Source organism: Streptomyces sp. NBC_01016 (assembly GCF_026341035.1).
Classification (GTDB): domain Bacteria; phylum Actinomycetota; class Actinomycetes; order Streptomycetales; family Streptomycetaceae; genus Streptomyces.
In genome coordinates this window covers 4,511,956-4,625,276 of record NZ_JAPEOQ010000001.1, presented here as the reverse complement: position 1 = coordinate 4,625,276, position 113,321 = coordinate 4,511,956, and the positions used below count along the sequence as shown (strand labels likewise).

The 113,321-nt window shown below is 71.0% G+C and carries 108 protein-coding genes (2 of these 108 only partly in view); 59 read left to right on the top strand and 49 right to left on the bottom strand.

From position 1 onward, the window contains the following. Nucleotides 1-507, top strand: partial view of an acyl-CoA dehydrogenase family protein gene (locus OG746_RS20740; protein ID WP_266716613.1) — the end only. Its footprint begins 669 nt before the window's first position; the window shows 507 of its 1,176 coding nt (coding positions 670-1,176); its start codon lies beyond the left edge, outside the window; the stop codon is at nt 505-507. A 19-nt stretch (nt 508-526) separates the two neighbouring features. Here the strand turns inward: OG746_RS20740 and OG746_RS20735 are convergent, their stop codons facing one another. The 3 genes from OG746_RS20735 to OG746_RS20725 are packed head-to-tail and all read right to left on the bottom strand — an operon-like array spanning nt 527 to nt 2,120. After that, a complete protein-coding gene (locus OG746_RS20735; protein WP_266716611.1) occupies nt 527-1,024 on the bottom strand; it encodes a GNAT family N-acetyltransferase in 498 nt (165 codons plus the stop codon). Nucleotides 1,025-1,032: 8 nt separating this feature from the next. Then, nucleotides 1,033-1,473 carry a PaaI family thioesterase gene (locus OG746_RS20730; protein ID WP_266719102.1) on the bottom strand — a complete coding sequence of 147 codons (441 nt, stop codon included), beginning with the start codon at nt 1,471-1,473 and terminating at the stop codon, nt 1,033-1,035. 32 nt (nt 1,474-1,505) lie between these two features. Beyond that, complete coding sequence (locus OG746_RS20725) at nt 1,506-2,120, bottom strand: LysE family translocator (RefSeq protein WP_266716609.1); 615 nt, start codon at nt 2,118-2,120, stop codon at nt 1,506-1,508. Between the two features lie 113 nt (nt 2,121-2,233). Here OG746_RS20725 and OG746_RS20720 point away from each other — a divergent pair, with 113 nt between their 5' ends. From OG746_RS20720 to OG746_RS20700, 5 genes are all read left to right on the top strand, one after another. Then, nucleotides 2,234-2,686, top strand: coding sequence for an Lrp/AsnC family transcriptional regulator (locus OG746_RS20720; protein ID WP_266716607.1), 453 nt, complete (start codon nt 2,234-2,236; stop codon nt 2,684-2,686). Between the two features lie 134 nt (nt 2,687-2,820). Beyond that, nucleotides 2,821-4,137: an MFS transporter gene (locus OG746_RS20715; RefSeq protein ID WP_266716605.1), complete on the top strand. Its 1,317-nt coding sequence runs from the start codon at nt 2,821-2,823 to the stop codon at nt 4,135-4,137. After that, nucleotides 4,134-5,525, top strand: coding sequence for a prolyl oligopeptidase family serine peptidase (locus OG746_RS20710; RefSeq protein ID WP_266716603.1), 1,392 nt, complete (start codon nt 4,134-4,136; stop codon nt 5,523-5,525). The genes OG746_RS20715 and OG746_RS20710 overlap by 4 nt, the downstream gene beginning before the upstream one ends. Before the next feature lie 52 nt (nt 5,526-5,577). Next, nucleotides 5,578-6,426, top strand: a complete 849-nt coding sequence (locus tag OG746_RS20705; RefSeq protein WP_266716601.1) for a PaaX family transcriptional regulator — start codon at nt 5,578-5,580, stop codon at nt 6,424-6,426. A gap of 35 nt (nt 6,427-6,461) precedes the next feature. Beyond that, complete coding sequence (locus OG746_RS20700) at nt 6,462-7,313, top strand: endonuclease/exonuclease/phosphatase family protein (protein ID WP_524540437.1); 852 nt, start codon at nt 6,462-6,464, stop codon at nt 7,311-7,313. A gap of 12 nt (nt 7,314-7,325) precedes the next feature. Here the strand turns inward: OG746_RS20700 and OG746_RS20695 are convergent, their stop codons facing one another. After that, nucleotides 7,326-9,128: a flavin-containing monooxygenase gene (locus OG746_RS20695; RefSeq protein ID WP_266716599.1), complete on the bottom strand. Its 1,803-nt coding sequence runs from the start codon at nt 9,126-9,128 to the stop codon at nt 7,326-7,328. Nucleotides 9,129-9,312: 184 nt separating this feature from the next. On the opposite strand from OG746_RS20695, the gene OG746_RS20690 reads away from it, so the two are divergent. Beyond that, nucleotides 9,313-10,368, top strand: a complete 1,056-nt coding sequence (locus OG746_RS20690) for an SDR family NAD(P)-dependent oxidoreductase (protein ID WP_266716597.1) — start codon at nt 9,313-9,315, stop codon at nt 10,366-10,368. Nucleotides 10,369-10,424: 56 nt separating this feature from the next. Further along, nucleotides 10,425-11,456: an SMP-30/gluconolactonase/LRE family protein gene (locus OG746_RS20685; protein ID WP_266716595.1), complete on the top strand. Its 1,032-nt coding sequence runs from the start codon at nt 10,425-10,427 to the stop codon at nt 11,454-11,456. Between the two features lie 38 nt (nt 11,457-11,494). Here the strand turns inward: OG746_RS20685 and OG746_RS20680 are convergent, their stop codons facing one another. Further along, nucleotides 11,495-12,073 carry a TetR/AcrR family transcriptional regulator gene (locus OG746_RS20680; protein ID WP_266716593.1) on the bottom strand — a complete coding sequence of 193 codons (579 nt, stop codon included), beginning with the start codon at nt 12,071-12,073 and terminating at the stop codon, nt 11,495-11,497. Nucleotides 12,074-12,149: 76 nt separating this feature from the next. Here OG746_RS20680 and OG746_RS20675 point away from each other — a divergent pair, with 76 nt between their 5' ends. The 8 genes from OG746_RS20675 to mnhG all read left to right on the top strand — a co-directional run bounded on the left by OG746_RS20675 (nt 12,150) and on the right by mnhG (nt 20,821). Then, entirely contained in the window at nt 12,150-12,986 is an 837-nt protein-coding gene (locus tag OG746_RS20675) for an SDR family oxidoreductase (protein ID WP_266716591.1), read from the top strand. A 164-nt stretch (nt 12,987-13,150) separates the two neighbouring features. Further along, nucleotides 13,151-14,392, top strand: a complete 1,242-nt coding sequence (locus tag OG746_RS20670) for a cytochrome P450 family protein (protein ID WP_266716589.1) — start codon at nt 13,151-13,153, stop codon at nt 14,390-14,392. A gap of 68 nt (nt 14,393-14,460) precedes the next feature. Further along, on the top strand, nt 14,461-17,355 hold the full coding sequence (locus OG746_RS20665) for a Na+/H+ antiporter subunit A (RefSeq protein WP_266716587.1): 2,895 nt from the start codon (nt 14,461-14,463) through the stop codon (nt 17,353-17,355). Continuing rightward, nucleotides 17,352-17,945: a Na(+)/H(+) antiporter subunit C gene (locus tag OG746_RS20660; RefSeq protein ID WP_266716585.1), complete on the top strand. Its 594-nt coding sequence runs from the start codon at nt 17,352-17,354 to the stop codon at nt 17,943-17,945. The genes OG746_RS20665 and OG746_RS20660 overlap by 4 nt, the downstream gene beginning before the upstream one ends. Continuing rightward, complete coding sequence (locus OG746_RS20655; protein ID WP_266716583.1) at nt 17,942-19,537, top strand: Na+/H+ antiporter subunit D; 1,596 nt, start codon at nt 17,942-17,944, stop codon at nt 19,535-19,537. Before OG746_RS20660 ends, OG746_RS20655 begins: the two co-directional genes overlap by 4 nt. Next, nucleotides 19,534-20,142 carry a Na+/H+ antiporter subunit E gene (locus OG746_RS20650; RefSeq protein ID WP_266716581.1) on the top strand — a complete coding sequence of 203 codons (609 nt, stop codon included), beginning with the start codon at nt 19,534-19,536 and terminating at the stop codon, nt 20,140-20,142. Before OG746_RS20655 ends, OG746_RS20650 begins: the two co-directional genes overlap by 4 nt. Next, nucleotides 20,139-20,477, top strand: coding sequence for an MrpF/PhaF family protein (locus tag OG746_RS20645; protein ID WP_266716580.1), 339 nt, complete (start codon nt 20,139-20,141; stop codon nt 20,475-20,477). The genes OG746_RS20650 and OG746_RS20645 overlap by 4 nt, the downstream gene beginning before the upstream one ends. Next, entirely contained in the window at nt 20,474-20,821 is a 348-nt protein-coding gene (gene mnhG, locus OG746_RS20640) for a monovalent cation/H(+) antiporter subunit G (RefSeq protein ID WP_266716579.1), read from the top strand. Before OG746_RS20645 ends, mnhG begins: the two co-directional genes overlap by 4 nt. On the opposite strand, the gene OG746_RS20635 is transcribed toward mnhG, so the two are convergent. Continuing rightward, nucleotides 20,761-21,663, bottom strand: a complete 903-nt coding sequence (locus OG746_RS20635; protein ID WP_266716578.1) for an AraC family transcriptional regulator — start codon at nt 21,661-21,663, stop codon at nt 20,761-20,763. The genes mnhG and OG746_RS20635 overlap by 61 nt on opposite strands. A 54-nt stretch (nt 21,664-21,717) precedes the next feature. Here OG746_RS20635 and OG746_RS20630 point away from each other — a divergent pair, with 54 nt between their 5' ends. The 3 genes from OG746_RS20630 to aceE all read left to right on the top strand — a co-directional run bounded on the left by OG746_RS20630 (nt 21,718) and on the right by aceE (nt 26,403). Then, nucleotides 21,718-22,935, top strand: a complete 1,218-nt coding sequence (locus OG746_RS20630) for an MFS transporter (RefSeq protein WP_266716577.1) — start codon at nt 21,718-21,720, stop codon at nt 22,933-22,935. A 22-nt stretch (nt 22,936-22,957) separates the two neighbouring features. After that, complete coding sequence (locus OG746_RS20625; protein ID WP_266716575.1) at nt 22,958-23,596, top strand: GntR family transcriptional regulator; 639 nt, start codon at nt 22,958-22,960, stop codon at nt 23,594-23,596. A gap of 152 nt (nt 23,597-23,748) precedes the next feature. After that, the gene (aceE, locus tag OG746_RS20620; RefSeq protein WP_266716573.1) at nt 23,749-26,403 is read left to right on the top strand and encodes a pyruvate dehydrogenase (acetyl-transferring), homodimeric type; all 2,655 of its coding nucleotides are present in this window, start codon (nt 23,749-23,751) and stop codon (nt 26,401-26,403) included. Nucleotides 26,404-26,426: 23 nt separating this feature from the next. On the opposite strand, the gene OG746_RS20615 is transcribed toward aceE, so the two are convergent. Then, nucleotides 26,427-28,616, bottom strand: a complete 2,190-nt coding sequence (locus OG746_RS20615; RefSeq protein ID WP_266716571.1) for a glycosyltransferase — start codon at nt 28,614-28,616, stop codon at nt 26,427-26,429. Nucleotides 28,617-28,854: 238 nt separating this feature from the next. Here OG746_RS20615 and OG746_RS20610 point away from each other — a divergent pair, with 238 nt between their 5' ends. Both OG746_RS20610 and OG746_RS20605 read left to right on the top strand, forming a co-directional pair. After that, nucleotides 28,855-29,163 carry an ArsR/SmtB family transcription factor gene (locus tag OG746_RS20610; protein WP_266716569.1) on the top strand — a complete coding sequence of 103 codons (309 nt, stop codon included), beginning with the start codon at nt 28,855-28,857 and terminating at the stop codon, nt 29,161-29,163. Next, nucleotides 29,160-29,552, top strand: coding sequence for a VOC family protein (locus OG746_RS20605; RefSeq protein WP_266716567.1), 393 nt, complete (start codon nt 29,160-29,162; stop codon nt 29,550-29,552). Before OG746_RS20610 ends, OG746_RS20605 begins: the two co-directional genes overlap by 4 nt. 12 nt (nt 29,553-29,564) lie before the next feature. Here OG746_RS20605 and OG746_RS20600 read toward each other — a convergent pair whose 3' ends face one another. Then, complete coding sequence (locus OG746_RS20600) at nt 29,565-30,038, bottom strand: DUF3592 domain-containing protein (RefSeq protein WP_266716566.1); 474 nt, start codon at nt 30,036-30,038, stop codon at nt 29,565-29,567. Nucleotides 30,039-30,101: 63 nt separating this feature from the next. Next, nucleotides 30,102-31,619: a SulP family inorganic anion transporter gene (locus OG746_RS20595; protein WP_266716564.1), complete on the bottom strand. Its 1,518-nt coding sequence runs from the start codon at nt 31,617-31,619 to the stop codon at nt 30,102-30,104. Between the two features lie 177 nt (nt 31,620-31,796). On the opposite strand from OG746_RS20595, the gene OG746_RS20590 reads away from it, so the two are divergent. The 3 genes from OG746_RS20590 to OG746_RS20580 all read left to right on the top strand — a co-directional run bounded on the left by OG746_RS20590 (nt 31,797) and on the right by OG746_RS20580 (nt 33,705). Then, on the top strand, nt 31,797-32,201 hold the full coding sequence (locus OG746_RS20590; RefSeq protein WP_266716562.1) for a MerR family transcriptional regulator: 405 nt from the start codon (nt 31,797-31,799) through the stop codon (nt 32,199-32,201). 59 nt (nt 32,202-32,260) lie between these two features. Next, a complete protein-coding gene (locus OG746_RS20585) occupies nt 32,261-32,764 on the top strand; it encodes a DinB family protein (protein ID WP_266716560.1) in 504 nt (167 codons plus the stop codon). A gap of 146 nt (nt 32,765-32,910) precedes the next feature. Continuing rightward, nucleotides 32,911-33,705: an SDR family oxidoreductase gene (locus OG746_RS20580; protein WP_266716558.1), complete on the top strand. Its 795-nt coding sequence runs from the start codon at nt 32,911-32,913 to the stop codon at nt 33,703-33,705. Between the two features lie 23 nt (nt 33,706-33,728). On the opposite strand, the gene OG746_RS20575 is transcribed toward OG746_RS20580, so the two are convergent. The 8 genes from OG746_RS20575 to OG746_RS20540 all read right to left on the bottom strand — a co-directional run bounded on the left by OG746_RS20575 (nt 33,729) and on the right by OG746_RS20540 (nt 40,197). Then, a complete protein-coding gene (locus OG746_RS20575) occupies nt 33,729-34,595 on the bottom strand; it encodes a GNAT family N-acetyltransferase (protein WP_266716556.1) in 867 nt (288 codons plus the stop codon). Nucleotides 34,596-34,656: 61 nt separating this feature from the next. Next, on the bottom strand, nt 34,657-35,352 hold the full coding sequence (locus OG746_RS20570) for a GntR family transcriptional regulator (protein WP_266716554.1): 696 nt from the start codon (nt 35,350-35,352) through the stop codon (nt 34,657-34,659). A 99-nt stretch (nt 35,353-35,451) separates the two neighbouring features. After that, entirely contained in the window at nt 35,452-36,495 is a 1,044-nt protein-coding gene (locus OG746_RS20565) for an LLM class flavin-dependent oxidoreductase (RefSeq protein ID WP_266716552.1), read from the bottom strand. Further along, nucleotides 36,492-36,734, bottom strand: coding sequence for a tautomerase family protein (locus OG746_RS20560; protein ID WP_266716550.1), 243 nt, complete (start codon nt 36,732-36,734; stop codon nt 36,492-36,494). The genes OG746_RS20565 and OG746_RS20560 overlap by 4 nt, the downstream gene beginning before the upstream one ends. Nucleotides 36,735-36,742: 8 nt before the next feature. Next, a complete protein-coding gene (locus OG746_RS20555; RefSeq protein ID WP_266716549.1) occupies nt 36,743-38,239 on the bottom strand; it encodes an aldehyde dehydrogenase in 1,497 nt (498 codons plus the stop codon). Further along, nucleotides 38,232-38,999 carry an alpha/beta fold hydrolase gene (locus OG746_RS20550; protein ID WP_266716548.1) on the bottom strand — a complete coding sequence of 256 codons (768 nt, stop codon included), beginning with the start codon at nt 38,997-38,999 and terminating at the stop codon, nt 38,232-38,234. Before OG746_RS20550 ends, OG746_RS20555 begins: the two co-directional genes overlap by 8 nt. Before the next feature lie 8 nt (nt 39,000-39,007). Then, on the bottom strand, nt 39,008-39,559 hold the full coding sequence (locus tag OG746_RS20545; RefSeq protein ID WP_266716546.1) for an amino acid synthesis family protein: 552 nt from the start codon (nt 39,557-39,559) through the stop codon (nt 39,008-39,010). After that, nucleotides 39,556-40,197: an amino acid synthesis family protein gene (locus OG746_RS20540; RefSeq protein ID WP_266716544.1), complete on the bottom strand. Its 642-nt coding sequence runs from the start codon at nt 40,195-40,197 to the stop codon at nt 39,556-39,558. The genes OG746_RS20545 and OG746_RS20540 overlap by 4 nt, the downstream gene beginning before the upstream one ends. 206 nt (nt 40,198-40,403) lie before the next feature. Between OG746_RS20540 and OG746_RS20535 the strand changes: the two genes are divergently transcribed. The 3 genes from OG746_RS20535 to OG746_RS20525 all read left to right on the top strand — a co-directional run bounded on the left by OG746_RS20535 (nt 40,404) and on the right by OG746_RS20525 (nt 43,310). Next, a complete protein-coding gene (locus OG746_RS20535) occupies nt 40,404-41,333 on the top strand; it encodes a flavin reductase (protein ID WP_266716542.1) in 930 nt (309 codons plus the stop codon). A gap of 40 nt (nt 41,334-41,373) precedes the next feature. Further along, complete coding sequence (locus OG746_RS20530; RefSeq protein WP_266716540.1) at nt 41,374-42,837, top strand: purine-cytosine permease family protein; 1,464 nt, start codon at nt 41,374-41,376, stop codon at nt 42,835-42,837. 98 nt (nt 42,838-42,935) lie between these two features. After that, the gene (locus OG746_RS20525) at nt 42,936-43,310 is read left to right on the top strand and encodes a VOC family protein (RefSeq protein WP_266716538.1); all 375 of its coding nucleotides are present in this window, start codon (nt 42,936-42,938) and stop codon (nt 43,308-43,310) included. Nucleotides 43,311-43,387: 77 nt separating this feature from the next. On the opposite strand, the gene OG746_RS20520 is transcribed toward OG746_RS20525, so the two are convergent. Then, nucleotides 43,388-43,993, bottom strand: a complete 606-nt coding sequence (locus tag OG746_RS20520; RefSeq protein ID WP_266719098.1) for a CatB-related O-acetyltransferase — start codon at nt 43,991-43,993, stop codon at nt 43,388-43,390. A gap of 184 nt (nt 43,994-44,177) precedes the next feature. On the opposite strand from OG746_RS20520, the gene iolC reads away from it, so the two are divergent. Continuing rightward, entirely contained in the window at nt 44,178-45,131 is a 954-nt protein-coding gene (iolC, locus tag OG746_RS20515) for a 5-dehydro-2-deoxygluconokinase (protein ID WP_266716536.1), read from the top strand. A 10-nt stretch (nt 45,132-45,141) separates the two neighbouring features. Further along, on the top strand, nt 45,142-46,158 hold the full coding sequence (locus tag OG746_RS20510; RefSeq protein ID WP_266716534.1) for a Gfo/Idh/MocA family protein: 1,017 nt from the start codon (nt 45,142-45,144) through the stop codon (nt 46,156-46,158). Between the two features lie 22 nt (nt 46,159-46,180). On the opposite strand, the gene OG746_RS20505 is transcribed toward OG746_RS20510, so the two are convergent. After that, nucleotides 46,181-46,522 carry a DoxX family protein gene (locus tag OG746_RS20505; protein WP_266716532.1) on the bottom strand — a complete coding sequence of 114 codons (342 nt, stop codon included), beginning with the start codon at nt 46,520-46,522 and terminating at the stop codon, nt 46,181-46,183. A 206-nt stretch (nt 46,523-46,728) separates the two neighbouring features. On the opposite strand from OG746_RS20505, the gene OG746_RS20500 reads away from it, so the two are divergent. The 3 genes from OG746_RS20500 (at nt 46,729) to OG746_RS20490 (ending at nt 50,661) form a co-directional block, all read left to right on the top strand. Further along, nucleotides 46,729-47,622, top strand: a complete 894-nt coding sequence (locus tag OG746_RS20500) for a LysR family transcriptional regulator (protein WP_266716530.1) — start codon at nt 46,729-46,731, stop codon at nt 47,620-47,622. A 119-nt stretch (nt 47,623-47,741) separates the two neighbouring features. Then, a complete protein-coding gene (locus tag OG746_RS20495) occupies nt 47,742-48,866 on the top strand; it encodes a quaternary amine ABC transporter ATP-binding protein (RefSeq protein WP_266716528.1) in 1,125 nt (374 codons plus the stop codon). Then, nucleotides 48,859-50,661 (top strand): ABC transporter permease/substrate binding protein, encoded by a 1,803-nt coding sequence (locus tag OG746_RS20490; protein ID WP_266716526.1) that lies wholly within the window; start codon nt 48,859-48,861, stop codon nt 50,659-50,661. Before OG746_RS20495 ends, OG746_RS20490 begins: the two co-directional genes overlap by 8 nt. Nucleotides 50,662-50,728: 67 nt before the next feature. Here OG746_RS20490 and OG746_RS20485 read toward each other — a convergent pair whose 3' ends face one another. The 4 genes from OG746_RS20485 to OG746_RS20470 form a co-directional block, all read right to left on the bottom strand. Continuing rightward, the gene (locus OG746_RS20485; protein WP_266716524.1) at nt 50,729-52,042 is read right to left on the bottom strand and encodes an MFS transporter; all 1,314 of its coding nucleotides are present in this window, start codon (nt 52,040-52,042) and stop codon (nt 50,729-50,731) included. Between the two features lie 112 nt (nt 52,043-52,154). Next, nucleotides 52,155-52,991, bottom strand: a complete 837-nt coding sequence (locus OG746_RS20480) for a sugar phosphate isomerase/epimerase family protein (protein ID WP_266716522.1) — start codon at nt 52,989-52,991, stop codon at nt 52,155-52,157. A gap of 19 nt (nt 52,992-53,010) precedes the next feature. Further along, nucleotides 53,011-53,958: a sugar phosphate isomerase/epimerase family protein gene (locus OG746_RS20475; protein ID WP_266716520.1), complete on the bottom strand. Its 948-nt coding sequence runs from the start codon at nt 53,956-53,958 to the stop codon at nt 53,011-53,013. Between the two features lie 3 nt (nt 53,959-53,961). After that, nucleotides 53,962-55,164, bottom strand: a complete 1,203-nt coding sequence (locus OG746_RS20470; protein ID WP_266716518.1) for a Gfo/Idh/MocA family protein — start codon at nt 55,162-55,164, stop codon at nt 53,962-53,964. 166 nt (nt 55,165-55,330) lie between these two features. On the opposite strand from OG746_RS20470, the gene OG746_RS20465 reads away from it, so the two are divergent. Then, nucleotides 55,331-56,644: an ROK family protein gene (locus OG746_RS20465; protein WP_266716516.1), complete on the top strand. Its 1,314-nt coding sequence runs from the start codon at nt 55,331-55,333 to the stop codon at nt 56,642-56,644. A gap of 117 nt (nt 56,645-56,761) precedes the next feature. Next, nucleotides 56,762-57,853: a Gfo/Idh/MocA family protein gene (locus OG746_RS20460; protein ID WP_266716514.1), complete on the top strand. Its 1,092-nt coding sequence runs from the start codon at nt 56,762-56,764 to the stop codon at nt 57,851-57,853. Nucleotides 57,854-57,865: 12 nt separating this feature from the next. Here OG746_RS20460 and OG746_RS20455 read toward each other — a convergent pair whose 3' ends face one another. The 4 genes from OG746_RS20455 to OG746_RS20440 all read right to left on the bottom strand — a co-directional run bounded on the left by OG746_RS20455 (nt 57,866) and on the right by OG746_RS20440 (nt 62,036). Further along, nucleotides 57,866-58,324 carry a MaoC family dehydratase gene (locus OG746_RS20455; RefSeq protein ID WP_266716512.1) on the bottom strand — a complete coding sequence of 153 codons (459 nt, stop codon included), beginning with the start codon at nt 58,322-58,324 and terminating at the stop codon, nt 57,866-57,868. A gap of 2 nt (nt 58,325-58,326) precedes the next feature. Further along, nucleotides 58,327-59,685 (bottom strand): MFS transporter, encoded by a 1,359-nt coding sequence (locus tag OG746_RS20450; RefSeq protein ID WP_266716510.1) that lies wholly within the window; start codon nt 59,683-59,685, stop codon nt 58,327-58,329. Nucleotides 59,686-59,778: 93 nt separating this feature from the next. Continuing rightward, on the bottom strand, nt 59,779-61,005 hold the full coding sequence (locus OG746_RS20445) for an acetyl-CoA C-acetyltransferase (protein WP_266716508.1): 1,227 nt from the start codon (nt 61,003-61,005) through the stop codon (nt 59,779-59,781). Nucleotides 61,006-61,133: 128 nt separating this feature from the next. Continuing rightward, entirely contained in the window at nt 61,134-62,036 is a 903-nt protein-coding gene (locus OG746_RS20440; protein ID WP_266716506.1) for a LysR family transcriptional regulator, read from the bottom strand. Nucleotides 62,037-62,203: 167 nt separating this feature from the next. Here OG746_RS20440 and OG746_RS20435 point away from each other — a divergent pair, with 167 nt between their 5' ends. The 3 genes from OG746_RS20435 to OG746_RS20425 all read left to right on the top strand — a co-directional run bounded on the left by OG746_RS20435 (nt 62,204) and on the right by OG746_RS20425 (nt 65,573). After that, a complete protein-coding gene (locus OG746_RS20435) occupies nt 62,204-63,121 on the top strand; it encodes a CoA transferase subunit A (protein WP_266716504.1) in 918 nt (305 codons plus the stop codon). A gap of 47 nt (nt 63,122-63,168) precedes the next feature. Beyond that, on the top strand, nt 63,169-63,954 hold the full coding sequence (locus OG746_RS20430) for a CoA-transferase subunit beta (RefSeq protein ID WP_266719096.1): 786 nt from the start codon (nt 63,169-63,171) through the stop codon (nt 63,952-63,954). Nucleotides 63,955-64,055: 101 nt separating this feature from the next. Next, nucleotides 64,056-65,573 carry a 3-hydroxyacyl-CoA dehydrogenase gene (locus OG746_RS20425; protein ID WP_266716502.1) on the top strand — a complete coding sequence of 506 codons (1,518 nt, stop codon included), beginning with the start codon at nt 64,056-64,058 and terminating at the stop codon, nt 65,571-65,573. A 24-nt stretch (nt 65,574-65,597) separates the two neighbouring features. On the opposite strand, the gene manD is transcribed toward OG746_RS20425, so the two are convergent. The 4 genes from manD to OG746_RS20405 are packed head-to-tail and all read right to left on the bottom strand — an operon-like array spanning nt 65,598 to nt 70,819. Further along, complete coding sequence (manD, locus tag OG746_RS20420; protein ID WP_266716500.1) at nt 65,598-66,815, bottom strand: D-mannonate dehydratase ManD; 1,218 nt, start codon at nt 66,813-66,815, stop codon at nt 65,598-65,600. Nucleotides 66,816-66,854: 39 nt separating this feature from the next. After that, nucleotides 66,855-68,366, bottom strand: a complete 1,512-nt coding sequence (locus tag OG746_RS20415) for a mannitol dehydrogenase family protein (protein WP_266716498.1) — start codon at nt 68,364-68,366, stop codon at nt 66,855-66,857. Then, nucleotides 68,363-69,421 carry an NAD(P)-dependent alcohol dehydrogenase gene (locus OG746_RS20410; RefSeq protein WP_266716496.1) on the bottom strand — a complete coding sequence of 353 codons (1,059 nt, stop codon included), beginning with the start codon at nt 69,419-69,421 and terminating at the stop codon, nt 68,363-68,365. The genes OG746_RS20415 and OG746_RS20410 overlap by 4 nt, the downstream gene beginning before the upstream one ends. Nucleotides 69,422-69,463: 42 nt before the next feature. Further along, nucleotides 69,464-70,819, bottom strand: a complete 1,356-nt coding sequence (locus OG746_RS20405; protein ID WP_266716494.1) for an MFS transporter — start codon at nt 70,817-70,819, stop codon at nt 69,464-69,466. Nucleotides 70,820-70,980: 161 nt separating this feature from the next. Here OG746_RS20405 and OG746_RS20400 point away from each other — a divergent pair, with 161 nt between their 5' ends. Further along, a complete protein-coding gene (locus tag OG746_RS20400) occupies nt 70,981-71,700 on the top strand; it encodes a GntR family transcriptional regulator (protein ID WP_266716493.1) in 720 nt (239 codons plus the stop codon). Between the two features lie 4 nt (nt 71,701-71,704). Here the strand turns inward: OG746_RS20400 and OG746_RS20395 are convergent, their stop codons facing one another. Next, nucleotides 71,705-72,277: a TetR/AcrR family transcriptional regulator gene (locus tag OG746_RS20395; RefSeq protein WP_266716492.1), complete on the bottom strand. Its 573-nt coding sequence runs from the start codon at nt 72,275-72,277 to the stop codon at nt 71,705-71,707. A gap of 143 nt (nt 72,278-72,420) precedes the next feature. On the opposite strand from OG746_RS20395, the gene OG746_RS20390 reads away from it, so the two are divergent. Beyond that, nucleotides 72,421-73,155, top strand: coding sequence for an SDR family oxidoreductase (locus OG746_RS20390; RefSeq protein ID WP_266716490.1), 735 nt, complete (start codon nt 72,421-72,423; stop codon nt 73,153-73,155). A 15-nt stretch (nt 73,156-73,170) separates the two neighbouring features. Here OG746_RS20390 and OG746_RS20385 read toward each other — a convergent pair whose 3' ends face one another. The 3 genes from OG746_RS20385 to OG746_RS20375 all read right to left on the bottom strand — a co-directional run bounded on the left by OG746_RS20385 (nt 73,171) and on the right by OG746_RS20375 (nt 75,729). Continuing rightward, a complete protein-coding gene (locus OG746_RS20385) occupies nt 73,171-73,509 on the bottom strand; it encodes a hypothetical protein (protein ID WP_266716489.1) in 339 nt (112 codons plus the stop codon). 84 nt (nt 73,510-73,593) lie between these two features. Beyond that, nucleotides 73,594-74,493, bottom strand: coding sequence for an RNA polymerase sigma-70 factor (locus tag OG746_RS20380; RefSeq protein WP_266716488.1), 900 nt, complete (start codon nt 74,491-74,493; stop codon nt 73,594-73,596). Nucleotides 74,494-74,526: 33 nt separating this feature from the next. Further along, nucleotides 74,527-75,729, bottom strand: coding sequence for an NAD(P)/FAD-dependent oxidoreductase (locus tag OG746_RS20375; protein ID WP_266716486.1), 1,203 nt, complete (start codon nt 75,727-75,729; stop codon nt 74,527-74,529). Between the two features lie 117 nt (nt 75,730-75,846). Between OG746_RS20375 and OG746_RS20370 the strand changes: the two genes are divergently transcribed. The 7 genes from OG746_RS20370 to OG746_RS20340 all read left to right on the top strand — a co-directional run bounded on the left by OG746_RS20370 (nt 75,847) and on the right by OG746_RS20340 (nt 84,991). Continuing rightward, a complete protein-coding gene (locus tag OG746_RS20370) occupies nt 75,847-76,386 on the top strand; it encodes a GNAT family N-acetyltransferase (protein ID WP_266716484.1) in 540 nt (179 codons plus the stop codon). Nucleotides 76,387-76,516: 130 nt separating this feature from the next. Next, on the top strand, nt 76,517-77,800 hold the full coding sequence (locus tag OG746_RS20365) for an ABC transporter substrate-binding protein (RefSeq protein WP_266716482.1): 1,284 nt from the start codon (nt 76,517-76,519) through the stop codon (nt 77,798-77,800). Between the two features lie 102 nt (nt 77,801-77,902). Beyond that, nucleotides 77,903-78,838 carry a carbohydrate ABC transporter permease gene (locus tag OG746_RS20360; protein ID WP_266716480.1) on the top strand — a complete coding sequence of 312 codons (936 nt, stop codon included), beginning with the start codon at nt 77,903-77,905 and terminating at the stop codon, nt 78,836-78,838. A gap of 41 nt (nt 78,839-78,879) precedes the next feature. Continuing rightward, on the top strand, nt 78,880-79,737 hold the full coding sequence (locus OG746_RS20355) for a carbohydrate ABC transporter permease (protein WP_266716478.1): 858 nt from the start codon (nt 78,880-78,882) through the stop codon (nt 79,735-79,737). Between the two features lie 5 nt (nt 79,738-79,742). Further along, nucleotides 79,743-80,765: a LacI family DNA-binding transcriptional regulator gene (locus OG746_RS20350; RefSeq protein WP_266716476.1), complete on the top strand. Its 1,023-nt coding sequence runs from the start codon at nt 79,743-79,745 to the stop codon at nt 80,763-80,765. A 56-nt stretch (nt 80,766-80,821) separates the two neighbouring features. Continuing rightward, a complete protein-coding gene (locus tag OG746_RS20345) occupies nt 80,822-82,750 on the top strand; it encodes a cellulase family glycosylhydrolase (RefSeq protein WP_266716475.1) in 1,929 nt (642 codons plus the stop codon). Between the two features lie 3 nt (nt 82,751-82,753). After that, the gene (locus OG746_RS20340) at nt 82,754-84,991 is read left to right on the top strand and encodes a glycoside hydrolase family 3 N-terminal domain-containing protein (RefSeq protein WP_266716474.1); all 2,238 of its coding nucleotides are present in this window, start codon (nt 82,754-82,756) and stop codon (nt 84,989-84,991) included. Between the two features lie 43 nt (nt 84,992-85,034). Here OG746_RS20340 and OG746_RS20335 read toward each other — a convergent pair whose 3' ends face one another. Further along, nucleotides 85,035-85,988: a LysR family transcriptional regulator gene (locus OG746_RS20335; RefSeq protein ID WP_266716472.1), complete on the bottom strand. Its 954-nt coding sequence runs from the start codon at nt 85,986-85,988 to the stop codon at nt 85,035-85,037. Nucleotides 85,989-86,299: 311 nt separating this feature from the next. Between OG746_RS20335 and OG746_RS20330 the strand changes: the two genes are divergently transcribed. The 3 genes from OG746_RS20330 to OG746_RS20320 all read left to right on the top strand — a co-directional run bounded on the left by OG746_RS20330 (nt 86,300) and on the right by OG746_RS20320 (nt 89,373). After that, nucleotides 86,300-87,421: a PrpF domain-containing protein gene (locus OG746_RS20330; RefSeq protein ID WP_266716470.1), complete on the top strand. Its 1,122-nt coding sequence runs from the start codon at nt 86,300-86,302 to the stop codon at nt 87,419-87,421. A gap of 86 nt (nt 87,422-87,507) precedes the next feature. Next, entirely contained in the window at nt 87,508-88,764 is a 1,257-nt protein-coding gene (locus OG746_RS20325) for an SLC13 family permease (protein ID WP_443063038.1), read from the top strand. A gap of 87 nt (nt 88,765-88,851) precedes the next feature. Further along, nucleotides 88,852-89,373, top strand: a complete 522-nt coding sequence (locus tag OG746_RS20320) for a hypothetical protein (protein ID WP_266716466.1) — start codon at nt 88,852-88,854, stop codon at nt 89,371-89,373. Here OG746_RS20320 and OG746_RS20315 read toward each other — a convergent pair whose 3' ends face one another. Both OG746_RS20315 and OG746_RS20310 read right to left on the bottom strand, forming a co-directional pair. Next, nucleotides 89,374-90,177: an alpha/beta fold hydrolase gene (locus tag OG746_RS20315; RefSeq protein WP_266716464.1), complete on the bottom strand. Its 804-nt coding sequence runs from the start codon at nt 90,175-90,177 to the stop codon at nt 89,374-89,376. A 92-nt stretch (nt 90,178-90,269) separates the two neighbouring features. Further along, a complete protein-coding gene (locus OG746_RS20310; RefSeq protein WP_266716462.1) occupies nt 90,270-90,941 on the bottom strand; it encodes a DUF4097 family beta strand repeat-containing protein in 672 nt (223 codons plus the stop codon). 273 nt (nt 90,942-91,214) lie between these two features. On the opposite strand from OG746_RS20310, the gene OG746_RS20305 reads away from it, so the two are divergent. Both OG746_RS20305 and OG746_RS20300 read left to right on the top strand, forming a co-directional pair. Further along, on the top strand, nt 91,215-91,949 hold the full coding sequence (locus OG746_RS20305) for a GbsR/MarR family transcriptional regulator (protein ID WP_266716460.1): 735 nt from the start codon (nt 91,215-91,217) through the stop codon (nt 91,947-91,949). A 54-nt stretch (nt 91,950-92,003) separates the two neighbouring features. After that, on the top strand, nt 92,004-93,011 hold the full coding sequence (locus tag OG746_RS20300; protein ID WP_266716458.1) for an ornithine cyclodeaminase family protein: 1,008 nt from the start codon (nt 92,004-92,006) through the stop codon (nt 93,009-93,011). A 10-nt stretch (nt 93,012-93,021) separates the two neighbouring features. Here the strand turns inward: OG746_RS20300 and OG746_RS20295 are convergent, their stop codons facing one another. After that, nucleotides 93,022-94,077 carry an aldo/keto reductase gene (locus tag OG746_RS20295; protein ID WP_266716456.1) on the bottom strand — a complete coding sequence of 352 codons (1,056 nt, stop codon included), beginning with the start codon at nt 94,075-94,077 and terminating at the stop codon, nt 93,022-93,024. 168 nt (nt 94,078-94,245) lie between these two features. Here OG746_RS20295 and OG746_RS20290 point away from each other — a divergent pair, with 168 nt between their 5' ends. From OG746_RS20290 to OG746_RS20280, 3 genes are all read left to right on the top strand, one after another. Continuing rightward, entirely contained in the window at nt 94,246-95,091 is an 846-nt protein-coding gene (locus OG746_RS20290) for a helix-turn-helix transcriptional regulator (protein WP_266716454.1), read from the top strand. A gap of 31 nt (nt 95,092-95,122) precedes the next feature. Continuing rightward, nucleotides 95,123-96,088, top strand: coding sequence for a threonine/serine dehydratase (locus tag OG746_RS20285; RefSeq protein WP_266716452.1), 966 nt, complete (start codon nt 95,123-95,125; stop codon nt 96,086-96,088). Nucleotides 96,089-96,193: 105 nt separating this feature from the next. After that, entirely contained in the window at nt 96,194-96,919 is a 726-nt protein-coding gene (locus OG746_RS20280; RefSeq protein ID WP_266716450.1) for a class I SAM-dependent methyltransferase, read from the top strand. Between the two features lie 99 nt (nt 96,920-97,018). Here OG746_RS20280 and OG746_RS20275 read toward each other — a convergent pair whose 3' ends face one another. Continuing rightward, entirely contained in the window at nt 97,019-97,795 is a 777-nt protein-coding gene (locus tag OG746_RS20275; RefSeq protein ID WP_266716449.1) for a TetR/AcrR family transcriptional regulator, read from the bottom strand. Nucleotides 97,796-97,933: 138 nt separating this feature from the next. Here OG746_RS20275 and OG746_RS20270 point away from each other — a divergent pair, with 138 nt between their 5' ends. Next, nucleotides 97,934-99,016 (top strand): alpha/beta fold hydrolase, encoded by a 1,083-nt coding sequence (locus OG746_RS20270; RefSeq protein WP_266716448.1) that lies wholly within the window; start codon nt 97,934-97,936, stop codon nt 99,014-99,016. 88 nt (nt 99,017-99,104) lie between these two features. Here OG746_RS20270 and OG746_RS20265 read toward each other — a convergent pair whose 3' ends face one another. The 8 genes from OG746_RS20265 to OG746_RS20230 all read right to left on the bottom strand — a co-directional run bounded on the left by OG746_RS20265 (nt 99,105) and on the right by OG746_RS20230 (nt 107,447). Beyond that, the gene (locus OG746_RS20265; protein ID WP_266716446.1) at nt 99,105-99,560 is read right to left on the bottom strand and encodes a nuclear transport factor 2 family protein; all 456 of its coding nucleotides are present in this window, start codon (nt 99,558-99,560) and stop codon (nt 99,105-99,107) included. 246 nt (nt 99,561-99,806) lie between these two features. Beyond that, nucleotides 99,807-100,601: an SDR family NAD(P)-dependent oxidoreductase gene (locus tag OG746_RS20260; protein ID WP_266716444.1), complete on the bottom strand. Its 795-nt coding sequence runs from the start codon at nt 100,599-100,601 to the stop codon at nt 99,807-99,809. A 4-nt stretch (nt 100,602-100,605) separates the two neighbouring features. After that, nucleotides 100,606-102,105 carry an aldehyde dehydrogenase family protein gene (locus tag OG746_RS20255; protein ID WP_266716442.1) on the bottom strand — a complete coding sequence of 500 codons (1,500 nt, stop codon included), beginning with the start codon at nt 102,103-102,105 and terminating at the stop codon, nt 100,606-100,608. Then, on the bottom strand, nt 102,102-103,022 hold the full coding sequence (locus tag OG746_RS20250) for an ATP-binding cassette domain-containing protein (RefSeq protein WP_524540436.1): 921 nt from the start codon (nt 103,020-103,022) through the stop codon (nt 102,102-102,104). The genes OG746_RS20255 and OG746_RS20250 overlap by 4 nt, the downstream gene beginning before the upstream one ends. Then, nucleotides 103,015-104,049, bottom strand: coding sequence for an ABC transporter ATP-binding protein (locus OG746_RS20245; protein WP_266716440.1), 1,035 nt, complete (start codon nt 104,047-104,049; stop codon nt 103,015-103,017). The genes OG746_RS20250 and OG746_RS20245 overlap by 8 nt, the downstream gene beginning before the upstream one ends. Further along, a complete protein-coding gene (locus OG746_RS20240; RefSeq protein WP_266716438.1) occupies nt 104,046-104,915 on the bottom strand; it encodes an ABC transporter permease in 870 nt (289 codons plus the stop codon). Before OG746_RS20240 ends, OG746_RS20245 begins: the two co-directional genes overlap by 4 nt. Then, on the bottom strand, nt 104,915-105,862 hold the full coding sequence (locus tag OG746_RS20235; RefSeq protein ID WP_266716436.1) for an ABC transporter permease: 948 nt from the start codon (nt 105,860-105,862) through the stop codon (nt 104,915-104,917). The genes OG746_RS20240 and OG746_RS20235 overlap by 1 nt, the downstream gene beginning before the upstream one ends. A gap of 16 nt (nt 105,863-105,878) precedes the next feature. Further along, nucleotides 105,879-107,447 carry an ABC transporter substrate-binding protein gene (locus OG746_RS20230; protein ID WP_266716434.1) on the bottom strand — a complete coding sequence of 523 codons (1,569 nt, stop codon included), beginning with the start codon at nt 107,445-107,447 and terminating at the stop codon, nt 105,879-105,881. Nucleotides 107,448-107,599: 152 nt separating this feature from the next. Here OG746_RS20230 and OG746_RS20225 point away from each other — a divergent pair, with 152 nt between their 5' ends. From OG746_RS20225 to OG746_RS20215, 3 genes are read left to right on the top strand one after another with little or no spacing between them, the layout of a single operon-like run. After that, complete coding sequence (locus OG746_RS20225) at nt 107,600-109,030, top strand: amidase (RefSeq protein WP_266716432.1); 1,431 nt, start codon at nt 107,600-107,602, stop codon at nt 109,028-109,030. After that, nucleotides 109,027-109,797, top strand: coding sequence for a FadR/GntR family transcriptional regulator (locus tag OG746_RS20220; RefSeq protein ID WP_266716430.1), 771 nt, complete (start codon nt 109,027-109,029; stop codon nt 109,795-109,797). The genes OG746_RS20225 and OG746_RS20220 overlap by 4 nt, the downstream gene beginning before the upstream one ends. A gap of 5 nt (nt 109,798-109,802) precedes the next feature. Then, complete coding sequence (locus OG746_RS20215) at nt 109,803-110,918, top strand: NAD(P)/FAD-dependent oxidoreductase (protein WP_266716428.1); 1,116 nt, start codon at nt 109,803-109,805, stop codon at nt 110,916-110,918. 68 nt (nt 110,919-110,986) lie between these two features. On the opposite strand, the gene OG746_RS20210 is transcribed toward OG746_RS20215, so the two are convergent. Beyond that, nucleotides 110,987-112,930, bottom strand: coding sequence for a primary-amine oxidase (locus tag OG746_RS20210; protein ID WP_266716426.1), 1,944 nt, complete (start codon nt 112,928-112,930; stop codon nt 110,987-110,989). 199 nt (nt 112,931-113,129) lie between these two features. On the opposite strand from OG746_RS20210, the gene OG746_RS20205 reads away from it, so the two are divergent. After that, nucleotides 113,130-113,321: the 5' end (the start) of an aldehyde dehydrogenase gene (locus OG746_RS20205; protein ID WP_266716424.1), read on the top strand. 1,266 nt of this gene lie beyond the right edge of the window; the window shows 192 of its 1,458 coding nt (coding positions 1-192); it begins with the start codon at nt 113,130-113,132; the stop codon falls past the right edge of the window.

The following is a 113,321-nucleotide window of genomic DNA, read 5'->3' as shown; positions in this document are numbered from 1 at the left end:
GACGTACGGCTGCCCGCCGACGCCATGCTGCCGAACGCGCGCGGTCTCTCCGGCCCGCTCGGTTGCCTCAACGAGGCCCGCTTCGGCATCGTGTTCGGCGCGCTCGGCGCCGCCCGCGACTGTCTGGAAGCGGCGATCTCCTACGCCGGTGACCGGACGGTCTTCGAGCGCCCCCTGGCCTCGTACCAGCTGACGCAGCAGAAGCTCGCCGACATGGCCCTCGAACTCGACAAGGGCATGCTGCTCGCGCTGCGCCTCGGCCGGCTCAAGGACGAGGGCCGCGGCACACCGGAGCAGATCAGCGTCGGCAAGCTCAACAACGTGCGCGAGGCCATCCAGATCGCCCGCGAGTGCCGCACCATCCTCGGCGCCAACGGAATCACCCTCGAATACCCGGTGATGCGGCACGCCAACAACCTGGAGTCCGTGCTCACTTACGAGGGCACGAGCGAGGTCCACTCGCTGGTGATCGGCAAGACCCTGACGGGCCTGCCGGCCTTCCGCTGAGCTGCCTGAGTCACCTGAGTCACCTGCTGAGCCGCCACATCACTTCGCCGTCGTTCCACTCGTCCGTGGGCGCGAGCCCGCAGGCGGTGGCGACGGCGGCGGATGCGTGGTGCTCGGGGTGGATGTGGGCGACGAGCGTCCCGACGCCCTGCTCCCCGAGCCACGCGACGAGCCCTCGCGCGGCCTCGGTGGCGAAGCCGCGCCCCTGCCACCGCGTGCCCACGACCCAGGCGATCTCCGCGACGCCGCCTCCGACGGTCGCCTGGACCGTGCCCACCAGGCGCTCCTCGTCCCGGAGTTGGACCACCCAGTTGAGCCAGGTGACGGCCGGGTCGGGCGAGCCCGCGAGCATCCGCCGGTAGCGCGCCCGCAGTTCCTCGACCGTGTCCGGTGTGCCGCCGATGAAGGTGTGCAGGGCCGGATCTGCGAGCACGTCGACCATCTCCTCGGCGTGCTCGACACGCAGCGGCAGCATGGCCAGCCGTCCGGTGGTGAAGGTGGACATCTTCTCGCTCATCCGCTCGCTCATCTGCTCGCCGCCGCACTGTCCACGCGGATCAGGGTCTGCTGCCCGTTCGCCACCAGCTTGCGCCGGTCGCCCTGCACCCCGAACACCTCCAGTTGGCACACCGTCAGGGTGCGTCCCGGCTTCAGTACGGTGCCGACGGCCTCGAGGTGGTCGCCGACGGCCGGGGCGAGCAGGTTGATCTTGTACTCGACGGTGAGGACCTCGGTGTCCTCGGGGAACAGCGTGTACGCCGCGTAGCCGCCGGCGCTGTCGGCGATCGAGCTGGTGGCGCCCGCATGGAAGTAGCCGTGCTGCTGGGTGAGTTCGGGCCTGCTCGGCAGCACGATGTGCACCCGCCCCTCGGCGACCTCGGTGAGTTGGGCGCCCAGATGTGCCATCAGGCCCTGTCGGTCGAAGCTCTTGCGGATGCGGGCCTGTATCGCCTGCATCCGGTCCATCTCGTCGTTCACACGCGCTCCTCGGACTCCGTCTACGCCAACTGCTCCGCCAACAGGAAACCACCGATCGCGATCATCATGACCCCGGAGACCCGGGTCACGGCCCGCGCCGCCGAAGGACGTGTCTTCAAGACGGTGCGCGCCAGCACACCGACACCGAGGTAGACGACGGCGCAAGCGGTCATGTGGAGGGTGCCGAGGACGCCCGTCTGCACGGCCACCGGCCAGCCCGTCGCCGGGTGGATGAACTGCGGGAAGAGGGAGAGGTACAGCAGCAGCGCCTTCGGGTTGAGGCCGCTGATGCCGATGCCCTTGAGCATGACCTGGCGGCGGGAGGCGCCGACGGGCTCTTCGCCGGCGCTCAGCACGGCGGGCTGCCGCAGCACGTTGCAGCCGAGCCACACCAGGTATCCGGCCCCGGCGACGGTCAGCGCCGTGAGCAGGGTCGCCGAACTCGCCACGAGCACCGCCAGGCCCGCGACGGCGAGCAGTGTGTATCCCACGTAGCCGGTTATCAGCCCGGCCACCGCCGGGACGACCGAGCGGTCCCGCAGTCCGGCCGCGATCGCGTAGGCCCAGTCCGCGCCCGGCGTGAACACCAGCAGGAGGTCCACGGCCAGAAATGCCGCCAGTGTGGTCGTGTCCATGTGTGTCGATCCCTCTCACGTGCAGTTGTACGCGAGGAAGGCTAGGCCGGATCCGCCCGAAGGTGTTCCCTTCTTTCCCCCGCCACCGGCGGATCTGAGGGAGAATCTTCTTCATGGATGCCATGGACCGGAAAATTCTTACCGAGCTGCAGATGGACGGCCGTCTCACCATCACCGAGCTGGCCGCACGCGTGAAGCTGAGCGTCTCGCCCTGCCACCGCCGCCTGCGCGATCTCGAACGCTCGGGGGCGATCCGCGGCTACCGCGCCGTCGTCGACCCGTCCGCCCTCGGCCTGGACTTCGAGGCGCTGGTCTTCGTCACTCTGGGCTGGGAGGACCGGGACACCGTCGCCTCGTTCGAGGAGGCGGTGGCGGCGGTGCCCCATGTGCTGCAGGCGCAGCGCCTGTTCGGCGACCCGGACTATCTGCTGCGGGTGGCCGCCGCCGACCTGACCGCCTTCCAGCAGCTGTACGACCAGCAGCTCGCGCGCCTGCCGGGAGTGCAGCGCCTGAACTCCACGCTCGTAATGAAGAACGTCGTCGCGAATCGGCCGCTGCCCGACTGACTCGCCACCCCCCTCCAGCCCTCTCTCGCTCTCCCAACCGTTCTCCCACACTCTGATGTTGTGCACTTTATTGACCGCAGTCATCAGCGCGCATACATTCACGGGCACCCTTCCCCTGCCCAAGGGAGCCCGCGATGTCCCAACACACCAAACAACTGCGGCGAGTTGCCCTCTCCGGGCTGCTCGGGACCGCCGTCGAGTTCTATGACTTCCTCGTCTACGGCACCGTCGCCGCGGTCGCCTTCGGTGAGCTGTTCTTCCCCGGCGCCGACCCGGCCGTCGGCACCATCGCCGCGTTCGGCACCCTCGCCGCCGGCTACGTCGCCCGCCCCCTCGGCGGGATCGTCTTCGGGCACTTCGGCGACCGGCTGGGACGCAAGTCGATGCTGCTGCTCACGATGGGCCTGATGGGCGGCGCCAGCTTCCTCATCGGGCTGCTGCCGACGTACGACACCGTAGGTGTCTGGGCGCCGCTGCTGCTGATCACGCTGCGCGTCGTGCAGGGCATCGCCATCGGTGGTGAGTGGGGCGGCGCCACGCTGATGGTCGTCGAGCACGCGGGGGCGCGACGGCGTGGGCTGTGGTCCAGTTTCACGCAGTTGGGGGCGCCACTGGGCTCGCTGCTCTCCGCGGCCGTCGTCGCCCTCGTCGTCTCGCTTCCTAAAGAAGAGTTCATGTCGTGGGGTTGGCGGGTGCCGTTCCTGCTGAGCGTGGTGCTGCTCGGCGTCGGCCTCTTCGTACGGCTGAAGGTCGTCGAGAGCCCGCTGTTCGCCGAGGTGAAGCAGGAGCGCGACACTGCGCGCCTGCCGATCGTCGACGTGCTGCGCCGACCGCGCCCCGTCCTCCTGGCCTGCTGCGTCGGCATCGGCGCCTTCACCGCGCAGTCCCTGCTGACCAGTTACCTGATCTCGTACGCCACCGACATCGGCTACGGGCGCTCGCAGGCGCTGACCGCGCTCACGGTCTCCTCGTCGGTCGCGCTCGTCGTGCTGCCCTGCGCCTCGGTGCTCTCCGACCGGATCGGCCGCAGGCCGGTCGTCCTCGCCGGCGCCCTCGTCTCCGCGGCGCTCGCCTTCCCCGTCCTCGCGCTCGTCGACTCCAAGTCGCCCGGCCTGCTGATCCTCGCCGTGGTCCTGGGGCACGGGGTCGCCCAGTCCATGATGTACGGCCCGCTGGGCGCCCTGTTCAGCGAGATGTTCGGCACGCGCGTGCGCTACACGGGCGCCTCGCTCGGCTACCAGGGCGCCACCCTGGTCGGCGCCGGCTTCTCCCCCATGATCGCCGGAGCCCTGGTGGCGGGGAGCGGCGACAGCACACCGATCGCCCTGCTGCTGTGCGGCGGCTCGCTGATCACCGCGGTCTCGCTCTGGTTCGTCCGCGAGACCGGCAAGGACGCCCTCGTGCACGCCACCGAACACCCCACCGCCCTCACCAAGGAGGCCTCCGCGTGAAGAAGCCCGGTCCCCGGACACGTATCGCCTGCGCCGTCGCCGTCGTACTGGCCGCCACCGCGCTGCCCGCCCAGGCCGTCGCGGCGGCGCCGGACAGCAGACACGTGGAGGGCAGCCTGCCCTCGGGCGCGACGTACGTCATGGACGTCCCCACGGCGTGGAACGGAACGGTCCTGCTCTTCAGCCACGGCTACAACGACGTCGGTGCGCCCAACCCCGCCGAGGACGCCCCGGACGACGCCACCAAGTCCCTTCTCCTGAAGCAGGGTTACGCCCTGGCCGGCTCCTCCTACGCCTCCGCCGGCTGGGCGCTGCCGGGCGCGGTCGACGACCAACTGGCCACCCTGTCCGCGTTCACCGACCGGTTCGGCTCCGCCGGGCGCACCGTCGCCTGGGGGCGCTCGTACGGCGGGATGGTGACCACCGCGATCGCCGAGCGGCACCCGGAGCGCATCGACGGATCGCTGTCCCTGTGCGGCCTCGTGCACGGCGGCGTCGCCAACTGGAACAACACGCTGGACCCCGTGTTCGCCCTCAAGACGCTCCTCGCGCCGGGCTCCGACGTGCCGCTGGTCGACCTGCCGGACCAGGAGACGGCCACGCGCGCGGCGGACACCATGGTCGCCGCGGTCGACAAGGCGCAGACGTCCCCCGAAGGACGCGCCCGCATCGCGCTCGCCGCCGCCCTGCACAACATCCCCGGCTGGAACCAGGAGGCGCAGCCCCGGCCCGGCGCCACCGACTGGGACGCCCAACAGGCCAACCAGTACGACGCCGTCAAGGGACTGCTCAAGATCGCCGCCTTCAACCGGCGCCAGGAGTCCGAGACCCGGTCCGGCGGCAACACGTCCTGGAACACCGGCGTCGACTACGCGAAGCTGCTCGCGCAGTCCTCCGTGAGCAAGGAGGTCACCGAGCTGTACCGCAAGTCGGGGCTCTCCCTGCGCGACGATCTCGCCACGCTGGGCCGCGCCCCGCGCATCGGCGCGGACCCGGACGCGGTGTCCTGGATGCGCCGCACCAGCACGTTCTCCGGCAAGCTCACGAAGCCCCAGTTCGACGTGCACACCACCGGCGACCCGCTCGTGCCCGTGCAGACCGAGAGCGCGCTGCGCCGTGCCGTCACGGCCGCCGGAGCCTCCTCCCAGCTGCGGCAGGCCTACACCGACAACGCCGGGCACTGCACGTTCAGCGCCGCGGAGCAGGTCGCGGCGCTGCACACCCTGGAGGACCGGATCGACACGGGGAAGTGGCACGGAACCGACGCGGACTCCCTCAACGCGGCTGCCGCGGAAGCGAATGCGACCGACCCCTCGCGGTACGTCTCGTACCGGCCCACCCCCTATCTGCGACCGTACGACCGCGCACACCCCGCCGATGGCCGGTGATCGGGTCCGGCCGCCCGCCGCGCTGTCGGTGGGCGGCCGTACGCTTTCCACCGTGGCGTACGACAATGACGATCTGACCGGCTCCGCGGCGGACGGCGCCCAGCCGCGCCCGCAGTCGCTCCTGCTCGCCTTCTTCGGCAACCATGTGCTGGCGGAAGGGGACTTGTATGTGTACTCGGGCAGCATCATCGAGGTCCTCGGCCGCGTGGGGGTCGGCGAGCCGGCGGTGCGGTCGACGCTGAGCCGGATGGTCAACCGGGGCCTGTTGCAGCGCCGGCGCGAGGGCCGCCGCATGCACTTCGGGCTTACGGAGCAGGCGAAGCGGGTGCTGGACGACGGCGGCGCCCGCATCTGGAAGCAGGGCGCGGTCAACGACGAGTGGGACGGCACCTGGACGCTGCTCGCCTTCTCGCTCCCCGACGCCTGGAAGCGTCAGCGCCACGAGCTGCGTTCGCGCCTCGCCTGGTCCGGGTTCGGCGCCCTGTACAGCGGGTTGTGGATCGCGCCGGGGCAGGTCGACGTGTCGGCGGTGGTCGCGGAGCTGGGGCTCGCCAAGCACGTCAAGGTCTTCCACGGGGAGGCGGGGGTGGCCACGGACATCGAGGAGATGATCCGTGACACGTGGGACCTGGAGAGCGTCGCGGCCCGGTACCGGGCCTTCGACAGCAGATGGGGCGACGCGCCCGCGGCGGGAGCCGACGACCCGCTCGGTACCCGGTTGCTGCTGGTCAGCGAGTGGCTCGACACCATCCGCGCCGATCCCCGGCTGCCGGCCGGGCACCTCCCGCGCGACTGGCCGGCCCGCTCCGCCCAGGAGACGTTCCACCGCATCGCCGAACAAACCGAGGCGCCCGCGCGGGAAATGGCCCGCGAACTGCTCCAGACGACGACGGTGCGATGACAGGATCACCCTGAGGCCATCCTGAGGAGGTGCCGGTGTTCGCACGGGGCAGGCGGTTCTTCGCGGTGGCCGTGGCCGCGGTCTGCATGGTGCTCATCGGCCCGAGCACACCAAGCGGCGCGCTCGTCTCCGAGCCGCTCCCGCTGCCCGTCGGCGCCGCGAAGGACATCGTGCCGGGCCGCGTCATGACGTGGAACATCTGCAACCCCTGCGGCAGCGCCCAGAACCTCGGCAGGGCGGCCGACATCGCGACGTACGCGCCGCAGGTCGTCGGCCTGCAGGAGGCGTGTGTGCGGGACGTCGAGGAGATCCGCGCCTACCTGAAGACCTTCTACGGTCTGACGTACCGGGTCGAGTACGGCTCGGTGCTGCGCAACTGGGGCCGCTGCGGGGGACTTCCGTGGCGGGCGGGCGGCTACGGCCAGGCGATCCTCTCCGCGGCACCGATGACCGACCCCGTCACCGTCGAGTATCCGGACGGCGGTTCCGAGGACCGCGGCTACCTGGCCGTCACCACCTCGGTGGGCGGCCGCCCCGTCCGCGTCTTCAACACCCATCTCGCGCAGCGGGAGCAGGAGTCGTTCCGCGAGAAGCAGGTCTCCGTCTTCGCCAAGGCGGTCGCCCGCCACGAACGCACCATCGTGCTGGGCGACTTCAACGCCGTGCCGGACGCTCCCGAACTCGCCCCGATGTGGTCACTGGCCACGGACGCGGACCCCCGCTGCCGCCCCACGGCCGACACCGACTGCGGGACGACCACGGACTGGTACAGCAAGTTCGACTACATCTTCCTGCGCGGCTTCGACGCGCGAACCCATGCGGTGCATCCCAGCGCGTACTCGGACCACCACTCGTTCCGCGCGGACCTGGAGAACCGGGAGCCGTAGGGCCCGCGGCCGTCACCCCTTCTTGCGCAGCACCTCCCCCACGTTCTCCTCCCGCCACCGGCGGAGCAGTTCGTGGAAGGCGACCGCGCCGTGCGGGTAGGAGTTGGGGCCGTTGGGGCGGCCGCGGCCCTCGCGGTTGTAGTAGCCGGGGGTGCACTCGGCGTGGAACCACTCGTGGTCGGGGGAGCCCTGGGCGCAGGTCGCGCGCCAGGCGTCGACGGCCTCGGAGGTCGGCTCCAGGACGGCGTCGGCCTTCTCGGCGGCGGCGACGAGGGCCGCGGCGTGCGCGGCCTGTTCGTCCAGGATGTGGCTGAAGTTGACGCTGGAGGCGTTCTGCATCGGGCCCAGCTGGATCAGGTTGGGAAAGCCGGCGCTGGTGAAGCCGTGCAAGGTGCGTGGGCCGAACCGGCTGAGCGCGTCGAGGAGTTGGAGGCCGTCGCGGCCCGTCACCGGCAGCTTTCCCGAGGTGACTCCGGAGACACCGACGGAGAACCCGGTCGCGAAGACGAGGCAGTCGATCTCGTACTCCACCCCGCCGACGACGACACCGCGCTCCGTCATGCGCTCGATGCCATGGGTCTCCGCGGTGTCCACGAGCGTGACGTTGTCGCGGTTGAAGGCGGGCAGGTACAGGTCGGAGAACGTGGGCCGCTTGCAGGCGTAGCGGTACCAGGGCTTGAGGGCCTCGGCGGTGGCCGGGTCGGTGACCTCGGCGGCGACCCGGTCGCGGATCTCGTTCATCGTGGCGTGGTCGGCGGCCTCGTACGCCGCCTCGAAGTCCGCCTCGCCGTCGCGACGGAAGCTGGGCAGGAGCTTTTCGAGGAGTGCCGCCGACTCGGTCCAGCGGTCGGCGACCAGGTCCCGCTCGGCGTCCTCGCCGGAGACGATCCGCAGGAAGTTCTCGCGGCGCTCGTGCGCCCAGCCTGGCCGGTCCGCGCCGATGTCCTGCGGCGTCATGCGCCGGTTTCCCCGCACGTCCACGGCGGAGGGCGTGCGCTGGAAGACGTACAACTGCCGGGCGTCCTCGGCCAGTTCGGGGATGGCCTGGACGCCGGTGGCTCCCGTGCCCACTACGCCGACCCGCTTGTCGGCGAGGCCCGTCATGCCGCCATCGGGGCCGCCGCCCGTGTAGCCGTAGTCCCAGCGCGAGGTGTGGAAGGTGTGTCCCTTGAAGTCCTCGATGCCGGGGATGCCGGGGAGCTTGGGCTCGGAGAGGGTGCCGGTGGCGGTGACGACGTACGTGGCCCGGAACTCGTCGCCCCTGTCCGTCGTGACCACCCATTGGTGGGCGCCGCCGTCCCAGGTCAGGGCGGTCACCGCGGTCGAGAAGAGGGCGTCCTCGTACAGGTTGAAGCGCTCGGCGATGCGTACCGCGTGGCGCCGGATCTCGTCGCCCGGCGCGTACTTCCACTCGGGTACGTAGCCGGTCTCGTCCAGCATCGGCAGGTAGACGTGCGACTCGATGTCGCAGTGGATGCCGGGGTAGCGGTTCCAGTACCAGGTGCCGCCGAAGTCGCCGCCCTGCTCGATCACCCGCACCTTCTCCAGGCCCTGCTGCCGCATCCGCGCGCCCGCCAGGATCCCACCGAACCCGCCGCCGACGACCGCGACGTCCACCACGTCGCGCAGCGGCTCGCGCTCGGCGACCTCGCCCGCGTACGGGTCGGCGGCGAAGTAGCCGAACTCCGCGGTGGTGGAACGGTATTGGGCCGCGCCGTCGGGGCGGACGCGGCGCTCGCGCTCGATGCGGTAGCGCTCGCGCAGCTCCGCCGTCTCCTGCGGGGTGGGGGGCGTGGCGCACTGCGGCAGGGTCATGCGGCGGCTTCCTCTCGTGGGGGGACATGCGAAGTCGCCCCACGCTGGGGCTTCCGCACGGTCACAGGTACCGTAACCCAACAACCGGACAACACTGTCCGGTAGGGTCCGGTGCACCCCACCCGGCCCCACGACGTGACGCGACACGACTCAACGCGACCCGACTCGACGCGAAAGGCCCGCGATGTCGAACCTCACCCCCACCTCCCCACTGCGCGACTGGCTCGCGAACCCCGCCGCGGGGCAGATCCTGCGCGGCATGCTGGCCTCCCAGGGGCAGAGCGAGGAAGCCCTGGCCCCCGCCCTCGGCCTGCCGCTGGAGCAGCTCGTCAAGATGTCCGGCGGCAAGTTCCCCGCGGAGCTGGTCGGTGTGCTGGTCACCGCCGCCGAGACCGGTGAGATACCCGAGGGCCTGCCCACCGCTCCCCCGGCCGCGCACGCCACCGCCGCGGACCCGGGCATCGAGATCGGCGCCCCCGAGCAGTGGACCGAGCAGGTCACCTCCGGCCGCTTCTCCGGGCAGACCGTCGTCGTCACCGGCGCCGCCTCCGGAATCGGCAGGGCCGTCGCCTCGCGTGTCGTACGCGAGGGCGGCCGGGTCGTCGCCGTCGACGTGTCGGGCGACAAACTGGCCGATCTGGCCGCCGAGTTGGGCGAGGCGCTCGTGCCGGTCGCCGCTGACATCACCGAGCCCACGTCCGCCGACACCGTGCTCGCCGCGGCGGGCGGCCGCGTGGACGCGCTCGCGAACGTCGCGGGCGTGATGGACAACGACGCCGCCGTGCACGAGATCGACGACAAGATCTGGGAGCGCGTCATGCGCATCAACGTCGACGGGCCGATGCTGCTGATGCGCGCCGTGGTGCCCGGAATGCTCGCGGCGGGCGGCGGCCGGATCGTGAACATCGTGTCCGAGGCGGCGCTGCGCGGCTCGGCGGCCGGCGCCGCGTACACGACCTCGAAGCACGCCCTCGTGGGCCTGACGAAGTCCTCGGCGTACCAGTACGCGGGCACGGGCGTGCAGGTCAACGCGGTGGCGCCGGGCGCCGTTGCCACGGGGATCCAGGTCCCGGAGGGCGCGCCGTACGGCTCCGCCCGCACCGCGAAGATGCGCGTGGCGATCCCCGGTCTCGCGATGGCGGAGGAGCTGGCCGCCTCCGTCACGTTCCTGCTCAGCAAGGACGCGGTGAACCTCAACGGGGTCATTCTGCCGTCGGACGGCGGCTGGTCGGTGGCCTGAACCCGACAGCCGACCGACGTACGACGAAGACTTACGACGAAGAAGGCAGGACACCCATGACCACGCACCTCGCGCCCCGCACCCTCGTGGGTCTCGCAGCCGTCGGCCTCCTCGCTCTGACCGCCTGCGGCACGCAGACCGCCACCGCCGAGAAGTCGGGACCGGCCTCCTCCACCGAGGGCCGCACCATCCGCGCCACCCAGGTCTCCCACGTCACCGACGTCCACGAGGCGACCGGGATGACGCTCCTCGAGGGCCCCGTCCTCGTCAAGGACGACGAGCTGTACGTCGTGGACGTCACCGCGCCGCCCGGCGACCCCAAGCTCCTCTCCGTGGACCTCAAGACCGGCAAGCACAAGGGCGTCTACACCGACAAGACCGGCGCGTACACCTCCGCGCAGATCAGCCCGCACGACGGCCGCGTGTATCTGACGGAGTACCAGAGCGGCGACATCATCAGCCTCGCGCGGGACGGCTCGGACCCGCGCACGTTCTTCTCCGGCAAGGTCGACGGATCCACCATGAACCCCGACGACATCGCCTTCGACGACGACGGCAATCTGTACGTCAGCGATCTGCACGGCATGAAGACGGGCGAGGCCGAGGGCCGCATCGTACGGATCGACCGCGACGGCAAGAAGTCCACCGTCCTCGCCGACAAGCTGGCCCACCCCAACGGGGTCATGTTCGACCCCGAGCAGAAGGGGCTGTGGATCAGCGAGCTGGCCAAGGACACCATCTCGTACCTGCTGCTCGACGCCGACAAGACGGCGGTGACCAACCGGCACGAGGCCATCCACGTCGACGGCGGCCTCGCGCAGACCGACTCCATCGCCGTGGACGCCAAGGGCAATCTCTACCAGGCGCTGCACGGCCGGCCCGCCATGGCCGTCTTCAGCAAGTACGGGGAGCGCCTCGGCACGGTGGAGGTGCCCGCGAAGGAGGCCGAGGGGCTCCAGTCGGCGACCAATGTCGCCATCACGCGGGGCGGCACGGACGCCTATATGACGGTCAGCGGCCCGAAGGGCGGGTACGTATACAAGTTCTCGGCGCTGGCCAAGGGCATCCGCCTGTCCAACGGCGGCTGACGGTCAGCTGTCGCCGAGGTCGACTCGGCGGCTGACCGTCAGTCGTCGCCGAGCTCGACGGAGCGCAGCGGCCCCACCTCGACGCCGAGCAGCCCCCAGGCCGCGAGCGCCAGGCGTTCGCGCTCGGCGAGGGTGGGTCCCGCGACGGCGCCGGAGACCATCGCGATGGCGAGCATCAGCTCGTCGGCGGACAGGCCGCGCCCGGCGGCCGGGCAGCGGCCGAGGACGCCGCGCACCCGCGCGGAGAGTTCCCGGCCCTGTTCGTCGTCCCCGCGCACCCGCAGCAGATCGACGAAGGCGGTGGAGCGTGTGATGTGCCAAGTGACCACGCCGAGAACGGACTTGAGGTTCGCCTCGGGCTCGGCGGCGGCCGCCTCGATCTGCCGTACGTTCTCGTCGAGCACGGCCGAGGCCAGGGCGACCCGGTCGGCGAAGTGCCGGTACAGACTGCCCTGCCCGACCCCGGCCAGGCGCGCGACGGAGGACAGCGGCGCGTTCAGCCCCTGCTCGGCGAAGACCTCGCGGGCGGCGGCGATGAGGGCGGCCCGGTTGCGGGCCGCGACGCGGCGTCCCTGGTTCGCCGGGCGGGCCTGATCGGGGTCGGAGGGGTTCGTCACCTTGGCAGCGTAATGCAGCGCAATACCGGCCCCACTCGCATAACTGGCTCTATCCACATCAACGAGGAGAAAACTCATGCCCAAGCCCGTGGTCGTCGTCATCGGTGTCGGCGGGATGGGGCGGGAGATCGCCCGCCGGCAGGGCTCCGGGGCCCGTCTCGTACTGGCCGACTTCGACGGCGAGTCGCTGGCGTCGGTGGCCGAGGGGCTGACGGCCGACGGCTACGACGTCACGCCGCTGCGGGTCGACGTCGCCGAGCGCGCCTCCGTCGCGGAGCTGGCCGCGACCGCCGCGGGGCTCGGCCCGGTCACGCAGGTGGCGCACACCGCGGGCCTGTCCCCGGTGCAGGCCCCGGCCGCGGCCGTGCTGACCGTGGACCTGCTGGGGGTGGCCCTGGTCCTGGAGGAGTTCGGCGCGGTGATCGCCGAGGGCGGTGCGGGTGTGGTGATCGCGTCGATGGCCGGGCACCTGGCCCCGCTGCCGCCCGAGGTCGAGGCCGCGTTGCGCTCCACGCCCACCGACGCACTGCTCGACCTGCCGTTCCTGCGGCCGGACGCGCTGACCGACCCCGGCGCCGCCTACGCCTTCGCGAAGCGCGCCAACCACCTGCGGGTACAGGCCGCCTCCCGCGCATGGGGCGCGCGCGGGGCCCGCGTCAACACGATCAGCCCCGGCGTGATCTCCACCGCGATGGGCCGCGCGGAGCTGGCCGGCGAGTCCGGCGACCAAATACGGGCCATGATCGAGAGCTCGGGCACGGGCCGCGCCGGCACCCCGAACGACATCACGGAGGCGGCGGCGTTCCTGCTCTCCCCCGCGGCATCCTTCGTCACGGGAACCGACCTGCTGGTCGACGGCGGAGCGGTGGCCGCCGCGCGCTCGGCGGCGGGGCGGGGCGACTCCGACTCCTGAAGCGGCGGGGCAACTCAGCCCTCTGAAGCGGCGAGGCGGCTCCGTCTCCAGAAGCGACGGCGGGGCTCCACCGCCGAGTGGCCGACCAGGCGCTCTGGACGCGACGACGGCGGAGCGGGACGCTCTTGGGCGGAACACCGCCCGTCCGCCGAAGGAGCCCCACCGTGCCCGACCAGCGGATACTCGTCCTCGACCCCAACAGCCCCGACCACCACGCCGAGCACCGGGCGTTACGGGAGCGCGGGTCGGCCACGCTCGTCGACATCCTCGGGGTGACCGCCTGGTCGGTCTCCGATCCCGCGCTCCTCAAGCAGCTGCTCACCAGCCCGCACGTGTCCAAGAACGCCCGCGCCCACTGGCCGGCCTTCGCCGAGACGGTCGCCACCTGGCCGCTGGCGCTGTGGGTGGCCGTCGACAACATGTTCACCGCCTACGGCAGCGACCACCGCCGGCTGCGCCGCATGGTCGCCCCCGCCTTCTCGGCCCGCCGCATCACCGCGATGCAGGCCGACATCGAGGCACTCGTCACCGGCATCCTCGACGGCCTCGACGAACTCCCCGACGGTGAAGTGGTCGACCTGCGCGAGCAGTTGGCGTACCCATTGCCGATCGCCGTCGTCAGCCGGCTGATGGGCGTGCCGGGCAGCCAGCAGGCCCAGTTCCGCACCATGGTGGACCAGATCTTCGCCACCACGCTCACCGCCGAGGAGGCCGCCAAGAACACGGCCGCCGTCTACCAGCTCCTCGACGAGCTGATCGATTCCAAGCGCGCCGACCCGGCCGACGACATGACCTCGCTCCTCATCGCCACCCGCGACGAGGAGGGCGACGGCAGCACCATGAGCGACGCGGAACTGCGCGACACCCTGCTGCTGATGATCAGCGCGGGCTACGAGACGACCGTCAATCTCATCGACCAGGCGGTCACCTCGCTGCTCGCCGACCCGGCCCAGCTCGCCCACATCCGCACCGGGCGCTGCACCTGGCAGGACGTCGTCGAGGAGACACTGCGCCACGAGCCGGCCGTGAAGCACCTCCCCCTGCGCTACGCGCTCCAGGACTTCCCGCTGCCGGACGGGCGGACCATCCGCGCCGGTGACGCCATCCTCGCGTCCTACGCCGCCGCCAACCGCCACCCGACCCTGTACGGCGACACCGCCGACGAGTTCGACGCCACCCGTCCCACCAAGGAGCACCTCGCCTTCGGGCACGGCGTCCACTTCTGCCTCGGAGCCCCGCTCGCCCGCCTGGAGGTGACCACCGCGCTGCGGCTGCTCTTCGAGCGCTTCCCGCACATGCAACTCGCGGTACCGGTCGAGGAACTGGCCCCGTACCCCACCCTCATCAGCAACGGGCACGTGTCGCTGCCCGTGCGTCTGCGGTCGGACGACGACGCGCGGCACTGACGGACCGGGTGGGGCCCGCCCGGCGCGCCCCACCCACAGCACCCCTTTTCACCCGATATGTATCGTGTATGACCGCACTGGTCCTTGCACACTTCGTCGTCGCGCTCTGCGCTGCCCCGCTGATCCGCCGGGTGGGGCCGCGCGGGTTCGTGGCGCTCGCGCTGCCGCCCGCCGCCGCCCTCGGCTGGGCGCTGTCCCGCTGGGGCGAGGTGAGCGACGGCGGGGCGAGCGAAGAGTCCTGGTGGTGGATCAAGGACTACGACGTCGAGATCGCGTTCCGGCTCGACGCCCTGTCCCTCGTCATGGTGCTGCTCGCCGCCGGTATCGGGGCGCTCGTGCTGCTGTACTGCGTGCGCTACTTCGACGGCGGCGCCCGGCAGTTGGGCTCGTTCGGCGGCAACCTCCTCGCATTCGCGGGGGCCATGCTCGGGCTCGTCCTGGCCGACGACCTCATGACCCTCTACCTGTTCTGGGAACTCACCACCGTCCTGTCCTTCCTGCTCATCGGCTACGACAGCGAGAAACGCGCCAGCCGCCGCTGCGCGCTGCAGGCGCTGACGGTGACCTCGGTCGGCGGGCTCGCGATGTTCGTCGGCTTCCTGATGCTCGGCCACCTGGCTGGCACCTACCGGATCTCGCGCATCCTGGAGTCGCCGCCCGCCGCGAGCGGCACCCTCTCGGCCGCGATCGTCCTGATCCTGTGCGGGGCGCTCGCCAAATCGGCGATCTGGCCGCTGAGCATGTGGCTGCCGAACGCGATGGCCGCGCCCACCCCGGTCAGCGCCTATCTGCACGCCGCCGCGATGGTGAAGGCGGGCGTGTACCTGGTGGCGCGGTTCGCTCCCGCCTTCGCCCATGTCACGCCGTGGCGTCCGATGCTGCTGACCCTGGGCGCGGTGACGATGCTGCTCGGCGGGTGGCGTGCGCTGCGGCTCAACGACCTCAAGCTGGTGCTCGCCTACGGGACCGTCAGCCAGCTGGGCTTTCTGGTGGTGCTCGCGGGCGCCGGTTCGTACAACGCCGCTCTCGCGGCCATCGCGATGCTGCTGGGGCACGCGCTGTTCAAGGCGCCGTTGTTCCTGGTGACGGGGATCGTCGACCATGCGAGCGGCACCCGCGATCTGCGGAGCCTGTCGGGGGTGGGGCGAAGACTTCCATGTGTGTGCACGGTCGCCGTCCTCGCGGGCGCGTCGATGGCGGCGATTCCGCCGCTGCTCGGGTTCGCGGCGAAGGAGGCGGCGTTCGAAGCGCTGCTGCACGGCACCGCGGGCGAGCGCTGGGTGCTCGCGTGCGTCGTCGTCGGATCCGCGCTCACCACCGCGTACACCCTGCGCTTCCTATGGGGCGCGTTCGCGCGCAAGCCCGGGGTCGCCGACACGCCCGTGCACCGCGTCGGCGCCGCCTTCCTCGCCCCGCCCGCGCTCCTTGCCCTCGCCGGTCTGCTGCTCGGCCCGGGGATCGACTGGACGGCACACCTCTTCGAGCAGTACGCGAAGCAGTACCCGACCCCCGCACACCCCTACCACCTGGCGCTGTGGCACGGGTTCGGTCCTGCGCTCGGCCTGTCCGTGCTCGCGTGGGCGGGCGGCGCGGCGCTGTTCCTCGCGCGGGAGCCGGTGGTGCGGCTCGGCCGGCGGTTCGCCTGGCCGAAGGCGGACGAGGTGTTCGGCCGGACCGTGCTCGGCCTCGAACGGTCCTCGCTCCAGATCACGGGCACGGTCCAGAAGGGCTCGCTGCCCTCGTACGTGGCGACGGTCCTGGGCGTCATGTTCCTCGGGCTGCTCGCGGTCCTCGCCACCGACCGGCCCTGGGGCGCCACCCCCGCGCCCCGCCTGTGGGACCACCCGATGCAGGCGGGCGTCGGCGCGCTGACGTGTGCGTGCGCGCTGATGTGCCTGGTGGTGCAGCGGCGCATGAAGGCGGCGGTGCTCGCGGGGCTGACCGGGTACGGCACGGCGCTCCTGTACGTCGTGCAGGGCGCGCCCGACCTGGCGCTCACCCAGTTCGGCGTGGAGACGGTGTCGACCGTCGTGCTCGTCCTCGTCCTGCGACGCCTCCCGGTGTTCTTCGGCGATACGCAGCGGACCTGGCGGTGGGGTGTGAGCATGCTGCTCGCGCTCGGCAGCAGCGTGGCGGTGGCCTGCGCGGTGTGGCTGGCGGCGGGCGCGCGTACGGCGGAGCCCGCGGGCGCGGCGCAGATCGAGGAGACCGCACACCACGGCCTCAAGGACGTCGTCGCGACGATCCTCGTGGACTTCCGGGCCTGGGACACCATGGGCGAGTCGGCCGTCCTCGCCGTCGCCGTCCTGGGTGTGACGAGCCTGCTGTACGTGCACCGCCGCCAGGGCCGGGCGACCGCGCCGGCGCCGCGGCTTCCGGGCGGGGTGACCGCGTGGTCGCTGGCGAACTCCCGGCTCAAGGTGCCCGCCAAGTACCAGCAGGGCGCGCCCGAGCGCAGCTGGCTGGTCGCCGGTGACACGCTCGCGCCCGAGCACCGCTCGGTGGTCTTCGAGGTGGTCGCCCGGCTCGTCTTCCATCCGATCCTGATGCTGTCGGTGTACCTGCTGCTGTGCGCGGAGAACCTGCCGGGCGGCGGCTTCGTCGGCGGCCTCGTCGCCGGGGTCGCCCTGACGATCCGTTATCTGGCGGGCGGGCGGCACGAGTTGGCGGTGGCGGCGCCGGTCCACCCGGGCTTCTTCACCGGGCTCGGCCTGACCCTCTCCACATCGGTCGCGCTCGTCGGGCTGGCCGACGGCACGGTGCTGCACGGCTGGACCTGGCACGGTCACCTGCCGCTGATCGGCGACTGGCACGCGAGCACCGCCGTCATCTTCGACCTCGGGGTGTACCTGCTGGTCCTCGGGGTGGTCCTGGACGTCGTACGGGCGCTCGGCTCGAAGATCGACCAGCAGACCGAGTACAGGGCGAGTCTCGCGCTCGCCGGGGAGGCACAGAACCCGTGACCGTCAGTCTCACCCTGCTGGTCTGCGCGGTCGTGCTGACCAGCGCAGGCGGGATCCTCATCCACACGCGCAGCCTCACCCGGGTGCTCGTCGGCATCATCGTGTGCGGCAACGGCGTCAATCTCTTCGTCCTCGCCTCGACGGGGGCGGCGGGCTTCCCGCCGCTGCTGTATCCGGGCGTCGAAGCGGCCAAGGTGACCGATCCGCTGCCGCAGGCCATCATCCTCACCGCCGTCGTGATCACGCTCGCCACCACGGCGTTCGTGCTCGCGATGGCTTACCGCAGCAGCCAGTTGACCGGTTCGGACTTCGTGCCGGACGACGTCGCGGACCGGCGGGTGGTGCTGCGCGCGGAGATCTCCGCCGAGCGGGCCGAACTGCGTGAGCTGCACCGCGAGGACGGCCCGAGCGCATGGCGCGAGGAGCGGCGCGACCAGCGCCGTCGGCTGCGCGCGGAGCGCGCCTACCAGGCTCGCGCCCGGGACGCGGACGGTGACCTGTGGAACGACGTCCTCGGCGCGGACCCGCCCGAGTCGTCCGCCGCCGACCCGGCCGAGCCCCCCGAGACCCGCCCGGAGGAGACCCGGTGAACTCCCTCGTCCCGCTGCCCGTCGTGCTGCCCCTCGTGGTGTGCGGGCTGACCCTGTTCATCGGGCCGCGGCTGCGCTGGCTGCACCGGCTGATCACCGTCGGGGTGCTCGCGGCGGTCGTCGCGGTCGATGTCATCCTGCTCGTCGAGGCCGACCGCACGGGCCCGCTCGTGGTCCACCTCGGCGACTTCGGGCCGCCGCTCGGCGTGACACTGGTCGCCGACCGGCTCGCCGCGCTGATGCTCCTGGTGTCCGGCGCCGTCACCTTCATCGTCCTCATCTACGCGATGAGCCAGGGCATGGCCGACCGCGAGGAGCGGGCGCCGATCGCGGTCTTCCACCCGGCGTATCTGGTCCTCGTCGCCGGGGTGTCGCTCACCTTCCTCGCGGGCGACCTCGTGAACCTCTACGTCGGCTTCGAGATCATGCTGATGGCCAGCTTCGTGCTGCTCACGGTGGGCGCCACGGAGCCACGGGTGCGGGCCGGATCGACGTATGTCGTCGTCTCCCTCGTCTCGTCCCTGGTGTTCCTGTGCGGGATCGCCGTGACCTACGCCGCGGCGGGCACCGTGAACTTCGCGCAGCTCGCCCAGCGCATGCCCGAACTCCCGCTGGGGGTGCGCACGTTGGCGGAGGTGCTGCTGCTCACCGTGTTCGGGGTGAAGGCGGCGGCGTTCCCCGTCGCGGCCTGGCTGCCCGACTCGTACCCGACGGCGCCCGCGCCGGTGACGGCCGTGTTCGCAGGGCTGCTCACCAAGGTCGGTGTGTACTCGATGATCCGCGCCGACACCCTCTTCTTCCCGGGCAACCGGCTCTCCGGCGTGCTGATGGCGGTGGCGTTCGCCTCGATGATCATCGGCATCCTCGGCGCCGTGGCCCAGACCGACCTCAAGCGGCTGCTGTCCTTCACCCTCGTCAGCCACATCGGCTTCATGCTGTACGGGCTCGCGCTCGGCAGCCGGGGCGGCATCGGCGGCGCCATCGTCTACACGGCGCACCACATCACCGTGCAGACGACGCTGTTCCTGGCCGCGGGGCTGCTCGAAAAGCGGTACGGGACAACGGAGTTGACGCGGCTCGGTGGCACGCTGCGCTCGGCCCCGCTGCTCGCCGCGCTCTGGTTCGTGCCCGCCATGAACCTCGCCGGAATTCCACCCCTGTCCGGGTTCCTCGGCAAGCTCGGCCTGATGCGAGCGGGTGCGGCGGCCGGCGGCGTCTGGTCGTACACGCTGCTCGCCGCCGCGGCCGTGACCAGCCTGCTGACCCTGTACGTGATGGCGAAGGTGTGGAACCTGGTGTTCTGGCGGGCCGCCCCCGCCCAACCACCCTCCGAGGACGACGTGTTGGAGGAGAGCGACGATTCCGACTCGGCACCGGAGGAGAGCGGGGGCGGCGGCCTCTCGGCGGCGACCGCCGTGTGCGTACGCACCACGATGCGCGTGCCCCGCGTCATGACCGCGGCGACGGCCGCAGCGGTCATCCTCGGCCTCTCCTACACGCTGCTTGCCACCCCGCTGACCGGCCTCGCCGACCGCTCGGCCGCCGAACTCCTCTCCCGCACCCCCTACGTGGAGGCGGTGCTCAACCAGTGAACTCCTCAAGCCCCAGGGGCCGTTGGCGCCGGATCGACCTGCCGCTGATCGCCTGGCTCACGGTGATCTGGACGCTGCTGTGGACCGGCCTGAGCTGGGGCAACGTCATCAGCGGCGTGGTGGTCGCGGTCCTGCTGTGCCTGGTCTTCCCGCTGCCCGCCGTCGAACTCGACCTGCGCCTGCGCCCGATCGGCATCGTCCGGCTCGCCGGCTATCTCCTGTACGACATGACGTCGTCCACGGTCACCGTGACCTGGCAGACACTGCGCGGCAAACCCGGGCCCGCGGCCGTGATCGCGGTGCCGCTGCGCTGCCGCACCGACCTGATGATCGCGGCGACCGCAGTCGCCGTGTCCAGCGTCCCCGGCGGCGCCCTCGTCGAGGTCAACGGCTCCACCGCCACCCTGTTCCTGCACGTCGTGCACGCCGACGACCCGCGGGCGGTGGACCGGGCCCGCGCCGACGTGCGACGTCTGGAGACCCTCGTCGTACGGGCCTTCGGCACGCGCGAGGAGATCGGCCGGCTCAAGGAGTCGACGCCGCCGGACGCACCCGACGCTCCTGACGCACCCGACGCTCCCGAAGGAAGGACGCCCGACGCATGAAGCTGGCCAACGACATCCTGCTCAACGGCGCGCTGGTGCTGATCGTCCTGGCCGGCGCGCTGCTCCTGGTGCGGATCTGGCGGGGCCCCTCGATGCTGGACCGGGCCGTGGCCGTCGACATCGCGGCGGTGCTCATCATCGCCGGGATCGGGGTCAACGCCGCGATCACGCGCACCAGTTACTACCTGTCGATCATGCTGGTGACCGCCTTCCTCGGCTTCACCAGCTCGGTGGCCATCGCCCGCTTCATCGCGGCGCGCGACCGGCCGGGGGTAAGGACGCGGCCCGGCGCCGTCTCCCTCAAGAAGGTCCAAGGCCCCAAGGAGCGCCCGTGAACTGGTACGACGTCACCGATCTCGCCGGCTCCGTCCTGCTGTTCGCCGGGGCGGCGGTGTGTCTGACCGGCGTCATCGGCATGCTCCGGCTGCCGGACGTACTGACCCGCAGCCACGCCGCGACCAACCCGCAGACGCTCGGCATGCTGCTGCTCGTGGCGGGCGTCGCGCTGCGCCTGCGCTCGGGCGTCGACCTGGGCACGCTCGCGCTCGTCGCCTTCTTCCAGCTCCTGACCAGCGCGGTCGCGGCCCATCTGGTGGCGCGGGCCGCGTACCGCACGGGTCAGGTCGGTGAAGTCGCGCTGCTTCGGGACGAGTTGGCCTCGGCGCGGGACCGGTCCTGATCCTGACCCCGGGACCGGTCCTGATCCTGACCCCGGGACCGGTCCTGGCCCTGACCCGGGTGACTGCCCGGTGTGTGCCCGAACGCGCGCCGGAACACGTCGATGAACGCGCTCGTCGACGACCAGCCGCACAGGTTCGCGACGGTCGTCACCGGCGTGTGGTCGGCGAGCAGGACCAGCGCGTGGTGCAGGCGCAGTTGGGTGCGCCACTGCGGGAACGTCATGCCGAGGTCGCCGCGGAAGAGCCGGGACAGCGTGCGGTCGCTCGCCCCGACCTCCCGGCCCAGTTCGGCCAGGGTGCGGCGGTCGGCCGGATCCGTGTGCAGGATGTCGCACACGGCGCGCAGCAGGGGCGCGGTCGGCGTCGGCAGGTGCAGCGGCTGCTGCGGTGACAGCTTCAGCTGGTCGAGCAACACCGCCCGCAGGCGCGCCCGTTCGGGGCTGCCGACGTCCGTGGTGTCCGGGGACCCGGTGCGCGCGTACTCGATGATCAGCTCGCGCAGCAGCGGGCCGACGGCGAGCACGGCCGGGGTGTCGAGGCCGAGCGGGTTCTCGGTCGCGGGCAGCCCCACGAAGTGCAGTTCGACGTCGCCGTGGGCCTGGTGGGCGTGCACCGTGTCGGCGGGCACCCACAGCGCGCGGGTGCCCGGCGCGACCCAGGAACCGGCGTCGGTGGTGACCGCGACCACACCCCGGCCCGCGTAGGCGATCTGGTGGTCGTCGTGCCGGTGGGCGTCGATCTCGGCTCCGTGCGCCAGGTACCTGGTGTGCGTGGGGGCCACCGGGGTGTGCCGCACGGAGTGCCGGGCGGTGTGACGAACAGCGTGGCGGTTCTTCGGCATTGTCTGGCAGGTTATCGGAAGCGGGACAGCGGGCCCGCTCGCGACGATGACCGGGTGCGAAAGAACACCTCCATCCCCCTGCTCTCCGTCGGGCACGCGTGCGTGGACGTCTACCAGGGCGCCGTCGCCTCACTCGTCCCGTACTTCGTCGCCGAACGCGCCTACAGCTACGCCGCCGTGTCCGGCATCGTGCTCGCGGCCTCACTCCTTTCGTCGGTGGCGCAGCCGGTCTTCGGCCTGCTCACCGACCGCCGGGCGATGCCCTGGCTGCTGCCGCTCAGCACGCTGCTCGCGGGCGTGGGCATCGCGCTGAGCGGGGTGAGCGATTCGTACGCGGTGACCCTCGCCGTCGTCGCGGTGTCCGGGATCGGGGTGGCCGCCTACCATCCGGAGTCGGCGCGGGTGGCCCGGCTCGCGAGCGGTGGCAGCCACAGCGCGATGGCCTGGTTCTCGCTCGGCGGCAACGTCGGTTTCGCGCTGGCCCCGCTCCTGGTCGCCGCCGCGGTGGCCACGGGCGGGCTGCGGTTCACTCCCCTGCTTGCGCTGCCCGCGGCGGCCGGCGCCGCGATCTGCCTGCCGGTGCTGCGCGCGCTGGGACGGCGCGAGAACGCGTCGTCCGCCACGGCGGAGACGCCCGCCAGGGACGACGTTCCGGCGTTCGTCCGGCTGTCGTTCGCGGTGGTGTGCCGCTCCATCGTGTTCACCGGCCTGAGCACCTTCGTCTCCCTGTACGCGACCCAGCGCATGGGCGGCAGCAAGGTGGCGGGCACCGTGGCCCTGTTCGTGCTCTACGTGGGCGGGGCGGTCGGCAGCATCCTGGGCGGGGCGCTGGCGGGCCGCTGGGACCGGGTCACCGTCTCGCGCTGGTCGTACCTGCTGACGGCGGCGTCCGTGGCGGGCGTGGTGTGGGTGCCGGGCCCGGCGCTCTACGGCTTCCTCGCGCTCACCTCGGCCGGCCTGTACGTGCCGTTCTCGCTGCAAGTCACGCTCGGGCAGGACTACTTGCCCTCGCGTGTCGGCACAGCGAGCGGCATCACCCTCGGTCTCACGGTGAGCATCGGCGGCCTGGCGAGCCCCCTCATCGGCACCGTCGCCGACCAGTCCTCGCTGCGCACCGCCCTGACTCCGCTCATCCTCATGCCGCTGCTGAGCTGGCTGCTGTTCCGGACGCTGCCGGAACCCACGGGGACGAGCGCGAGTACGGGTACGGGTACGGGTACGGCTGCTGCGGGTACCGGTACGGTAGCCATTGATCGATCATTGCTCAAATAGTCGCCACAGCAGGAGAGTCACCTTGCCCACGTCGCCCACTCCCGGCCCCCTCGCGCGCGTCCCCCTGCACGAGCAGGTCCGCCACTTCATCCTCGAAGGCCTGGTGGAGGGCCGCTGGGGGCCGGGCGACCGGATCGTCGAGCGGCGCATCACACTGGAGTTGGGCGTCAGTCAGGCGCCGGCACGGGAGGCGCTGCGCGAGCTGGAGGCAATGGAGCTGGTGACGTACGCCCCCAACAAGGGCGCGAGCGTACGGGAACTCACGCTGGATCAGCTCCGGGACGTGTACCAGGTACGGGCCTCCCTGGAGCGGCGCGCCATCACGCTCGCGGCCTCACGGATGGCCGGGGACGTCACCGAACTGGAGCGGCACCTGGCGGCCATGCGACGCGCCGCCGTCGAGCGCAAGTCGCATGAACAGGCCCTGCAAGGCGTGGCGTTCCACCGTGCCATCGTCCACGCGTGCGGCAATCCGGTACTGATCCGACACTGGGACCTGCTGGGCGTGGAGGCCTGGACGCGGCTTTCGCTCGGCCGGCTGCGCACGGAGCTGCACGACAACGCGGAGGACCACGAGGAGATCGTCGAGGGCCTGCGTCGCGGCGATCCGCACTTGGGGCGGCTGATGGAGCTGCACGTCATGGATTACGCCCGAAAATGATCGATCATTGAAAATTACTCACCAGTAGTCGTTGACCCGGCACTTCGTCGCGACCTAGCTTCTGCTCTGAGAAATTGATCTTTCGCAGTGCGGAACTTGCGGAACGTATGGCCGCCCGTCACCACGGGCGCCCCGACGGAAGGGCAACCCCTATGTCCCCGATGTCCCAGAACCACCAGCTGGACCAACTCCCCGAGCCCGACCCGCAGGAGGTCGCCGAGTGGCTGGCCTCCGTGGACGGCGCGGTCGGCGCCGTCGGCCCCCGGCGCGTGGGCCGGCTGCTGCGGCGCGTGGTGGATCACGCACGGCAGGCGGGCGTATCGCTGCCGCCGCCGTCGACCACGCCGTACGTCAACTCGATCCCGACGGACGCCGAACCGGCCTACCCCGGCGACGAGTCGATGGAGTCGCGGATCACCGCGTGGAACCGGTGGAACGCCGCGGTCATGGTCACCCGCGGCAACGAACGCGGCGGTCTCGGCGGCCACATGGCCACCTACGCCTCGGCCGCCTGGCTCTACGAGGTCGGCTTCCAGCACTTCTTCAAGGGCAAGGACGCCGACGGAAGCGGCGACCAGCTCTACGTCCAGGGGCACGCCTCCCCCGGTGTCTACGCCCGCGCGTTCCTCGAAGGGCGGCTCACCGAGGCCGAGTTGGACCGGTTCCGGATGGAGGCGGGCGGCGGCGGACTGCCCTCGTACCCGCATCCGCGGCGGCTGCCGTGGCTGTGGGAGTTCCCGACCGTGTCGATGGGACTCGGCCCGCTGTCGGCCATCTATCAGGCCCGCTTCAACCGCTATCTGCACCACCGCGGCATCAAGGACACCAGCCACAGCCACGTGTGGGCGTTCCTCGGCGACGGCGAGATGGACGAGCCGGAGTCGACGGCCGCGCTGAACCTCGCCGCCCGCGAGGAGCTCGACAACCTCACGTTCGTCGTCAACTGCAACCTGCAGCGCCTGGACGGTCCGGTGCGCGGCAACTTCAAGATCGTGCAGGAGCTGGAGGCGCAGTTCCGCGCGGCCGGCTGGAACGTGGTCAAGGTGCCCTGGGGCGTGGAGTGGGACGGCCTGCTCGCCACGGACACCGACGGGCTGCTCCTCGACGCCCTCGACACGCTGCCCGACGGCCAGTTGCAGACGTTCGCCGCGCGCGACGGCGCGTACATCCGCGAACGCCTTTTCGCAGGCCCGCTCGCCGGCCTCGCCCGCCCGTACTCCGACGAGGACCTCGCCCGGATCGTGGGCACCTCGCGCGGCGGCCACGAGCCCCGCAAGATCCACGCCGCGTACCGCGCGGCCGTCGACCACAAGGGCGCACCGACCGTCGTCCTCGTCCAGACGGTGAAGGGCTGGACGCTCGGCCCCGGCTTCGAGTCGCGCAACGCCAACCACCAGATGAAGAAGCTCTCCGGCAAGGAATTCCGTGCCATGCGCGACCTGTTGGAGCTGCCCATCCCCGACTCCCGGCTCGGCGAGGACCTGGTCCCGTACGTCCACCCGGGCCCCGACTCCGAGGAGGTCGCCTACCTCCACGAGCGCCGCCGCGCCCTCGGCGGCCCGGCTCCCGCGCGCCGCGTCGCGGCCCGACCGCTTCCGGCCCCGTCCGCCAAGCCGTTCGAGACGCTGGCCAAGGGCTCGGGCGGCCAGGAGATCGCCACGACGATGGCGTTCGTCCGGCTGGTCAAGGACCTGATGCGGGACAAGGAGACCGGCCCGCGCTGGGTGCCCGTGGTGCCCGACGAGGCCCGCACCTTCGGCATGGAGTCCCTGTTCCCGTCGGCCGGGATCTACTCCCCCAAGGGCCAGACGTACGAGCCCGTCGACCGCGACCAGCTCCTCTACTACAAGGAGTCGACCAGCGGCCAGATCCTCAACGAGGGCATCACAGAAGCCGGTTCACTGGCCTCCTTCACCGCCGCCGCCACCTCGTACGCGACACACGGCGAGCCGCTCATCCCCTTCTACATCTTCTACTCGATGTTCGGCTGGCAGCGGACGGCCGATCAGTTCTGGGCGCTGGCGGACCAGTTGGGCCGGGGCTTCGTCATCGGCGCCACCGCCGGACGCACCACCATGACCGGCGAGGGCCTTCAGCACGCCGACGGCCACTCGCACCTCATCGCCTCCACCAACCCGGCCTGCCTGCCCTACGATCCGGCGTTCGCGTACGAGGTCGGTGTCATCGTCCGGGACGGTCTGCGGCGCATGTACGGGGAGGATGCCGAGGACGTCTTCTATTACCTCACCGTCTACAACGAGACGAAGCTCCAGCCGCCGATGCCCGAAGGCGACGGTGTAGAGGAGGGCATCCTGCGCGGCCTGTACCGCTACCGCGCCGCCACCAACGCCGACAGCGACGCCCCGCCCGTCCAACTCCTCGCCTCCGGCACGGCGATCCACTGGATCCTCGAGGCGCAGGAACTGCTCGCCGAGGACTGGGGCGTCGCGGCCGACGTGTGGTCGGCGCCGTCCTGGACCCTGCTGCGCCGCGAGGCGATGGAGGCCGAGGACCAGGACCGGATCCCGTATGTCACCGAAGCCCTTGCCGAGGCGCCGGGCCCGGTCGTCGCGGTGTCGGACTGGATGCGCGCGGTGCCCGACCAGATCGCCCCGTGGGTGCCCCAGCAGTGGTCCTCGATCGGCACCGACGGCTTCGGCCTCTCCGACAACCGGGTCAATGCCCGCCGCCACTTCGGCGTGGACGCCGAGTCCGTCGTGGTGCATGTGCTGCGCACCCTGGCGGCGCGCGGCGAGGCCAAGCCGGACGCCGCGGAGCGCGCCGCCCGGCGTTATGGCCTGCGCTGACGCCCAGCTGGTGGGCGTAGCCGCTATCCGACCCCGCTCATCCGGACCGCCGTCGCCTGCGCGCTGACCACCGCGTCGCGCCCCGGCTGCGAGGACGGGGTCACCTCGCGGACCGTCACCGCCAGGTTGTTGGCCGCGGTGAAGTAGGGGCCGATCCGCACCTGTTGACCCCCGGCGCCCTCATGGAAGGCCGGGGGCACCGGGTCGGTCCCCTTGCGCTCGACCACGTCCCCGCCGATCCGGCCGACGGGGATCCGGGCGCCGCGATCGACCAGGTACAGGTCCCAGAGCTCGCGGCCCTCGCCGGCGGCGCGGCACCGCTCGGCGAAGTCGGCGTACGGCACCGAGAACCACACATGGTCGCCGGAGACCACGACCTCCGCCGACTCGAAGGCGATGTCCTCGCCGCGCCGCGCCGCCACCACCACGGTGTCGTCGCCCAGCGGCCGTCCGACGATCCGACCCTCCACGATGAGGGCGGACCCGCCCGTGTCCACGGTGCCGATCTCGAGGTGTGCGGGGCGGGCCCAGGTCCGTACGGCGAGGTGTCCCGTGCCCGTGGTGCGGGGGATGCGGGAGGTGACCTGGTCCCCGATCAACTCCGGTGTGCGGCCCACCAGTTCCGCGGTCTCCACCGTCAGGGAGTGGGCCCGGCGACGTACGCCGTCGTCTGTGCGCTCCACGTAGACGGTCCACTCCCCCTCGCCCAGCACATGGTCCCGGCCGATGCGGGCGCGCAGGGATTCCGGCTCCGGGCGGAGCGGGAGGCGCAGCGTGTCATCGCCCCGCCGCAGGAGCAGTGCGGCCTGTGGTGTGTGTACGCCGGTGATGTCCACGACGATGTCACCGTCGGTCGTGGCCCTCGTGCGGGCCGCGGGGTGGAAGCCGGGGACGCGGGTGAGGCGCTTGGCGCGGCCGGGCATCAGGGTGCGGACGGCGGGTGCGAGGACGGGGCTGCGCAGGGACGCGCGCAGCACGGGGCGTACGACGGTGCCGACGCGCTCGCGCACCACGCTGCGTACGGGACGGCGGACGCGGCCCGGTGTCGACGCCGGTTCGGGAGTTCCGGGGCCGCCCAGCTCCGCCACCAGGGCGAGGAACCGTTCGGCCGCTGTCCGAGGAGTGAAGGTCAGCGCCTTCGCCTTCGCCGCCTCGGCCATCGCGTGGCGCCGCTCGTCGTCCTCGATCAGGTCGAGCAGCGCGGCGGCGAACGCCTTCGGGTCGCCGGGCTGCACCAGGTATCCGTCGCGTCCGTCGTCGATGATCTCGCCGGGCCCGTACGGGCAGTCGGTGGCGACCACGGGCAGCCCCGCGTGCATGGCCTCGACGAGGGTCATGCCGAAGGACTCGGCGTTCGACGAGACCGCCGCGATGGAGCCCTTCGACCACTCCGGCTCGATGGGTGCGACGGCGCCCATGAGCCGCACGTGATGGTGCAGCCCCGCCGCCATGACCTGCTCGCGCAGCTGCCCCGCGAGGCGGCCCCGGCCGTAGAGGCGCAGCGACCAGTCCGGGCGCTCGGCCACGACGTGCCCGAAGGCCTCGATGAGCAGGGCGTAGTTCTTCACGGAAATGAGGCGGCCCGCCGCCACGACCACTTTGTTGCGTCCGGTCGACGCGGCGACGTCCGGGACGGGGACGCCGTTGGGGATGCAGCGGATCTCGGTGTCGACTCCGGGCAGGGCGTCGCGATAGCACTCGGCGTCGGCGTAGGAGACGGTGGTGAAGGCGTCGAGGGCGGCGATCGCCTTGTCCTGGGCGGACTGTATGGCCGGCTTGTGCATGCTGTGCGTCAGGTGTTCCTGCCCGATGCGCAGCGCGTGGCGGGGGCCGTACTCGGCGAGCAGCACGTTGATGCCGGGCCGTGTCCCCACGACGACGTCGGCGTCGGTTCTGTTCAGCCACTCGACGATGCGTCTGTCGGTGAGAGTGCTGGAGTGGGCGTAGGGGCCGTCGGCGCGGAGATAGAGCTGTGAGGGAGAGGCGGCCGGATCGTGTTCCGGGTCGAAGGCCGCGGCGCCGCGCCGTGCCTCGACGAGCGGAAGGATTCTCACTCCGGGTGCCGGGTTCAGTGCGGGGTGTTCCCTGGTTCGCACGACCGATGCGATCTCTACTTCGTGGCCCGCCTCGGCGAGCGCGCCCGCGAGGTTCATCGTGGAGCGGATGGTGCCGCCGATGCCGTAGGCGTTGAAGAGCAGGAAGCTGATTTTCATCCGTGGGACGCCCGTTCTGTGGTGCTGGGACTGACGCGTGGGTTGACGTCTCCCGTCAAATTAAATGCCCAGATGCGGACATATGCGACTTCGGATGTTGTGTCGCGCGCCAAGTTTTGGCCGGTGACGGGCAGTTGGGCGTCCGCCATATGGACACCTGGACCTGACGGGGCGTCGGCAGGACGCGCGCCCGCCCTTCCGGTTGATAGGCAAGCAAACACTTGCCTATGCTGGCGTCGTGGCCGATGACCTTTTCAGAGCCTTGGCCGACCCCACCCGCCGCACGATCCTCGACGAGCTGACGGAGAAGTCGGGGCAGACACTGTTCGAGATCTGCTCACGGCTGGCCATGAAGCACCGGCTGACCCTGTCGAGGCAGGGCGTCTCTCAGCACCTCGCCGTGCTGGAGGCGGCCGGGCTCGTCGAGACACGACGGGAGGGCCGCTACAAGTTCCACGACCTGAACACCGCACCGCTGCGCCAGATATCGGAGCGGTGGCTCAAGCCAGCAGCCCCTGCACAGGACCCGGAAGAGAGCACCCCATGAAGATCCACATGACCAGCGTCTTCGTCGACGACCAGGCCAAGGCCGCGCACTTCTACACCGAGATCCTCGGCTTCCGGAAGAAGCACGACGTGCCCGTGGGCGAGACCGACCGCTGGCTGACCGTCGTGTCGAGCGAGGAGCCCGGCGGCACCGAGCTCCTCCTGGAGCCGGCGGGCCACCCGGCCGTGAAGCCCTACCGTGACGCGCTCATCGCGGACGGCATCCCGCTCGCCCAGTTCGCCGTCGACGACGTGCAGGCCGAGTACGAGCGGCTGACCGCGCTCGGCGTGCGCTTCACCCAGGAGCCGCTGGAGATGGGCCCGGTCACGACCGCCGTGCTCGACGACACCTGCGGCAACCTCATCCAGATCGCGACGGAGCCCAAGTAGACCGGGTTCGCATTACGCGCGCCGCCGCCGTCCGAAGACCGCGATGCCCGTGGCGACGGCGGCGGCGATCAGCCCGATCCCGCCAAAGATGAGCGGCAGCAGCCACAGCGAGAGAAACCCGTTGATCTGCGCGTCCTCGGGGTCGTCGGCCCGGTACAGCACCTCGACGCGCTCCCCCTCCTCGTACGCGGGCGGGTTGGAGCCCGTCGAGCTGCGGAAGGTGTACGGGGTGCCGTCCGCGGTGGTGAACTCGACGACCGGATACGCCGAGGGCTTGTCCCGCTCCCGGGTCTTGCGCGTCACGCCGATGTGGCTGTCGCGCCACTTCAGGGCCACGACCCTGCCCGTCGTACGGTCCGCCTCCCGCAGCAGCGACACCGACGACCACGCCAGGATCAGCCCGGCGACCAGGAAGATCGCGCCGAACGCCGACACCCCCAGCACGACCCATCGGCGTACCGCCCGCCCCCGCACCTGAACCTGCACGCTGCGCCCCTCACTCGTCCGAACTCGTCCGAAGAGGAGGGACGCTATCGCAGAAGGAAGGTGTCAGTTGCTGCCGGTGAGTTCGCCGCTCAGCTTGCCGTGCAGGGCCGCGCTGTCCGGGTTGAAGCCGACGATCTCGACGCTCTTGCCGCGCTCCGCGTACTTGGTCTCGATCGCGTCGAGCGCGGCGACCGACGAGGCGTCCCAGACATGCGTCGCGGAGAGGTCGATGACGACCTTGTCGGGGTCGCCTGCGTAGTCGAACTGGGTCACCAGGTCGTTGGAGGACGCGAAGAAGAGCTCACCGGTGACCGAGTAGACGACCTGGCCGCCCTCGGGGTCGGTGACCGAGGTGACGTTCGCGACGTGGGCGACGCGTCGGGCGAAGATGACCATCGCGGTGATCGAGCCGACGACGACACCGATCGCGAGGTTGCTGGTGGCGACCACGACCACGACGGTCAGCACCATCACGACGAGCTCGCCGGCCGGCATCCGCTTCAGCGTCTTCGGGGCGATGGAGTGCCAGTCGAACGTCGCGAAGCACACCATCACCATGACGGCGACCAGGGCGCCCATCGGGATCTCGGAGACGACGGGCCCGAAGACCACGCACAGCACCATCAGGAACACGCCCGCGAGGAACGTGGACAGGCGGGTCCTGGCGCCGGACACCTTTACATTGATCATCGTCTGCCCGATCATGGCGCAGCCGCCCATGCCGCCGAAGAAGCCGGTGACGATGTTGGCGATGCCCTGCCCGATCGACTCACGGGTCTTGGACGAGCGGCTGTCGGTGATCTCGTCGACCAGCTTGGCCGTCATCAGGGACTCCATGAGCCCGACGAGCGCCATGGCGAGCGCGTACGGCGCGACGATCTTCAACGTCTCCAGGGTGAACGGCACGTCCGGCAGCCCCGGCACCGGCAGCGAGGACGGCAGCGCGCCCTTGTCCCCCACGGTCGGCACCGCGATCCCGGCGGCGACGGTGATGACGGTCAGGATGACGATGGAGACGAGCGGGGCCGGGACCGCCTTGGTGACCTTCGGGAAGAACACCATCAGCGCGAGCCCTGCGACGATCAGCGGGTAGACGGCCCACGGCACGTCCGTCATCTCGGGCACCTGGGCCATGAAGATCATGATGGCGAGCGCGTTGACGAAGCCGACCATCACGCTGCGCGGCACGAACCGCATCAGCTTCGCCACGCCGAGCGCGCCGAGGACGATCTGGAACACACCGGCCAGGATCACCGCCGCGACCAGATAACCGAATCCGTGCTCCCGGTTGAGCGGCGCGATCACCAGCGCGACGGCGCCGGTGGCGGCCGAGATCATGGCCCGCCGCCCACCGACGATGGAGATCGTCACGGCCATCGTGAACGCGGCGAAGAGACCGATCTGCGGATCGACGCCCGCGATGACCGAGAACGAGATCGCCTCGGGGATCAGCGCGAGCCCCACCACGAGCCCGCCCAGGATCTCGGTGCGCCACACCTTCGGGTCGGACCACCAGTCGGGGCGCAGGCCGCGCAGCCGGGCGGCCGGTGACGGAGCGGGAGGGGCAGAGGAGGGGGACAAGAGAAAGTAACCTGTCGTGGTCGGGCACACCGGCGTCACGCGGCCTGTGCGAGCGGGAGAACGGGCGGCGTGCGGCCGACCCTGACATCCGACAACTCTACCCTAACGTTAGGGTAGAGATCGGCGTCGCCGACTGTGGCCCCGGTGACACCACGCAGACACGGAGAAAGGCGCCGCGTGAGCAGCGAGCACATGCAGATCGGCGAGGTCGCCGCCCGGACCGAGCTGTCGTTGCGCACCATCCGGCACTACGAGGAGACGGGCCTCGTCATCCCGTCCGCCCGCTCTCAGGGCGGCTTTCGCCTCTACACCGAGCGCGACGTGGCCCGCTTGATGGTCATCCGCCGCATGAAGCCGCTCGGCTTCACCCTCGACCAGATGCGGGACCTCCTGGACGCCACGGACCGCCTCGACGCGACCCCGCCGCCCGAGGGCGACGAGCGCGAGCAACTCCTGGACCGTGTCCGCCACTTCGAGCAGGCGGCGGCCGACCGCGTCGCGGATCTGCGCAAACAGCTCGGCCGCGCGGAGGAGTTCGCGGGCACGCTGCGGGAGCGTCTGGACGGGGCCGGGGCGGCGTGACCCGGCACCGGCGGCGATAACCGCTGTCGCGCCCTGTCGGCGCGTGCCAGGATCACGCCATGACACGCACCGATATGCCGCCGTCCTGGGACGAGCGGACGATGCTCACGAGCTTCCTCGACTACGCGCGCGCCACGGCCGTCGCCAAGTGCGCCGACCTCGCACCCGAACACGGGGGCGCGGCGCCGCTGCCCGGCTCGCCGCTCATGACGCTGGGCGGCCTGATCAACCACCTCCGCTGGGTCGAGTACCACTGGATCCAGGTGATCTTCCTGGGCGAGGAGGACGCGGGCCCGTGGACGGACGAGGACCCGGACCGCGAGATGCGGCTCGGAGCCGAGACCCCCATCCCCCAACTCGTCGCCGAGTACGAGGAGCAGAGCGCCCGCTACCGTCAACTGGTCGCAGAAACAGACCTGTTGGCGACGGCGAAGCGCCCGGTCAGGGACGGCACCCATGTCACCCTCGGCTGGATCCTGATGCACATGATCGAGGAGACCTCGCGCCACAACGGGCACATCGACATCCTGCGGGAGATGGCGGACGGCGCGGTGGGCGACTAGAGCCTGTCACCTCTGGTCAGGAGACGCTTGCTTGGAGTGCACACGAAGGTCATAGCGTCGCGGGCATGCCGGTGTCACCAGGTTCTCGGAATGAGCGGGAGTCGGACGGCCGGTACCCCAGCATCTCCAAACGAGAAAGACGGCAAGTGGTGGACAGCCAATTCACAACGCATGCAGAGCTTTTCGATCTTCGTGGAAAGCGCGCGCTCGTCACCGGTGGCACCAGAGGCATCGGGATGATGATCGCGCGTGGCCTTCTCCAGGCGGGCGTCCGGGTGGTCATCAGCTCACGCGACGCGGAAGCGTGCGCTCAGGCGCAGCAACACCTTTCCCCATTCGGTGAGGTGCGGGCCGTCCCCGCCGACCTGTCCCGCCACGACGAGTGTCGGCGACTGTCCGACCTCGTCACCGCCGACTCCGAGCGTCTCGACATCCTCGTCAACAACGCGGGCGCCATGTGGGACGAGCCGCTGGAGACGTTCCCGGACAAGGCCTGGGACACGGTCGTCGACCTCAACCTGAAGTCGCCGTTCTGGCTGGTCCAGGCGTTGCTGCCCGCACTTCGCAAGGCGGGCACCGCCGACGATCCCGCGCGGATCATCAACATCGGCAGCATCGCCGCCATCCACATCCCGCAGCGGCCCAACTACTCGTACTCCAGCAGCAAGGCCGCGCTGCATCAACTCACCAGGGTGCTCGCCAAGGAACTGGGACCGCAGCACGTCACCGTGAACGCCGTGGCGCCGGGACCGTTCCCGTCGGCGATGATGGCTGCCACCCTCGACGAGTTCGGCGAGGCGATCGCGGCGTCGGCCCCACTGCGCCGGATCGGCCGCGACGACGACATGGCGGGTGTCGCCGTGTTCCTCGCCAGCCGGGCGGGCGCATACCTGACGGGCGCCGTGATCCCCGTCGACGGCGGCATCGCCACCACGGCGTAGAACGGTTTGGCGGCCAGCAGTCACTACGCCTCCCGGCAGCGGTCCCTGACCTCCGGTAGTGGCTGGAAGCCGACCGCCTTGTAGGTGGCCACGGCCGCCGTGTTGGCGCTGGGTGTGCCCACGAGGGCGCTCGACGCGCCGAGTTCGCGGAGTGCGGCCGCCGCGGCGACGGAGATCGCCGCCCCGTGACCACGGCCGCGGTGGTCCCGGTGCACGCCCATGGGTTCGAGCAGCCCGGGCCGGCCCGGCCCCGCCGACCACACGGTCACCGCCGCCACCGCCGCGCCCTCGTCGTCGTACGCGAGCAGACACCGCGCCTCCGCGTACGGCGCACCGGCCGCCATCGCGTGCCACCGCGCCTCGCTGAACGTCGAGCCGTCGAAGGCCGCCCGGTGCACGGCGGCGTACGCGTCCGCCCGATCCGGTCCCGCGACCTCGATCCGCACGGCCGGGGACCGGACCGGCTCGGTGAGATCGCGGCGCAGCGGCGTCCACGCCTCACCAGGGCGCCAGCCGGCCCCGGCCAGGAGGTCATGGAGCAGGACGCCCCGGGGAGCCTCGATGTCGACCGGCCCTTCCGGCAGGACCCCGCGCTTCGGCTCCCCCACATCGGCGAGCAACTGCCGCGCCAGCTCCGGGTCTTGGTGGGCGTCGGGCGCGAGGGTCAGCCGCAGCAGGGTGGGCCCGTCCAGCAGGCCGACGGCGAGCACCCGCCCGCCACGGCGCCACGTCCGCACGTCCGCCGCGGTGCGCTCCGCGCCGGTCCGCCAGTACCAGCCCAGGTCGCCGGGATGCAGCTGCATCGGCGCCGTGTCGTGCTGCCATGTCCGCAGTACGTCGACGACGTCACCCAGCTCGTCGACTTCCGGTGTCACCAACTCGATGGCCATGCCGGTGATGACACACCAAGGGCCGCGGTGTGCGCACCTGAATTCCCTCAGTCCTTGAAGCTCAGTCCTTGAACCGGTCGTCGTCCATCCCCGCCATGAGCGCCTGGTGGCTGCGCCGCACGTGTTCGCGCATCACGCGTTCCGCGCCGTCGCCGTCCCTGGCGCGGATGAGGTCGAGGACGCGGTGGTGCTCGTGGTCGGACTCGGTGAGGCGGCCGGGCTGCGACAGGGACGTGCGGACGAGGCGGGCGTAGGCGAGCTGGTTCATCAGGGTGCGGTAGTGGGCCTCCAGCTTGGAGTTGTCGGCCCCGACCATGATCAGCTCGTGGAAGTCGTGCACCAGCTTCTCGTACTGCTCCGAGTCGCCGGCGCGCACCGCTTCGTCGGCGGCGCTCATGTTGTCGGCAAGGCGTTCCACCTCGGGGACGTTGCCGCGGAAGGCGAGGAGGCGGGCCGCCGCGCCTTCGAGAAGCTCCTTCATCTGGAAGAGCTCCGTGATCTCGCGGCGCGAGGGCACGGCGACGAACGTGCCGACCCGCGGGCGCACCTCCACCAGGCCCTCGATCTGGAGCTGCTTGAGGGCTTCGCGGATCGGGGTGCGGCTGACGCCGAAGGTCTGCGACAGCGTCATCTCGGAGAGGCTGGAGCGCGGCGGCAGCTCCCCACTGATGATCATCCGGCGCAGCTCTTCGGCGACCTTCGCCTGCATGCTGGTCTGCTGCAGCGGCCTGCGTGCGAGGTGCTTGGGCTCTTGCATGGCACGAGAACCTAGTCTTCGGGGACGCATGGCGTCAATTGACGGGGAATCCCGGAATTGCCATGCAAGAAGGCGGGCAATGCCGTGGGGGCGGGTGGCCTACTGGAAGGCCGGGACGACCTCCTTGATGAACAGCTTCAGCGACTCGCGCTTCTCCTCGTGCGAGAGCGTGTTGTCGATCCAGAAGCTGTACTCGTCGACGCCCAGCTCCTCGTAGCCGCGCAGCCGCTCGACGACCTCGGCGGGCGTGCCGATCATGGCGGTCCTGCGCAGGGCCTCGGGCGCGAACTCGGGGCGCTCGGCGAACTTCTCCTCGGGGCTGGGCTCAAGGAAGCCGTTGACCGGGGCCTTCTTGTTGCCGAACCAGGCGTCGAAGGTGCGGTAGAACTTGTTGATTCCTTCGGCGGCCGGGCGCCAGCCCTCCGGGTCCTCCGGGGCGTGCACATGGGTGTGGCGCAGCACCATGATGTCGGGGCGCTCCACCTCGGGGTGGTTGGCGACGGCGGTGTCGAACTTCTCCTTGAGGGCGGCGACCTCCTCGTCGCCCTTCATCAGCGGGGTGACCATGACGTTGCAGCCCTGGGAGACGGCGAAGTCGTGCGAGGCGGGGTCGCGGGCGGCGACCCACATCGGCGGGGTGGGCTGCTGCACCGGCTTGGGCACGCTGGTCGACGTCGGGAACTGCCAGATCTCGCCGTCGTGCGCGTAGTCGCCCTGCCACAACGCCCGTACGGCGGGGACGAGTTCGCGCAGGTGCTTGCCTCCGTCGGAGGCCTTGAGCCCGTCGGCGAGGCGGTCGAACTCGATCTGGTACGCGCCGCGGGCGAGGCCGACCTCGGCCCGGCCGTTGCTGATCACGTCGAGGAGCGCGGTCTCCCCCGCGGCCCGGACCGGGTGCCAGAACGGGGCGATGATGGTGCCCGCGCCGAGCCGGATGGTGTCGGTCTTCGCCGCCAGGTGCGCCAGGATCGGCATCGGGCTGGGCGAGATCGTGTACTCCATGGCGTGGTGCTCACCGACCCACACCGTGCTGAACCCGCCGGCCTCGGCCATCTGCGTCAGCTCGGTGAGGTTCTCGAAGAGTTCGCGGTGGGTGGTGCTCTCGTCCCAGCGCTCCATGTGCACGAACAGCGAAAACCTCATGACAGCTCCTTTGCTGAGGTAGGGGTGGCTTCTTCCATGGCAATGGCGGTGGCTCGCATCTCCGCGAGCGTGGTGTCTCCCGTGGACCAGTGCGTCGCGGGGACCTCGTGGACGACGACGCGGATGTACTCGGGCCGGGTGTCGATCGAGCGCAGCACGGCCTCATGGACCTCGTGCTGCAGGGTCCTGATCTGCTCGGGGGTGCGGCCCTCGGCGAGCGTGACGGTGATCTGTGGCATGGCGGGCGTCAGCTCCGCATCGTGAACGGGTCGGCCACGGGCTCCTCGCTCGTGTTGATCCATACGCTCTTGAGCCGGGTGTACTCCTTGATGGTCTCGGTGCCGTGCTCGACGCCGACGCCGCTGGCCTTGAAGCCCTGGCGTGGGGACATCGGGGACATGGCCCGGTAGGTGTTGACCCAGACCGTGCCCGCGTCGAGGCGGCCCGCCACCCGGTGGGCGCGGGACAGATTGGTGGTCCAGATCCCGGCCGCGAGGCCGTACTCGGTGTCATTGGCGAGGCCCACGACCTCGTCCTCGGTGTCGAACGGCATGATCGCGACGACCGGGCCGAAGATCTCCTCGCGGACCACGCGCATGCTGTTGTCGACGTCGACCAGGACGGTCGGCTCGTAGAAGCAGCCGCCCGTGCCGCCGTCGGTGGGCGCGCCGCCGGTCAGCACGCGGGCGCCTTCCTCGCGCCCGAGGTCGACGTACGCGGCGACCTTGTCGCGCTGTGCCTCGAAGGCGAGTGGTCCGAGTTCGGTGGCCTCGTCGAGAGGGTCGCCGATGCAGATGGACTTGGCGCGCTCGCAGACCCGCTCCAGGAGCTCGTCGTAGACGGAGCGGTGGGCGAAGACGCGGCTGCCGGCGATACAGGTCTGCCCGGCCGCGGCGAAGACACCGGCGATGACACCCATGGCGGCGTTCGCCACGTCGGCGTCCTCGAAGACGATCTGCGGCGACTTGCCGCCGAGCTCGAGGGTGGAGCCGATGAAACGGCCCGCGGCCGACGCGGCGATCTTCGACCCGGTCGCCGTGGAGCCGGTGAAGGAGATCTTGGCGAGGTCCTCGTGGTCGACGAGGGGCCCACCGGCCTCGGCGCCGTATCCGGTGACGACGTTGACGACGCCGGGCGGGAAGCCGGCCTCCAGGGCGAGCTCCGCGAGGCGCAGCCCGCTCGCCGACGTGTACTCGGAGGGCTTGACGACCACCGTGTTGCCCGCGCACAGGGCGGGGGCCAGCTTGCTGGTGGTCAGGGTCAGCGGCGAGTTCCACGGGGTGATCGCGCCCACGACGCCGAGGGGCTCGCGCGCCGTGTAGTTGAGGACGGCGCGGTCTGAGGTGGGGATCGTCTCGCCGTGGATCTTGTCGGCGAGGCCCGCGTAGTAGTGGAAGTACTCGGGCAGCGAGGCGAGTTGGCCGCGCATCTCGCGCAGCAGTTTGCCGTTGTCCCGCGACTCCATGAGGGCGAGTTCCTCGGCGTTCTCGGCGATCAGCTCACCGAGGCGGCGCAGGAGGTGGCCCCGCTTGGTCTGGTTGAGGTCGCGCCAGCCCGGGTCCTCGAAGGCGGCGCGCGCGGCGGCGACGGCCTTGTCGATGTCGGCGGCGGTGCCGCGGGCGGCGCGGTAGAGGGTGCGGCCGGTGGCCGGGTCGGTGCTGTCGAAGTACTCGCCGGCGGCGGGCTCGACCCACCTGCCGCCGATGAAGTGCTTCCAGGTCGTGAGCGTCGTGGGCTCAGACATGTGCGGTGTCTCCAGGTGCGCTCTCGTCGGTGAGCTGTGCGCTCTGTGTGAGGAACGTGGTGAGGGCCTCGGTGAACGCCTGCGGGCGCTCGACGGGCAGCATGTGTCGCGCCCCGGGCACGATCACGGCCCGGCAGCCGGGCAGCGCCGCGGCGAGGCGGTGTGTCATCTCCGGCGTGGACCCGGGATCGTTCTCCCCGGTCACGGCCAGGGACGGCACGGTGATGTCACCGAGCCGCGGGCCGAGCTCGGCGTCGGCGTGCGCGAACACCCGGTAGCAGCCGAGAAAGGAGTCGACGTCGTTGGCGCTCAGCGTGGCCCGTGTCCGGTCGACGACCTCGTCCGGCACGGTGGTGCCCGCGTACCAGCGCTCGATGGACGCAGCGGTGCTCGCCGCGAAGTCGCTCTCGGCATTGCGCAGCCGGGTCCGGACGGCCACCCGCTCGTCGGGGGTGCGGCGGCAGACCGAGCTCACCGAGGTGAGCGTGCGCGTCAACTCCGGCCGGTACAGGGCCAGTTGCTGGGCGACCAGCGCGCCGAGCGAGAACCCGACGAGGTGCGAGCCTGCCGGGATGTGCCCGGCGACCCCGTCGGCGAGCTCCGCCAGGGTCACGTCGCCGCGCACGGGCGGGCGGGCGCCGTGCCCGGGCAGGTCGATCGCGATGACGGTGAAGCGGTCGGCCAGCAGGGCGGTGACGGGCTCCCACATGGTGCGGTCGAGGCCGACACCGTGCAGGAGTACGAGGGGCGGCTTGTCCATGACGGTGCCTACTGCTCGGTGGCGAGCGGGGCGAGGCGGGCCTGCGGGCGGCCCTGGGCCGCGGCGGCGAGGCCGATGACGATCTCGTCGGCGCGCGGGCCGTCCGGGACCCGTACCTCGATGCTCTGGTGGTGGGAGCGGATGGTGGCGTCGGTGATGTGCTTCAGCGGGATGTCGAAGACACCTCCGGCGACCGCGCGCTTCTCCACGGCCGGGAGCAGCGTGGTGGCGTTCGCCGCCTTGCGGAAGTGGTCGCCGAACTTCAGCGTGTGGATGAGGGCGCTGCCGTGCTCGACCTCGCCGTCGAGGCCGACGATGGCGGCCTTCCCGTACGCCTCGACGGGCGCGCCGAGCGCCTCCACGACGCGCGGCGCGAGCAACTCGCCCAGCTGCGGAGCCACTTCGTCGATGCCGGGCAGCAGGTCGTCGACGAAGCCCTGGCCCGCCCACGGGTTCTCGATCACGGCGAGCACCACCGCGGTGCGTGCCACCGAGTCGACGGGGCGGCCGCCCTCGGCGTGGATGTCTTCGACGTACGTCACGATCTTGCGGAGGTTCATCGGGCGGTCTCCAAGTCGGCGAGGCGGACCACGGGGTCCTGGCGGCGGTCTCCGATACGGGCGTTGGGGCGCGGCCCCGAGGCTGCGGCGGCCACGACGACGATCTCGTCGGGGCGCGGTGCGTCCGGCACCCGGATCTGGACGGTCTGGTAGTGGGAGCGGGTGGCGGCGGCGGTCTTGTGCCACACCGGGACGGTCAGCGGTTCGCCCGCCGCGAGCCGGTCGTCGCTGAACACGATGATCGAGGTGCCCTCGGTCAGCTCCCGCAGCACATTGCCGAAGTACGGGGTGTGGATCAATGCCCCGCCGTGCTCGATCTCCCCGTCGAGCCCGACGACGGCCGCCTTGCCGAACGCCTCGACGTGCTCCACGCCGCCCAGCGTCTCGATCAGCCGGTCGGTGAGGAGGCGGCCGATGCCGGGCGCGATGTCCTCCACCTCGGGCCCCAGGTCGGCGACGAATCCGCGCCCGGCCCAGGGGTTCTCGATCACGGCGGCCGCGGCGACGCGACGTACGGGGGTCGCGACCGGCCGGCCGAGTTCCAGGAGGACCTCGTCCACCACGGTGACGACCTTGCGCAGTCTGCCTCGTGTGGGTGTGGCCCACAGCTGTTGGCCTGCTGATTGTTGCTGTGCCATGGCAGTGAGGCTAAGAGTGACCCGGGGAGCCGTCAAGGGTCGGCAGCAAATAGGCGGCTCTGACCTAGGGGTTCCCTGTAATACAGCCCAGGAAGCTGCGAATTCCGTCCGAACCATTGACATGACGGATACCCGATTCCTACGGTCCTCTGCCATACAACAGATCTGCCATGCAAGAGCAGGCCGATCCGATCGATGGAGCCGCCATGTCAGTCACTCTGGAACATGCCACCGACCGCCCCGCCCGCCTCCGCGCCGCCTGGGACGCGGCCTGGAACCGGGGTGAAGTCGACGCTCTGGACGCCGTGTTGAGCACCGGCTACGTGCGCCGCCGTGGGCCGGCCGGCACCGCTCAGGACCGCGCCGGGTTCAAGGAGAGCATCAGCGCGGTGCGCGCGGCGTTCCCCGATCTGCGGACCGAGATCGAGGACCTGGTCGTGGACGGGGACCGGCTGGCGGTCCGCTGGCGCAGCACGGGCCGGCACACCGACACGTTCATGGGTGTGCCGCCCACCGGCCGGCCCGTCGAGGTGTCGGGCGCCACATTCGCCCGCTTCGACGGTGACACCGTCACCGAGGAGTCTGTGACCTTCGACTCCCGGCAGCTCCTCGAAGCGCTCGGCATCATCACGACGGCGCACGAGGCCGCCGTCGACGCCGACCTGGTCAAGGGGGTGCACCGCAAGTTCATCACCGGTGTCACCGTAGTGACCACCGACGACGACGGGACCCCCAGGGGCCTCGCGGTGAACGCGTTCTCCAGCATCTCCCTCGACCCGCCGATGGTCCTGGTGTGTGTCCAACGCAGCTCGTCGACACACCCCGCACTGCACCGTGCCACCCACATCGGCATCAACATCCTCGCGGCCGACCAGCTCGACGTGGCGAAGGTGTTCGCGAGCAAGGGCACCGACAAGTTCGCCGCCCTCGACTGGGCGCCCGGCGAGCACGGCGCCCCGCTGCTCGACGGTTCAGCCGCCCGCCTTGAGGTGGAGATCGGCGAGCGCCTGGAGGCCGGGAGTCACACCGTCTTCACCGGACGTGTAGTGTCGGCGTCTCATTCTGAGCTCGCCCCGCTCGTCTACAGCGGTGGCGGCTTCTTCGACATCTCGCAGACGGCGCCCCTTCCGTGGTGACTCGCGTCCGCCCCCGCACCCACGTTCTTCGGAGCACGCCATGACTCATGATTCACAGGGCCCACCTGTCTACGGCAGCGCCGTGACCAAGGTCGAGCCGTTCGGTGTCGACCACATCCCCGACAGCGAGCGACACGGTAAACCGAGTTCACAGTTCTTCGTGTGGTTCGCCGCGGGGCTCAATTTCCCGGTCATCCTGCTCGGCTTCAGCGCCGCGTGGTTCGGGCTCAGCTTCACCACCGCCGTCGCCGCGATCGTCGTCGGCGCCGGTGTCGGCGCCGTCCTGATGGCCGTCATGTCGCGCATGGGCGTCCGCCTCGGTGTGCCGCAGCAGATCCAGGCGAGGGGGCCGCTGGGCTTCTTCGGCAACTTCCTGCCCGTCGCCTATATCAACGTGTTCTCCGGTGTGGGCTGGGCGGCCGTCACGGTCATCCTCGGCGGCAAGGCCTTCGCGGAGCTGAGCCACCTGCCGTACTGGCTGTGTGCCCTCCTGCTCACCGTGGTCGAGCTCGTCGTGGCCATCTTCGGCTACAACATGATCAATTTCCTTCAGCGGGCGCTGACCTACGTCCTCACCCCGCTGTTCGTGCTGATCACGGTCGTGGCGGTGGCCCGCGGCGGCAGCCTCTTCGAGGCCAACCCGCACGCGGACGGCTATGTCGGCACGGCCGGTGGCTCGATCACCCTCGGCGGCTGGTTCCTGGCATTCCTCGTGGCGTGGATGCCCTTCGCCTCCGACTACTCGCGCTACCTGCCCGACACCGCGAAGGTCGTCCGGCAGACCACCTGGTACACCGCCTTCGGCAACTTCCTCACCATCGCCTGGCTCGGCATCCTGGGCGTCGTGGTCGGCGCCTCCGCCTCCAGCTCGGACACGATCACCGCCCTGCACCAGCTGATGGGTCCGTTCGCCGTCCCCGCCCTCGTCGCCGTGGGCCTGTCCGCCCTGGCGCAGAACTTCCTCAACGTCTACGGCGGCGCGATCTCCGTCCAGACCCTCAAGATCCCCGTGACCCGCACGCAGGCGGTGGCCGGGATCTGCGTCCTCGCCTACGGGATCAGCCTGTGGGGCGCCTCGGGCACGGAGGACAAGTTCAAGGTCTTCCTCAACCTGACCGCGTACTTCATCGCCCCGTTCGCCGCCGTGCTCCTGATCGACTTCTACCTGGGCGGGCGCGGCGACCCCCGCAGGATCGCCGAGCTCTACGACCGTTCCAGGGTCGTCGACTGGGGCCTGGTGGCCTGGGCGGCCGGCGTGGTGGCGTCCGTGCCCTTCTGGGTGTCCGACATCTACACCGGTGCCTTCGCCTCGGCCCACCCGGGCGCCGGCGACCTCAGCATGCTCGTCGCCGCCGGTGTCGCGGTCATCGTGTACCTGTTCACGTACCGGCTGAAGCCGCTGTGGCGGCGGGCGGGTGGCGAGAACTCCGACATCGACACGACCACCGACACCGCTGCCGAGCAACTGCCGGAGCGCGCGCCGGACTTGATCGGTCGCGGCTGACGGATTGCCACCGCGGCGGTGTGTCCGCCGCGGTGGCGGGTACGACACTTCCCGTGCAGGATGTCGCAGAAGCGGCGGAAGAGCGAGGAGTGCCGGAAGTGATTCGAAAACTGCAGGCGGTCGCGCTGGACTGTGCCGACCCCGTACAGCTCGCGGAGTTCTACGCGGAGCTGCTCGGCGGCCGGGTGGTCCTGGACCCCGACGATCCCGACTGGGTCGATGTCGTGGGATTCGAGGGGACGCCCCTGGCCTGCCAGCGGGTGGACGGGTACCAGGCGCCGCAGTGGCCGGGCCAGGAGCGGCCGCAACAGGTCCACCTGGACTTCGACGTGGACGACCTCGAAGCCGACGAGAAGCGGGTGCTCGCTCTCGGCGCGACACTCCTCGAGCGGACGGACCAGATCCGGCCGGACACCAACTGGCGGGTCTACGCGGACCCGGCCGGCCATCCCTTCTGCCTCTGTCTGCACTGAGAGCCTGTGCACTGAAGGCCCGTGCACTGAGGCCCCGTGCACCGAGGGCCCCTGCCCGGCGGGCCCGCCGCCCCGGCTCACCCGGTCGGCGCGGCCCGCTCCAGGTCGTCGATGCTCCCCGACATGATGTCCCGTACGTGCGCGGTGATGTGCTCCAACGGCCAGTCCCACCAAGCGACTTGAAGCAGCCGCTCGACGTCGGCGTCGCTGTACCTGCGACGGATGACACGGCCCGGATTGCCGCCGACGATGCCGTAGTCGGGGACGTCGTCGACGACCACGGCCCCCGAGGCGATCACCGCCCCGTGCCCGATGCGGACGCCGGGCATCACCATCGCGCGGTAGCCGAACCACACATCGTTGCCGACCACGGTGTCGCCCCGCCCCGGCAGCCCGGTGATGAGGTCGAAGTGCTCCGCCCAGGAGCCGCCCATGATCGGGAACGGGAACGTGGAGGCGCCGTCCATGCGGTGATTGGCGCCGTTCATGATGAACCGCACACCCTCCCCCAGCGCGCAGAACTTCCCGATGACCAGCTTCTCCGGCCCGTAGTGGTACAGCACGTTGCGGGTCTCGAAGGCGGTCGCGTCGTCCGGGTCGTCGTAGTACGAGAAGTCGCCGACCTCGATGAGCGGCGACTTGACCAGGGGCTTGAGGAGGACGACCCGCGGCTGCTCGGGCATCGGGTGCAGCACGGTCGGGTCGGCGGGAACGTTCGGTGTCACCAGTCGGCCTTTCTCAAGCACAGGGGGAGCACATGGGGCCGCCGCGAGCGGCCGACCACCCATTGACAGGACATTTGAACAAGGACGATCGTACTCGGGCCAGAGCGCGCCAGAAGACCGGAGCGAAGGGACGCCAGCCGAGATGCCGTTCGATGTGTTGACCATGGGCCGCGTGGGAGTGGACGTGTATCCGCTCCAGACGGGCGTAGGGCTTGCGGAGGTGTCGACGTTCGGGAAGTACCTCGGCGGCAGCCCGACGAACGTCGCGGTCGCCGCGGCCCGCTACGGGCGGCGGGCGTCGGTGATCACGAAGACGGGCGCGGACCCCTTCGGCGATTTCGTGCGAACTTCCTTGGCGGGCTATGGAGTCGACGCCTCGTTCGTCGGCACGTCGGACGTCGCGCCGACGCCGGTGACGTTCTGCGAGATCTTCCCGCCGGACGATTTCCCGCTGTACTTCTACCGGTTGCCGAAGGCCCCGGACCTGGACATCCGCCCCGACGACCTCGACCTGGACGCGGTGGCGGCGGCCCGGATCTTCTGGATGACGGGGACGGGGCTGAGCGAGGAGCCCTCCCGTTCGGCGACGCTGGCGGCGCTCCAGCACCGGGCGAAGCAGGGGACGACGGTCTTCGACCTGGACTGGCGGCCCATGTTCTGGCAGGACACCTCCCAGGCGCGCGTGTACTACCGCGAGGCGCTCGCCCACACCACGGTGGCCGTCGGCAATCTCGACGAGTGCGAGATCGCGACCGGCGAGCGGGAGCCGCACGCGGCGGCAACGGCGCTGCTGACGGCGGGAGTTGAGCTGGCCGTCGTGAAGCAGGGCCCCAAGGGTGTGCTCGCGATGGACCGCGATGGCGCGGTGGCCGAGCTGCCGCCGGTGCCGGTGGACGTGGTCAACGGGCTCGGCGCGGGCGACGCGTTCGGCGGTGCGCTGTGCCACGGGCTGCTTTCGGGCTGGGACGTGGCACGGACGGTGTCGTTCGCCAATGCGGCGGGCGCGCTGGTGGCGGGCCGTCTTGCCTGCTCGGACGCCATGCCCACGGCGGCAGAGGTCGAGGAGAAGCTCCGCGAGGTGAACGGTGACGTCTGAGGAGAAGACTGTGCGCATAGGTGTCATCGGGGCCGGCTGGATCGGCCGTGAGCACATCCGCCGGCTCACCGATGTGGTCGTCGGGGCGCGGGTCACCGCGGTGACCGACATCGACGCGGAGCGCGCGGCCGAGGCGGCGCGCTACCCCGGCGCGAAGGTGCATGCCGACGGTGCCTCACTGATCGCCTCCGAGGATGTCGACGCGGTGCTCGTCACGTCGTGGGGGCCGACCCACGCCGAGCATGTCCTGAACGCCGTCGCGGCGGGCAAGCCCGTGTTCTGCGAGAAGCCGCTCGCCACCACCCCCGAGGACTGCCTGAAGATCGTCGAGGCGGAGCAGGCGCACGGCAGCCGGCTCGTCCAGGTGGGCTTCATGCGCCGCTTCGACCAGGGCTACCGGCAGATGAAGGAGGTCATCGACGCGGGCCGGATCGGCACCCCGCTGATGGTGCACTGCGCACACCGCAACGCGTCGTCCGTGGAGTCGTACACCTCCGACATGGCCGCCCTCGACACGGCCGTGCACGAGATCGACGTACTGCGCTGGCTCCTGGACGACGAGATCATCTCCACGCAGGTGATCACCCCGCGTTCGACGACGCGGAAGCCCGCACACCTCACCGACCCCCAGTTCATGCTCTTCGAGACCGCGCAGGGCGTCCGTATCGACCTGGAGGTCTTCGTCAACTGCCGTTACGGCTACGACATCCAGTGCGAGGCGGTCGGCGAGGAGGGCCTGGTCCGGCTGCCCGACCCGGCGGCGGTCGGGGTGCGCACAGCGGGCGCGCACAGCACGGCGATCCTGCCGGACTGGACGGGCCGCTTCGCCGACGCCTTCGACACCGAGTTCCGCGAGTGGGTCGCGCACCTGACGGCGGGCCGCGAGCCCACAGGACCCTCCGCCTGGGACGGCTACGCGGCGACCGTCATCACCGGCGCCACCGTCGAGTCCCGCACCTCGGGCCGGGTCGTCACCACGGACATCCCGAAGCGCCCCGACTTCTACGCCCCGCACGACAAGCGGTGAGCCCCGGCCCCGCCACCTCGCCCTACAGCCCGACGGCCAACGTCGCGACGACCGGGGCGAGATACAGCACCGGGAACGCGACCGTCTTGTAGGAGCGCGCCCGCAGCACGGTGACGACCGCACCGACGAAGTACAGGACCAGGGCGATCGCGGCCGCGATGCCGACGGCCGGCACGGCGAGGCCGGCCAACAGGCCTGCGGCGCCCAGGAGTTTGGCCACGGCGAGCCGCGGCCACCAGGTCTCGGGGACCCCGTACGAGACGAGGGGATCCACGACGAACTCGGCGCGGCGCAGCAGCGAGACACCGGAGAAGCCGACCCAGAGGGCCGTCAGGACGGTGACGATGACAACGGTGGTGGACATACGGGCGTGCTCCTTCAGGGCATGAGGAACGACATGAGCAACGAGGCAGCGCTGACGTGGCAGCGGGGTGACAGGAACAGATGACAGGAGCGGGCAACAGGAGCGGCCGTCCCGAGCCAAGGGTCCTCGCTGCCGTACGCGGTATCAACGGCCGTCCCGATAACGAGCGATAATCCCCGCGTTAACGATGGGGAGGGGGCTCAGGGGTGGAGCTGCGTGACATCGAGATCATCCTGACGCTCGCGGACGAGCTGCACTTCGGCCGGACCGCCGAGCGGCTGCACATCTCGGCGGCCAGGGTCAGCCAGGTGGTCAAGACGCAGGAGCGGCGCATCGGCGCGGCCCTGTTCGAGCGGACCAGCCGGTCGGTGCGGCTCACGCCGATCGGTCGGCGCCTGACCGAGGGCCTGCGGCAGGGGCAGGATGCCATCAACGCCGCCGTCGCGGAGGCCCGCGCCGCCGCGCGCGGTGTGTCCGGCACGCTCACGCTCGGCGTGATGGGTGCGCTCGGCCATGAACTGCGGGCCCACATCGGGCACTTCGGCAAGCTGTATCCCGAGTGCGAGGTGCGGCTCCAGGAGATCCACTTCAGCGATCCGTACGGCCCGCTGCGCCGCGGCGAGGTGGACGTGCTGGTGCTGTGGCTGCCGGTCGACGAGCCCGATGTGACCGTGGGCCCCGTGGTCCTGACGGAGGGGCGGGTGCTCGCGGTGTGGGCGGGACACGAACTGTCCGGGCACACCGACGTCTCCCTGGAGGATCTGGCGGGCCACACCGTCATCGACGTCGGCCCCGAAGTGCCGCGGGAGTGGGGTGCGGCCATGGTGCCCACCCGTACGCCCAGCGGGCGCGCGATCCCCCGCGGCCCCCGCGTACGCACCTTCCACGAGGTCCTCACCCAGGTCGCCGCCCGCGCCGTGATCACGCCGCTCAACGCGCACGTCCTGCGCTACTACCGCCACCCCGGCGTGGAGTTCCTGCCGATCCGGGACGCGCCGCCGACCGAGTGGGCGCCGGTGTGGCGCACGACGAGCGAGACCGCGCAGATTCGCGCCTTCGCGGAGGCGGCCCGCGCGTTCGGGGTGCGCAGTGCCGGGTGACGGCACATGGGCGAGCGGAATACGACGTGTTTGCCCCGCCGAACCCGGGGCAGGTGCCACCGCCGACGAGCATTGCTTGATTCTGCAACTTTTCGCAGGTCGAAGAGATCGAGGTTCATGTGTCAGTCAGGCTTGAGGCCGAGCACCTGTACAAGGTGTTCGGCAGGCGACAGGAAGAGGCGGTCGAGCGGCTCCGCACCGGGACCGACCGTGAGGAGCTGCGGTCCGAAGGGACCACCGCGGGCGTGATCGACGCCTCCTTCTCGGTGGAGTCCGGCAAGATCTTCGTCGTCATGGGCCTGTCGGGATCGGGCAAGTCGACGCTGCTGCGCATGCTCAACGGCCTGTCGGAACCGACCGCCGGACACGTGAAGTTCGACGGGCAGGACGTGACCGCCCTGCCCGCCAAGGAGCTGCGGGCGGTCCGCTCCCACAAGATCAGCATGGTCTTCCAGCACTTCGCGCTGTTCCCGCACCGCTCCGTGATGGAGAACGCGGCCTACGGCCTCGCGGTGCAGGGTGTGCCGCGCGCCGAGCGCGAGCAGCGGGCCGCGGAGGCCCTGGAGCTGACCGGGCTCAAGGGCTGGGAGACGTCCTTCCCCGACGAGCTCTCCGGCGGCATGCAGCAGCGCGTGGGCCTCGCCCGCGCGCTCGCCACGGACGCCGAACTGCTGCTGATGGACGAGTCGTTCAGCGCCCTCGACCCGCTGATCCGGCGGGACATGCAGGACCAGCTGCTCGTGCTGCAGAAGAAGCTCAAGAAGACCATCGTCTTCATCACGCACGACCTGAACGAGGCCATGCGCCTCGGTGACCGAATAGCCGTCATGCGCGACGGCCGCATCGTGCAGAACGGCACGCCGGAGGACATCCTGGTCCGCCCGGCGGACGACTACGTCGCCAACTTCATCCAGGACGTGGACCGTTCGCGGGTGCTGACCGCCGGAGCCATCATGGAGTCCCCCGACGCACTGCGCGCCGGCTCGGGCCGGAAGGACCTCACCGACACCGAGCTGCTCGCGAAAGCACCCGCCCGCGTAGGACCCGACACTCCGCTCGCCGAGCTGTTCGCGCCGTGCGCGCAGCGGGCCGCCGCGCCCGTCGCCGTCGTCGAGGACGAGGTACTGACCGGCGTGGTCAGCCAGGAGCGACTGCTGGCCGTGCTCGGGGAAGCCGCCGCGACCGGCGGACAGGACGACACCCAGGGCGGGACGTCCGGGGACAAGGTGAGCGCGCGTGCCTAGAATTCCCTTCGGCGACTGGGTCAACACCGCGGTCAACTGGCTCCTGAACAACGCCGCCTGGCTGTTCGACTTCTTCAAGGCCGTCTTCGAGGGCTGCTACGACGGCATCCTCGCCGTGCTCGACGCCCCACAACCCCTGCTCCTCGCGGGCATCTTCGCCGTGTGCGCCTGGTGGCTGCGCGGACTGCTCGCCGGCGTCCTCTCCTTCGTCGGCTTCGCCTTCATCGACTCCCTCCAACTGTGGGAACACGCGATGATGACGCTGTCGCTGGTGCTCGTCGCCACGATCCTCGCGCTGGTCATCGCGGTGCCGATCGGCGTCTGGGCCGCGTACTCCGAGCGGGTCAGCGCGACGGTGCGGCCGGTCCTCGACCTCATGCAGACGATGCCAGCGATGATCTATCTGATCCCGGCGATCCTGTTCTTCGGCAGTGGCGCCCCCGCGGGCATCGTCGCCACCCTGGTCTTCGCCCTGGCGCCCGGCGTCCGGCTCACCGAGCTTGGCATCCGCCAGGTCGACCGCGAACTGGTCGAGGCCGCCGAGGCGTTCGGCACCCAGCCCCGCAAGATCCTGCTGCGCGTACAGTTCCCGCTCGCGCTGCCCACCGTCATGACCGGCGTCAACCAGGTCATCATGCTGTCCCTCTCCATGGCCGCGATCGCCGGCATGGTCGGCGCCGAAGGGCTCGGCGGCGACGTCAACGAGGCCATCGGCCAGCTCAACGTGGGACTCGGCGCGGAGGCGGGCATCGCCATCGTGCTGCTCGCGATCTACCTCGACCGGATGACCGGCGCGCTCGGCACCCAGGTCTCGCCACTGGGCCGGCGCCTCACGGTCAGTCGCAGCGCCGCCGTCACGGGCTTCGGCTCGCAGCTGTGGAACCACCGCCCCCGCCCCGCCTTCGCCGGGGTCGGCATCGTCGTCCTCGCGCTCGTCGCCGGCGGCCTGGGTGTCTTCGGCGGCACCGAGAAGTCCACGGTCTCGGGCGTCGGCAACGGCGAGAAGGTCACCATCGGCTACATCCCCTGGGACGAGGCCACCGCCACCACCTACCTGTGGAAGGAGGCCCTGGAGCGGCGCGGCTACGAGGTGCAGGTCAAGCAGTTCGAGCTCGGCCCGCTGTGGACCGCGCTGTCCCGCGGCGACGTGGACTTCCAGACGGACGCCTCGCTTCCTGTCACCCACGCGCCGTACTGGAAGAAGTACGGCAAGGACGTCGAGCCCCTGGGCACCTGGTACACGGGCAAGATGGAGAACAAGCTGGCCGTGCCCGCGTACATGAAGGACGTCGACTCCCTCGCCGATCTGAACGGCCACGCGGGCGAGTTCGGCGGAAAGATCACGGGCATCGAGGCCAGCGCGGGCCTGACGGCCATCCTGAAGAAGAAGGTCATGCCCGCCTACGACCTCCGCCCCAAGTTCAAGGTCGTCGACAGCTCCACGCCCGCGATGCTCGCCGAGCTCAAGCGCGCGTACGCGGCGAAGAAGCCGATCGTCGTCAGCCTCTGGACCCCGCACTGGGCCTACGCCGACTTCGACATGAAGAACCTCAAGGACCCGAAGCACGCCTGGGGCAAGGGCGACGACCTGCGCGGCATCGGCCGCAAGGGATTCTCCGACGAGCACCCCCGCGTGGCCGGCTGGATCAAGAACTTCAAGATGAGCGAGAAGCAGCTCATGGACCTGGAGTCCAAGATCAACAAGGCCGGCAAGGGTGCGCAGCAGGACGCGGTGCGTGCCTGGCTGAAGAAGCACCCCGGCTACGCGGAGAAGATGACACCGCTCAAGAAGTAACGCAGTTGATTGTGCAGGGAGGTCGAGGGCGTGGCGCGCGATGCGTGCCACGCCCTCCGCCGTCCCGTCAGCGGACCTTCTTGATGGGGATCACCACCAGAGCGCCCACCACGCAGATCGCCGCCGCGACCTGGAGCATCGTCGCGTAGCTGTCGCCGCCGACCGTGGTGACGAGGAAGCCGGCGAGGCCCGGGGCGAGGGCCTGGGGGCCCGCGTTGGCGACGTTGAAGACGCCGAGGTCCTTCGCCGCGTTGTCGGGGTCGGGCAGGACGTCCATCACCAGCGCGATGTCGACGCCGATGTACATGCCGTAACCGAGCCCGAGCACCAACTCCGCCCAGTAGAAGGCCCCTATGGACTCCACGTGCACCAGCATGTACGTGCCGATGCCGAAGAGCAGGGTGGCCGCCCCCACGAACACCTTGCGGCGTCCCGTCTTGTCCGACAGCCACCCCGCGGTCTGCGAGGCCACCATCAGGGCGACCGTGTAGACGAGGATGCCGGTGGCCATCGCGCCGGTGGCCTCGCTCACGGACAGATCGAGCTGGTGCTCCAGGTACATGAGCCGGAACGTGGTGAACATGTACGCCGCCAGGATCACCATGAAGCGGGAGGCGAACGCCCAGCCGAAGTCCGGGTGTTCGCGCGGGTTCACCCAGAACGTCTTGGCCGCCGTGCGCCAGCCGCCGTCGGTCCGCGGGCGCTCGCGCAGCGGGACGTCCGGGAGCATCACGGCGTACAGCACCATGGCGGCGAGCCCCACGAGGCCCGGCACCATGAACAGCAACAGCATGTCGTGGCCCAGGAGTTGACCCGCGTACGCGGCGCCCAGCACGCCCGCGTTCTGCATCAGGCCGATGAGCCCGGACACCTTGCCGCGCTGCCGGGTCGGCACCTGGTCGGCGACCGAGGCCAGATAGGCGGCGAGTGCGGCGTTCGCGCAGACCTGGGCGAACAGCCAGGCCACGGCGACGGTGGCCACGTTGGGGGCGAGGGCGATCACCAGCAGGCAGCCGGTGAGCCCGGCCGCTCCGGACACCAGCCAGGGGCGGCGGCGCCCGAAGCGGCCTGTGGTCATGTCGCTGATCCGGCCGAAGATCGGGTTGGCGAGGAAGGCGCCGACCGCGCCGAGCGAGGAGACGGTGGCCAGGGCCGTGATGGCGTCACCGTCGGCGGTGAGGGTCTGCAGCTTCAGGGTGAGGCTGACGTAGACGGGTGTGAGGAGGGCGAGATACAGGCCGGCCTGGGCGATCGCGAGGAAGACGATGAGCCGGGGTGGGGCCTTGCGGGTGCGTGGGGGGATGGTGGGGTCGACGACGGAGCCGGATCTTGGCGTGTCGGTGTCGGTGTCGGCTTCGGCGTCGTTCGGGGTGGATCCCATGGTTCGCCTCCTTGCGAGCCAGGGTGGATGTGGGGGGCCGCTCGTTGCGGCGCGGCGGGGTTGCGGACGCGGGGCGCTGCCCCGGACCCCGCTCCCCAATCGCCGGAGGGGATCAAATTGCCGAGCGGGAGCTCGATGTGCCCAGCCCGAGCAGCGCGTCCCGGTTGTGCTTCAGGAGGTCGAAGCGGTCGAACTCTGTGGTGTCGATTTCGGCGATGTGCCAGGCGAGGGTGGGGCCTCCGGCCTCGATGGCGGCGGGGACGTCGACGTCGCCCGTGCCGATCGGGGTCTGCGGTTCCTGGCGTACCGCCTTGCCGTCCTTGAGGTGCGCGGCGACCACGCGGCCGTCGAGCGCGCGCAGCACGGCCGCCGGGTCCTGGCCCGCGACGGTCGCCCAGTAGACGTCGAGTTCGGCGATGACCTGCGCTCCGGTCAACTCCCAGAACACGTCGTACCCGTGGCGGCCGTCGGGCAGCGTCGTCCACTCCAGCTCGTGGTTGTGGTAGCCGAGGCGGATGCCGTGCCCGGCCAGTTCGCTGGCGGCCTCGTCGACGCGGGCGGCGAACCGGGTCAGGGTGTCGAGGTCGCCGAACACGTCGCGGCCGAAGTGGTCCCCGCCGTCGAAGCCCTCGACGAGCCCGGGGATCGGGATGAAGACGGTGTCGGTGCCGAGGATGCGGCATTCCTCGGCGAGGGTGGCCAGCTCGCCGGCGGCGATCGAGGCGTGCAGGGAGCAGACCGAAAGGCCCGCCGCGTCCAGGTCGGCGCGGAGTGCGCGGGCCTTGGCCAGGCGGTCCTCGGCGGGGGTGCGCCAGTCGCCGAAACCGAAGGGCTCGACGTGGCGGTAGCCGAGTTCGGCGAGGCGGGCGAGGGTGCCGGCGCGGTCCTTGTCCAGGTCCTCGCGGAGGCTGAACAGCTGGACGGCGAGGGTGGCGTGCGTGGTGGCCATGGTGTGTCGGTCCTCCGGGTCAGTCGACGATGAGCGGGCGGAGTGTGCTGTGGGCGATGTCGAGCCCCTGGACGATCTTTTCCGGGGTGCCGCCCCAGACGGGGTCCTCGTGCTCGACGGAGAGGGTGCCGGTGAAGCCGTGCTCGTAGAGGCGGTCGAGGACCGTGCCCCAGTCGACCTGGCCGCGTCCAGGCACGCGGTAGCGCCACCAGCCCATGTCCCAGGGGTTCTTCGTACGGTCGCGGGCAGGGCCGAAGTGGCCGTAGCGCTGCCGGTCGTGCGGGCGCAGCTCGACGTCCTTGGCCTGGGCGTGCACGATCCGGTCCGCGTACGGCGCGATGGTCTCGACCGGGTCGATGCCGATCCAAGTGAGGTGGGACGGGTCCCAGTTGAGGTACAGGCCCAGGTCGAACATCCACTCCCACAGTTCCGGGGAGTAGGCGAGGTTGCCGGGGTAGCCGTCCGGGTGCCAGCCCTCCATCACGCAGTTCTCGATGATGAGCTTGACGCCCCGCTCCCCCGCGTAGTCGACGAGTTCGGGGAAGATCCGTTCGGCCTCGGCGAGGTTCTCGGCGACCGGCTTCGTCCAGTCGCGGCCGATGAAGGTGCCCACGTAGGGGACGTTCAGGCGTTGGGCGGTGTCGATGGCGTGCTTGAGGTGGGTGCCGTACGCGGCGCGCTGCGCCGGGTCGGGGTGGAGGTGGTTCTCGTAGTAGGCGAGCGCGGAGATCTCCAGGCCGTGCCGGTCGAGGAGGGCGCGGGTGCGCTCCTCGTCCTCCCCCGTGAAGGTGGCCACGGGCAGGTGGGCGGCTTCGAAGTCGCGGCCTCCCGTGCCGGGCCAGACGGCGACTTCGAGAGCCTGGTAGCCGCGGCCCGCGGCATAGCCGACGATCTTGTCGAGGTCCCAGGAGGGCAGGCAGGCAGTGAGCATGCCGAGTTTGATCTGGCTCGTGGTGGGTTCACTCATGGGTCAGTTCACCTTTGTCCAGGTGCCGTTGGCGGATGAGGTCAGGAAGGCGTCGACGAGGCGGGCGGAGCGCAGCCCGTCGGCGAAGAGCGGGAGCCCTTCGGGTGTCTCGCCGGTGGTGACGGCCGCGTAGACGTCGGCTACGAACGCGGCGAAGCAGTCGACGTAGCCCTGTGGGTGGCCGGGCGGGACGACGTTGAGGCGCTGCTGCTCGGGAGAGGTGCCTCCCGCGCCGCGGTGCAGAATGCGAGAGGAGTCCTCGCCGCCGAGCCAGAGGGTGTCCGGGTTCTCCTGGTCGAAGACGGCGCTGCCGGCCGAGCCGTCCAGTTCGAACCAGAGGCGGTTCTTGCGGCCCGCGGAGACCTGGGACACCACGGTCGAGGCGAGCGCCCCGCTCTCGGTGCGCAGGAGCAGCGCGGCGGCGTCCTCGGTGGTGACGGTGGAGCGCTCACCGGCCCCGGAACTGCCTTCGGTGGAAAAGGACTTGGCGTGCGCGGCCGAAGGGCGGTCGGGGACGGTGACCGTACGATGTGCCGTCAGTTCCGTGAAGCGTTCGCCCGTGACCCACTCGACGAGGTCGCACCAGTGCGAGCCGATGTCGGCGAAGGCGCGGGAGTCTCCCCCGGCCGCCGGGTCCACGCGCCAGCCGGACGCGTCGGGGTCGAGCATCCAGTCCTGTAGGTAACTGCCGTGCAGCAGCTGCCAGTTGCCGAACTCGCCGGCATGGGCTCGGCTGCGCAGTTCCCGTACGAGGGGGTGGTAGCGGTACACGAACGGTACGGCGGCGACGGTTCCGGCCCGTTCGGCGGCCGCCACCAGGCGCTCGGCGTCGGCCGCGCCGGTCGCCAGGGGCTTCTCGCACACCACGTGCTTCCCTGCCGCGAGGGCGCGTTCGGCGTACGCGGCGTGGGTGCGGTTGGGGGTGCAGATGTGCACGACGTCGACGTCCGCGTCCGCGAGGAGGTCGTCGAAGTCTCCGTAAGCGGCGACGGGTTGACCGGGAGCCGACCAGTCGGCGGCGACCTGCGTGGACCGCTCCGGGGTGGAGGCGAGCACGCCGGTGAGGCGGCCTCCGGCGGTGCGGACCGAGCGGCGGTGCACCTCGGCGATCATGCCCGCGCCGACGATCGCGGAGCGGACCTGAGCAGTCGCGGAGCGGACCCGAGCGGTCGCGGGGTCAGGGCTTGGTGGTGCGGGCGGGGCCATCGCGGCCGCCCTCCTTTCGACGTCGACACATGACGCCGTGCACACCATTGGCGGAGGTAACTCGTCCCGCAGACGAACGTAGGTCACTCAATTCCGTCCTGACAAGCGAAAGTTACTGCATCTTGAGAGTCATAAATGGCGGGGAGCGCGTGTACGGTGTGCAGCCATGTCCCCTTCTGCCTTCGCCCGCGCCCGGTTGTCCGTACCCACGTTGCGGTTCCGGGACGGCGGCGGGCTGCTGTACTCCACGCTGGCCCGCCTGATCGCGTCCGGCGCCGCCGTGCACCGCGGTGACCTGGTCGAACGCGCGGGGCTCGCCCGCTCGACCGTCACCCGGCACCTGGACGCGCTGATCGAGGCCGGTGTGGTGGTCGAGGGCGGGGGCGTCGCGCGCGCGGGACGTGGTCGCCCGCCGCAACTCCTCGCGCTCAACCCGCGGGCGGGGCTGGTCGCCGCGGCGGACATCGGGGCCCGCGACGCCCGCCTCGCGATCGCCGACCTTTCGCAGAACCCGCTGGCCACCGCCCACATACCCGTGGATCTGGCACAGGGCCCGAAGGAGGTGCTCGGCCAAGTGGAGGCGTCCCTGCGCGAACTGCACGCCTCCGCGACCGACGACCACGCCCCGCTGTGCGCGGTCGCGGTCGGGCTTCCGGGTCCCGTCGATCACGACGCGGGGGCACCCGTACGGCCGCCGATCATGCCGGGGTGGGACGGGTACCCGGTGGGAGACGCGCTCGCGGAGCGCTTCGGCTGCACGGTGCTCGTCGACAACGACGTGAACCTGATGGCCCTCGGCGAGGCGCGCAGCCTGCCCGAGGACCAACTCCCGCTGCTGTTCGTGAAGGTGTCGACCGGCATCGGCGGCGGCCTGGTCTCGGCGGACGGCGAACTTCACCGTGGCGCGGACGGCGCGGCGGGCGACATCGGGCATCTCCCGGTCACCTCCGGTGGTGCGTCGGAGGTGGTGTGCCGGTGCGGGAAGAGCGGGTGCGTGGAGGCGGTCGCCTCGGCGGCGGTAATGATCCGTAAGCTCAACGCCGGGCGGGAGACGGCGGGTTCGGAGCTGCGGACGACCGGTGACCTGGCGCGACTCGTGGCGCACGGCGACCCCGATGCGCTGCGTGTGGTGCGCGCCGGCGCCGAGCGGATCGGTGAGGTGGTGGCACTTCTGCTGCACGTCTTCAACCCGGCGCGGGTGGTGCTCGGCGGAGCCCTGGCGGGGGCGGGGGACGAGCTGCTCGCCGGGGTGCGGTCGGTGGTGTACCGGCAGGCACTGCCGCTGGCCACGCGCAAGCTCGTCCTCGAACCGAGTGTGCTGGACCAGCGGGCGGGGTGGGTCGGCGGCACGGTTCTGGCGGTGGAACATGTGCTGTCGCCGGACGGGGTAGTGGATCTGATGGAGCGGCGGCAGGAAGCTTCTCAGGCCACGGGGCTCCGCCCCGGACCCCGCTGGCTCTCGTCCCAGAGCGGGGCTTAAAACGCGCGCACCCTTGACATCCCACACCCCCAGTGTTTGATTGGCGCAAGATCGTGCACTTCGCGGCGGAGGTCTCGTCCCCCGAACCCACCCCGCCCGAAGGGAAGTTGCCCCCTCATGAGCCGCAGCGTCAACGTCGGCATTCTCGGCACCGGTTCGATCTTCCGGGCCTACGCCGCCGGCATCGCCACCCTCCCCGAGCTGACCGTCACCCGCGTCGCCGACGTCGACCTGGACCGGGCCCGCACGGCCGCCGCCGAATTCGGCATCCCGGCCGCGGGCACCACCGAGGAACTGCTGGCCGACGACGACGTGGAGATCGTCGTCAACATCACCCCGCCCGCCGTGCACGCACCCCTCAACGACGCCGCCCTGCGCGCCGGAAAGCACGTCTACACCGAGAAGCCGCTCGCCGCGACCACCCAGCTGGCGCGCGCCAACCTGGTGACCGCGACGGAGACGGGCCGCACGCTGGGCGGCGCGCCCGACACGTTCCTCGGCACCGCCGGGCAGACGGCGCGCGCCGCGATCGACGACGGCCTGATCGGTACGCCCTTCGCCGCCACCAGCTTCGTACGATCCAGCCGGGTGCAGGCCTGGCACCCGAGCCCCGGCTTCTTCTTCCAGGCAGGCGGCGGGCCCGTCCTCGACTGGGGTCCGTACCATGTGGCCGCGCTGGTCAACCTGTTGGGCCCGGTGCGGGACGTCATGGGCGCCAACGCGATGGCGGAGCAGGAGCTGACGGTGACGGCCCCCGCGCGCACCGTCGAGTCCGTGCCGGTGGAGGTGCCCACGCACGCCACCTCCATCCTCCGTTTCGACTCGGGGGTGTTGGCGACGGTGATGTACTCCTTCGACGTGTGGGACACCGAACTGCCGCACCTGGAGATCTACGGCACCGGCGGCACACTCTCCGTGCCGGACCCCAACACGTTCGACCGCCCGGTGCGCATCAAGCGCCGTGGTGACACCGAATGGAGCGAACTCCCCGCGGTGACCGAGGCGAAGGCGCCCGCCACAGGCCCGTTCCGTGGCCTCGGCGTCCTCGACCTGGCGCGGCACCTGGACGGCGGTCCGCACCGCGCGTCCGGCGAGTTCGCCTTCCACGTGCTCGACGTCCTGGAGCGGATCTCCCTCGCGTCCCCGGAGTCCGGCGCGCTCACGGTGGTGTCGTCCGTGAAGCGGCCGGCTCCGCTGGATCGTCCGTAAGGAGCCACCGGTCTACGGGTAGAAGTGCGTGAGCGACTCCGCCACGCACGCGGGCTTCTCGGAGCCCTCCAGTTCGAAGGTGAACGCCCGCGTCATCTGCACCCCGCCCCGCGCGACCTCCGTCACCGAGGTGACGGAGGCGTGCAGGCGTACGCGGCTGCCGACGAGTACGGGAGCCGGGTAACGGACGCGGTTGACCCCGTAGTTGAGCGCCCGGCCGACGCCCTTCACCTGGAGCAGCTCGCCGAACATCGGGATGCCCCAGCTGAGCACCATGTAGCCGTGGGCGATGGTGCGCCCGTACGGTCCGCTGGCCGCGCGTTCGACGTCGGTGTGGATCCACTGGTGGTCGCCGGACACGTATGCGTACGTGTCGATGAGCTCCTGGGTGATCTCTTTCCAGTCGGAGTGCCCGAGGTCGCGTCCGGCGAGGTCGAGGATCTCCGGGATGCCGTGCACGGTCAGGGGCATGGTCAGGCTCCGTTCGTGGTTGCGGACGCGGCGACCGTGCGGAGAGCCGGGGCCGCGTCGGCTGCCAGTTCGTCGTGGTTCGGGCGCTTGAGCAGGAGCAGCATGCAGCCCAGCGTCAACGCGACCTGGAACAGGGCGTAGGCGATGACCGCGGTGATGGATCCGGTCTTGTTGAGCAGGAACTGGCCGATGATCGGGGTTGTGCCGCCGAGGAGCGTGCCGCACAGCTGGTAGCACAGGGAGATGCCGGTGTAGCGCAGGTGGGCGGGGAAGCGGCTGGCGAGCATGCCGGCGAGGGCCGCGTAGTACAGGCAGTGCGGGATGGTGGCGACGGCGACACCGAGCATCGCGAGGCCGTAGTTGCCGGTGCTGATGAGGACGAACATCAGCGGAAGCAGGATCAGTTCGGGCACCAACATGACGGTCACCGCGCGGGACCAGCTCTTCATCTTGGTGGCGAGCACGGCGCCGAAGGGCTGGACGATGACCTGCGTGATGTTGGCGACGAGGATGATCGTCAGGAAGGTGCTGCGGTCGAAGTCGAGCGAGGTGGTGGCCCAGGACAGGGCGAACGTCGACTTGAAGTACGTCGCGGACAGGCCGATGGTGCAGGCGCCGATGCCGAGGGCGATCAGGCCGGGGTGGCTGCGCAGCACCTCGGTGAGCGGAAGCTTGACTACTTCCTTCTTCTCGATGAGCTTGGCCATGGCCGGGGACTCGGCGACCTTGAGGCGGACGAGCAGGCCCACCAGGACGAGGACCGCGGAGGCGAGGAACGGCACGCGCCAGCCCCAGGACACGAAGGCGTCGTCGGGCAGTTGGCTGATGGCGAGGAAGCTCAGCGTGGCCAGCGTGTTGCCGACGGGCGAGCCCTGCTGGGCGAACGCTCCGTAAAGCACCGACTTGCCCTTGGGTGCGCTCTCGGAGGCGATGAGGACGGAGCCACCCCATTCGCCGCCGAGGCCGATGCCCTGGATCATGCGGATGCAGACCAGCAGGATCGGCGCGGCGACGCCGATGGAGGCGTAGCTCGGCAGCAGGCCGATCGCGGTGGTGGAGATGCCCATCATCAGCAGCGTGATGACGAGCGTCTTCTTGCGGCCCAGGCGGTCGCCGAAGTGACCGAAGACGATGCCGCCGATGGGGCGCGCGAGGAAGCCGACCCAGAAGGTGGCGAAGGCGACCAACGTGCCGATGGCGCCTTCCAGTTCGGGGAAGAACACCTTGTCGAAGGCGAGCGCCGCCGCCGTGCCGTAGATGTAGAAGTCGAACCACTCGATGGTGGAGCCGACGAAGGCACCGAATCCTGCTCTGTTGGCGGCTCTGGTCTCCGCACGCGAGGTGGCGGTGGACGCACTCATGGGTCGCTCCGTGAACGTCGTTGATCAAGCGGATGGGGACGGGTGGGGACTGCTCTGGTGACTGGGGAGTCGTTACGCGTGACTGGGGAGTGGTTACGCGGCGATGCGCTCGAAGACCGCGGCGAGGCCCTGGCCGCCTCCGATGCACATGGTCTCCAGGCCGTAGCGCGCCCCGCTGCGCTGCATCTCGCGGGCGAGCGTGGCGAGGATGCGGGCGCCGGTGGCACCGACGGGGTGACCGAGCGAGACACCGGAGCCGTTGACATTGATGCGCTGCTCGTGGTCCTTCTCGCCGAGGCCCAACTCGCGCGTGCACACGAGCACTTGGGCGGCGAAGGCCTCGTTGAGCTCGATCAGGTCGAGGTCGGCGAGGGTGAGCCCGGCGCGCTCCAGGGCGGCGCGGGTGGCCGGGACGGGGCCGATGCCCATCGTCGCGGCGGGGACGCCCGCGCGGGCGAAGGAGACGAGGCGGACCAGCGGGGTGAGCCCGAGCCGTTCGGCGGTGGCGGCGCTGGTGACGAGGCAGGCGGCGGCCGCGTCGTTCTGGCCGCTGGCGTTGCCCGCGGTGACGGTGGCCTCCGCGTCGGACTTGGCCATGATGGGCCGCAGCGCGGCGAGTTGCTCGGCGGTGGTGTCCGGGCGCGGGTGCTCGTCGGCGCTGACGACGGTGTCACCCTTGCGGCCTCGCACGGTGACGGGCACGGTCTCCGCGTCGAAGCGCCCCTCCTGAGCCGCACGGGCGGCACGCTGCTGCGAGCGCAGGGCGAGGGCGTCCTGGTCGGCGCGGCTGATGGCGTACTCGCGGCGCAGGTTCTCGGCCGTCTCGATCATGCCGCCGGGCACGGGGTGGTGGATGCCGCCCGCGGTGACCCGGCCGCGCGCGAGCGAGTCGTGGAGCTGGAGGCCGGGGCCCTTGATGCCCCAGCGGCCCTCGTGCGTGTAGTACGGGGCGGCGCTCATCACGTCGACGCCGCCGGCGATCACGACCTCGCTGAAGCCCGCCCGGATCTGCATGGCGGCGTCGAGGACGGCCTGAAGACCGGAGCCGCAGCGCCGGTCGATCTGGGCGCCGGTGACGGAGTCGGGAAGACCGGCGTCCAGGGCGGCGACACGGCCGATGGCCGGGGCGTCCGAGGAGGGATAGGCCTGCCCGAGGATCACCTCGTCGACGCGGTCCGGGTCGATTCCGGTGCGGGCGACGAGCTCGGCGACGACGCGCGCGGCGAGCGCCGCGGGTGTCTGCCGGGCGAAGGCGCCGCCGAAGCGCCCGATGGGGGTGCGCAGTGGTTCACAGATGACGACATCGGCCTGTTCGGGCACGGCGGAACACCTTTCGGGCGGCTCAGGGAGGTGAGCCGACCATCGCACCCGACCGCTTAGTCGGTCCAATACCAAGTTTTCGATCCATCAAGACGGGTGGCGTCTCAATCGACGCTACGGATGGCGAATCAATCGACGCTTCCGGGAGTCGGCAGCGCCTCCTCGCAGACCTCGAGCACCGCACGTAGAGCGGCGGAGGGGTTGTCGGCCCGCCAGGCGAGGGCCGCCTGGCGCCGGATGGGCTCTCCCGCGAGGGGCCGATAGACGAGCCCGGTCTGCTGGATGTGCCGGACCGAGGACACCGTGAGCGTGACACCGACACCGGCCGCCACGAGCGCCAGGATCGTGTACGAGTCGGGGGCCTCCTGCACCACCCGCGGGTTGAACCCGGCGGCCTCGCAGGTCTCCACCATCGCGTCGCGGACCGTGGACCCGGCGTTCGCGGGGAAGGAGACGAAGGGCTCCTCGGCGAGGATGCCGATGGGGATCTCGTCGAGCGTGGCGAGGTGGTGGTCGGAGGGCAGCGCGCACAGCAGCTCCTCCTCGTCGATGACCCGGTGGGACACGCCAGGCTGGGTCACCGGGAGCCGCACGAAGCCGAGGTCGAGGGAGCCGTCCGCGACCCGGTCGAGCGCGACGTTGGCGTACGTCTGGCCCTTCATGACCAGTTCGATGGCCGGGTGCGCGGCCCGCACGGCACGGGTGAGCCGGGGCAGCGTCTCGTGGCTGGAGGCGCCCGCGAACCCGATCGTGACCCGGCCGAACTCCCCGCGCCCGGCCGCCTTCGCCGCCCGCACCGCCGTGTCGAGGTCGGCGAGCACGGTGCGTACGGGTTCGAGGAAGGACTCCCCCGCGCTGGTGAGGCGCACGGAGCGAGTGTTGCGCTCGAAGAGCTGGACGCCGAGCTCCTTCTCCAGCTGCCGGATCTGCTGGCTCAGCGGCGGCTGCGCCATCTGCAGCCGCTTGGCGGCCCGGCCGAAGTGGAGCTCCTCGGCGACGGCGGTGAACGCGGTGAGATGACGCAGCTCCACGAGCCCGCCCCCATTCATTAATCAGCGGTCTTGATCCGACCTTAATTTGGTATTGGACGGCAATCAATAGGCGCTGACACGGTAGGGCGACCAGCACGCACTCGCCGAGGAGCACAGTGGAAGCCGTGGAAGTCGTGGACGCCGTGAAATCTGCGTCGCCAAAGGTCATGTCGATGAAGGAGGCCATCGCCACCTTCGTGCACGACGGCGCCACCGTCAGCATCGAGGGCTTCACCCACCTCGTCCCCACCGCCGCCGGACACGAGATCATCCGGCAGGGCCGCAGGGACCTCACGGTCGTCCGGATGACCGCGGACATCGTCGTGGACCAGATGCTCGCCGCGGGCTGCGTGTCGCGCCTCGTCTCCTCCTTCGTCGGCAACTCCTCCGCGGGTTCGCTCGGTGAGCTGCGCCGCAGGATCGAGCGGGCGGACCCGGCGCCGCTCGCCTTCGAGGAGTACAGCCACTACGGGATGATCTGCCGCTACCTCGCCGGCTCCCAGCGCCTCCCGTTCTTCCCGCTGCGCTCGTACGGCGGCAGCGACCTCCCCGGCATCAACAACGCGCTGCAGAAGGTGACTTCGCCCTACCCCGGCCCGGACGGGGGACCCGAGCAGATCTACGTGGTGCCGCCCGTGAACCCGGACGTCACGATCATCCACGCGCAGCGCGCCGACCGTCGCGGCAACACCCAGATCTGGGGCCTCACCGGCATCCAGGCCGAGGCGGTGTACGCGGCCGACAAGGCGATCGTCGTGGTCGAGGAGCTCGTCGAGGACGAGGTGGTCCGCTCGGACCCCAACCGCACGCTCGTCCCGGCCCACGCCGTGGACGCCGTCGTGGTCTGCCCGCGCGGCGCGCACCCGTCGTTCGCGCAGGGCTATTACGACCGGGACAACGCCTTCTACCGCGCCTGGTCGGGCATCAGCAAGGACCCGCAGCGCCTCCAGGAATGGCTGACGGAGTGGGTGTACGGAACGGCCGACCACGCCGAGTACGTCGCCAAGCAGGGCGAGGAGTTCTGGGCGGGCCTCGCGGTCGGCGAGGCCCTCAGCGAACCGGTGAACTACGGACGGCGACTGTGAGCGCGGCACACGACAAGGACGCGACACACGACAAGGACCTGACCACCATGACTGCTGCCACGCCCGGGACCGCCGAGACGGTCACCTCTTCGGAGCTGCTCTCCGTCGTCGCCTCACGCGAACTGGCCGCCCGCCGCACGGTGTTCGCCGGCATCGGCCTTCCCACCCTCGCCACCGAACTGGCACACCTGACGGTCGCCCCGCAGATCGAGGTCGTGTACGAGTCCGGGGTGTGCGGCGCGCACCCCTCACACCTGCCGGAGACCATCGCGGACGCCGTGCTCATCTCTGGCGCGGAGGCGGTGCTCTCGATGCCGGCCCTGTTCGGCTGCGTGCTGCAGGGCGGACACATCGACGTCGGCTTCCTCGGCGCCGCGCAGATCGACCGCTGGGGCAACCTCAACACCTCGGTCATCGGGGACTGGGAGAGCCCGTCGGTGCGGCTGCCGGGATCCGGCGGCGGCGTCGAGGTGATGGCCAACTCCCGTGAGGTCTTCGTCGTGATGCGCCGGCACAACCCGCGCTCGTTCACCGAGAACCTCGACTTCTGCACCACGCCAGGCCCCGACCGCGCGCTCGCGGAGGGCATCCGGCCGCTGGGCGTCGGTGTCACGCGTGTCATCACCGAGCTGGGCATCCTGGCCCGCGAGGGCGTCGGCGAGGAACTGCGGCTGACCGCCGTCCACCCCGGTGTCACCGTCGAGCAGGTGAAGGAGGCGACGGGCTGGGACCTGAAGGTCGCCGACCACGTCGACACGGTGGAGCCGCCGAGCGCGGCGGAGCTGCGCCTGCTGCGCGAGGACGTCGACCCCGGCCGGGTCTATCTCCGCTGACACACCCCCGTACTCCGCCGATCCACACCCGTACTCCGCTGCCCCACCCCGACGTACTCCCCTTACACCCCCTCCCGAATCTGCGAAAGGTCCCAACTGCCATGCGTATCAGGATCGTCGGCGCCGGAGCCATGGGCCGCGGCATCGCCCAGTGGGCGGCGAGCGCCGGGCACACCGTCGAGCTGGGCGACGTCCGGGCGGAGGCGGTGCGGGAGGCGGTGGACTTCGTACGGTCGATGCTGAACCGCGCGGTGGCCAAGGGACGCATGACCGCCGAGGACAGCGCGGCGGCCGTGGCACGACTGGTCCCGCTGGACGACCCGTGGGCGCCGGGCCCCGACGTGGAGCTGGTGGTCGAGGCCGTACGGGAGGACCTGGACACGAAGGCGGAGGTCTTCGGGAAACTGGAGCAGGCCCTCCCGGCCGGCACCGTCTTCGCGACCAACACGTCCTCCCTGTCGGTGACGCGGATCGCGGCGACGCTCAAGGACCCGACGCGCCTCGCGGGCCTGCACTTCTTCAACCCCGTTCCGCTGATGCGCATCGTGGAGGTGGTGCCGGGCGCCGCCACCCGCCCCGAACTCCCGCCCCTTCTTACGGAGTTGGTCGAGAGCTGCGGGCATCGCGCGGTGACGGTGGCCGACACCCCCGGCTTTCTGGTCAACCACGCGGGGCGCGGCCTGGTGACCGAGGCGCTCGCGCTCCTGGAGGAGTCGGTGGCACGTCCCGCGGACATCGACCGCGTGGCGCGCGATGTACTGGGGCTGCGGATGGGCCCGTTCGAGCTGATGGACCTCACCGGGCTCGATGTCACGGCGGCGGTCATCGACTCGATCTGGCAGGGCTTCCGCCACGAGCCCCGGCTCCGCCCGTCCTACCTCACACCGAACCGGGTGACGGCAGGACTGCTCGGCCGCAAGACCGGGCAGGGCTGGTACGCGTACGGTCCCGAGGCATCGAACTCCCCCGAGGAGCCGGTGTCGGGCGACGCGGACCGCCCGGTCCACGTGGCGGGCGAGGGCGAGTACGCGGGGGCCCTGCGGGACGCGCTGACAGCGGCCGGCGCCTCCGTGGAGAACGACAGCCGCCCCTCCCCCGAAGCCCTTGTCCTCGTCCCGGTCTGGGGCACGACCGTGGCCGACGCGATCGCCGCCCACGAACTCCCCGCCGCGCGCACGTTCGGCGTGGACCCGCTGTCCGTGGCGAGCGGCCGCCGTGTGCTGTCGATGACCCCGGCGGCCGACCCGACCGCCGCACGCGACGCGCGCGCGGTGCTGGCCCGCGGCGAACACACCGTCACCATCGCCCGTGACACCGCGGGTTCGGTGGCCCAGCGCCTCCTCGCCTCCGTGGTGTCGGTCGCCGCGTCGATCGCCGAGCGCGGGCTGGCCGCCCCGGCGGACATCGACCTGGCGGTGACGCTCGGCCTCGGCTACCCCACGGGACCGCTGGCCTGGGGCGACCGCGTCGGCGCCGCCCGCATGCTTGACCTTCAGCGGTCCCTGCACTCCACGACGGGCGATCCCCGCCACCGCCCCACCCGCTGGCTCACCGAACGCGCCCTGCTGGGGCTGCCGTTGACCCGCCCGGGCACGACGCCCGAGGACTGCCTCGGCTGAGCCGGCGGGCGCCGCGCGGCATCGTCACCAGTCGTGCACGCCCCCGTCCCGCAGCCGGTTCACCGGCAGGTACTTGCGCTCGTACGGGAACCGCTCGGCGGCCTTCTCGTCGAACTCGACGCCGATGCCGGGGCGGTCGCCGGGGTGCATCAGGCCGTCCTCGAAGGTCCAGGACGTGTGGAACACCTCCTCGTAGCCGGGGAGGTGGGCCATGTACTCCTGCATGCCGAAGTTCGGGACCGTCAGGTCGAGGTGGAGCGCGGCGGCGAACGACGCCGGGGAGAGGTCGCCCGCGCCGTGCGAACCGGAGCGCACCCCGTACAGCTCGGCGAGCGAGAAGATCCTGCGCAGGTGCGTGATGCCGCCCGCATGGGAGACGGAGGCGCGGATGTAGTCGATCAGCCGGTTGGTGATGAGGTGCTGGCAGTCCCAGATCGAGTTGAAGATCTCGCCGACCGCGAGCGGCGTCGTGGTGTGCTGCCGGATGAGCCGGAAGGCCTCCTGGTCCTCGGCAGGCGTCGGGTCCTCGATCCAGAACATGCGGTACGGCTCAAGGGACTTGCCCAGTCGGCCGGCCTCGATCGGCGAGAGTCGGTGGTGCACGTCGTGCAGCAGGTGGAAGCCGTAGCCGAACTCCTCGCGGACGGCGGCCATGTACTCCGGCACAAAGTCCAGGTAGGCACCGGTGTCCCAGACCTCCTCGGTCGGCAGGTTGCCGTCGGCGGGCTCGTAGGTGTCCCCGTCGCCCTTGCGCATGCCGTAGACGCGCTCCAGGCCGGGCACCGCCGCCTGGGCGCGGACCGCGCGGAAGCCCTTGTCGCGGAACCGTCGTACGTCGTCGAGGAGTTCGGGGATGGTGTTGCCGCTGGCGTGGCCGTAGACGGTGACACCGTCGCGGGCGGCGCCGCCGAGCAGCTGGTAGACGGGAAGCCCCGCGACCTTCCCCTTGATGTCCCAGAGCGCCACGTCCACGGCGGCTATCGCCGTCATGGTGACCGGCCCGCGCCGCCAGTAGGCGCCCTTGTAGAGGTACTGCCACAGGTGCTCGATGCGGGCCGGATCCTTGCCGATGAGCGTGGGGCAGACGTGGTCGCTCAGGTAGGAGGCGACGGCCAGCTCCCGGCCGTTGAGGGTGGCGTCGCCGATGCCGGTGACACCGTCGGAGGTGGTGATCTTCAGGGTGACGTAGTTGCGGCCGGGGCAGGTGACGAAGACCTCGGCGGAGGTGATGGTGGAGGACATGCGATGCCGTTCTCTCGGGAGGCGTCGTTGGATGGTGTGTCAGTCGCGGGCGGCGGCCCGCAGCGCGGCTTCGGCCCCGTGCGCGTCCAGAATTCGTGCGAACTCGGCGACGGTGTTCGCGAACTCCTCGTGTTGGGCGGCCTCTTGGGGCAGCAGACCGCCTTCGGCGAGCAGCAGGCGGGCCTTCCCGTCGGGTCCGGTCGCGCGGGACGCCAGCTCGGCGAGGCGGGCTCGGGCGCCGTCGTGGACGGTGCCCAGGCTCCGCTCGTCGTACGCGTCGTCGGCCGTGATCACCCGTACGTAGGCGGCGAAGCCGAGTGCGAGCACGCGCGGCACACGTCCGGCGGTCAGTGACTCGGTGAGGGGCCCGGCCCAGCGCACGGGGATCTTCAGGGAGCCGTCGGAGCCGACCTGGGCGGTGCGGTGGCCGAGCGCCGGGTTGGCGAAGCGGTCGAGGAGTTCGTCGATGTACGTCGCGCCGGGCATGCCGTCCGATTCGGGGACGGTCGGCAGGATCTCCTCGCGCATCGCGAACTCGACGACTCCGCCGAGGAGTTCGTCGCCCACCGTCTGGTCGATGGAGCGGTGGCCGCGCAGCAGCCCGAGGTAGGCGAGCAGGGAGTGCGCGCCGTTGAGGAGGCGCAGCTTCATCAGTTCGTACGGGCCGACGTCCTTGGTGAACACCGCGCCCGCGTGCTCCCACGCGGGCCGCCCCGCACGGAAGTCGTCCTGCATCACCCACAGTCTGTACGGCTCCGCGGGCACCGGCACGGTGTCGCGGACGCCGAACGCGCGGGCGGCCAGGGCGCGGTGCTCGTCGGTGGTCGCGGGCGCGATCCGGTCGACCATGCTGTTCGGTGTCGACACGGAGGCGTCGGTGTACGCCTGGAGGTCCTCGCGCTCGGCGGCGGGCAGCGCGGCGATGAACTCGCCGAGCAGGGACCGGAGTCGGGCCCCGTTGTCCATGAGGTTGTCGCAGCTGAGGAGCGTCACGGGCGGGGCGCCGGTCCGGAGCCGCTGTTGCAGTCCGCGTGCGATCAGGCCGACCGTGGTGCGCGGGGTGCCGCCCGCGAGGTCGGCGCGGACGAGCGGGTCGTCGAGGTCGAGGCGGCCGTCCGCGCCGAACGTGTAGCCCCTCTCCGTGACCGTGAGGGAAACGATGCGGGTGGTGTCCGCGCCGATGGCGGCGACCACGTCCGCGCCCTGCCCGTCGGCGACCAGGCCCGTGTGGTGCACGCCGGGCACACTCGCGGCGACGGCGCCGTCGCGGTGCAGGGTGAGCACGGTGTAGAGGCCGTCCTGCGCGGCCATGCCCTCGATCACCGGCCGGGGCCGGTTGCCGGGCGTGGTGGAGACACCGGTGATCCCCCACGGTCCTTCGGTGTGCCGCAGCGCGTCGGCGGTGTACACGGCCTGGTGGACGCGGTGGAAGTTGCCGAGGCCGAGGTGGACGATGCCGGACTCGGGTGTCAGCGGCGGCAGTTTGAGGCCTGCCACCGGGAGCGCGGCCCGGTTCAGGCGCGGCACCGCGCGGTGCTGGGTGGTGGTCACGCTTCCACCTCGCCGGGCGTGACGAGCACCTTCATCTGGGTGCGGTCGGTGAGCGCGGTGTGCAGCGCCTCGTCGGCCCGCTCCAGCGGAAACTCGGCGGTGACCAGCTCGTCGAGGCGTACGCGACCGGAGCCGGCGAGGCGCACCGCTGCCGCGAAGTCCCCGGCGGCGTACCGGAAGGAGGTGAGCAGGGACATCTCCTGGCGCTGCATCCAGGCCAGCGGCAGTGCGGTCTCCGGGCGGTTCGGGTTGCCGACGACGACGGCGGTGCCGCCGGGGCGCAGCGCGCGGATCCCGGAGACCAGGGCGGGGCCGACGCCGGAGCAGTCCAGGACGGTGTCGTAGCCGTCCGGGTCGGCGAGGGCGTGTGCCCGGTCGGGGTCGGGGGTGAGCGCGGTCGCGTCGACGGTCTCGGCGCCGAGCCGGGCCGCGAACTCGCGCCGCGCCGGGGCCACGTCGGACACGGTCACCAGCGCTCCGCACGCGGCGGCGACCTGCGCGACGAGCACGCCGATCGGCCCGGCACCGGTGACCAGGATGCGTTCGCCGGGCGCAACGGCGGCGCGGCGCACGGCGTGCACGGCAACCGCGAGGGGTTCGACGAGCGCGCCCAGCTTCACGTCCATGCCCTCGGGCAGCTGGTGCACGAAGTCCCTTGGTACGGCGATGAGTTCGGTCAGCGCGCCGTTCGTGGGCGGCGAGCCGAAGCAGGTGCCCTTCGGGCACAGGTTGTAGCGCCCGGCCCGGCACAGGGCACAGCGCCCGCAGGGGTGGGCCGGCTCGATGGCGACGGGCGTGCCCTGCGGAAGGTCGTCCGTGCCCGCGCCGTGGCCGACGACGAACCCGGCGGGTTCGTGGCCGAGGACGGTCGGCTGGCGCAACACGTTGGGCCCGTTCTCACCGTGCTCGTAGTAGTGCAGATCGGAGCCGCACAGGCCGACGGCGCGGACGGCGACGAGCACCTCACCGTCGCCCGGCTCGGGCACCGGACGGTCCTCTACGCGCAGGTCCTTGGGTCCGTGCAGCACGGCGGCGCGGTGCGTGGTGGTGGTCACGGGGCGCTCCCTTCTCTCGTACGAAAAGTCTTGCAGGCGGTCTCAGGCCCGCACCGGCAGCGGTTCGACGCGCTTGATGACGAACGCGTAGGTCAGCGCGCCGACGATGGACAGGGCGCCGGAGACGAGCAGCGGCACCAGGTACGAGCCGCCGGAGGACGCCAGCAGGAAGCCGGTGACGATCGGGCCGAGGGCGCCCGCGACGTTCGAGGCGAAGTTCTGGATGCCGGCGAGGGAGGCGACATGGCCCGCGGTGGGCGCGACATCGGCGGGCAGCGAGGCCACGGACGCGGTGGCGAAGGTCAGCGAGGCGTAGCTGAGGGAGAGCAGCGCGAGCGCGCCGGACGCGGTCGGCACGACGACGGCGAGCGCGATGACGGACGAGCACAGGGTGCCGGAGATCAGGCAGGTCTTGCGGACCTTGGTGGTGGACCAGCCCTTGCGCAGCAGCCGGTCGGCCGTGTAGCCGCCGAGCAGCGAGCCCACGATGGCGACGAGGCCGGGGACGGTTCCGAAGAAGCCGAGCGAGAGGAGGTCGAAGCCGCGCTCGTCGACGAGGTAGCTGGGGAACCAGGTGATGAAAAAGTAGATGACGTAGTTGAGGCAGAAGAAGCCGAGCATCATGCCCCAGACCGTCCGGTACCGGAACAGGTCACGCCAGCGCACCTTGGGCGCGTCGTCCTTCTCGGCCGGTGTCTCCTCGATGCGGGCGCCGCCGGCCTCGATGTACTCGCGCTCCTCGGCGGTGAGCTTCGGGTGGTCGGCGGGCTCGTGGTACAGCCGCCACCAGCCGATGATCCACAGGAAGCCGAGCAGTCCGCAGGCGACGAAGGCGACCCGCCAGTGGAAGACGGAGACCAGCATCGTGACGAGCGGCAGGGCGATGGCGGTGCCGACGCGGGCGCCGTTGTCCCACACGCTGTTGGCGAGGGTGCGCTCGTGCCGCGGGAACCAGCGCGAGACGGCCTTCGCGGGCGCCGGGTAGCCGGCGGCCTCGCCCGCGCCGAGCAGCATCCGCGCCCCGACGAGCGAGCCGACCCCGCGCACCAGGCCCATGCCGATGGTGGCCACCGACCACCAGATCGCGCCGAGCGCGAAGACCCGCTTCACGCCGTACTTGTCGAGAAGCGCGCCGGCGGGCAGCTGGCAGATCGCGTACGTCAGGAAGAACGCGCTGAGGACGAAGCCCTGGGTCTCGGGGCCTATGTGCAGGTCCTTGGACATGGTGGGCAGCGCGACGCTGAGCGTGGAGCGGTCGAGGTAGTTGACCGCGAGGCCGCCGAAACAGAGCACGGCGATGCCCCAGCGGACGTTCTTGCCGCGGCCGCGGGGCCGGGGCGGCGGGGTCGTGCCGGACGGCGTCGTCACCTCGGTGTCGGTGACGGGGTGGCTGGTCATCATTGACCTCCGGTCGGAAGCGGGCTCGTCATTTTCTACCTGGGCGACCGCTTACATACAAGCCTTGTATGTAAGAATTTCCGCAGCTGAGGTGAGAGGGTGACGGCATGCGGGACGAGCAGCGACGAAGCGACAGGGCGACACGGCGCACGGTGGAGGCCGTGACACCCAAGGAGTCCAACCGGGTACGTGTGCACGCGCTGCTGCGCTCGCGCATCACGTCTCTCGAACTGCCGCCGGGCGCCCCGCTGTCGGAGAACGAACTCGCCGCGGAGCTCGACGTCAGCCGCACCCCGGTGCGCGAGGCGCTGATCCTGCTCGGCGAGGAGTCGCTGGTCGACATCTTCCCGAAGCTCGGTACGTTCGTCTCACGGATCAGCGTCGACGCCGTCCTCGAAGCGCAGTTCATGCGCGAGGCGCTCGAACTGGCCGCGCTGCGCGAGGCGGTGAAACGGGCCGACGACGAGGACATCGCGGCGCTGCGCGCGAACCTCGACGCGCAGCGCGCCGCGTTCGAGGCGGCGGACGACGATCTGTTCTTCGAGCAGGACGAGGCGTTCCACCGCCGACTGATGGAGGCCAGCGGCCACCGCACACTGTGGCGCACGGTCACCACGGCCAAGGCCCACCTCGACCGCGCCCGCCGGCTGAGCCTGCCGCTGCCGCGCCGCATCGAGCACCTCATCGACGAGCACCGGGCAGTGGTCGACGCCCTGGAACTGCGGGACGCGGCGCGGGCCGAGCAGGCGCTGCGCGGACACCTTCAGGGCGTGTTCGACGACATCGGCACCATCCAGGCCGAGCGCCCCGAACTCTTCGTGGAAACCGGGGAGTTGCCCCCGCCCAGCAGGCCCCGCGCCCACCCCGGACTGCGCGCCTGAGCGCTCAGTCCGTGCGCCTCAGCCCGTCCAGGGTGAGGTCGAGGAGCCGCTCCGCCTGAGCGCGCTGTTCGGGCCCGGCGGAGGTGAGGGCGATCCCGGCGAGGGCGGCGAAGATGTCACCCGTGGGGATGTCGGAGCGGATGGCCCCGGCGCGCCTGCAGGCGTCCATCAGCTCGGCGATGGACGCCTCGATCATGTCCCGGCTGTGCCCGTAAGGATTTCCGCCCTCGGCGGCCATGGCGCGCAGGGCGTCGGCCATGCCGTACTTGGCGCTCGCGTAGTCCATGAAGCGGCGGGTCCATGCGCGCAGGGCCCCGAACGGCGGGTGCGCCGCGAGCAGCTCGGTGGCGGCCTCGCAGACCTGGGCCACCTCGTTGCGGTAGGCCGCTTCGATGAGGGCCTCGCGGGTCGGGAAGTTGCGGTACAGCGTCGCGCTGCCGACGCCCGCGACCTTGGCGATGTGTTCGAGGCGCGCGTCGAGGCCGTCCTCGGTGAACACGCGCACCGCGGCGGCCAGGATCTTCTCCCTGTTGCGTCGCGCGTCCGCCCTGAGCGGCCGCTCCGCGGCTCGGTCCATCACCGGTTCCCTTCGTGCCCACTTGCTAAGTGGAGGCTACCCCACTTACGGTCTCACCATCAGCCTAAGTGGGGAGTCCCCCACTTTCGCTTTGGGGCACGGCTCCGGCCTGCCCACACCCACTCCCCTGGGAAGGACCACCCATGCCTGGAATCGAAGGCAAAGTCGTGGCGATCACGGGCGCCGGCAGCGGCATCGGCGAGGCCACGGCCCTGCTGCTCGCGGAACGCGGCGCGAAGGTCGTCCTCGGGGCGCGCCGCACCGAGCGCCTGGAGGACCTGGCGGGCCGCATCGAGAAGTCAGGCGGCCAAGTCGCCTGGATCCGCACCGATGTGACGGTCCGCCAAGACCTCGCGTCACTCGTCGCGTTGGCGCGCAGCCGCTTCGGCAGGCTCGACGCACTCGTGAGCAACGCCGGGATCGGACCGATCTCCCCACTGGACGACCTGCGCGTCGAGGACTGGGAGAACATGATCGACGTCAACTTCAAGGGCGTCCTGTACGGGATCGCGGCCGCGCTGCCGGTCTTCCGGGAGCAGGGCTCGGGACACTTCGTCAACGTCGTCTCCACCGCCGGACTGCGGATCGTCCCGACACAGGCGGTGTACGCGGCCACGAAGAACGCCGTGCGCACCCTCTCCGAAGGCCTGCGCCAGGAGGCAGGTGACAGCCTGCGGGTCACGGTCGTCTCACCGGGCATGACCCGCACGGAGTTCACCGACCACATCGCGCCGGAGGTGAAGGACCGGCTCGCCGCGTCCATGGGCGACATCGGCATCCCGCCGGAGTCCATCGCGCAGGCCATCGCCTTCGCCGTCGAGCAGCCGGCCAACGTCGACGTCGGCGACATCGTGGTCCGGCCGACGGCGCAGGGTTAGACACCGGCCCATCGGCTACGTCCACGCGACGGCCACGACCGCCGCGGCCGCCGTGAACGACCCCACGGCGTAGAAGGCCCACGGTCGCTTGTTGCGCATACCGGCCAGCGCGATCGCCGCCACCAGGACGTCCAGGGCCAGCTTCACCCCCATCTTCGCGTCGACCACCGGCAGGTCGAGGGATCTTCGGGTCCATATGAGCCCCACCCCGGTGACCAGCTGGACGACCGCGCTGCTCAGCATGTAGCCGCCGGCCACCGGGTCCTTTCCGCGCAGTTGGAAGAAGATGCCGCCCAGGAGCGCGGCGAACCCGAAGAGGTGGAAGACGAGGAACACATTCCGAAGGATCTCCATGTCACTGATCTTTCTCTGAAGTCGGCACGAATTGAGGGGCTTTCAAGCAGAAAGCCCGCCGCGCACGCCTCACGCCTGGAGCGTTCATCGCAGGGTGAGCGGGGTCTCGGACGCGGTGCGGGACAGCTTCTCGGGGTTGCGGACGACGTAGATGCCGGTGATGCGGTCGGCCTCGACGTGGACCGCGACGACGCTGTCCAGTTCGCCGTCCAGGTGGATCGTCAGCCCCGCCCCGCCGTTGACCGTCGCCGGACCGAACGCGACCGGGATCGTGTTCCTGCCGAGGCCGCCGGCCAGGAGCCGGGCCACCTTGTCGGCGCCGACGATCGGCCGCAGCGCGGCGTGCTTCACGCCGCCGCCGTCGCCCATGTAGACGACATCGGGCGCGAGCACATCGAGCAGGCCCTGAAGGTCCCCGCCCTCCAGCGCCCGCAGGAACGAATCCACGGCAGCCCGCGCCCTGCGCTGGGACACCACGGCGCGCGGCCGCCGGGCGTCCACATGACGGCGGGCCCGGTGCGCGATCTGGCGGACGGCCGCCGGGGTCTTGCCCACCGCCGCCGCGACGTCGTCGTATCCGACGTCGAAGACCTCGCGCAGCACGAAGACGACGCGCTCGGTCGGCGACAACGTCTCCAGGACCAGCATCACCGCCATCGACACACTCTCGGCGAGTTCGACGTCCTGGGCCACGTCCGGTGTGGTCAGCAGCGGCTCCGGCAGCCACGGGCCCACGTACGACTCCTTGCGCCGTGACATCGTGCGCAGCCGGTTGAGCGCCTGACGGGTCGTGATCCGCACCAAGTACGCACGCTGGTCGCGTACTTGGTCGAGGTCGACCTCGACCCACCGGAGCCAGGTCTCCTGCAGGACGTCCTCCGCGTCGGCCGCTGAGCCGAGCATCTCGTACGCGACGGTGAAGAGCAGATTGCGGTGGGCCACGAACGTCTCGGTCGCCCGGTCGACTGCGTCGTCATCACTCATGCCTGGATCTTCTCCCCCTCGACGGGCCCGGATCTAGGAAACCCGTTCGGCGACCGGCGCCGCGGCCTGCATGGACTCCAGCGCCTCGCGGCGGCCGGCGCCTCCCTTCATGCGGTGCAGGCCGTACCCGCCGGGCTTGTGCGCCTCGTCGGCCAGGTGCTTCACGATGCCCTTGCACACGCCTTCCTTCATCTTCGCGCCGAGGCGACCGCCGATGTGGAACCAGACCGCGACGTCGGACCTGTTGCCGAACTGGAAGACGCCGACGCCCCGGCCCAGGCTGATGCACTGCGCCCCGAACGACTGGTTGAGGGTCTCGGGCCGCTCACCCGCCAACCTGCTGAGCACCGTGTCGGCGGCCCGCGCGCCCAGCGGCATCGCCGTCTGGCAGCTCATTCGCAACGGCAGTCCCGACGGAGCCGCCGAGTCCCCGGCCGCGACGATGCGGTCGTCGTCCACGCTCGTCAGCGTCTCGTCCGTGAGCAGCCGCCCCAGGGCATCGACGCTCAGCCCGCTGCGGGCGGCCAGGTCCGGCACGCCGAAGCCCGCGGTCCAGATCGTCACGGCGCTCGGCAGCTCCCGGCCGTCGGCGAGACGCACCGCGTCACATGTCACCGCCGCCACCTTCGTGCCAGGACCGGCCACGACCTTCACCCCGAGCGCCGCCAGCCGCCCGGCCACCGACCGCCGCCCCCGACGGTGCAGATACGGACCGAGCAGCCCGCCGCAGACCAGAGTCACGTCGCGGCCCTGCTCCGCCAGTTCGGCGGCGGTCTCGATGCCTGTCGGGCCGGCACCGACGACCGTCACCGCGGCCGACGCGGGCGCGGCGTCGAGGACGGGCAGCAGCCGCCGCGCGTCCTCCAGGGCGGCGATCGGGTGGGCGAACTCGGCCGCCCCCGGCACCTGCGGGTCGGCGCTGCCGCTGCCCACGGCGTAGACCAGGTGGTCGTAGCGGACCGCGCTGCCGCCCGCCAGCTCGACACCGCGCCCCGCCGCGTCGATCCGGGTCGCGCTGTCGACCACCAGCCGAACCCCCTCCGCCAGGACCTCGCGGTAGTCGACGACAGCGGCGTCGGTCCCGCCCACCAGCTGGTGCAGCCGGACCCGGTGGACGAAGGTGGGGCGCGGGTTGATCAGCGTCACGGTCACGTCGTCGCGCTGCGTGAGGCGATTGGCCGCCATGACGCCGGCGTATCCGCCGCCGAGCACCACCACGTCGGTGTTCTCAACCATGATGAAATCTCCCTCGTTGTCGAGCCGTTCGAGCGGTTCGAGCTCAAGACACCGGCCGCACACCCCCTGTGACACGTTGTGACCCGGATCACTTCGACCGCCTGTTAGCGTGCGCCGATGGACGAACTGGTGCTCAACAGCTGGCCACCGGAGCCGATCAGGACCGAGAGGCTCGTGCTCCGCGGGTCCGAGGCCCGGGACCGGGCGGCGTTCGTCGAGTTGCTCGCCTCGCCGGAGGTGCACACCTACCTCGGCGGCCCCAGGCCGCGCGACGTGCTCGAGCGTGAGCTGCCTGCGGTGCCCGAGCGGTGGCCCGGGAGCTTCGTCGTCGAGCTCGACGGGGCGATGATCGGCCAGCTCCTGCTCCGGAGGGCGCCGATGCATCAACGTCCGGCCGCCGCGGGCAAGGCCGACCTCGGCTATCTGTTCCTGCCGCGGGCCTGGGGGGCCGGGTACGCGTCCGAAGCGTGCGCGGCGGCGCTCGCCTGGCTAGACGGCGTCCTCCCCGGAGAACCAGTGATGCTCACCACCCAGACCGCCAACACCGGCTCGATGCGTCTCGCGGCCAAGTTGGGATTCACCGAGGTCGAGCGGTTCGAGGCCTGGGACGCCGAGCAGTGGCTCGGCATGCGGCCCCCGGTCACGGCGTCCGGCTGAAGCCCTCCCCCCGGCCACCCCGCGCAACTCGTCGTCCGCGTCAAGGGGTTGACCCCGTTCCGCTTCCTGCTTACGGTGCTCGCACCCCGAAGGTATATCGATATACCAACGCGACAGGAGGCCTCCCGCCTTGCGCTCCCCGATGAATCGACGCGGCTTCATGGCTCTGGGTGCGGGCCTTGCGGCGGCGCCCGCGCTCAGTGCGTGCAGTGCGTTCTCCGCCTATGGCTCCGACCCCGACACCCTGGTGATCCACAGCCAGATGGGCGGGAACGCGCCCGGCTCCCCCACGTTCCGCGCGGTCGTGAACCAGTTCCGCAAGGAAAACCCGGACATCACCGTGAAGAACCTCATCAACGGCGATGACCTCGGGCAGGTCTACGAGACCTCGCGGCTCGCGCGCGCCGAGGCCGATGTCGTGATGGTCAACCTCTACGACAAGACACTGTCGTGGACCGAGGTCGGCGCCACCGTTCCGGTCGGCGGCTATCTCGACGACTGGGGGCTGCGCGAGCGGATCATCCCGAAGGCAGTCACCGAGTGGACCGACACCGAGGGCAGGCTGCGCGCCTTCCCGTACATCGGGACGAACTGGCCGATCGCCTTCAATCACGCACTCCTTGAGCGCGCCGGGGTCGACGCCCCGCCGGCCACATCCGACGAACTCGTCGCCGCCGCAAAGAAGTTGCGCGGCAAGGGCATCACGCCGTTCACGGTGGGCGGCAACGACTGGACGGGGCAGAAGCTGCTCGCCCAGGTCATCCAGACGTTCCTGACGCCTGCCGAGGCCCGACACCTGTACCGCACGGGCGACTTCAGCGGCTCGCGCGGCGCCCAGGAGGGCATCGGGTACTTCGTGGATCTGCGCGACGCCGGGGTGTTCGCCGACAAGGCGCAGGGGCTCACATCGGACGCGATGACGACGCAGTTCAACACCGGGCACGCGGCCATGCAGTCGGCGATGTCCTCGGCCCTCGCCAGCGTGCCCGACAACGTTGTCAAGACCACTTCGGTCGGCGGTTTCCCGCTGGCCGACGGCGCCGCTCAGAAGAAGCCGACCATCCTGCGCACGTACACCGTCTCCGGCTTCTGGGTCAGCCCGAACGGGGTGAAGAAGATCGAGACGGTCGAGCGGTTCATCCGCTTCATGTACCGGCCCGAGGTCGTGGACCGCTTCGTCACTGAGGGCGGCCGCGACATGTCGGTGGTCACCGACGCGCTCAGCACGGACTTCCCGCTGGTGGCGAAGGCGCAGCAACTCGGCGGCTCCGTCGGCCAGGTGGTGCTCCCGGACCAGTACATCCCGGCCGCCGCCGCACAGCCCCTGATCCAGGCGACGTCGACCGCCTTCACCCCCGGCACCTCCGCGCGCGCCATCCGTACGGCGCTGGAATCCGCGTACCGCTCCGCCTGAGCCCGCCGTGGAGCACACCGAGAGCGCCGACATCGTCGAGCCCGCTGAGAACGTCGAGCCCGCTGAGAACGCCGAGAACGTCGAGAACGGAAGTCGACCCCGATGACGATCACCACGTCTCGGCCCGCCGCCACCGCGGGCCGGACCCCCTCCCCCGTAAAGCCCGGCGGCGGCCGCAAGGGCGGCCAGGGCAGCACGATCCTCGCGCTGCCCGCGCTCGTCTGGTACCTGCTGTTCATGGTCGGCCCGATGGTCGCGATCTTCGTGATCGCGGCCCTGCACTGGCCGGGCATGCTCCAGCCGGTGTCCTTCGCCGGCCTCGACAACTTCCGTACCGTTTTCGCCGATCCGGCCTTCTGGGCCGCCGTGCGCAACACCGCGGTCCAGCTCGTGATCGCGCTGCCGGTGATGATCGTGTGCGCGTACATGATCGGCTACTACGTGGCGCAGCGGCCGCCGGGCCATCGCGTCATCCGGTATCTGCTGTTCGTGCCCGGTCTGATCTCCACGCCGGCGAAGGCGATGGTCTTCTACGCCGCCCTCTCCCCCGACGGCCTGCTCAACGGCGCCCTGTCGGGGCTCGGCCTCGACTCGCTCACCGACGCCTGGCTGGCCAGCCCCTCGACGGCCCTGTACTGCCTGATCGCCATGGACATCTGGGCGGGCATCGGTTTCACCGCCGTGCTGTTCGCGGCGCGCCTGTCCAGCGTGCCCGAAGACCTCGGTGAGGCCGCGCAGTTGGACGGGGCGGGGCACTGGCGGACGATGTGGCGCATCCACTTCCCGGTCGTGCGGGACTACGTGGGTGTGGTGACGATGCTGCAGCTGCTGTGGACGCTGTTCGGCTCCGCCCAGAACGTGCTGCTGCTCACCCAGGGCGGCCCGGGCACCTCGTCGACGACGCTGTCCTTCCTCGTCTACCAGAAGGCGTTCATCGAGGCGGACCTCGGATACAGCCAGGCCGTGGGCGTGATCCTGTTCCTCTCCGGGCTCGTGGGCCTGCTGACCATCCGCCGTGTCTTCCGCGCCACCCACTGAGTCTTGAGCCGATCGGAGCTGTTTTCCCCATGAGCGTTCCCATGAGCAAGAGTCATGTGAGCAAGAGTCATGCGAAGTTCGGCCGGTCGTGGTGGCCCGCGCACATCCTGGTGTGGGGGTACGCGGTGCTGCTCGCGGTGCCGCTGTACTACTTCGTCGCGTCCTCGTTCAAGTCCAATGACGCGATCTTCGGCAGCCCGTTGGCGCCGCCGGCCTCGCTCGGCCTCGACAACTTCACGACGGCCTTCCGGACCGCGGGCCTCGGCACCGCGGTGGTGAACTCCGCTCTTGTGACCGTGGTGGCCCTGGCGTTGACGCTCGGGCTCGCGGTTCCGGCGGCGTTCGCGCTCGCCCGCTCCGAGGGCCGGGCGGCGTCGGTGATCGAGAAGGTGTTCTCGCTCGGGTTCCTGATCCCGACGTTCGCCGCCCTGTTCCCCACGTTCCTGCTCGCGGCCGCCGCGGGCCTCTTCCACACCCGTACGTTCATGGTGCTGCTGCTCCCGGCGACCGCGCTGCCGCTGTCGGTGGTGATCCTGGTGCAGTTCATGCGGACCATCCCGAAGGAGATGGAGGAGGCCGCACGGATGGACGGCGCCTCCACCTTCGCGGTGCTGCGCCACGTCTACACGCCGATGTGTCTGCCCGGCATCGCCACGGTGCTGCTCCTCAACTTCCTGAGTTTCTGGAACGAGTACCTGTACTCCCTCGTCCTCATCGGCCCCGACCCGGACCTGCGCACGGTCCAAGTCGCCCTGCCCACCCTGAAGTCGGTGACCGGCACGGACTACGGTGTGCTGACGGCGGGCACCGTGCTCACCCTCGTCCCGGTGTGGCTCGTGTACACGGTGCTGCAGAAGAGGATGCAGACGGCCCTGGTCAGTGGCGCGGTGAAGATGTGAGTGCGGTGCGGACGCAGCCGTCGGGCAAGCGCCCGACCATCAAGGACGTGGCGGCCGAGGCCGGGGTGTCACCGGCCGCGGTGTCGAAGGTGTTCAACGGTACGGGGCGGATCTCCGAACCCACCCGGCAGCGCGTGCAGGACGCCGCGGCCCGCCTCGGCTGGTCGCCGAACGCGGCGGCGAGCGCCCTGCGCCGCTCCCGCAGCCACACCATCGCCCTCGTGGTGCGCCGCCCCAGCGATGTCCTGGGCACGGACCCGCACTTCAGCGAGCTGATCAACGGCCTGGAGAGCGAGCTGGCGCCGCGCGGCTACGGTCTGCTGCTTCACCTGGTCGCGGATGTCGCCGAGGAGGGCCGGCTGTACGAGCGGTTCGCCGCCGAGGGTCGGGTGGACGGTGCGGTGCTCACGGAGAGCCGGATCGACGACCCGCGTCCGGCCCAACTTCGGCGCCTCGGCCTGCCGTTCGTGCTGCTCGGCGGCCCGGACGGGGTGATGCTCAGCCACCAGGAGACCGGTGTCACGGAGGCCGTGGAGCATCTGCTCGCCCTCGGCCACCGGAGGATCGGCTACGTGTCCGGTCCGCCGGAGCTGGTCCACTCCCGTTTCCGGCAGGGCGTGTTCACCGATGCCCTCGCCCGGTCCGGGCTCGCCCCGGCCGCCGTGATCCCCACGGACTTCGCCGCCGAGGCCGCGATCGCCGCCACGGAGCGGCTCCTCGCCCTCTCCCCCCGCCCCACCGCGATCGTCTACGCCAACGACTCGATGGCGATGTGCGGCATCGGCGCCGCCCAGCGCGCGGGCCTCTCGGTCCCGGGCGATGTGTCCGTCATCGGCTACGACGACCTGCCGCTCGGCCGCTGGCTGCACCCACGGCTCACCACCGTCGACCAGCGGGTGACCGTGGTGGGCGCGGCGGCCGCGCGGGCGCTGCTCGCGGAGGTCGGCGAGGAGGGTGTGCCCGCGCCCGAACTGACCGAACGCCCACGGCTCGTCGTACGGGAGTCGACGGGGCCGGCAGGTTCGTAGACCCAACTCCCGTTACCTTTCCACCTTTTCGGCACCACCTTCTGGAGCAGAACACCATGCGTCGCCACAGCGCCCAGCTGTCCCACCACCCCGCCGTCCTGCCCTGGCTCGGTGCCAACTACTGGTCCCGCACCGGCGGTCCGCTCATGTGGCGGAACTACGACCCCGCCGTCGTGCGCGAGGAGCTCCGGGCCCTGCACGAGCACGGTCTGAACATGACCCGGTCCTTCTTCTACTGGCCCGACTTCCACCCGGAGCCGCACCGCATCGACGAGCAACTCTGCGACCGCTTCCGGGACTTCCTCGACGCGCACGAGGAACTGGGCATGGGGTCCGTCCCCACCTTCATCGTCGGCCACATGTCCGGCGAGAACTGGGACCCCGCCTGGCGCGGCAACCGCGACCTGTACGAGGACGTGTGGATGGTCGGCCGGCAGGCGTGGTTCGCGTCCGAGATGACGCGGCGTTTCAAGGACCACCCGGCGGTGACCGGCTGGCTGATCACCAACGAGATGCCGGGGTACGGCCGGATCTACCAGGTCGACCCGCCGTCCTCCGACGTGGTGACGGCCTGGGCGCAGTTCATGTGTCAGGCCGTGGTGGCGGCCGGGGCCACGCAGCCGGTGTCGCTCGGCGACGGCGCGTGGGGCATCGAGGTCACCGGCAAGGACAACGGGTTCTCGCTGCGCGACACCGACGCGTACGTGGACTTCGTCGGTCCGCACGTCTACCGCTCGGACACGGACAGGACGCGCCAGCACTACCGGGCCGCGTTCGAGTGCGAGCTGGCCGCGGTCACCGGGAAGCCGGTGATCCTGGAGGAGTTCGGGCTTTCCACGGACACCGTGTCCGCGCGCAACGCGGGCGTCTACTACCGGCAGACGCTGCACAACTCGCTGCTCGGCGGAGCCACTGGCTGGATGGCCTGGAACAACACGGACTACGACGACCTGTGGGAGCAGTCGCCGTACGACCACCACCCGTTCGAGATGCACTTCGGGATCACGGACAGCGCGGGCCGCCCGAAGGAGCCGCTGCGTGAACTCGCGGCGTTCGCCGAGGTGTTGAAGGACGTGGACTTCCCGCGCTGCCGACGCACGGACGCGGGCGCGGCGCTTGTCGTCCCGGCGTTCCTGGAGAAGGGCTACCCGTACAGCCGGCCCGCCGACCGGCCGCTGATCTTCAGCTCGCTCCAGCAGGGCTACGTCGCCGCGCGCGGCGCGGACCTGCCGGTGGGCTTCGTCCGTGAGGTCGACGGGCTGCCGGAGGACGGTGACGTACAGCTGTATCTGCTGCCGTCGACGCGGCAGTTGACGACGCGGACGCGGCGCGGTCTGGAGCAGCGGGCGCGCGAGGGGGCGACGGTGTACCTGTCGTTCTGCTCGGGCGAGCACCCGGGGACGCGCGGGCCGTGGTTCCACGACCTGGACGGCCTGTTCGGGGTCGAGATGCAGCTGTCGTACGGGGTGGCGGAGCCGATCGAGGACGACGAGCTGGCCATGACGTTCACCGAGGACTTCGGATCCGTGCGGGCCGGTGAGACGCTGCGTTTCCCCGTCGCGGGGAACGAGGACAGCCGCGCGTGGCTGCCGGTCGTCCCGGAGGGCGCGCGGGTCGTCGCGACGGACGCGCACGGCCGTCCGGCGCTGCTCGTGCACGAGATCGGCGCGGGCCGGGCGGTCCTCGCCACGTACCCGCTGGAGCACATGGCGGCGCGTACGGCGCGGGTGAACCCGGAGCAGACGCACCGGCTGTACGCGGCGCTCGCCGAGGTCGCGGGAGCGGCACGTCCGGTGACCGTGGACACGCCGCTGGTCAGCGCGGACACCCTCGTCCACGAGGACGGGCGGCGGTTCCTGTGGCTGGTCAGCCAGGCGGAGGAGGAGCTGACGGTGCGCCCGTCCGACCGCCTCGGCAAGCCGCTCGACGAGGTGACGCTCGCACCGTACGGAGTGCGGGTCCTCGAACTGGACACGGAGGCCTGACCCATGGAGCTGTACAGGGACGCGGACGCGCCGGTCGCCGACCGGGTGCGTGACCTGCTCGACCGGATGACGCTCACAGAGAAGGTCGGCCAGGTCAACCAGCGGATGTACGGCTGGGACGCGTACGAGCACACGACGCAGGGGCATCGGCTCACGGACGCCTTCCGCGAGGAGGTGGCACGGTTCGACGGGATGGGTGCGCTGTACGGCCTGCAGCGGGCCGACCCGTGGTCCGGTGTCACCTTCACGGACGGCATCACGGCGGCGGACGGGGCGCGGGTCGCGGACGCCGTGCAGCGGCATGTCGTCGAGAACACGCGGCTCGGCATCCCCGTCCTGATGGTGGAGGAGGTGCCGCACGGTCATCAGGCCCTCGACGGCACCGTGCTTCCGGTGAATCTGGCGGTCGGCGCCACTTGGGACCCGGACCTGTACCGGGAGACGGCGGCGGCCGCGGCGGCCGAACTGCGGGCCCGTGGCGGGCACATCGCGCTCGTGTCGGCGCTCGACCTGGTGCGGGACCCGCGCTGGGGCCGCGCCGAGGAGTGCTTCGGCGAGGACCCGTACCTGGCGGCGCGGCTCACCGAGGCCCTGGTGGAGGGGATGCAGGGCACGGGTGACACCATCGCCGCGGACCGGGCGGCCGTCGTACTCAAGCACTTTGCCGGGCAAGGGGGTTCGGTGGGCGGGCGGAACAGTGCCGCGACCGAGATCGGCGCCCGCGAGCTGCACGAGATCCATCTCCCGGCGGCCCTCGCGGGAGTACGGGCGGGGGCGGCTGGCGTGATGGCCGCGTACAACGAGTTCGACGGCCTGCCGTGTGCGGCCTCCGGCGACCTCCTCACCGGGCTGCTCCGTGAACGCTGGGGCTTCGAGGGCCTGGTGATGGCCGACGGCTGCGCACTCGACCGTCTCGTGCGGCTGGCCGGCGACCGGCCGTCGGCGGCGGCGCTCGCACTGTCGGCGGGCACGGATCTGAGCCTGTGGGACGGAGTGTTCCCGGAGCTGGGGACGGCGGTGGAGCGCGGTCTCGTCCCGATGGAGACCCTCGACGCGGCAGTGGCCCGCATCCTGACACTGAAGTTCCGGCTCGGCCTCTTCGAGCGCCCCTACGTCACCGAGGCACCCGAACGGGCCGTTGACACAACGGAGTTGAGCGAGCGGATCGCCCGCGCGTCGATCACGCTCCTGCACAACGACGGGGCGCTGCTTCCCCTCGGGCCCGACAAGAAGCGCATCGCCGTCATCGGCCCGAACGCCGACTCGATCCCGCAGCAGATCGGCGACTACACGTCGCCACAGCGGCCGGACAGTGGCGTCTCGGTGCTCGCCGGGCTGCGGAAGGCCGGAGCGGACGTGACGTATGCGCGCGGCTGTGACCTGGTGGGCGACGACCGTTCCGGGATCGCCGAGGCCGTGGAGCTGGCCGCCGCGTCCGATCTCGCGGTGCTCGTGCTCGGCGGTTCCAGCGCCCGCGAGGGCGACACACGCTTCGACGACAACGGCGCCGCGGTCATCACCACCGGCAACCCGACGGAGATGACCTGCGGCGAGGGCGTCGACCTCGCCGACGTCCGGCTCGGCGCCGGGCAGCGGGCGCTCGCCGAGGCGGTGGCGGCGACCGGCACACCGTGCGTGGCGGTGCTGATCCAGGGCCGCCCGCACGCGGTGCCCGAACTCGCGGCCGGGGCAGGGGCGTTGGTGAGCGCCTGGTATCCGGGCCCGTGGGGCGGCCGGGCCGTCGCGGACGTGCTCCTCGGCGCGTGCGAGCCGAGCGGACGGCTGCCCGTCTCGGTGCCCCGCTCCTCCGGCCAGCTCCCCGTCTTCTACAACTCCAAGGACCACGGCTTCCGCGGCTACGTGGACGAACCCGGCACCCCGCTCTACCCCTTCGGACACGGACTGTCGTACACCACGACCGAGTTCGGCGCGCCGCGCGTCCGCGACGGGGTGTGCGAGGTCGAGGTCACCAACACCGGGGACCGGCCGGTCCGCGAGACCGTGCAGCTGTACGTGCGTCGGGGCGGCGGAGCGACGTCCTGGCCGCGCGTCCGTGAGCTGCGCGGCTTCCGACTCGTGGACCTGGAGCCGGGTGAGAAGGCCACGGTCGCCTTCCCCCTTGACGACACCGTGCTGGCCTCGGTGACTCGATCCCTGGACCTGGCCGTGGAACCGGGCACGTACGAGATCGAGACGGGCCGCTCCTCGGACTCCACGCAGTCCGTGACGCTGATCGTCTGACCGGCTCTTGCGCGCGGGAGCCCAGCTCACCGGCTCCTGCGCGTCAGCCGCGGCGCACCGCTCCGAGCTGCGCCCGGTCCAGGCCCGGCGCCGCGAACCGCCGCGCCACCGTGCGCAGGACGCGCGCCATCGCCTGCGCGGGCGGCGTCGCGGGCCGGGACGTGGAGCGGGCGAGGAGGATGCGGCGGGTCGGCGCGGCGACGTCGGAGGCGAAGGGCAGGAGCCGGACGTCGCTGCGCCGGCTGGTGAGGGCGAGCCGGGGCGCCAGGGCGATGCCGAGTCCGGCCGCGACCATGGCCTGCGCTTCCTGGTAGTCGTGCGAGGCGTACGCGATACGCGGCTCGAAGCCCGCCTGGCGGCAGCTGCGCCGCAGCACGTCGGCGACGGGGTGGTTGTCCGCGCGGATGATCCACTCCTGGTCGGCGAGACCGCCGAGGTGTACGGGCGCGTGGGCGCGCAGCGGGGAGTCGGCGGGGACGACCAGCACCGTGGGGTCGTCGAGGAGATGCGTGAGCGCGAGGGCCGGGTCGTCGACCCTGTTCCACTCGTAGTCCCACAGCAGCGCCTGCTCCACCTCGCCCGTGTGCAGCATCTCGCGGAGTTCGGCGAGCACGCCCGCCCGCACCTCGATACGGATGCCGGTGTGGCTGCGGCGGAACTTGGTGAGCGCCAGCGGCAGCAGCGACGCGCTCGCCGTGGGGAACGAACCCAGTTGCAGCGTGCCCTGGTCGAGGGCGGCGAACGAGTGCAGGTCGGCCTCGGCGGCGCGCAGCTCACGGCGTACCGCGCGGCCACGCTCGGCCAGCGCGGCGCCCGCGGGGGTGGGCCGGATGCCGCGGGGCAGCCGCTCCACAAGCGGCTGGCCCGCCTCCTGCTCCAGGAGCGACATCTGCTGGGAGGCCGCGGAGGTGGTCATGCCCAGCTCCTCGGCGGCCGCGGTGAGCGAGCCGCGCTCGGCGGCCTCGGTGAGGAGCAGCAGGCGACGCACGTTCAGCATGGGTCCGACTCTAGGGCCTGTCGTTTGGATCAGGCCGGATCAGGGAGCGGGGTCTGGTGCGTGCGATCGCAAGGCGGAGGAGGGAGTCGACGCGGAGCGTCGGCGACCGACGACAACGCCGCGAGCGTGCGTGCCAGACCCCGCGAGCCCGGCCTGATCCAAACGACAGGCCCTAGCTGACTTTAGCGCAGCTAAACCCGAGTGAAGTGAACTGCCATTGTCCCCAAGTCACACCTCTGCGATGGTCTTGGCAATCGCCGGAACGGCCCGTTCCGCCGGCGTTCACCACTGATCAAGAAAGAGCCTCAGACGTGCACATCCCTGCGACCCTTGTGCGTGGCGGCACCAGCAAGTGCTGGTTGTTCCACCAGGTCCATGTCCCCGCGGACCGCGACGAGTTGGCGCGGATGCTGGTCGCCGCGTACGGCGCGGCGGACCCCGTGGAACTGGACGGGGTCGGCGGCGCCACCCCCACCACCTCCAAGGCGGCGATCGTCAGCGCCTCGCCCGAGCCGGGCGTCGACATCGACTATCTCTTCGCCCAGGTGGGCATCGGCGACGCCACCGTGGAGTGGACGAGCAACTGCGGCAACTGCGCCACGGGCGTCGCCCTGTACGCGGTGGCGAAGGGCATGGTGCCGATCGCCGGCGACCGGACCCGCGTGGTCATGCGCAACAGCAACACGGGCGCGGTCCTTGAGGGGATCGTGGACACCACGGGAGGCGTGGTGCAGCACTTCGGACGGCAGACCGTTCCGGGCACGCGCGCCGGTGGTGTCGCCGTCGACCTCACGTTCCGCGACCCGGCGGGCGGCACCACGGGCGACCTGCTCCCGACCGGTCAGGCCACGCAGAAGCTGCCGGTCTCCGACGCCGACCCGGTCCTCGTGAGCATGGTGGACGCCGGAGCCCCGGTCGTCCTCGTCGACGCCGACGGGGCGGGGCGGAGCGGCTCCGAGTCCCTGGACCAGGTGCGGGCCGATGTGCCGTGGCTGCGCGCGGTCCGGCATGCCGCGGCGCCGTTGATGGGTCTGGTCGAGCCGGGCCGTGCACCCGGTGACGCGGTGCCGAAGGTGGGTCTCGTCGGGGCCCCGGTGCCGTACACCACGACGCTCGGCGAACCGGTCGCGGCCGAGGACTACGACGTGTCGGTACGCATGCTCAGCATGAACGCGCCGCACCCGGCGATCGGCCTGACCTCCGCCGTCGCCCTCGCCGCCGCGGGCCTCGTGCAGGACTCCGTGGTCCACGCGGTCGCGGCCGCCCGGGACGACGGCTGGCTGCGGCTCGGCACCCCCGCGGGCGTGGTGGCGGTCCGCTGCTCCGACGTACGGGACGGCCTGCCGGGCCGCGTCACCGTACGGCGGGCCGCGCGACTGCTCGCCGACGCCCGGATCTACGTACCCGGAACCGGCGAGCCGCAGGCCGCCTGACCGGGACGCACGAATACACGAACACACCACACCCCCGCACCGCCGGTCCCCGACCGTACGACCCTGTCCCCACCGCACCAAGGACAATGATGTCTGCTGAAGTGATATCCATAGGCGCCCTGTTGGTGATGTTCGTGGTCGGCACCGTGCTGCCGATCAACCTGGGCATCCTCGCCTTCGTCGCGACCTTCGTGGTCGGCACCGCCTCTCTCGGCCTCACGCAGGAGGAGATCTTCGAGGGGTTCCCGGTGGATCTCTTCGTGACGATCGTCGGGGTCACCTATCTGTTCTCCGTCGCCCGCCGCAACGGCACCATCGACTGGCTCGTCACCGCGGGCGTCCGGATGGTGCGGGGCAAGGTGGCGCTCATTCCGTGGGTGCTGTTCCTGGTCGCGGCGCTGCTGACGGCCTTCGGCACGTTCACCCCGGCCGCGGTCGCGCTCCTCGTGCCGATCGGCATGAACTTCGCCCACCGCTACAAGCTGAACCCGCTGGTCGTCGGCATGATGGTGATCAGCGGCGGCCACGCGGGGGCGTTCTCACCGCTCGCCGTCTCCGGGGCGCTGGTGCTGGGCGTCGTCGACAAGACCTCGCTGCACGTGTCCCCCGTGACCCTGTTCACCGCCAGTTTCGTGATCAACCTGGTCCTTTCGGCGGTGACCTACGCGCTCCTCTCGAAGCGCCCCGCCCCGCTGGCCGAGGACACCGACCCGACGCCCGAGGACCCGGACCTGGCCGTCTCCGGCATGCCGGACTGGCGTCAGTGGCTCACCCTCGGCGCCCTGGTCGTCCTGGTCGTCGGCGCGCTCGGCTTCCACCTGGAGATCGGCCTGCTGGCGCTCGCGGCGGGCGCACTGCTCGCGCTGGTGGACATGAAGCGGCAGGAGAAGGCCGTGGACGGGATCAGCTGGTCGACGCTGCTGCTGGTCGCGGGGATGATGACGTACATCGCCATGCTGGAGAAGGCCGGCATCATCGAGAACATCTCCGAACACGCGGCAGGCCTGGGCGCCCCGCTCTTCGTCGCCCTGCTGCTGTGCTTCACCGTGGCCATCACCTCGGCCTTCGCCTCCTCCACGGCGATCATCACCGCGATCATCCCCGTCGCCGTACCGCTGCTGCTGTCCAGCCACCTCAACGCCGCAGGCCTGATCGCCGCGCTCGCCGTCTCGACGACGATCGTGGACACGTCCCCCTTCTCCACGAACGGCGCGCTGGTCCTGAGCAACGCCCGCGGAGTCGACTCCCAGCGCTTCTACCGCCAGGTCATCAGCTATACCGGCGGCATCGTGGCCCTCGGGCCTGTGGTCGCCTGGGGCGCGCTGGTCCTGCCCTGGTCGTAGTTCGGTGAACCCATTGCGGCTCTGCGACGTCACAGGGGCGGAGCAGTCGGCCGCAGGCCCGGGTGCCGTCGTCGTTCAGGAGGCCACATGCGTATCGGGGCAGTTCGCTCCGGCAGGCGGTCGGCGGGGGTCGCCCTGTCCGTCATCGGGCTTGTCGCCGCGGCCGGTTGTGGGAGCGAGAAGGTGGCCGGGGACGACGACGGGGACGCGCTCGCCGAGCGGGCCCGGCAGGTGGCCGACCAATGGGCGTACGAGCGACGGGACTTCCCGTCGATGGCCCCCCGGTCCCCGGTGAAGCCGGCCCACGACCTCCCGGGCTACCCACACAACCGTCTGCTCCAAGTCTCCGCCGACGGGCGGTCGGTGACGGTCGTCGCCCTGCACGGCGTCTGCGACGACGGCCCCACGGTGGACGCGTTGGAGACCCGCGGCAGCGTCGTGCTGTCCGCGTCGGTCACCGGCCGGGACGGCGAACACCTCTGCACGAAGCAGGGAAAGCTGGAACGGGTCGAGGTGCGGCTGCGCAAGCCCCTGGGCGACCGCGTCCTGCTCGACGCGCACTCCGGCAGGCCGGTTCCCTACCGGGGCACGCACGGGCTCTCCCCCTGATCAGCGGGCCGCGACCGCACGGACGGCCTCGGCGACGGCGCGGTGGTCCTTCTTCAGGATCACCCCGTGGTTGCTGGCGACCTTGGCGTGGATCTCGATGTGGGCGTTGCGGGCGGTGACTTCGGACAGTCCGGCGCGGATGCGTTCCTGCTCGTCGCCGCGGCTGCCGAGGGACGAGCCGGAGGCCACCACGTAACGGGTCGGGACGGTGATGGCGTCGAGCACGGGACCCAACTCGCCCTTGCTGCCGAGCCTGCCGAGTTCGATGTTGCTCTCGGCCATCTGCGCCGACGACATCCGCGGGACCAGGCCCGTCGGGCGGATGAGCGGCGCGAACCATCCGATACGCCGGAACATCGTCCGGATCCGGGCCTCCATGGCCTCGTCCAGCCAGTCGTAGGGCTGCGCGCCGTCGACCAGGACCGCGCCGATGGTGCGCTCCGGGTTCCGACTCGCCCAGTGCGCGCCGACGTACGCGCCGTAGGACCAGCCCACGAGGACCGCCCGGTCGACACCCCTGGCGGCGAGGACCGCGTCGACGTCACGGACGGCGGCCTCGAAGGAGTAGTCGGCCGAACGCCCGGACTTTCTGCCGCGGGCCCGCTCGTCGTAGGTGATGTGCCGCCACCGCGGGCCGAGGTCGGCGAGGACCCGGCGCCAGTAACCCTGCGTGGCGAACTGGCCGTTGAGGTAGACGACCGGGGTTCCGGGGCCGCCGGAGTCGGTGACGGCGAGGGCGGTGTCGTCGACCGGGACCATGCCGGTCCACGGTGCGGCGTTCGCGGGTGCGGTGCGGTGCGTCATGGCTTCTCCTGGTTCGGCGGGTCGGGCGGGTGGTGCGCGCGGGGCCCGCGGTCACCCGAGGTAGTGGGCGGGCCCCGCGCGGTGGTGCGGGGTCACAGGCTGCGGGCGGTGATGTCCCCGTGGGTGGTGTTCGCGTGGATGGTGAGCTGGGCCTTCGCTCCCTCGGAGTTCATCAGCGAGTTGTTGACCCGGCCGTAACCGGTGCCGGCGTCGAGGGTGGCGGAGACACCAGGGGCGGCGTCGACCGTCACGTTGCCCATCTGGGTGCTCAGGTCGAGCGCGCCCGATGTGGCCTCGGCGATACGGATGTCGCCCTTCTGCACCTTGATCTCGGCGGGGCCGGTCAGCCGGCCGACCGTGACATCACCGGCGGAGGAGGACAGCCGCACGCTGGCGGCCTCGTCGATCTTTACGTTGCCGTGCGCGCCCTCGCAGACGAGCTCGCCGAGCCGTCCGACGCCGCGGAACTCGACGGCGGCGGAGACGGCCTCGACGCCGGATCCGGCGGGCAGTTGGACCGTCACCTCGATGGCGCCGGACGCGCCGAGGAGCTGGTTCTTCGCGGCCGGGGCGTCGACCCGCAGGACGCCGTCGGCGAACTCGACGGTGGTCTGCTCGGCGGCCTTCACGTCACGGCCCTTCGAGGAGTCGGCCGGCCGGACCTCGACGGTGGTGTCGGTGCGGTCGGCGGCGATGACCTGGACGCGTCCGGCGGAGAGACGCAGGACGGCGGAGATGGCGGCGGGGGTGTCGAACTTCTGCATGGTGAGCTCCTTGAGCTGTTGTTGTTGCGTCGTCTCGTTGCTTTGCTGCTTCTTCGTCTCGCTGTTTCCGATGAGTGAAAAGCTACGTTGCGTTTCATGATCGAGCAACAGTCACATTGCACTGGAAAGGCTTAACCGCAGGCCAGAAGAGCATTTTCATTGCAACGGGTAGAGATCTAACGCAACAGAACGCAAGATTCCGTTGCATTGGGATGGCGATGAACGCTACGCTGCCGGGGTCAGGTACACGCGGAAGACGGAGAGGTGCTCGCGATGCCGGGAGGCCGACTCACCCAGCAGGAACGGCAGCAGATCTCACTCGGGCTCGCCGACGGTCTCGCCTACGCCGAGATCGCCCGCCGCCTGGAGCGCCCCACCTCGACCATCACCCGCGAGGTGATGCGCAACGGCGGGCCCACGTCCTACCGTTCCGACCTCGCCCACCGCGCCACCGAACGCCGCGCCCACCGACGCAAGCAGGCCGTCCCGCGCGGGCCCGCGCACACTCCGGGCCGGGACGACGAGGCGGTGCGCGAGTACGAGGAGACGTTCACGACCCTCCTCATGCAGCAGGGCATGCCCAAGATGACGGCGCGCGTGCTGACGTGCCTGTTCACCAGCGACGCGGGGAGCCTCACCGCCTCCGACCTGGTGCAGCGCCTGGAGGTCAGCCCGGCGTCCGTCTCCAAGTCGATCGCGTTTCTCGAGGAACAGGGCCTGATCCGGCGCGAGCGGGACGCCGGGCGTCGCGAGCGCTATCTCGTCGACGACGACGTCTGGTACCAGTCGACGATCGCGAGCGCCCGCGGCACCGCGCAGATCGCCGAGGTCGCACGGCAGGGCGTCGCCGTCCTCGGCCGCGAATCCCCGGCCGCCGCGCGGCTCGAGAACATCGCCCGCTTCAGCGATTTCATCAGCGAGAGCATGCTGCGCGCCGCCGACCAGGTGCGCGACATCCTGCACACGAAGCCGGAGGCGGGTGGGGACGCGGCGGGCTCGGCCGACTGACCGTTCGGCGATACGGTGATCAACCGTTCTCACCCACGCGAACAGGATCGGTTGATGCAGATCGAGTACATCGGCGCCGACGAGCTGACGAAACTGCTGCCGCCCCGCGCGGCGGTCACCGCGATCCGCGAGGCACTCATCGGCGGGCTCGACCCGGCGGCCGCGGGGCCGCCCCGCTCGATCCTCGAACTCCCGGAAGACCAGGGCCAGTTGCTCGCGATGCCCGCCGCGTCCGCGTTCGGTGTCGGGGTGAAGGCGATCTCGGCCGTCCCCGCCAACGCCGACCGCGGCCTGCCCCGCATCCAGGGCGTCCACCTCGTCTTCCGCCCGCCGTCGTACGCACCCGCCGCGGTCGTCGACGGCGCGGCGCTGACCACGCTGCGTACGCCTGCCGTATCGGTGGCGGCGGTGCTGCCGCTGCTGACCCGGCCGGGGCGGCGGTGGCGGGTCGTGGTGTTCGGCGCGGGGCCTCAAGGGGCCGGTCACGTACGGACGTTGCGTGATGTCGGCGCCGATCTGGCCGAGGTGACGTACGTCGTACGGGATCCGTCGCGGGCGGATGCGGCGCTGGTCGGGGACGACAGCGTGGTGGCGACGGCGGACGCCGAGGCGTGGGTGCGGCGCGCCGACCTCGTGGTGTGCGCGACACCCTCCCCCACCCCGCTCTTCGACTCGGCCCTCCTCGGCGACGACGCCGTCGTGCTGGCCGTCGGTTCGCACGACGCCGACGCCCGCGAGGTGGACTCGGCCCTGGCGGCCCGCGCCCAGGTGATCGTGGAGGACCCGGACACGGCGCTGCGGGAGTGCGGCGACATCGTGATCCCCGTGGCGGAGGGCGTCCTGCCGGCCGAGCGGCTGCTCCCCATGGCACGGGTCGTACGCGACGAGTCGCAGTACGCCACCGACCGGCCCGTGCTGTTCAAGGGCTCGGGCATGGCCTGGCAGGACGCGGTGGTCGCGGACGCGGCGGTGCGGGCTTCGGACGACCGTGTCGGTCCTGCCGCTTCGGACGACCGTGTCAGCCCTTCCGCTTCGGACGACCGCGTCGGCCCTGCCACTTAGGACGATCGCGTCAGTCCTGCCGGTCGAACTTGAGGTCTCCCCTCGTCACCGCCCGGATGTGCCCGCTCGCGAGCATGTCGTGCGGGAAACCGAGTTCGATGGCGCTCGCCTCGTCGAGGCGCGACAGGTGGGCGTCGGTGAGGTCGACCTCCAGGGCCCCCAGATTGTCCTTCAGCTGCTCGGGGGTACGGGCGCCGATGATCGGTGCCGTCACCCCCGGGTTCCGCAGCGTCCAGGCGAGGGCGATCTGGGCGGGTGTGCGGCCCAGGTCCCCGGCGACCTCCTTCACCGCGTCGGCGATGGCGAGATTGCGTTCGGTGAGGGTGCCCAGCGCGAGGTTGAAGTTCCTGCGGGTGCCGTCGGCCTCCGCCGGGCGGAGGTCGTCGCGGCCGTACTTTCCGGTGAGCACGCCGCCGCCGAGGGGCGAGTAGGGGATCACCCCGAGGCCCAGCTCGCGTGCCATCGGGATCAGGTCGCGCTCCCCGCCGCGCTCGATCAGGTTGTACTCGATCTGCAGCGCGACCAGCGGCGACCAGCCGCGCAGCTCGGCGATGGTCTGCATGCGCGCCACCTGCCATGCCGGGGCGTTGCAGATCGCCACGTAGAGGATCTTGCCCTGCCGGACCAGGTCGTCCAGGGCGCGCAGGGTCTCCTCGACCGGCGTCGTGTCGTCCCATACGTGGAGGTAGAGCACGTCGATACGGTCGGTGTCGAGGCGGCGCAGACTCTCCTCCACCGCGGCGAACAGGTTCTTGCGGTGGCCGCCGCCCGAGTTCGGGTCGCCGGGCGTGCGCAGCGTCGTGTACTTCGTCGCCAGTACGAGGCTGTCGCGCCGGTCGCGGGCGAAGGCGCCCAGCAGGCGCTCGGAGCTGCCGTTGTTGTAGGTGTCGGCGGTGTCGAGGAAGTTCCCGCCGCGCTCGACGTACAGGTCGAACAGCTTGCGCGCCTCGTCCCGCTCCGCGCCCCAGCCCGATTCGGTGCCGAAGGTGGCGGTGCCGAGCGCCAGCGGGGAGACCCGGAGGCCGGAGCGGCCGAGCAGCCGGTAGGTGTCGAGGGTGAGGGACATCGTGTGGTTCTCCTGTGTTCGTGTGCTGCGGTGCACGCGTTCTGCCGTGCTCGTATTGCGCTGCGTTCGTGTTCTGCTGACGGGAACCAGGCTCTGCCCGTCGCGGGCCGCGCATAAGGGAAGGCGGATCCTGGGAACGCCGGTCCCACCCTCGTTGTTGCAACGACCATGACGACGCACACCGTGGACACCGCGCAGGAGCTGGCCGCCTTCCTGCGTGCCCGACGCGAGCGGCTGGATCCGCGCGCACTCGGCATGCCGCCGCGGCGCGGGACCCGCCGGACTCCGGGGCTGCGCCGCGAGGAGGTCGCCGAGCTGGCCGGGGTCAGCGTCGACTACGTCGTGCGCCTCGAACAGGCCCGCGGGCTGCGGCCCTCCGCGGACGTCGTGGAGGCGCTCGCCGGCGCGCTGCGCCTGTCCCCCGTCGAACGGTCCTACCTCTTCGACCTGGCCCAGCAGCGCCCCCGCACCGCCGCCGAGCCGTCCGCGAGCGCGGAGCCGTCACTGGCCCGCCTGGTCACCGACCTGTCGCCGCTGCCGGCGATGCTGATGAACCACCGGTTCGACATCCTGGCCTGGAACCGCGAAATGGCGGACCTGCTCCTGGACTTCGACACCCTGCCGCCTGCGCGCCGCAACGCGATGTGGCTGTGCCTGATGCATCCGCGGATCCGCGAGTTCTACGTCGACCGGGACCGCGTTCTGCGGGAGGGGGTCGCGCACCTGCGCTCCGCGTGGGCCGCGCATCCGGAGGACCGGGCGCTGAGCGATCTCATCGCCGAGTTCCTCGCCGGGGACGAGACGTTCGCGCGGCTGTGGGCCGAGCGGGACATCCAGGTCAACGGTCGGGGGGACAAGGCGGTGCGGCATCCGGACGTGGGTGTGATCACGGTGCGGTTCGAGGTGCTCATGCCCGTGCAGGACCCGGATCAGCGCCTGCTGATCTTCCGCGCGGCGGACGAGGACAGCCAGTCGGCACTGGACCGGTTGTCCGCGCGGACCACGGCTCCGTAGACATCAGCAGGCATTCGCAGAAAGGCACGTTTTGATCACTCTGGAAGATGTCGAGTCGGCAGCCCGGCGCATCGGCGGGCGCGTGCGGCGCACCCCGCTCATGGAGGTGGCTCCGCAGGAGTTCGCGCCGACGGCCTGGCGGGCCTGGCTCAAGCTCGAACTGTTGCAGCACACCGGCTCGTTCAAGGCCCGCGGCGCCTTCAACCATCTGCTCACCGCGACGGACCGGGGCCTGTTGACCGATGCCGGGGTGGTCGCCGCCTCCGGTGGCAACGCGGGGCTCGCCTTCGCGTACGCCGCCGCCCAACTGGGCACCCGCGCCGAGGTGTTCGTGCCCGAGACGGCGCCCGCCGTGAAGGTGGCCAAGCTGCGCGAGCTGGGCGCGGACGTGGTGCAGGTCGGCGTGAAGTACAACGACGCCTACGAGGCCGCGACCAAGCGGGCCGCCGATTCCGGCGCCCTGTTCTGTCACGCCTACGACCAGCCCGCGGTGGGCGCGGGGCAGGGCACGATCGGCCTCGAACTGTGGGAGCAGACCGCGGGCGAGCTGGACACCGTACTGGTGGCCGTCGGTGGCGGCGGGCTCATGGCGGGGGTGGCCACCGCCCTCGCGGGCCGGGCCAGGGTCGTCGCCGTCGAGCCGGAGAACGCGCCGACGCTGCACGCGGCACTCGCCGCGGACGGACCGGTGACCGTGCCCGTCTCGGGCGTCGCCGCGGACTCGCTCGGCGCGAGCCGGATCGGCGACATCGCCTTCGAGGCCGCCCGCGCCACGGGGGCCGAGCCGGTCCTCGTGACCGACGAGGCCATCGTCCGGGCCCGCCGTGCGGTCTGGGACCGGTACCGGTTGGCCGTCGAGCACGGCACGGCGGCGGCCGCGGCGGCCCTGCTCTCGGGCGCCTACCGACCCGCGCCCGGCGAGCGGGTCGCCGTGCTGCTGTGCGGCGCGAACACGGACCCGTCGGACCTGACGGGTGCGGTCGAGCCCACTCACTGACGGGAAAACGAGTGCGGATGTGCCCACTCACTGACAGGACAACGGGTGCGGTCGAGCCCGCTCATCGGCGGGACAAAGAGTCCGTCCGTGCCTACCGTCGACCGCATGACTGACGCATGTTTCGGACACCCCCGGCTCGCCGCGATCTACGACCTCCTCGACCCGGACCGCGGCGACCTCGACGCCTACCTCCGGATCGCGAAGGAATGCGAGGCGCGCCGGGTGCTGGACATCGGGTGCGGCACAGGGGTCTTCGCGCTTCTCCTGGCGGACCGCGGCATCGAGGTCGTCGGGGTCGACCCCGCCCCGGCATCCCTCGACGTGGCCCGCGGCAAGCCCGGCGGCGAGCGGGTGCGGTGGGTCGACGGCGACGCCACGACCCTCCCGCCGCTCCGGGTCGACCTCGCGACGATGACGGCCAACGTCGCCCAGGCGATCGCCGACCCACGGGCGTGGCAGAGCACCTTGCAGGGCGCCTACGAAGCCCTGCGCCCCGGCGGGCACCTCGTCTTCGAGACCCGCGACCCGGCCCGCCGCGCCTGGGAGGAGTGGACCCGTGACCGCACCCACCAGGTGACCGACATCCCCGGTGTCGGGCCGGTCGAGACATGGATTCAACTGACCCGGGTGGACGGTCCGTTGGTCACCTTCCGCCAGACCTACGTGTTCGCCACGGACGGACAGACCCTGACCTCGGACTCGACGCTGCGCTTCCGTGACCGGGAGGAGGTCGAGAGCGACCTGCTCGCGAGCGGCTACCTGGTGACGGACGTCCGCGGGGCACCCGACCGACCGGGCAAGGAATTCGTCTTCGTGGCACGACGTCCGTAGCCGTCCACAGCCCCCGGACCGGCGACGAGGACAGCGAGCAGCCCTTCGAGCGGATCGACTAGGTCCTGTTGCGGGAGTGGGCCGTTGGGGTGTGGATGGTCAATCCTCGTGAGGTGTGGGGGTCCGCCGAACGAGGCGCTGCTCGCGGTCGGCACGCTCCACGAGTCCTTGGATGCCGTCGAGTACGCAGGTGAGGCCGAAGGTGAGGGGGTCGTCGTCGGTGGGGGTGAAGGCGCCTTCGGCGACGGCCCGGGTGAGGGCGGGGAACCGGTCGGCGTGCGCGGTGAGTTGGTGAGTGGTCAGCCGGTTCCACTCCTCGTCGCCCGCCTCGGTGGCGTCGAGCGCCTCCTGGGTGAGGTTGCGTACCAGGCTCAGGACGAGGATGGCGGCGTCGTGGCGGTGGCGGGCACTGAGCCCTGTCGGTTCGAGGGCGGCAAGGGCCGCATCCAACCAGGCCACCTGGTGCGGGCCCATCGCGTGGCGCCGTAGGCCCGTCGCGGTCAGGATCCAGGGGTGGGCGCGGTAGACGTGCCGGCAGGCACGGGCCCAGGCTTCGAGACGGGGGCGCCAGCCGTCCGGGACGCGGTCGAGGTCGGGCGGGTCGCTGAGCACCGTGTCGACCATCAGGTCGATGAGGTCGGGCTTGCCGGGGACGTAACGGTAGAGGGCCATCGTGGTGACCCCGAGCAGCTCGGCCACCCGCTGCATGGAGAGGGACTCCAGCCCTTCGGCGTCGGCGATCTCGACACCGCCGAGGGCCACTTGAGCGGGCGTGAACTTCGGTTTCGGGCCCCGTCGCGGACGGCTGTCCCCCTCGCCCCACAGCAGCGCGAGGCTGGCGCCCGGATCCCGACTGTTCTCCTTGTTCGCCGGCACGGCCCCGGCCTCCTTTCCGCGGACGGACACCCTGGGGTATTGCCCTCCACCCAACAACTGCGTATAACATACACAACAATGAATGGCGTATCACGTACACGGTTATTGGGTCCATAACCACAGCTTCTGGAGGTCTCCATGCTTGGCATCGTCATTCCCGCCGCCGCAGCCGTCACCGTCGCCGTCCCTGTAGCCGGTCTCCTCACACGCCGTGCGATCGTCCGTTCCGGCAACGCCCGCCGTCTGCGCATCACCGCCGACCAGGGCATCGACGAGCAGTACTTCACCCGGATCGGCGGACTCGACCAGTGGCTCTGCGTCCGGGGCGAGGACCGCGCCAACCCGGTCGTGGTCGAACTGCACGGCGGTCCCGGCTCGTCCAACTCGATCCTGGCCAATATCTCCCGCGACTGGGAGCGGCACGTCACCCTGGTGCGCTGGGACATGCGCGGCACCGGAAAGACCCTGCGCCGCTCCGGCGCGAAGGGGCAGGGCGAGATGACGTTCGAGCGGCTGCTGCGGGACGCGGTCGAAGTGGTGGAGCACATAAGGGAGCGCCTCGGTGTGCAACGGGTCGTCCTGCTGGGATGCTCCTTCGGCAGCGCCGTGGCGATGCGCATCGCGCGCAGCCGCCCCGACCTGGTCGACGCGTACATCGGGACCGACCAGAAGATCTTCGACGGCGGCCGGGACACCTCCGACTACTACGCCGCGCTGGACCGGCTCGAGCGTGCGGGCAAGAAGAAGGAACTGGCCGCTGTACGCGATATGGGACCCGACCAAAGCGTCTGGAACGCCCAGCAGTTCAGCCACTTCAGCCGCTTCGCCTCCGCCACCGACCCGCACACCTTCGCCGCGATGAAGTCCGTGGTAATGAAGTCGCTGTGGTACTCGCCGCTGCACTCCCTGCGCGAGATCGGCACCTTCTTCAAGAGCTTCATGGCCTCCGCGGCCGTACTGCCCGCCACCGCCTCTCTCGACGACTGGGCGGACGGCACCCGGTTCGACGTCCCGTTCTTCGTCGTCCAGGGCGCCTGCGACCTGGTGAACACACCGGCACGCGCCCGCGCCTTCTTCGACGACGTCCAGGCACCGGTCAAGGAATTCACCCTGATCGAGGACACCGGCCACTTCGCCGCCTACAAGCGGCCCGACCTCTTCCTCGACTTCCTCCTGACCCACGTCCTGCCGACCCTCCCCAGCGCCCGGCAGAGCGCGTGACGCAGAGCCGGCCCCACGCACTCGACGAGGCGGCAGCGCTGACCGCAGCCCTCAACGAGCGGCTGCGCCGGACCACTTCACTGATGCCTCACCGATCCTCACTTGACCCCTTCGTGTCGAATGCCTGGGCGACGGCAAGGCTGTCTTCGTAGACGTGGTGCCTGGTGACAAGGGCGTCTTCGACAGTGACGTGCAAAGCGAACCGAGCGCGATAGGCACGTCCGGTGGAGCGGGCGGTCTGACGGATCTCGCCGAGCACGACCGCGTCGTTGCCGTCGATGAGGATGCGCTCGATCTCGGTGGCCGCCTCCCCAGGCACGTGGTGCTCGGCGAGCTCGCGGTAGTGAGCGGCGGCATCGGCACGCGTGGAACGGTGGCGGATCCATGGGGTGGCAGTCCGACCGTACTCGGCCTCTGGCCAGTCCAGCTTCCAGTCGCCCCGCTCGGCATACATCTCGGCAATGCGCTCAGGATCGCCCTCGCCGATCCGGCGCAACAGCTCCTCCAACACAGCGCGGGTGGTCGCAGGTGCGGTGATGGACACGACTGATCACTCCGATCCGACATCCGTGTCTGACTGACGCGGCGAGATCACCATTCTCGCCAGTGCCTACAGAGCGGTGCCATTACCTCCCAGGTAATGGCATGGAGCACCGAGATCCGCTCTCGCAACAGGCCCTGGAGCGCTGTCCTGGCCCGCACGGCTGGCGATCCATCGCGCCAGAGCTCCGGCTCCAGGTCAATGACCGGCGCACCGGAGACCGTGCCCTCCCCGGTGCACCCGCGCCGATCAGCTGGGCGGCGTGTAGCGGCCGTCGATCGCCGTCCAGCCGCCGTCCACGAAGAGTTGACTACCCGTCACAAAGGACGATGCGTCGGAGGCCAAGTAGACGACTGCGCCTGCCAGTTCGTCGGGGCGGGACCAGCGGCCCAGGGCGCTCTTGGAGGCGTAGGCGTCGGACCACTCCGGTACCGCGCGGATCTGTGCGGTCAAGGGGGTCGACACGACGCCCGGCGCGATGGTGTTCACGCGCACGCCGGCCGGGCCCAGTTCGGCCGCCGCCGTGCGCGCGAGCTGGACGAGGCCCGCCTTGGTCGCCGCGTACACGCCCTGGCCCGGCTCCACCGTCACCGCGCGGATCGAGCTGAAGCCGATGATGCTGCCCCGGCCGCGCTCCGCCATGCCGCGCCCGAACGCCCGCACCAGGTCGAAGGATGCGCGCAGGTTGAGGGAGACGACCCGGTCGAACTCCTCGGATGTGTAGTCGAGGAGGCGCTTGCGGACGTTCGTCGCGGCGGTGAAGACGAGGATGTCGACCGGGTCGAGGTCCTCGGCCGCGTGCGTCACCGCGTCCGTGTCCAGGACGTCCAGGGCGTACGCCGACATGCCCGTGCCCATCGACGCCGTCTCCTCGGCCGCCTTGAGGTCGCGGTCCGCGCACACCACCTGCGCGCCGTGCGCGGCCAGCGCCAGGGCGCTCTCCCGGCCGATGCCGCCGCCCGCGCCCACCACGACCGCTTTGCGTCCGTCGAGGCGGAACAGGGCCGCGTAGTCCGTGGGTTGCGTGGGTTCCTGCGTCGTCACCGTGTCACCGGTCCTTCTTCGTCGTGCTCGGGCGGATCACTGCCATGCGGGTCACCGTGAGTTCGTCGATCGCGAACCGCGGCCCCTCGCGGCCCGCCCCCGAGTCCTTCACGCCGCCGTACGGCATGGTGTCGGAGCGGAAGCCGGGGACCTCGTTGACGACCACGCCGCCCGCCTCCAGGCGGTCCACCGCGGCGAACGCGGTGTCCAGGGACGCGGTGTAGACGCTGGCGTGGAGGCCGTATCGCGAGTCGTTGACCAGGGCGAACGCCGCGTCCATGTCCGGGACCGAGCGGAGGCACACCACCGGGCCGAAGATCTCCTCGCTCCAGACGGCGAGGTCGGGGTCCGGGTCGAGCAGGAGCGTGGGCTCCAGCACGCCGCCCGCCGCCCCGCCGCCGACCGCGAGCGTCGCGCCCGACTTCACCGCTTCTTCCACCCACGTACGGACGCGGGAGGCAGCCCCCTCGTCGATGAGGGCCGAGACACGTGTCTCGGGGGCGCGTGGGTCGCCCGTCGTGATGTCCGGGATGCGGGCCGTCAGGCGGGTCACGAACTCCTCGCGCACCGCCTCCTCCACGATGACCCGCTGCACGCTGATACAGGCCTGCCCCGAGGCGTAGTAGCCGCCCCGGACGACGGCGTCGGCCGCGGCGTCGAGGTCGGCGTCGGCGGCCACCACCAGGGCGGCGTTGGAGCCGAGTTCGAGGAGCGTCTTGGTGGGGGCCGCGTCCTTGGCGATGCGGTGGCCCACGGCGGCGGAGCCGGTGAAGGACACCGCACCGATACGGCGGTCGGTGGTGAGAGTCTCGCCCACCTCCGGGCCTCCGGTCACCAGTTGCACCGCCGCCCGCGGCGCCCCTGCCCCACTCAGCGCCTCGCGCAGCAGGTGCACGAGCCACAGCGTGGCCAGCGGCGTCTGCGGGGCCGGCTTGGCGATGACCGGGCAGCCGGCCGCGACCGACGGAGCGAGCTTGTGCGCGGCGAGGAGGAGCGGGTAGTTGAAGCCGGCGATGCCGACCACGACGCCGATCGGCTTGCGGGTCCAGAAGCCGAGCAGTCCCTCGCCGGAGGGCAGCAGGTCGAGCGGCACCGTCTCGCCGTGCAGCCGGGCCACTTCCTCGGCGGACGTGCGCAGCGTCAGGAGCGTACGGTCCACCTCCACCCGGCAGTCGACCAGGGGTTTTCCCGTTTCCAGGACGAGGAGGTGCTCGAAGTCGGCGCGGCGGGCGGCGATCGCGTCGTGCGTCGACTGCAGGGCCGAGCTGCGGATGTGCGAGGGGAGCGCGCCGACCCGGGTACGGACCGCGACCGCCTCGTCCAGCGCGCGCCGGGCCAGCGCCGTGTCGCCGACGGGCGCGTGGCCGATGACCGACCCGTCGTACGGGAAGCGCACGTCCTCGCTCGCGGGGGTCGGCAGCCAGGTGTCTCCGACGGGCAGGCCCTCGGGGAACTCCGGCTTCAACGGGCCTGCTGTTGCCGCCGGTTCGGGGTGTGCGTTCACGCGCGGTGCTCCTGGTTGAGGTCGGCCGCCGTCACTCCGGCCAGTGCCTTCTGCAGCGTGGGCACGGCGGCGATCAGCCTGCGGGTGTAGGGGTGTCGGGGATCCTCGTAGAGCTGCTCGGTCGGCCCCGTCTCGACGATCTCGCCCGCCTGCATGACGGCGACGCGGTCGCACACGTGCCGGATGACGGACAGGTCGTGGGAGACGAAGACGAGGGTGAGGTTCAGCTCGTCGACGAGGTCGGCGATGAGGTTGAGGACCTGGGCGCGCACGGACACGTCCAGGGCGCTGACCGGCTCGTCCGCCACGATGATGTTCGGCCGTGGCGCGAGGGCGCGGGCGATGGAGATGCGCTGGCGCTGGCCGCCGGAGAACTGGTGCGGATAGCGCCGCGCGGCATCCGCGCCCAGGCCCACGGATTCCAGGAGTTCGGCCACCCGCTCCTTGCGGCTCCCGATGCCCTGCGCGACGAGCGGTTCCGCCACGATGTCACCCACCTTCATCCGTGGGTCGAGCGAGCTCATCGGGTCCTGGAAGACGAGTTGGAGGCGTCCGCGGACGAAGCGGAGCTGCCGTTCACGGAGCCGGGTGATGTCCCGGCCGTCGATCTCGACCGTGCCGCTCGTCGGCTTGTCGAGCCCGGCCAGGATGCGCAGCAGCGTCGACTTGCCGCACCCCGACTCCCCCACGATGCCGAAGCGCCCGCCCTGCGGCACGGAGAAGCTGACACCGCGCAGGGCGTGCACGGGCGGGGCGGGGGTGCGCAGGGAGGTCCGCGGGCGGTGGTAGTCGCGGGTGACGTCGGTGACGCGGAGGGCGTCGGTCACGGCCTGGCCCTCCCCACCGGCCCGTTGCTCTCCACCGGACTGTCCCTCTCCATCGGACTGCCGCTCTCCACCGGTCTGCTGCTCAGCCACGGCCGGCCTCCTGGTGGTCGGGGGTGTGCGCATCCACGTGCTCCGTCGGCACCGGGTGGAAGCACGCGTACCCGGAGTCCGGGCCCGTCGAGGTCCACTCGGGGCGGGTCGCGCACCGGTCGGTGGCCGCCGTGCAGCGGTTGCGGAAGACGCATCCGGCCGGGAAGGCGCCGGCGGGCGGCACCGAACCGCCGATGGTGGCGAGCCGGCCTCGCTCGTCGACGACCGTCAGGTCCGACGCGCCGATCAGGCCCTGCGTGTAGCGGTGCCTCGGGCGCGTGAACACCTCGCGTACGGGACCGGATTCGACCACCCGGCCGCCGTACATGACCATGACGCGTTCGCAGGCGGTGGCGACCACGGCGAGGTCGTGGGTGATGAACAGGAGCGCCGAACCACGTTCCTTCACCCCGCGCACGATCAGGTCGAGGACGCGCGCCTGCACGGTGACGTCGAGCGCGGTGGTGGGTTCGTCGCAGACCAGCAGCGCGGGGTCGTTGGCGAGGGCGATGGCCAGGACGACGCGCTGGCGCTGGCCGCCGGAGAACTGGTGCGGGTAGGCGCGCGCGGCGGCCGCCGGGTCGGGAAGGCCCACCTGGTCGAGGAGTTCCACGGCGGCGGCGTGGGCGGAGGCGCGGTCGGGCCGGGTGCGGTGGACGAGGAGTACCTCGGCGATCTGGCGGCCGACGCGCATCGTGGGGTTCAGGGCGGTCATGGGCTCCTGGAAGACCATGGCGATGTCCTTGCCCCGCAGGCGGGACATCCGCGTCTCGTCGGCGCCGATCAGGTCGTGTTCGACACCGGCGAGCCGCACCGAGCCTGTGGCGCTCAGCCCTTCCGGGAGCAGGCCCATGAGGCCGAGCGAGGTCAGCGACTTGCCGGAGCCGGACTCGCCGATCAGGCCGACGCGTTCGCCGGAGCGGATGGTGAAGTCGACGTCCTCGACGAGCGGTTGGTCGCTCGCGCGCACGCCGAGCCCGGTCACGCTCAGCACGTCGTCCGGTGGAGTCTCCACTGCGGCAGTCATCGGTGGTCCTCCACCTTGGGGTCGAAGCGGTCGCGCAGCCCGTCGCCGAGCAGGTTGAATCCGAGTACGGCCACCGCGATCGCGAGGCCGGGGAAGACGGCGAGCCGGGGCGCGGTGCCGAGCAGTTCCTGGCTCTCCTGGAGCATCCGGCCCCAGGACGGGGTGGGCGGCGGGGTGCCGAAGCCCAGGAAGGACAGCGCGGCCTCGGCGAGCACGGCGATGGCGAAGCCGACCGAGGCCTGCACGATGACGAGGCTGCTGACGTTGGGCAGCACGTGCCGCAGCGCGATGGCGAACGGCCTGCGTCCGGCCGAGCGCGCCGCCATCACGTACTCCGTGCCCATGACCTGGAGGGTGCCGCCGCGGATGAGGCGGGCGAAGTTGGGGATGGAGGCGATGCCGATGGCGACCATGGCGACCACCGTCCCCGCGCCGTAGACGGCGGCGAACATGATGGCGAGCAGGAGGGCGGGGAAGGCGAGGATCAGGTCGTTGCCGCGCATGAGGAGTTCACCGAACCAGCGCGAGCCCATCCCGGCGAGGATGCCGAGCGGCACACCGATCACCGCGGCGACGCCGACCGCGACCAACCCGACGTAGAGCGTGGTCCGCGAGCCGATGAGGATCTGGCTGAAGACGTCGCGCCCGAACTTGTCGGTGCCGAACCAGTAGTCGGCGGACGGCTGTTGGAGTCGTACGGCGGGGTTCACCAGGATCGGGTCGTGCGGTGTCCAGACGAAGGACAGCAGCGCCATGGCGACCACCAGCGCGACGACGATCCCGCCGACGAGGAGGGAGCCGGGCAGCGGCCTGCGGCGGCGCCGGACGACCGCGGGCGCCGTCGTGTCCGAGGTAGTTGAAGCCATCACCCACGCACCCTGAGTCGAGGATCGATCACCAGATAGGCCAGGTCCACCAGGAAGTTCACGAGCAGCACCGCCACCGCGATGATCATGACGACGTCCTGTACGACGATGAGGTCCCGGTTGGCGACGCTGTCGAGCAGCAGGCTGCCGAGGCCGGGGATGACGAAGACCCGCTCGATGACGACGGCGCCCACCAGGAGCGTCGCCAGTTGCAGCGCCAGGACGGTAACCACCGGCACGGACGCGTTGCGCAGCCCGTGCCGCACGAGGGCCTGCATCGGGCGGAGCCCCTTGGCGCGGGCGGTGCGCAGGTAGTCCTCGCGCAGCACGTCGAGCACGGAGCTGCGGACGTAGCGGGTAAGGACGGCGGCCTGCACGAGGCCGAGGGAGAGCGCGGGCATCAGCAGCTGTTTGAGGAAGAGCACCGGATCGTCGACCGGTGGTGTCCAGCCGTTCGCCGGCAGCCACCCGAGCCCCACCGCGAACACGGTGATCATGAGGATGCCCGCGAGGAACGCCGGTACGGCCACGCCCACTTGGGACACGGCCGACAGGACGAGTCCCGACGGCTTGCGGTGCCGCACCGCCATCAGCGTGCCCAGCGGCACCGCCACGATGCAGGCGATCACCATGGCCGTCCCCACGAGCCAGAGCGTGACCAGGAGGCGGTCGGCGAGCTGCGGCCCGATGGGCGTATGGGAGATGTAGGAGTCGCCGAGGTCGAAGGTGACGATGTCGTGCATCCAGCCGAGGTACTGGTCGACGAGGGGCCGGTCGAGGCCGAACTGTTCGCGCAGCCCCGCCACCGCGGAGTCGGAGGCGCTGACGCCCAGGGCGACGCGCGCGGGGTCGCCCGGCAGCACCGCCATGAACGCGAACACCACGACGGAGCTCACGAACAGGCTCGCCACCAGGATCGCGATCCGCTGCAGCAGTCGGACGATCATCGGTTCGGGCCGCCTTTCATGACCGGTCGGCCGAGCCGGCCGGGTGGGACGAGCCGGACCGGCTCAGGCCGGTGAGGTCGAGGGATTCGGTGACGCTGTTCACCGGCAGGCCGGTGATGTCCGCGTCCGCCACCATCAGGTTCGGCAGCAGGAACAGCCAGTCGGCGGCGGCGTCCTTCGAGAGCGTCCGGGCGGCGGCGCGCATCGAGGTGATCTGCTCCTTCTGGCTGCCCTCGTCCGCCTTCGCAAGGAGCTTGCGGAACGCGGGGCTGTCGTAGCGGGTGTAGTAGTCCTTGCTGCCGAACACGGCGGTCATGTCACGGGGTTCGATGTGGCTCATGATCGTCATGTCGTAGTCGGCATTCTTGAACACCGTCGTCAGCCAGGCCGCGGGGAACTCCAGCTGGTCCAACTCGACCTTGAATCCGGCCTGTTCGAGCTGACTCTTGACGACGGTGCCGCAGGCGGCGGCGTACGGCAGTGTCGGAATCCGCAGCCGCAGCGTGCGCCCGGCCTCCCCGGACTCCTTCAGCAGCCGTTTCGCCTTGGCGCGGTCGTACGGATACATGCCGGTGAGGTCCTGGTACCACGGGTCGGTGGGCGGCACCATGCTCCCGATGAGCTTGCCGCGGCCGCCCCAGCAGGTGTCCACGAGGGCCTTGTGGTCGATGGCGTAACGGACCGCCTGCCGCGCCTTCCCGCTCTTCATGGGCCCTGACCCGTTGTTCAGCGAGAGCATCACCTCGCCGTTGGTCGAGCCCTCGATGACGCGGTACTTGGGGTTGTTCTCGAAGCGGTAGAGGGAGTCCGGTGACTGCATCGCGCCGATGACATCGATGGTGCCCGTGAGCAGCGCGTTGTTCATCGCCGTCGGGTCCTTGAAGTACTTGAGCGTGACCGTGTCGAAGTGCGGGGCGCGCCCCCAGTAGCCGGGCCGGCGGGCGAGCGTGATCGAGTCGCCGCGGTTCCATCTCTTCACTTCGTACGGTCCGGTGCCGACGGGATCGGTCGCGAGCTTGTCGGTTCCGATGCGGCTGAACATCGCGCCCACGCGGGTGGTCATCCGGTACAGCCAGTCGTTGCTCGGCCGCTTCAGGGTCACCTTCAACTCGTCGCGGGAGACGGCCCGTACGAGGTCCACGACGCCCATCGGGGCCTTGAGCGCCACCGTCCACTTGGGGATGACGCGCTCGATGGAGAACTTGGCGTCCTCGGCGGTGAACGGTGCGCCGTTGCTGAACTTCGCGTTCTTGGTGAGGTGGAAGGTGTACGTCCTGCGGTCCTTCGACAGGTCCCACGACGTGGCGAGCGCGGGCCGGATCCTGCCGCGCTGGTCGAGCTTCACCAGGTTCTCGTAGACGTTGTAGAGCAACGCCTGCGGCACGGCGGCGCCTTCGGTCTTCGTGAAGTCGAGGTTGGACGGTTCGGCGGTGAGGCCGATCGCCAGGGAGTCGCCGGGACCCTCGGGGCGGGATCCGGCGGCGGTCGATCCGGCGGAGCAGGCCGTGGCCAGGAGCAGGACGCCGCAGGCCAGCAGGGATGCGGCCGTCCGGACGGGGCGCCCGAATCGTCGGTCCTTGCTCATGCACGACACCTTCCGCCGTAACTGGCCTGACCAGTAAGCTCACTTGACAGGTACCGTGACGACTGAGGGAGTACCTGTCAAGAGGGCGGCGCCTGTCCAATGGAGAGATGGCTGTCCATGGGAGAGGGTCCCGTCCAGAGGAGAGGGTGCGGATGTTCACCGAACAGAACCTGGCCACCATGTCCGCCGTCGAGATGACCGCCCGCTTCGCCGATCGCTCGGTGTCGCCGGTCGAGGTGCACGACGCCGTGCAGTCGGTGATCGAGGCGCGCGAGGGTGTGCTGAACGCGTTCTGGGTGCGGGACCCCGCCGAGTCCCGCAAGGCGGCGGAGGCGAGCGAGGCCCGTTGGGCGGCCGGGGAGCCGCTGGGGCCGATCGACGGTGTGCCGGTGACGCTCAAGGAGAACATCGCCCGCAGAGGCGTCCCGATGCCTTCGGGCAACGCGGGAGTGGAGCCGGTCGTCCCCGACCGGGATGCGCCGATCACCGAACGGGTCCTGGAATCGGGCGGATCGGTCCTCGGCTCGACCGTGATGCCCGACTGGGGCATGCTCTCGTCCGGCGTCTCCAGCCGGCACGGCATCACCCGCAGCGCCTGGAACCCTGCCTGGACGACGGGCGGTTCGAGCTCCGGGGCGGGCGCGGCGGCCGCGGGCGGGTACGGGCCGCTGCACGTCGGCTCGGACATCGGCGGGTCGATCCGGCTTCCGGGTACGTGGCTGGGTCTGGCCACCCTCAAGCCGAGCGACGGCCGAATCCCCCTGGACACCCCGTACTTGGGGCGCGTGGCGGGTCCCATGGCGCGCACGGTCGCGGATCTGGCCCTGCTCATGAGGGTCCTGAGCAGGCCCGATCCGCGGGACTGGACGAGCCTGCCGCCGCAGGACATCGACTGGTCGCGGCCGGGTGGGGACGTGCGCGGACTGCGTGTGGGCCTGCACCTGGACGCGGGTTGCGGAGGCCCGCGCGATCCGGAGGTGGTGGAGGCGGTGCGCCGGGCGGCGGGCGTCTTCGATTCGGCGGGGGCGACGGTCGAACCGGTGGAGCCGTTCATGTCCCAGGAACTCCTGGACGACCTGGACCTGTTCTGGCGGGGGCGCTCCTGGAACGACCTGCGCAAGCTGTCCCCCGAGGCCGCGTTGCGCGTCCACCCGTACATCATGGGCTGGTGCCGCGAGGGCGCCGACGTGCCCGGCACCCGGGTGCTCCACTGCTACCAGCAGATCATGCGGATCCAGGCACAGACGGTGGCGGCGACGCTCCCGTACGACATCGTGCTCTCGCCGGTGGCGCCCGTGGCGGCGTTCGCTGCGGAGCAGCCGATGCCGTTCATGGAACCGGGGAAGACCATGTCGCACATCGGCTTCACCGCCCCGTACAACATGTCGGGCCAGCCCGCCGCGACGGTCAACTGCGCCTTCACGGCGGACGGTCGGCCCATCGGCGTACAGATCTCGGGGCGCCGCTTCGACGACCTGGGGGTCCTCCAGGCGGCGGCCTGGTACGAGCGGAACCGGCCGGCCGAGGCGGTCCCCCAGTGGCCGGACGACGCGCCGCTGGCCCTGGAGGGGGAGGCGCCGTGACGCCGGAGGGGGCACGGTTTCAGCAGGTCGCGCCGGTCCGGCTGTACCAGCGCATCGTCGAGCAGATCGAGCAGGCGATTGCCTCCGGCGACCTGAAACCGGGTCAACGCCTGCCGAGTGAACGCGAGTTGGTCAGCCAGTTCGGCGCGAGCCGCCCCACGGTGCGCGAGGCGCTGCGCGTCCTGGAGAGCAACGGCCTCATCCGCTCCCGCCACGGCGATCCGCACGGTCCGGAGATCCTGCCGTTCACCACGGCGGGCCTGGCCAAGGAGATGACGCGGCTCGCCCGCTTCGACACCATCTCGATGGCCGAGCTGATCTCGTTCCGCATGATCCTCGACGGCTCGGCCAGCCAACTCGCGGCGCGCCTGCGCACGGACGACGAACTGTCCGCGATGGAGGCGACGGTGACGGCAATGACACACGCCATCGACGCGGGCTACGAGGAGTTCAGCAAGGCGGACGTGGCGTTCCACGAGGTGGTGGCGCGGGCCAGCCGCAACGCGCTGATAGAGGTCTCCAACCAGGTCGTCCGCGGGGCGGTCCTCACCCTGATCGCCGACAAGGTGGCCCACGCGGACAACCGCCAAGCCCTGATGCGCACCTCCCTCCGCCACCACGAGGAGGTCCTGGAGGCCCTCCGCACCCGCGACGGCCTGGCAGCGGCCCGCATCTCCCGCCGAACGTTGTACGACTACTACGCGGGGTATGTGGCGGAGGAGGAGCGAGGGCCGTTGCTGGCGCTGGTGGAGGGAGAGGGGGCCTGAGAGCCGTGTCACCTGAGCGTGTCGCAGTCATCGGCGTGGGCGTCGTGGGTGCCTGCGTGGGCTGGAACCTGGCCCGCCGCGGCGCCCATGTCGTCCTGGTCGACGCGGACAAGCCTGGCGAAGGAGTCAGTAACTGGTCATTTTCCTGGGTCAATGCCAGTAACAAGACCGTCAGCAGGGGCTACTTCGATCTGAACGTCGCCGGGCTTGCGGCGCACCGGGAGTTGGCCGGGGTGCTGGGGGCCGGCTCCTGGTGGCATCCCACTGGTCATCTGCGCTGGGCGGACGAGGGCGCGGCGGAGGTGAAGCTCCTGGAGACGGCGGAGTTGCTGGGGAGGTGGGGGTATCGGGTCGAGGCGTGTACGGGGGCCGAGGTGCGGCGGCGGTTCGAGCCGGCGGTCAGCATTCCCGATGCAGCCCGTGTGCTGTTCTATCCCGACGAGGGGTGGGTGCACGGGCGGCGGCTCGTCGGGCGGCTGGTCGAGGAGGCCGTCGCGGCCGGTGCCGAGGTTCGGGCCGGCACCGCCGTGCGTGACATTCGTACCGGTGCGGATGGTGGTGTTCGGGCGGTTGTTCTTGGTGATGGGAGCGCGGTCGATGTCGACGTCGTCGTGAATGCCGCCGGGCCCGATGCCTCTCAAATCGCCGGGTTCGTCGGGCGGGACCTGCCGATGCGTCGGGAGCCGGGTGCCGTCGCCCGGGTCGACTGCGCCGAGGTGCCGGTGCGGCGTGCCATGCACACGCCGCACATCGAGATCCGACCCGATGGGGACGCGTCCGTGGTGCTGCACAGCCGGGAGGTCGACGCGCTCATCGATGCGGAGGAGGGCGCCAGAGATCCGGACGAGTTCGGGAGGCTGCTCCACGCGTCCGCACAGCGCGTCGTCCCTGAGCTCGCCGGCGGCCGCGTCGCGGAGACACGGGTCGTCAACCGGCCGATTCCCGTTGACGGGTTCCCCTCCGTAGGGGCCGTCTCGGACGTGCCGGGCTACTACGAAGCCGTCACCCACAGCGGCATCACGCTCGGGCCGGTCATCGGGCGACTGCTCGCCTCGGAGATTGTCGGCGGCCGGCACGACGCGCTGCTCGCGGGCTTTCGGCCGGAGCGGTTCTCCCGATAGGGGGGGCCGCCCCGGTAAACGTCCGTCCGCCACGCCGACGCCGGCGAGAGGATCCTGTCGCGCGTCACTCACCCATGACAGTCCGACGTACCGCACGCACCATGGGCGGACCCCGGACGCGGTACGTCGAGCGTCGGGTTGCGGTCGAAGAAGCCGAACGGCTTGAGGGTGAAACCCGTGTGGTCGACCGGCATGACCGGCCAGTCCTCGGGGCGCGGGGCGTGGGTGAGGCCGAAGGTGTGCCACAGCGTGAGGGGTTGGCCGTCGAGGTCGCGGTCCGCGGCGGCATAGGCGGGCAGGCCCGCGCCACCGGGGTGCTGGTTGACGAAGTCGCCTGCCGGGTAGCGCTCGGCGGCGTCGGAGCGGGTCACCCAGAGGTGCCTCGTGGCGAAGGCGGCGCGCGCGGCGACCGAGGACGCCGGGTCGGCGAGCAGCGTCGGCTTCCCCTCCGGGAACAGGGCGTAACCGACGGGCCTGCCGAGGTGGTTGAGGGACTCCGGGTTGGTGATGTGCCACGTGCGGTCGGCGGCCGGGTCCGCGTCGCGCTGGGCCGCGCGCTCGGTGAGCAGCGGGGTGCGGCGCAGCGTGAAGGCGTTGCCGCGCGGGTTGTCGGGGCCGACCGGGACGCGGACGGCGTCGACCTCCTCGACGCGGTTGGTGACTCCGTCGACGGCCATGTCGAGACGTGCGCAGAACAGGTGTTGGTGGAAGGGGGCGCCGAGCCCCGGCGCGATCTCGGCCCGGAACCGGTCGTCGCCCTCGTACGCGGCGGTGAAGACGACCCCGGTCGCCTTGGCCTCGAAGGCGATGGTGCCATCGAGGTACAGGTACCAGTAGAAGCCGTAGTCGTAATTGCCGATCGTGGTGAAGAAGGAGAGCACCATGCGGCGTTGGCGCCGGGTCTCGGCGGAGCCCGCCCACAGGTCGGTGTGTTTCCAGAGGATCCCGGCGTCCTCCTCGTGCAGGCAGATCGCGTTGCGCAGGGTCTGCGGTGCGCCCTGTTCGTCGGCGATCACGGCGTCGAGGTAGGTGATGTCGCCGACGCAGTCGCAGCCCAGCTCAAGGGAGTTGGCGCAGCGGCCGATCAGATACTCGCCGGTGTCGAAGTAGTTCTGCCAGGAGCGGACCGGGGACGGGTCGGCGTAGGGCACGACCATTTCCGCGATGGAGGCGCGGTGGATGATCGGGCGGGTGCGGCCGGTGTCGCGGTCGGCGAAGGCGATGCGGTGCAGGACGAGGCCCTCGCGGACGTCGAAGCCGATGTCGAGCGACCAGTTCTCCCACGTCAGGCGGTGGCCGTCGAGGGCGAAGCTCGGGCCGTCGGGCTGGGTGATCTCGATGGGGCGCTGGGTGGTGCGCGGCGGCCCCGTGACCTCGGGGTCGTCGAAGTTGCCGGAGCCGGTGGGGACCGGGACGGGGCCGAGGTCGATGACCCGGTCGACGGTGCGGCTGGTGACATCGACGTAGCCGACGAGCCCGTCGACCGGGTGCGCCCAGGCGTGGTCCGCCTCGTGGTCCTGCACGAAGGCGAGGCCGCGCAGGATGCGCCGCCCGGTCTCCTGCGGATACTCGTCGGCGTACACACCGGCGGACAGGGGTGCGACCCGCACCTTCCGCACGTCGAGGCCCCGGCGCTCCAGGGCGGCGAGCCACCGCTCGTCCTTGGCGAGCACCTCCTCGACGGCGCCGAACTCTTCTTCCAGTACGGGGAGTTGTCCGTCCTTCGCCGGGTCGAGCTGCCGGTCGGACACCACACGCCCGTCCGTCAGGGACACCACGACGTCGCGGGCGGGCGCTCCGGCGGTGTCCTGGAGCAGGACCCGCACCCGGCGCCATTCCGCGTCCGCTGTCCCGCCATTGAACAGCGCTTCCTTCGCGGGTTCTTCGAGCCCCAGATAGGCGAAGCGGGTGGTGTCGGCGAGCAGGTCCGCGGCGCTCAGGATGTTCCGGGCCGCCCGGATCTCCCCGGCGGTCACCGGTGCGAGCGGATCGTGATCGTGCAGGTCACTCATGAGTCGCTCCCGAAGCTTTGCCCTACGTCCGTGTCCTGGCGAACGTAGGCCGGTCGAATCGCGCCGGTGCGGCAGCGCGTGCACGCGTAGGCGCCATTGCGTGCACCCAGTGGTGTCCCGCGCCCGGCGCGAAGGGTCAGGGTCGCAGCATGCCGTCCCTGCCGGGAACGGTCCACCGAGCGACCTACGGAGTACGCACATGGACCATCGCCATGACCACCTCTACATCGGCGGAGCGTGGGTGCGCCCCAGCACCGGGCGGCGCCTCGCGCCCGTCGACCCGAGCACGGAGCTGCCGCTCGGGTCCGTCCCCGAGGCGGTGGAGGCGGATGTCGACGCGGCGGTGCGCGCCGCCCGTGACACCTTCGACTCCCCTGGTGGCTGGGCGAGT

Excerpts from the sequence above, each read along its gene's own strand:
- OG746_RS20735 (WP_266716611.1), bottom strand. The coding sequence starts at position 1,024 with ATGAGCGAGAAGATGTCCACCTTCACCACCGGACGGCTGGCCATGCTG.
- OG746_RS20730 (WP_266719102.1), bottom strand. The coding sequence starts at position 1,473 with ATGGACCGGATGCAGGCGATACAGGCCCGCATCCGCAAGAGCTTCGAC.
- OG746_RS20725 (WP_266716609.1), bottom strand. The coding sequence starts at position 2,120 with ATGGACACGACCACACTGGCGGCATTTCTGGCCGTGGACCTCCTGCTG.
- OG746_RS20720 (WP_266716607.1), top strand. The coding sequence starts at position 2,234 with ATGGATGCCATGGACCGGAAAATTCTTACCGAGCTGCAGATGGACGGC.
- OG746_RS20715 (WP_266716605.1), top strand. The coding sequence starts at position 2,821 with ATGTCCCAACACACCAAACAACTGCGGCGAGTTGCCCTCTCCGGGCTG.
- OG746_RS20695 (WP_266716599.1), bottom strand. The coding sequence starts at position 9,128 with ATGACCCTGCCGCAGTGCGCCACGCCCCCCACCCCGCAGGAGACGGCG.
- OG746_RS20690 (WP_266716597.1), top strand. The coding sequence starts at position 9,313 with ATGTCGAACCTCACCCCCACCTCCCCACTGCGCGACTGGCTCGCGAAC.
- OG746_RS20685 (WP_266716595.1), top strand. The coding sequence starts at position 10,425 with ATGACCACGCACCTCGCGCCCCGCACCCTCGTGGGTCTCGCAGCCGTC.
- OG746_RS20675 (WP_266716591.1), top strand. The coding sequence starts at position 12,150 with ATGCCCAAGCCCGTGGTCGTCGTCATCGGTGTCGGCGGGATGGGGCGG.
- OG746_RS20665 (WP_266716587.1), top strand. The coding sequence starts at position 14,461 with ATGACCGCACTGGTCCTTGCACACTTCGTCGTCGCGCTCTGCGCTGCC.
- OG746_RS20645 (WP_266716580.1), top strand. The coding sequence starts at position 20,139 with ATGAAGCTGGCCAACGACATCCTGCTCAACGGCGCGCTGGTGCTGATC.
- OG746_RS20635 (WP_266716578.1), bottom strand. The coding sequence starts at position 21,663 with ATGCCGAAGAACCGCCACGCTGTTCGTCACACCGCCCGGCACTCCGTG.
- aceE (WP_266716573.1), top strand. The coding sequence starts at position 23,749 with ATGTCCCCGATGTCCCAGAACCACCAGCTGGACCAACTCCCCGAGCCC.
- OG746_RS20615 (WP_266716571.1), bottom strand. The coding sequence starts at position 28,616 with ATGAAAATCAGCTTCCTGCTCTTCAACGCCTACGGCATCGGCGGCACC.
- OG746_RS20605 (WP_266716567.1), top strand. The coding sequence starts at position 29,160 with ATGAAGATCCACATGACCAGCGTCTTCGTCGACGACCAGGCCAAGGCC.
- OG746_RS20585 (WP_266716560.1), top strand. The coding sequence starts at position 32,261 with ATGACACGCACCGATATGCCGCCGTCCTGGGACGAGCGGACGATGCTC.
- OG746_RS20575 (WP_266716556.1), bottom strand. The coding sequence starts at position 34,595 with ATGGCCATCGAGTTGGTGACACCGGAAGTCGACGAGCTGGGTGACGTC.
- OG746_RS20570 (WP_266716554.1), bottom strand. The coding sequence starts at position 35,352 with ATGCAAGAGCCCAAGCACCTCGCACGCAGGCCGCTGCAGCAGACCAGC.
- OG746_RS20565 (WP_266716552.1), bottom strand. The coding sequence starts at position 36,495 with ATGAGGTTTTCGCTGTTCGTGCACATGGAGCGCTGGGACGAGAGCACC.
- OG746_RS20560 (WP_266716550.1), bottom strand. The coding sequence starts at position 36,734 with ATGCCACAGATCACCGTCACGCTCGCCGAGGGCCGCACCCCCGAGCAG.
- OG746_RS20555 (WP_266716549.1), bottom strand. The coding sequence starts at position 38,239 with ATGTCTGAGCCCACGACGCTCACGACCTGGAAGCACTTCATCGGCGGC.
- OG746_RS20550 (WP_266716548.1), bottom strand. The coding sequence starts at position 38,999 with ATGGACAAGCCGCCCCTCGTACTCCTGCACGGTGTCGGCCTCGACCGC.
- OG746_RS20545 (WP_266716546.1), bottom strand. The coding sequence starts at position 39,559 with ATGAACCTCCGCAAGATCGTGACGTACGTCGAAGACATCCACGCCGAG.
- OG746_RS20540 (WP_266716544.1), bottom strand. The coding sequence starts at position 40,197 with ATGGCACAGCAACAATCAGCAGGCCAACAGCTGTGGGCCACACCCACA.
- OG746_RS20535 (WP_266716542.1), top strand. The coding sequence starts at position 40,404 with ATGTCAGTCACTCTGGAACATGCCACCGACCGCCCCGCCCGCCTCCGC.
- OG746_RS20530 (WP_266716540.1), top strand. The coding sequence starts at position 41,374 with ATGACTCATGATTCACAGGGCCCACCTGTCTACGGCAGCGCCGTGACC.
- OG746_RS20520 (WP_266719098.1), bottom strand. The coding sequence starts at position 43,993 with ATGCCCGAGCAGCCGCGGGTCGTCCTCCTCAAGCCCCTGGTCAAGTCG.
- iolC (WP_266716536.1), top strand. The coding sequence starts at position 44,178 with ATGCCGTTCGATGTGTTGACCATGGGCCGCGTGGGAGTGGACGTGTAT.
- OG746_RS20505 (WP_266716532.1), bottom strand. The coding sequence starts at position 46,522 with ATGTCCACCACCGTTGTCATCGTCACCGTCCTGACGGCCCTCTGGGTC.
- OG746_RS20485 (WP_266716524.1), bottom strand. The coding sequence starts at position 52,042 with ATGGGATCCACCCCGAACGACGCCGAAGCCGACACCGACACCGACACG.
- OG746_RS20480 (WP_266716522.1), bottom strand. The coding sequence starts at position 52,991 with ATGGCCACCACGCACGCCACCCTCGCCGTCCAGCTGTTCAGCCTCCGC.
- OG746_RS20475 (WP_266716520.1), bottom strand. The coding sequence starts at position 53,958 with ATGAGTGAACCCACCACGAGCCAGATCAAACTCGGCATGCTCACTGCC.
- OG746_RS20470 (WP_266716518.1), bottom strand. The coding sequence starts at position 55,164 with ATGGCCCCGCCCGCACCACCAAGCCCTGACCCCGCGACCGCTCGGGTC.
- OG746_RS20465 (WP_266716516.1), top strand. The coding sequence starts at position 55,331 with ATGTCCCCTTCTGCCTTCGCCCGCGCCCGGTTGTCCGTACCCACGTTG.
- OG746_RS20460 (WP_266716514.1), top strand. The coding sequence starts at position 56,762 with ATGAGCCGCAGCGTCAACGTCGGCATTCTCGGCACCGGTTCGATCTTC.
- OG746_RS20455 (WP_266716512.1), bottom strand. The coding sequence starts at position 58,324 with ATGCCCCTGACCGTGCACGGCATCCCGGAGATCCTCGACCTCGCCGGA.
- OG746_RS20450 (WP_266716510.1), bottom strand. The coding sequence starts at position 59,685 with ATGAGTGCGTCCACCGCCACCTCGCGTGCGGAGACCAGAGCCGCCAAC.
- OG746_RS20435 (WP_266716504.1), top strand. The coding sequence starts at position 62,204 with ATGTCGATGAAGGAGGCCATCGCCACCTTCGTGCACGACGGCGCCACC.
- OG746_RS20430 (WP_266719096.1), top strand. The coding sequence starts at position 63,169 with ATGACTGCTGCCACGCCCGGGACCGCCGAGACGGTCACCTCTTCGGAG.
- OG746_RS20425 (WP_266716502.1), top strand. The coding sequence starts at position 64,056 with ATGCGTATCAGGATCGTCGGCGCCGGAGCCATGGGCCGCGGCATCGCC.
- manD (WP_266716500.1), bottom strand. The coding sequence starts at position 66,815 with ATGTCCTCCACCATCACCTCCGCCGAGGTCTTCGTCACCTGCCCCGGC.
- OG746_RS20405 (WP_266716494.1), bottom strand. The coding sequence starts at position 70,819 with ATGACCAGCCACCCCGTCACCGACACCGAGGTGACGACGCCGTCCGGC.
- OG746_RS20395 (WP_266716492.1), bottom strand. The coding sequence starts at position 72,277 with ATGGACCGAGCCGCGGAGCGGCCGCTCAGGGCGGACGCGCGACGCAAC.
- OG746_RS20390 (WP_266716490.1), top strand. The coding sequence starts at position 72,421 with ATGCCTGGAATCGAAGGCAAAGTCGTGGCGATCACGGGCGCCGGCAGC.
- OG746_RS20385 (WP_266716489.1), bottom strand. The coding sequence starts at position 73,509 with ATGGAGATCCTTCGGAATGTGTTCCTCGTCTTCCACCTCTTCGGGTTC.
- OG746_RS20380 (WP_266716488.1), bottom strand. The coding sequence starts at position 74,493 with ATGAGTGATGACGACGCAGTCGACCGGGCGACCGAGACGTTCGTGGCC.
- OG746_RS20375 (WP_266716486.1), bottom strand. The coding sequence starts at position 75,729 with ATGGTTGAGAACACCGACGTGGTGGTGCTCGGCGGCGGATACGCCGGC.
- OG746_RS20370 (WP_266716484.1), top strand. The coding sequence starts at position 75,847 with ATGGACGAACTGGTGCTCAACAGCTGGCCACCGGAGCCGATCAGGACC.
- OG746_RS20360 (WP_266716480.1), top strand. The coding sequence starts at position 77,903 with ATGACGATCACCACGTCTCGGCCCGCCGCCACCGCGGGCCGGACCCCC.
- OG746_RS20355 (WP_266716478.1), top strand. The coding sequence starts at position 78,880 with ATGAGCAAGAGTCATGTGAGCAAGAGTCATGCGAAGTTCGGCCGGTCG.
- OG746_RS20345 (WP_266716475.1), top strand. The coding sequence starts at position 80,822 with ATGCGTCGCCACAGCGCCCAGCTGTCCCACCACCCCGCCGTCCTGCCC.
- OG746_RS20340 (WP_266716474.1), top strand. The coding sequence starts at position 82,754 with ATGGAGCTGTACAGGGACGCGGACGCGCCGGTCGCCGACCGGGTGCGT.
- OG746_RS20335 (WP_266716472.1), bottom strand. The coding sequence starts at position 85,988 with ATGCTGAACGTGCGTCGCCTGCTGCTCCTCACCGAGGCCGCCGAGCGC.
- OG746_RS20325 (WP_443063038.1), top strand. The coding sequence starts at position 87,508 with ATGATGTCTGCTGAAGTGATATCCATAGGCGCCCTGTTGGTGATGTTC.
- OG746_RS20320 (WP_266716466.1), top strand. The coding sequence starts at position 88,852 with ATGCGTATCGGGGCAGTTCGCTCCGGCAGGCGGTCGGCGGGGGTCGCC.
- OG746_RS20315 (WP_266716464.1), bottom strand. The coding sequence starts at position 90,177 with ATGACGCACCGCACCGCACCCGCGAACGCCGCACCGTGGACCGGCATG.
- OG746_RS20310 (WP_266716462.1), bottom strand. The coding sequence starts at position 90,941 with ATGCAGAAGTTCGACACCCCCGCCGCCATCTCCGCCGTCCTGCGTCTC.
- OG746_RS20305 (WP_266716460.1), top strand. The coding sequence starts at position 91,215 with ATGCCGGGAGGCCGACTCACCCAGCAGGAACGGCAGCAGATCTCACTC.
- OG746_RS20300 (WP_266716458.1), top strand. The coding sequence starts at position 92,004 with ATGCAGATCGAGTACATCGGCGCCGACGAGCTGACGAAACTGCTGCCG.
- OG746_RS20295 (WP_266716456.1), bottom strand. The coding sequence starts at position 94,077 with ATGTCCCTCACCCTCGACACCTACCGGCTGCTCGGCCGCTCCGGCCTC.
- OG746_RS20290 (WP_266716454.1), top strand. The coding sequence starts at position 94,246 with ATGACGACGCACACCGTGGACACCGCGCAGGAGCTGGCCGCCTTCCTG.
- OG746_RS20280 (WP_266716450.1), top strand. The coding sequence starts at position 96,194 with ATGACTGACGCATGTTTCGGACACCCCCGGCTCGCCGCGATCTACGAC.
- OG746_RS20270 (WP_266716448.1), top strand. The coding sequence starts at position 97,934 with ATGCTTGGCATCGTCATTCCCGCCGCCGCAGCCGTCACCGTCGCCGTC.
- OG746_RS20245 (WP_266716440.1), bottom strand. The coding sequence starts at position 104,049 with ATGACTGCCGCAGTGGAGACTCCACCGGACGACGTGCTGAGCGTGACC.
- OG746_RS20240 (WP_266716438.1), bottom strand. The coding sequence starts at position 104,915 with ATGGCTTCAACTACCTCGGACACGACGGCGCCCGCGGTCGTCCGGCGC.
- OG746_RS20235 (WP_266716436.1), bottom strand. The coding sequence starts at position 105,862 with ATGATCGTCCGACTGCTGCAGCGGATCGCGATCCTGGTGGCGAGCCTG.
- OG746_RS20230 (WP_266716434.1), bottom strand. The coding sequence starts at position 107,447 with ATGAGCAAGGACCGACGATTCGGGCGCCCCGTCCGGACGGCCGCATCC.
- OG746_RS20225 (WP_266716432.1), top strand. The coding sequence starts at position 107,600 with ATGTTCACCGAACAGAACCTGGCCACCATGTCCGCCGTCGAGATGACC.
- OG746_RS20210 (WP_266716426.1), bottom strand. The coding sequence starts at position 112,930 with ATGAGTGACCTGCACGATCACGATCCGCTCGCACCGGTGACCGCCGGG.